At 45.3% G+C, this 115,343-nt stretch carries 107 protein-coding genes and 3 pseudogenes (1 of these 110 running past the window's edge); 28 read left to right on the top strand and 82 right to left on the bottom strand.

Going from position 1 to position 115,343, the window contains the following annotated elements:
• From ACVC7T_RS00550 to ACVC7T_RS00535, 4 genes are all read right to left on the bottom strand, one after another.
• On the bottom strand, positions 1-61 hold the start of the coding sequence (locus ACVC7T_RS00550; protein WP_447262262.1) for a type I restriction endonuclease. Its footprint begins 2,987 nt before the window's first position; only the first 61 of its 3,048 coding nucleotides appear in the window; it begins with the start codon at positions 59-61; the stop codon falls past the left edge of the window.
• 93 nt (positions 62-154) lie between these two features.
• A complete protein-coding gene (locus tag ACVC7T_RS00545) occupies positions 155-1,471 on the bottom strand; it encodes an FAD-containing oxidoreductase (protein ID WP_105110570.1) in 1,317 nt (438 codons plus the stop codon).
• A gap of 108 nt (positions 1,472-1,579) precedes the next feature.
• Positions 1,580-2,929: a sensor histidine kinase gene (locus ACVC7T_RS00540; protein WP_105110571.1), complete on the bottom strand. Its 1,350-nt coding sequence runs from the start codon at positions 2,927-2,929 to the stop codon at positions 1,580-1,582.
• Position 2,930: 1 nt separating this feature from the next.
• On the bottom strand, positions 2,931-3,578 hold the full coding sequence (locus ACVC7T_RS00535; protein ID WP_105110572.1) for a response regulator transcription factor: 648 nt from the start codon (positions 3,576-3,578) through the stop codon (positions 2,931-2,933).
• A gap of 165 nt (positions 3,579-3,743) precedes the next feature.
• On the opposite strand from ACVC7T_RS00535, the gene ACVC7T_RS00530 reads away from it, so the two are divergent.
• Together ACVC7T_RS00530 and ACVC7T_RS00525 are read left to right on the top strand one after the other, a co-directional pair.
• Complete coding sequence (locus ACVC7T_RS00530; protein ID WP_105110573.1) at positions 3,744-4,442, top strand: CPBP family glutamic-type intramembrane protease; 699 nt, start codon at positions 3,744-3,746, stop codon at positions 4,440-4,442.
• A gap of 18 nt (positions 4,443-4,460) precedes the next feature.
• Positions 4,461-5,270: a PrsW family glutamic-type intramembrane protease gene (locus ACVC7T_RS00525; protein WP_105110574.1), complete on the top strand. Its 810-nt coding sequence runs from the start codon at positions 4,461-4,463 to the stop codon at positions 5,268-5,270.
• A gap of 92 nt (positions 5,271-5,362) precedes the next feature.
• Here ACVC7T_RS00525 and ACVC7T_RS00520 read toward each other — a convergent pair.
• From ACVC7T_RS00520 to ACVC7T_RS00510, 3 genes and pseudogenes are all read right to left on the bottom strand, one after another.
• Positions 5,363-5,823, bottom strand: a pseudogene (locus ACVC7T_RS00520) (FAD-dependent oxidoreductase); the annotation flags it as partial.
• Between the two features lie 112 nt (positions 5,824-5,935).
• On the bottom strand, positions 5,936-7,219 hold the full coding sequence (locus tag ACVC7T_RS00515; protein ID WP_170242505.1) for an aminotransferase class I/II-fold pyridoxal phosphate-dependent enzyme: 1,284 nt from the start codon (positions 7,217-7,219) through the stop codon (positions 5,936-5,938).
• Positions 7,220-7,380: 161 nt separating this feature from the next.
• The gene (locus ACVC7T_RS00510; RefSeq protein ID WP_125265615.1) at positions 7,381-7,767 is read right to left on the bottom strand and encodes a hypothetical protein; all 387 of its coding nucleotides are present in this window, start codon (positions 7,765-7,767) and stop codon (positions 7,381-7,383) included.
• 827 nt (positions 7,768-8,594) lie between these two features.
• Between ACVC7T_RS00510 and ACVC7T_RS00505 the strand changes: the two genes are divergently transcribed.
• The gene (locus ACVC7T_RS00505; RefSeq protein ID WP_174853220.1) at positions 8,595-8,921 is read left to right on the top strand and encodes a hypothetical protein; all 327 of its coding nucleotides are present in this window, start codon (positions 8,595-8,597) and stop codon (positions 8,919-8,921) included.
• 53 nt (positions 8,922-8,974) lie between these two features.
• On the opposite strand, the gene ACVC7T_RS00500 is transcribed toward ACVC7T_RS00505, so the two are convergent.
• On the bottom strand, positions 8,975-9,247 hold the full coding sequence (locus tag ACVC7T_RS00500; RefSeq protein WP_105110579.1) for a hypothetical protein: 273 nt from the start codon (positions 9,245-9,247) through the stop codon (positions 8,975-8,977).
• 11 nt (positions 9,248-9,258) lie between these two features.
• Positions 9,259-9,732, bottom strand: coding sequence for a hypothetical protein (locus ACVC7T_RS00495; RefSeq protein ID WP_394731788.1), 474 nt, complete (start codon positions 9,730-9,732; stop codon positions 9,259-9,261).
• A gap of 133 nt (positions 9,733-9,865) precedes the next feature.
• Between ACVC7T_RS00495 and ACVC7T_RS00490 the strand changes: the two genes are divergently transcribed.
• The gene (locus tag ACVC7T_RS00490) at positions 9,866-10,663 is read left to right on the top strand and encodes a helix-turn-helix domain-containing protein (protein ID WP_447262261.1); all 798 of its coding nucleotides are present in this window, start codon (positions 9,866-9,868) and stop codon (positions 10,661-10,663) included.
• 133 nt (positions 10,664-10,796) lie between these two features.
• Here the strand turns inward: ACVC7T_RS00490 and topA are convergent, their stop codons facing one another.
• The 3 genes from topA to ACVC7T_RS00475 form a co-directional block, all read right to left on the bottom strand.
• Complete coding sequence (topA, locus tag ACVC7T_RS00485; RefSeq protein ID WP_105122789.1) at positions 10,797-12,890, bottom strand: type I DNA topoisomerase; 2,094 nt, start codon at positions 12,888-12,890, stop codon at positions 10,797-10,799.
• Positions 12,891-12,981: 91 nt separating this feature from the next.
• Entirely contained in the window at positions 12,982-13,824 is an 843-nt protein-coding gene (gene dprA / locus ACVC7T_RS00480; RefSeq protein WP_172095214.1) for a DNA-processing protein DprA, read from the bottom strand.
• Positions 13,825-13,966: 142 nt separating this feature from the next.
• A complete protein-coding gene (locus ACVC7T_RS00475; RefSeq protein WP_105122788.1) occupies positions 13,967-14,227 on the bottom strand; it encodes a metal-sensitive transcriptional regulator in 261 nt (86 codons plus the stop codon).
• 110 nt (positions 14,228-14,337) lie between these two features.
• Between ACVC7T_RS00475 and ACVC7T_RS00470 the strand changes: the two genes are divergently transcribed.
• The 6 genes from ACVC7T_RS00470 (at position 14,338) to ACVC7T_RS00445 (ending at position 20,371) form a co-directional block, all read left to right on the top strand.
• Positions 14,338-14,670 (top strand): rhodanese-like domain-containing protein, encoded by a 333-nt coding sequence (locus ACVC7T_RS00470; protein WP_394731790.1) that lies wholly within the window; start codon positions 14,338-14,340, stop codon positions 14,668-14,670.
• The gene (locus ACVC7T_RS00465; RefSeq protein ID WP_447262260.1) at positions 14,671-16,320 is read left to right on the top strand and encodes an FAD-dependent oxidoreductase; all 1,650 of its coding nucleotides are present in this window, start codon (positions 14,671-14,673) and stop codon (positions 16,318-16,320) included.
• Between the two features lie 83 nt (positions 16,321-16,403).
• Complete coding sequence (locus ACVC7T_RS00460; protein ID WP_125265623.1) at positions 16,404-16,865, top strand: DUF1836 domain-containing protein; 462 nt, start codon at positions 16,404-16,406, stop codon at positions 16,863-16,865.
• 2 nt (positions 16,866-16,867) lie between these two features.
• Positions 16,868-17,521 (top strand): PAQR family membrane homeostasis protein TrhA, encoded by a 654-nt coding sequence (trhA, locus tag ACVC7T_RS00455; protein ID WP_105160804.1) that lies wholly within the window; start codon positions 16,868-16,870, stop codon positions 17,519-17,521.
• Between the two features lie 148 nt (positions 17,522-17,669).
• On the top strand, positions 17,670-19,043 hold the full coding sequence (mnmE, locus tag ACVC7T_RS00450; RefSeq protein WP_447262259.1) for a tRNA uridine-5-carboxymethylaminomethyl(34) synthesis GTPase MnmE: 1,374 nt from the start codon (positions 17,670-17,672) through the stop codon (positions 19,041-19,043).
• Positions 19,044-19,303: 260 nt separating this feature from the next.
• Positions 19,304-20,371, top strand: coding sequence for a hypothetical protein (locus tag ACVC7T_RS00445; RefSeq protein ID WP_447262258.1), 1,068 nt, complete (start codon positions 19,304-19,306; stop codon positions 20,369-20,371).
• 33 nt (positions 20,372-20,404) lie between these two features.
• On the opposite strand, the gene ACVC7T_RS00440 is transcribed toward ACVC7T_RS00445, so the two are convergent.
• From ACVC7T_RS00440 to miaA, 14 genes are all read right to left on the bottom strand, one after another.
• A complete protein-coding gene (locus ACVC7T_RS00440) occupies positions 20,405-20,986 on the bottom strand; it encodes a LemA family protein (RefSeq protein WP_105110594.1) in 582 nt (193 codons plus the stop codon).
• An 18-nt stretch (positions 20,987-21,004) separates the two neighbouring features.
• Positions 21,005-21,787: a TPM domain-containing protein gene (locus ACVC7T_RS00435; protein ID WP_172058882.1), complete on the bottom strand. Its 783-nt coding sequence runs from the start codon at positions 21,785-21,787 to the stop codon at positions 21,005-21,007.
• Between the two features lie 60 nt (positions 21,788-21,847).
• Positions 21,848-22,435 carry a uracil-DNA glycosylase family protein gene (locus tag ACVC7T_RS00430; protein WP_447262257.1) on the bottom strand — a complete coding sequence of 196 codons (588 nt, stop codon included), beginning with the start codon at positions 22,433-22,435 and terminating at the stop codon, positions 21,848-21,850.
• 43 nt (positions 22,436-22,478) lie between these two features.
• Positions 22,479-23,879, bottom strand: coding sequence for a dipeptidase PepV (pepV, locus tag ACVC7T_RS00425; RefSeq protein WP_447262256.1), 1,401 nt, complete (start codon positions 23,877-23,879; stop codon positions 22,479-22,481).
• Positions 23,880-23,973: 94 nt separating this feature from the next.
• On the bottom strand, positions 23,974-24,738 hold the full coding sequence (locus ACVC7T_RS00420; RefSeq protein ID WP_447262255.1) for an ABC transporter permease: 765 nt from the start codon (positions 24,736-24,738) through the stop codon (positions 23,974-23,976).
• The gene (locus ACVC7T_RS00415) at positions 24,735-25,373 is read right to left on the bottom strand and encodes an ABC transporter ATP-binding protein (protein ID WP_394733711.1); all 639 of its coding nucleotides are present in this window, start codon (positions 25,371-25,373) and stop codon (positions 24,735-24,737) included. Before ACVC7T_RS00415 ends, ACVC7T_RS00420 begins: the two co-directional genes overlap by 4 nt.
• The gene (locus ACVC7T_RS00410; RefSeq protein WP_172079226.1) at positions 25,373-25,801 is read right to left on the bottom strand and encodes a cupin domain-containing protein; all 429 of its coding nucleotides are present in this window, start codon (positions 25,799-25,801) and stop codon (positions 25,373-25,375) included. Before ACVC7T_RS00410 ends, ACVC7T_RS00415 begins: the two co-directional genes overlap by 1 nt.
• Positions 25,802-25,930: 129 nt before the next feature.
• A complete protein-coding gene (locus tag ACVC7T_RS00405; RefSeq protein WP_394733712.1) occupies positions 25,931-26,305 on the bottom strand; it encodes a DUF4825 domain-containing protein in 375 nt (124 codons plus the stop codon).
• A 106-nt stretch (positions 26,306-26,411) separates the two neighbouring features.
• Positions 26,412-28,583 (bottom strand): copper-translocating P-type ATPase, encoded by a 2,172-nt coding sequence (locus tag ACVC7T_RS00400; RefSeq protein WP_447262254.1) that lies wholly within the window; start codon positions 28,581-28,583, stop codon positions 26,412-26,414.
• A gap of 144 nt (positions 28,584-28,727) precedes the next feature.
• The gene (locus ACVC7T_RS00395; RefSeq protein WP_105161191.1) at positions 28,728-29,483 is read right to left on the bottom strand and encodes an SDR family NAD(P)-dependent oxidoreductase; all 756 of its coding nucleotides are present in this window, start codon (positions 29,481-29,483) and stop codon (positions 28,728-28,730) included.
• Positions 29,480-30,409: a ribonuclease Z gene (gene rnz, locus ACVC7T_RS00390; RefSeq protein WP_105161190.1), complete on the bottom strand. Its 930-nt coding sequence runs from the start codon at positions 30,407-30,409 to the stop codon at positions 29,480-29,482. The genes ACVC7T_RS00395 and rnz overlap by 4 nt, the downstream gene beginning before the upstream one ends.
• Positions 30,410-30,518: 109 nt before the next feature.
• The gene (locus ACVC7T_RS00385; protein ID WP_105161189.1) at positions 30,519-31,157 is read right to left on the bottom strand and encodes a cystathionine beta-lyase; all 639 of its coding nucleotides are present in this window, start codon (positions 31,155-31,157) and stop codon (positions 30,519-30,521) included.
• Complete coding sequence (gene hflX, locus ACVC7T_RS00380; RefSeq protein WP_447262253.1) at positions 31,141-32,391, bottom strand: GTPase HflX; 1,251 nt, start codon at positions 32,389-32,391, stop codon at positions 31,141-31,143. The genes ACVC7T_RS00385 and hflX overlap by 17 nt, the downstream gene beginning before the upstream one ends.
• Positions 32,384-33,268, bottom strand: coding sequence for a tRNA (adenosine(37)-N6)-dimethylallyltransferase MiaA (gene miaA / locus ACVC7T_RS00375; RefSeq protein ID WP_447262252.1), 885 nt, complete (start codon positions 33,266-33,268; stop codon positions 32,384-32,386). Before miaA ends, hflX begins: the two co-directional genes overlap by 8 nt.
• A gap of 68 nt (positions 33,269-33,336) precedes the next feature.
• Here miaA and ACVC7T_RS00370 point away from each other — a divergent pair, with 68 nt between their 5' ends.
• Positions 33,337-33,507 (top strand): DUF3042 family protein, encoded by a 171-nt coding sequence (locus tag ACVC7T_RS00370; protein WP_105122767.1) that lies wholly within the window; start codon positions 33,337-33,339, stop codon positions 33,505-33,507.
• A gap of 86 nt (positions 33,508-33,593) precedes the next feature.
• Here the strand turns inward: ACVC7T_RS00370 and ACVC7T_RS00365 are convergent, their stop codons facing one another.
• Positions 33,594-34,760, bottom strand: coding sequence for an MFS transporter (locus tag ACVC7T_RS00365; protein WP_447262251.1), 1,167 nt, complete (start codon positions 34,758-34,760; stop codon positions 33,594-33,596).
• Positions 34,761-34,960: 200 nt separating this feature from the next.
• Here ACVC7T_RS00365 and ACVC7T_RS00360 point away from each other — a divergent pair, with 200 nt between their 5' ends.
• Positions 34,961-36,112: a cobalamin-independent methionine synthase II family protein gene (locus tag ACVC7T_RS00360; RefSeq protein WP_447262250.1), complete on the top strand. Its 1,152-nt coding sequence runs from the start codon at positions 34,961-34,963 to the stop codon at positions 36,110-36,112.
• A 107-nt stretch (positions 36,113-36,219) separates the two neighbouring features.
• On the opposite strand, the gene ACVC7T_RS00355 is transcribed toward ACVC7T_RS00360, so the two are convergent.
• Genes ACVC7T_RS00355 through folE form a run of 5 tightly spaced genes read right to left on the bottom strand, consistent with a single transcriptional unit; the run spans position 36,220 to position 39,794 of the window.
• Positions 36,220-37,530, bottom strand: a complete 1,311-nt coding sequence (locus tag ACVC7T_RS00355; RefSeq protein WP_447262249.1) for a GntP family permease — start codon at positions 37,528-37,530, stop codon at positions 36,220-36,222.
• 42 nt (positions 37,531-37,572) lie between these two features.
• Positions 37,573-38,061, bottom strand: a complete 489-nt coding sequence (folK, locus tag ACVC7T_RS00350) for a 2-amino-4-hydroxy-6-hydroxymethyldihydropteridine diphosphokinase (RefSeq protein ID WP_105110474.1) — start codon at positions 38,059-38,061, stop codon at positions 37,573-37,575.
• Entirely contained in the window at positions 38,058-38,420 is a 363-nt protein-coding gene (gene folB / locus ACVC7T_RS00345; protein ID WP_105110475.1) for a dihydroneopterin aldolase, read from the bottom strand. Before folB ends, folK begins: the two co-directional genes overlap by 4 nt.
• Complete coding sequence (gene folP, locus ACVC7T_RS00340) at positions 38,413-39,225, bottom strand: dihydropteroate synthase (RefSeq protein WP_105110476.1); 813 nt, start codon at positions 39,223-39,225, stop codon at positions 38,413-38,415. Before folP ends, folB begins: the two co-directional genes overlap by 8 nt.
• An 8-nt stretch (positions 39,226-39,233) precedes the next feature.
• Positions 39,234-39,794, bottom strand: a complete 561-nt coding sequence (gene folE, locus ACVC7T_RS00335; RefSeq protein WP_447262248.1) for a GTP cyclohydrolase I FolE — start codon at positions 39,792-39,794, stop codon at positions 39,234-39,236.
• A gap of 109 nt (positions 39,795-39,903) precedes the next feature.
• Between folE and ACVC7T_RS00330 the strand changes: the two genes are divergently transcribed.
• Positions 39,904-40,383, top strand: a complete 480-nt coding sequence (locus ACVC7T_RS00330) for an NUDIX hydrolase (protein WP_257117854.1) — start codon at positions 39,904-39,906, stop codon at positions 40,381-40,383.
• A gap of 45 nt (positions 40,384-40,428) precedes the next feature.
• Here the strand turns inward: ACVC7T_RS00330 and ACVC7T_RS00325 are convergent, their stop codons facing one another.
• From ACVC7T_RS00325 to ACVC7T_RS00305, 5 genes are all read right to left on the bottom strand, one after another.
• Positions 40,429-41,694, bottom strand: a complete 1,266-nt coding sequence (locus ACVC7T_RS00325) for a toxic anion resistance protein (RefSeq protein ID WP_172009976.1) — start codon at positions 41,692-41,694, stop codon at positions 40,429-40,431.
• Between the two features lies 1 nt (position 41,695).
• Positions 41,696-42,517, bottom strand: coding sequence for a hypothetical protein (locus ACVC7T_RS00320; RefSeq protein WP_105161180.1), 822 nt, complete (start codon positions 42,515-42,517; stop codon positions 41,696-41,698).
• A 91-nt stretch (positions 42,518-42,608) separates the two neighbouring features.
• Entirely contained in the window at positions 42,609-43,265 is a 657-nt protein-coding gene (locus ACVC7T_RS00315; protein WP_125265649.1) for a CBS domain-containing protein, read from the bottom strand.
• Positions 43,266-43,496: 231 nt separating this feature from the next.
• Positions 43,497-43,865: a glyoxalase gene (locus ACVC7T_RS00310; protein ID WP_105161179.1), complete on the bottom strand. Its 369-nt coding sequence runs from the start codon at positions 43,863-43,865 to the stop codon at positions 43,497-43,499.
• A 70-nt stretch (positions 43,866-43,935) separates the two neighbouring features.
• On the bottom strand, positions 43,936-44,235 hold the full coding sequence (locus tag ACVC7T_RS00305; protein ID WP_105161178.1) for a LapA family protein: 300 nt from the start codon (positions 44,233-44,235) through the stop codon (positions 43,936-43,938).
• A 466-nt stretch (positions 44,236-44,701) separates the two neighbouring features.
• Here ACVC7T_RS00305 and ACVC7T_RS00300 point away from each other — a divergent pair, with 466 nt between their 5' ends.
• The 5 genes from ACVC7T_RS00300 to glgB all read left to right on the top strand — a co-directional run bounded on the left by ACVC7T_RS00300 (position 44,702) and on the right by glgB (position 51,395).
• Positions 44,702-45,613 (top strand): LysR family transcriptional regulator, encoded by a 912-nt coding sequence (locus tag ACVC7T_RS00300; protein WP_105110484.1) that lies wholly within the window; start codon positions 44,702-44,704, stop codon positions 45,611-45,613.
• Positions 45,614-45,777: 164 nt separating this feature from the next.
• Positions 45,778-46,905, top strand: a complete 1,128-nt coding sequence (locus ACVC7T_RS00295; RefSeq protein WP_105110485.1) for a glucose-1-phosphate adenylyltransferase — start codon at positions 45,778-45,780, stop codon at positions 46,903-46,905.
• Positions 46,906-46,917: 12 nt separating this feature from the next.
• Positions 46,918-48,033 carry a glucose-1-phosphate adenylyltransferase subunit GlgD gene (glgD, locus tag ACVC7T_RS00290; RefSeq protein WP_105110486.1) on the top strand — a complete coding sequence of 372 codons (1,116 nt, stop codon included), beginning with the start codon at positions 46,918-46,920 and terminating at the stop codon, positions 48,031-48,033.
• Between the two features lie 8 nt (positions 48,034-48,041).
• Positions 48,042-49,487 carry a glycogen synthase GlgA gene (gene glgA / locus ACVC7T_RS00285; protein WP_105161176.1) on the top strand — a complete coding sequence of 482 codons (1,446 nt, stop codon included), beginning with the start codon at positions 48,042-48,044 and terminating at the stop codon, positions 49,485-49,487.
• Positions 49,488-49,556: 69 nt separating this feature from the next.
• On the top strand, positions 49,557-51,395 hold the full coding sequence (glgB, locus tag ACVC7T_RS00280; RefSeq protein WP_447262247.1) for a 1,4-alpha-glucan branching protein GlgB: 1,839 nt from the start codon (positions 49,557-49,559) through the stop codon (positions 51,393-51,395).
• A 103-nt stretch (positions 51,396-51,498) separates the two neighbouring features.
• On the opposite strand, the gene ACVC7T_RS00275 is transcribed toward glgB, so the two are convergent.
• The 9 genes and pseudogenes from ACVC7T_RS00275 to ACVC7T_RS00235 all read right to left on the bottom strand — a co-directional run bounded on the left by ACVC7T_RS00275 (position 51,499) and on the right by ACVC7T_RS00235 (position 60,440).
• On the bottom strand, positions 51,499-52,314 hold the full coding sequence (locus ACVC7T_RS00275; protein ID WP_447262246.1) for a transporter substrate-binding domain-containing protein: 816 nt from the start codon (positions 52,312-52,314) through the stop codon (positions 51,499-51,501).
• 109 nt (positions 52,315-52,423) lie between these two features.
• Positions 52,424-53,236 (bottom strand): transporter substrate-binding domain-containing protein, encoded by an 813-nt coding sequence (locus ACVC7T_RS00270; protein ID WP_447262325.1) that lies wholly within the window; start codon positions 53,234-53,236, stop codon positions 52,424-52,426.
• A gap of 178 nt (positions 53,237-53,414) precedes the next feature.
• Positions 53,415-55,215: pseudogene (locus tag ACVC7T_RS00265) on the bottom strand (ABC transporter ATP-binding protein).
• A 121-nt stretch (positions 55,216-55,336) separates the two neighbouring features.
• Positions 55,337-55,804 (bottom strand): 8-oxo-dGTP diphosphatase, encoded by a 468-nt coding sequence (locus tag ACVC7T_RS00260; protein ID WP_105110492.1) that lies wholly within the window; start codon positions 55,802-55,804, stop codon positions 55,337-55,339.
• Between the two features lie 73 nt (positions 55,805-55,877).
• Positions 55,878-56,783, bottom strand: a complete 906-nt coding sequence (locus ACVC7T_RS00255; RefSeq protein ID WP_447262245.1) for a hypothetical protein — start codon at positions 56,781-56,783, stop codon at positions 55,878-55,880.
• A 67-nt stretch (positions 56,784-56,850) separates the two neighbouring features.
• Positions 56,851-57,336, bottom strand: coding sequence for an N-acetyltransferase family protein (locus ACVC7T_RS00250; RefSeq protein ID WP_447262244.1), 486 nt, complete (start codon positions 57,334-57,336; stop codon positions 56,851-56,853).
• Positions 57,337-57,407: 71 nt separating this feature from the next.
• Positions 57,408-58,754: an asparagine--tRNA ligase gene (gene asnS / locus ACVC7T_RS00245; RefSeq protein ID WP_002941729.1), complete on the bottom strand. Its 1,347-nt coding sequence runs from the start codon at positions 58,752-58,754 to the stop codon at positions 57,408-57,410.
• A 13-nt stretch (positions 58,755-58,767) separates the two neighbouring features.
• The gene (locus tag ACVC7T_RS00240) at positions 58,768-59,949 is read right to left on the bottom strand and encodes a pyridoxal phosphate-dependent aminotransferase (protein ID WP_447262243.1); all 1,182 of its coding nucleotides are present in this window, start codon (positions 59,947-59,949) and stop codon (positions 58,768-58,770) included.
• Positions 59,946-60,440 (bottom strand): peptidase, encoded by a 495-nt coding sequence (locus tag ACVC7T_RS00235; RefSeq protein ID WP_394732565.1) that lies wholly within the window; start codon positions 60,438-60,440, stop codon positions 59,946-59,948. The genes ACVC7T_RS00240 and ACVC7T_RS00235 overlap by 4 nt, the downstream gene beginning before the upstream one ends.
• Positions 60,441-60,614: 174 nt before the next feature.
• On the opposite strand from ACVC7T_RS00235, the gene ACVC7T_RS00230 reads away from it, so the two are divergent.
• Together ACVC7T_RS00230 and ACVC7T_RS00225 are read left to right on the top strand one after the other, a co-directional pair.
• Positions 60,615-61,076, top strand: coding sequence for a MarR family transcriptional regulator (locus ACVC7T_RS00230; protein WP_105161169.1), 462 nt, complete (start codon positions 60,615-60,617; stop codon positions 61,074-61,076).
• Positions 61,077-61,124: 48 nt separating this feature from the next.
• Positions 61,125-61,637 carry an NADPH-dependent FMN reductase gene (locus ACVC7T_RS00225; protein WP_447262242.1) on the top strand — a complete coding sequence of 171 codons (513 nt, stop codon included), beginning with the start codon at positions 61,125-61,127 and terminating at the stop codon, positions 61,635-61,637.
• Between the two features lie 475 nt (positions 61,638-62,112).
• Here the strand turns inward: ACVC7T_RS00225 and ACVC7T_RS00220 are convergent, their stop codons facing one another.
• The 13 genes from ACVC7T_RS00220 to ACVC7T_RS00160 all read right to left on the bottom strand — a co-directional run bounded on the left by ACVC7T_RS00220 (position 62,113) and on the right by ACVC7T_RS00160 (position 85,812).
• Positions 62,113-73,164, bottom strand: coding sequence for a mucin-binding protein (locus ACVC7T_RS00220; protein WP_447262241.1), 11,052 nt, complete (start codon positions 73,162-73,164; stop codon positions 62,113-62,115).
• A gap of 312 nt (positions 73,165-73,476) precedes the next feature.
• Positions 73,477-74,406, bottom strand: a complete 930-nt coding sequence (locus tag ACVC7T_RS00215) for an MBL fold metallo-hydrolase (RefSeq protein ID WP_447262240.1) — start codon at positions 74,404-74,406, stop codon at positions 73,477-73,479.
• Between the two features lie 31 nt (positions 74,407-74,437).
• Positions 74,438-75,547 carry an acyl-CoA dehydrogenase family protein gene (locus ACVC7T_RS00210; RefSeq protein ID WP_447262239.1) on the bottom strand — a complete coding sequence of 370 codons (1,110 nt, stop codon included), beginning with the start codon at positions 75,545-75,547 and terminating at the stop codon, positions 74,438-74,440.
• 12 nt (positions 75,548-75,559) lie between these two features.
• Entirely contained in the window at positions 75,560-76,462 is a 903-nt protein-coding gene (locus ACVC7T_RS00205; protein ID WP_105110521.1) for a LysR family transcriptional regulator, read from the bottom strand.
• Positions 76,463-76,824: 362 nt separating this feature from the next.
• The gene (locus tag ACVC7T_RS00200; RefSeq protein WP_105110501.1) at positions 76,825-77,478 is read right to left on the bottom strand and encodes a 3-oxoacid CoA-transferase subunit B; all 654 of its coding nucleotides are present in this window, start codon (positions 77,476-77,478) and stop codon (positions 76,825-76,827) included.
• 4 nt (positions 77,479-77,482) lie between these two features.
• Positions 77,483-78,205, bottom strand: coding sequence for a CoA transferase subunit A (locus ACVC7T_RS00195; protein ID WP_105110502.1), 723 nt, complete (start codon positions 78,203-78,205; stop codon positions 77,483-77,485).
• A gap of 23 nt (positions 78,206-78,228) precedes the next feature.
• The gene (locus ACVC7T_RS00190; protein ID WP_105110503.1) at positions 78,229-79,008 is read right to left on the bottom strand and encodes an enoyl-CoA hydratase/isomerase family protein; all 780 of its coding nucleotides are present in this window, start codon (positions 79,006-79,008) and stop codon (positions 78,229-78,231) included.
• Between the two features lie 268 nt (positions 79,009-79,276).
• On the bottom strand, positions 79,277-80,473 hold the full coding sequence (locus ACVC7T_RS00185) for an L-lactate MFS transporter (RefSeq protein WP_172010144.1): 1,197 nt from the start codon (positions 80,471-80,473) through the stop codon (positions 79,277-79,279).
• A 169-nt stretch (positions 80,474-80,642) separates the two neighbouring features.
• Positions 80,643-81,821, bottom strand: a complete 1,179-nt coding sequence (locus tag ACVC7T_RS00180; RefSeq protein ID WP_105122332.1) for an acetyl-CoA C-acetyltransferase — start codon at positions 81,819-81,821, stop codon at positions 80,643-80,645.
• A gap of 14 nt (positions 81,822-81,835) precedes the next feature.
• On the bottom strand, positions 81,836-82,684 hold the full coding sequence (locus ACVC7T_RS00175; RefSeq protein WP_447262238.1) for a 3-hydroxybutyryl-CoA dehydrogenase: 849 nt from the start codon (positions 82,682-82,684) through the stop codon (positions 81,836-81,838).
• Between the two features lie 183 nt (positions 82,685-82,867).
• A complete protein-coding gene (gene fadE, locus ACVC7T_RS00170; protein ID WP_105122330.1) occupies positions 82,868-84,073 on the bottom strand; it encodes an acyl-CoA dehydrogenase FadE in 1,206 nt (401 codons plus the stop codon).
• A 281-nt stretch (positions 84,074-84,354) separates the two neighbouring features.
• On the bottom strand, positions 84,355-85,284 hold the full coding sequence (locus tag ACVC7T_RS00165) for a nitronate monooxygenase (RefSeq protein ID WP_447262237.1): 930 nt from the start codon (positions 85,282-85,284) through the stop codon (positions 84,355-84,357).
• 126 nt (positions 85,285-85,410) lie between these two features.
• A complete protein-coding gene (locus tag ACVC7T_RS00160) occupies positions 85,411-85,812 on the bottom strand; it encodes a MaoC family dehydratase (protein ID WP_105110509.1) in 402 nt (133 codons plus the stop codon).
• Positions 85,813-86,005: 193 nt separating this feature from the next.
• On the opposite strand from ACVC7T_RS00160, the gene ACVC7T_RS00155 reads away from it, so the two are divergent.
• Complete coding sequence (locus ACVC7T_RS00155) at positions 86,006-86,896, top strand: alpha/beta fold hydrolase (protein ID WP_447262236.1); 891 nt, start codon at positions 86,006-86,008, stop codon at positions 86,894-86,896.
• A gap of 65 nt (positions 86,897-86,961) precedes the next feature.
• Here ACVC7T_RS00155 and phaC read toward each other — a convergent pair whose 3' ends face one another.
• From phaC to ybeY, 20 genes are all read right to left on the bottom strand, one after another.
• Entirely contained in the window at positions 86,962-88,032 is a 1,071-nt protein-coding gene (phaC, locus tag ACVC7T_RS00150; RefSeq protein WP_105110511.1) for a class III poly(R)-hydroxyalkanoic acid synthase subunit PhaC, read from the bottom strand.
• A 19-nt stretch (positions 88,033-88,051) separates the two neighbouring features.
• Positions 88,052-89,338, bottom strand: a complete 1,287-nt coding sequence (locus ACVC7T_RS00145) for a poly(R)-hydroxyalkanoic acid synthase subunit PhaE (RefSeq protein ID WP_447262235.1) — start codon at positions 89,336-89,338, stop codon at positions 88,052-88,054.
• A gap of 433 nt (positions 89,339-89,771) precedes the next feature.
• Positions 89,772-90,728 (bottom strand): DNA/RNA non-specific endonuclease, encoded by a 957-nt coding sequence (locus tag ACVC7T_RS00140; RefSeq protein ID WP_447262234.1) that lies wholly within the window; start codon positions 90,726-90,728, stop codon positions 89,772-89,774.
• Positions 90,729-90,833: 105 nt separating this feature from the next.
• Entirely contained in the window at positions 90,834-93,065 is a 2,232-nt protein-coding gene (locus ACVC7T_RS00135) for a DNA internalization-related competence protein ComEC/Rec2 (protein ID WP_447262233.1), read from the bottom strand.
• A complete protein-coding gene (locus ACVC7T_RS00130; protein ID WP_105161158.1) occupies positions 93,052-93,720 on the bottom strand; it encodes a helix-hairpin-helix domain-containing protein in 669 nt (222 codons plus the stop codon). The genes ACVC7T_RS00135 and ACVC7T_RS00130 overlap by 14 nt, the downstream gene beginning before the upstream one ends.
• Positions 93,721-93,793: 73 nt before the next feature.
• Complete coding sequence (locus tag ACVC7T_RS00125) at positions 93,794-94,540, bottom strand: lysophospholipid acyltransferase family protein (RefSeq protein ID WP_105161157.1); 747 nt, start codon at positions 94,538-94,540, stop codon at positions 93,794-93,796.
• Between the two features lie 92 nt (positions 94,541-94,632).
• Positions 94,633-95,493, bottom strand: coding sequence for an SAM-dependent methyltransferase TehB (gene tehB / locus ACVC7T_RS00120; protein WP_105161156.1), 861 nt, complete (start codon positions 95,491-95,493; stop codon positions 94,633-94,635).
• Between the two features lie 326 nt (positions 95,494-95,819).
• Positions 95,820-97,451: an ABC transporter ATP-binding protein gene (locus tag ACVC7T_RS00115; RefSeq protein WP_447262232.1), complete on the bottom strand. Its 1,632-nt coding sequence runs from the start codon at positions 97,449-97,451 to the stop codon at positions 95,820-95,822.
• A gap of 191 nt (positions 97,452-97,642) precedes the next feature.
• Positions 97,643-97,801, bottom strand: a complete 159-nt coding sequence (locus ACVC7T_RS00110; RefSeq protein WP_161948278.1) for a hypothetical protein — start codon at positions 97,799-97,801, stop codon at positions 97,643-97,645.
• A 239-nt stretch (positions 97,802-98,040) separates the two neighbouring features.
• Positions 98,041-98,508, bottom strand: a complete 468-nt coding sequence (gene smpB, locus ACVC7T_RS00105) for an SsrA-binding protein SmpB (RefSeq protein ID WP_105161154.1) — start codon at positions 98,506-98,508, stop codon at positions 98,041-98,043.
• Positions 98,509-98,510: 2 nt separating this feature from the next.
• Positions 98,511-100,880 (bottom strand): ribonuclease R, encoded by a 2,370-nt coding sequence (gene rnr / locus ACVC7T_RS00100; protein WP_447262231.1) that lies wholly within the window; start codon positions 100,878-100,880, stop codon positions 98,511-98,513.
• A 279-nt stretch (positions 100,881-101,159) separates the two neighbouring features.
• Complete coding sequence (secG, locus tag ACVC7T_RS00095) at positions 101,160-101,393, bottom strand: preprotein translocase subunit SecG (RefSeq protein WP_105110659.1); 234 nt, start codon at positions 101,391-101,393, stop codon at positions 101,160-101,162.
• 46 nt (positions 101,394-101,439) lie between these two features.
• Positions 101,440-101,589 carry a 50S ribosomal protein L33 gene (gene rpmG / locus ACVC7T_RS00090; protein ID WP_105122613.1) on the bottom strand — a complete coding sequence of 50 codons (150 nt, stop codon included), beginning with the start codon at positions 101,587-101,589 and terminating at the stop codon, positions 101,440-101,442.
• A complete protein-coding gene (locus ACVC7T_RS00085; RefSeq protein ID WP_394731496.1) occupies positions 101,589-102,794 on the bottom strand; it encodes a multidrug efflux MFS transporter in 1,206 nt (401 codons plus the stop codon). Before ACVC7T_RS00085 ends, rpmG begins: the two co-directional genes overlap by 1 nt.
• Positions 102,781-103,383: a dephospho-CoA kinase gene (gene coaE, locus ACVC7T_RS00080; RefSeq protein WP_105110656.1), complete on the bottom strand. Its 603-nt coding sequence runs from the start codon at positions 103,381-103,383 to the stop codon at positions 102,781-102,783. The genes ACVC7T_RS00085 and coaE overlap by 14 nt, the downstream gene beginning before the upstream one ends.
• The gene (mutM, locus tag ACVC7T_RS00075) at positions 103,376-104,203 is read right to left on the bottom strand and encodes a DNA-formamidopyrimidine glycosylase (RefSeq protein WP_105110655.1); all 828 of its coding nucleotides are present in this window, start codon (positions 104,201-104,203) and stop codon (positions 103,376-103,378) included. Before mutM ends, coaE begins: the two co-directional genes overlap by 8 nt.
• Position 104,204: 1 nt before the next feature.
• On the bottom strand, positions 104,205-104,642 hold the full coding sequence (locus ACVC7T_RS00070; protein ID WP_105110654.1) for a GNAT family N-acetyltransferase: 438 nt from the start codon (positions 104,640-104,642) through the stop codon (positions 104,205-104,207).
• Positions 104,643-105,101: 459 nt separating this feature from the next.
• On the bottom strand, positions 105,102-106,001 hold the full coding sequence (era, locus tag ACVC7T_RS00065; protein ID WP_105110653.1) for a GTPase Era: 900 nt from the start codon (positions 105,999-106,001) through the stop codon (positions 105,102-105,104).
• A 17-nt stretch (positions 106,002-106,018) separates the two neighbouring features.
• Positions 106,019-106,420: a diacylglycerol kinase family protein gene (locus ACVC7T_RS00060; RefSeq protein ID WP_105110652.1), complete on the bottom strand. Its 402-nt coding sequence runs from the start codon at positions 106,418-106,420 to the stop codon at positions 106,019-106,021.
• The gene (ybeY, locus tag ACVC7T_RS00055; protein WP_105110662.1) at positions 106,401-106,898 is read right to left on the bottom strand and encodes an rRNA maturation RNase YbeY; all 498 of its coding nucleotides are present in this window, start codon (positions 106,896-106,898) and stop codon (positions 106,401-106,403) included. The genes ACVC7T_RS00060 and ybeY overlap by 20 nt, the downstream gene beginning before the upstream one ends.
• 102 nt (positions 106,899-107,000) lie before the next feature.
• On the opposite strand from ybeY, the gene ACVC7T_RS00050 reads away from it, so the two are divergent.
• Both ACVC7T_RS00050 and ACVC7T_RS00045 read left to right on the top strand, forming a co-directional pair.
• Positions 107,001-107,810: a MurR/RpiR family transcriptional regulator gene (locus tag ACVC7T_RS00050; protein WP_105161151.1), complete on the top strand. Its 810-nt coding sequence runs from the start codon at positions 107,001-107,003 to the stop codon at positions 107,808-107,810.
• A gap of 72 nt (positions 107,811-107,882) precedes the next feature.
• A complete protein-coding gene (locus ACVC7T_RS00045; protein WP_447262230.1) occupies positions 107,883-109,580 on the top strand; it encodes a M3 family oligoendopeptidase in 1,698 nt (565 codons plus the stop codon).
• Positions 109,581-109,608: 28 nt separating this feature from the next.
• On the opposite strand, the gene ACVC7T_RS00040 is transcribed toward ACVC7T_RS00045, so the two are convergent.
• Complete coding sequence (locus ACVC7T_RS00040; protein ID WP_447262229.1) at positions 109,609-109,956, bottom strand: winged helix-turn-helix transcriptional regulator; 348 nt, start codon at positions 109,954-109,956, stop codon at positions 109,609-109,611.
• 155 nt (positions 109,957-110,111) lie between these two features.
• Between ACVC7T_RS00040 and ACVC7T_RS00035 the strand changes: the two genes are divergently transcribed.
• From ACVC7T_RS00035 to ACVC7T_RS00020, 4 genes are all read left to right on the top strand, one after another.
• Positions 110,112-110,651: an NADPH-dependent FMN reductase gene (locus tag ACVC7T_RS00035; protein ID WP_447262228.1), complete on the top strand. Its 540-nt coding sequence runs from the start codon at positions 110,112-110,114 to the stop codon at positions 110,649-110,651.
• Positions 110,652-110,818: 167 nt separating this feature from the next.
• Positions 110,819-111,439 (top strand): thioredoxin, encoded by a 621-nt coding sequence (locus tag ACVC7T_RS00030; protein WP_172063211.1) that lies wholly within the window; start codon positions 110,819-110,821, stop codon positions 111,437-111,439.
• Between the two features lie 14 nt (positions 111,440-111,453).
• On the top strand, positions 111,454-111,855 hold the full coding sequence (locus tag ACVC7T_RS00025; RefSeq protein WP_044682016.1) for a nuclear transport factor 2 family protein: 402 nt from the start codon (positions 111,454-111,456) through the stop codon (positions 111,853-111,855).
• 101 nt (positions 111,856-111,956) lie between these two features.
• Positions 111,957-112,805: a VOC family protein gene (locus ACVC7T_RS00020; protein WP_447262227.1), complete on the top strand. Its 849-nt coding sequence runs from the start codon at positions 111,957-111,959 to the stop codon at positions 112,803-112,805.
• Positions 112,806-112,831: 26 nt separating this feature from the next.
• Here the strand turns inward: ACVC7T_RS00020 and ACVC7T_RS00015 are convergent, their stop codons facing one another.
• Positions 112,832-113,971 (bottom strand): glycoside hydrolase family 3 N-terminal domain-containing protein, encoded by a 1,140-nt coding sequence (locus tag ACVC7T_RS00015; RefSeq protein WP_394731501.1) that lies wholly within the window; start codon positions 113,969-113,971, stop codon positions 112,832-112,834.
• On the bottom strand, positions 113,968-114,756 hold the full coding sequence (gene pflA, locus ACVC7T_RS00010; RefSeq protein ID WP_105110643.1) for a pyruvate formate-lyase-activating protein: 789 nt from the start codon (positions 114,754-114,756) through the stop codon (positions 113,968-113,970). Before pflA ends, ACVC7T_RS00015 begins: the two co-directional genes overlap by 4 nt.
• Positions 114,757-115,069: 313 nt before the next feature.
• Here pflA and ACVC7T_RS00005 point away from each other — a divergent pair.
• Positions 115,070-115,228: pseudogene (locus ACVC7T_RS00005) on the top strand (ISL3 family transposase); the annotation flags it as partial.
• Positions 115,229-115,343 lie beyond the last annotated feature (115 nt).

The following is a 115,343-nucleotide window of genomic DNA, read 5'->3' as shown; positions in this document are numbered from 1 at the left end:
TCAAATGTAAAGCAGCAGGTATTTGCACCCTCGTAAACTCATTGTGTTCCTTTCTTATCATACATGCTCTCCTAGTCTATTCTTACCATTCATTATACCATATTTGCAAGTGCTTACCGACAAAAAACCGCCCTGTCGGACGGTCAGTACTCTATTAAAAATTAAAGACATCATTCAAATTCTCAGCCATAGTCGGGTGAGTGAAGATTTGTGTTTTGAAGTAGGTATAAGGAATATTATTGTCAATCGCCATAGCAATCAAGTTAATCAGCTCCTCTGAGTTGCGACCAAAGAGAGTCGCCCCCAGAACAAGCTTACTTTCCTTATCCACGATAACCTTGAAGATACCTTTGAGGTCGTTATTGACATGGGCACGAGGCATATTGGCAACAGGCAATTCATTGGCAATGTAGTCGTAGCCTACTTCTTTGGCCTCCTTCTCGGTCAGACCAACACGAGACAGCACAGGCGTGATAAAGACGCTGGTTGGAATAGACTTACGTTGGCTCAAGCTGTAAGTTCCAGTCCCAGTCAACTTTCCGAAGACGATACGGAAGTCGTCTAGGGATGTGTAAGTGAATTGTAGACCACCATTGACATCTCCAACAGCATAGACACCTGGAACAGTGGTTTCGCAGTAGTCATCCACCTTAACAGCACCATTTTCCAAAAGCTCAATGGCCGTATTTTCCAAGCCCAAGTCTGCGGTGTTTGGCACACGACCTGTCGCATAGAGGACAGCATCAAAGTTAGCTGTTTCACCATTGACAGTCACAGCCACTTGCTCGCCCGCAGCTGCTACTTGCTCGATGTTAGCTCCAAGCTCGAAGGACACGCCAGCTTCTTCCATATACTCCTTGGCTAGCTGAGCGACTACTTCCTCTTCTCTTGGTAAAATAGCAGAGCCAGCTTCATATACCGTCACCTGACTACCGAGTTTGCTGTAAAGCCCAGCAAATTCCAGTCCAATGTTACCTCCGCCAATAATAGCCAACCTGTCAGGACGAGTTCCCAAGTTCTGAATGCCTGTACTATCATAAACGTGTGGTGTATCCAACAAACCTGGAATTGGAAGAACACGTGACTTGGCACCTGTGTTAATGATAACAGTTTCAGCAGTTAACTGAAGGCTTTCTTCTCCAGCAACTACCTCCACAACCTTGTCAGCCACAAAACGCGCGTGACCTTGATAGAGATGGGCTCCACTGCCTTTCAAGACCGCTTCATTTTTGTTCCGCAAGCGAGTGGTCACAGTTTCCTTTTGCTCCATCACCTGCTCAAAAGTCCAGTTCTTATCTGCTGCAACCAAGAGGGTCTTGGTTGGAATACATCCGATATTGATACAGGTCCCGCCAAACATAGCAGGATTTTCCTCCACCAAGGCAACTTTTTTACCTACCGAAGAAAGCTTTCCTGCCAAGGTCTTACCTGCCTTACCAAAACCAATTACTAACAAATCATACTGTTCCATAAAATACTCCTTTTGCTATTTTCAACCCTAGTCTATCAAAAAAGAAAATTTTTAGCACAATTCTGCTACGGATAACAAAAATCCCTTGAAAATAAGGGATTTCATGTCTTAAAACCGAATAACAAACCGCATGGTATGATGATCAAGCGGAAAAAATTCATAGGAAAACTGGTGACTGTCCAAAATCTGCTTGACCAGGTAGAGTCCAATACCTGTCCCTCCGTCCTCCTTGCTACGACTGTAATCTGGTCGGTAGAAGGGCTGGAAGACTTGGTCAAGTTCTTCCTGGCTGAGGAAATGAGAAACCTGATTATCTATTAAAAGCTGGTTAGCCTGGAGTTTGAGTTTGATAGTTGCTTGATGGCTGGCATAACGAAAGGCGTTGTCCAAGATATTTTTAAAGGCCTTAGTCAGATAAATTGGATTACCTTGGACAAAAACGTCTTCCAAATCTGTTTGAAACTGATAGCCTTCTAACAATGCCCAGTCAACATAGGAAGGTAGGATTTCTTCAAGCAGGCTATGAAGGGCTATTTCTTCTCCCTTGTTTTTTATAGCCATATCCACTGTGGTAGCTTCTAGGATAGACTGAACGAGGGCTGCTTGCTCAGCTAGGATATCACGACACTTGGCTAGGTAGGTCTGATGGTCCTTGAAATCCCCGACATTATAAAGCATCCCCTCGACCAGACCGGTCATGCTGGCAATGGGCGTTTTGAGTTCATGTGAGGTCATACGGAGAAAGTCAGATTTCTCCTTCTCACGCACCAGGCTACGCTCGTTTTCTTCTCGCAACTCTTCTATGCTGCTCTGCAATTTTCCATAAAGATGGTTGATGTCCTGGGCCAAAGTAGCAATCTCATCACGACCCATCACTTGACAGGCCAGACCTGCTTGTAAGCTCTGCATTTGCCGTGTCGTCGCAGAGAGGTGGGTAATCCTACGAGTTGAGAAGCGGCTATAAATAAAGGCTGAGGTCACGGCTAGGGCAATAATCAAGAGGAGCACAAAGGGATAGAAGGTCAAGAGAGTTTGACTGACTCCTGATAGGGTATGGAAACCATATTCGGCTGTGAGAACCAACTCCTTGCCTTCTTTTGTAGTGACAAGAGCCGACCAAGAGCCAATCTCATCGTACTGGCCTTGCTCCAGATAACTGCTTCCCCTCTCCTGACTGCTCTCTTCCTGCGAAGGATAGATAATCTCCTGATCGGCAGAATAGAGGGTCAAAAGTAGGTCGGGGGAATCTTGGTCGTAGGCGGTCAAACTGGCGAGAATCCTTTCCTGGTCCTGACCTTCTAGGGAAATAAGAACTTGGTTATATTCCTGTCTGAGCTGGTCTTTCTTAGCTTGATTGTAATAAATAGGCATGGCATAGTAGAGTAGACCAAGCAAGATAAGTGAGGTCAGGCTGACCATTAGAGTTACGATGAGGAATTGTTTTTTGGCTAGTTTCATCTTAGGTCTCCAACTGATAACCACGGCCAATGACCGTTTTTAGGGGAAGGTCTGGTAATTTCTTTCTCAGATTTTTGATGTGGTTGTCAAGAACGCGAGTATCCAATTCTGTATAGCCCCAGATATCCAACATCAGGCCGTCTCGACTGACAATCTGGCCCTTGTGCTTGATCAGATAGTGTAGAATGCCATACTCCTTCTGGGTCAAGGAAACCAGCTTGCCCTGGTCATAAACCATACCTGTTTTTTCAGATAGGCTGATGTTCCTCACCACCAGTTGATCTGTCTGACATTCCTGACGGAGAATATTCTCAACCCGCTTCATCAGGATAAGAGGAGAAAAGGGTTTGGTGACATAATCACTGATCTGCTGATTAAAAGACAGGAGCTGGGTGCACTCGTCCTCCAAGGCTGTCAGCATGAGCACAGGCATATCGGAGGTTTTCCGAACTTCCTGTAAGACTTCCAAGCCGGTCATATCAGGAACCATGATGTCTAGAATAAGGAGGTCAAACCGGCTTTCCTGACTAGCTTGATAAGCTGCTCTGCCATTGACAAAACTCAGGACTTCGTGCCCTTCTTCCTTCAAAAACTCACAGACAACCTGGTTGATAACAGGGTCGTCTTCCAGTACCAAAATGCGTGCCATAGTCGCTCCCTTTTCTTTCTCTTCTCTCTCCATTATAGGCTTATTTGTCCGAGGGCTCAACTGATTTTTGACAATCGTTGCAAAAAACAGATAAAAAACAGATGACGGATAGGATGAGAATAGTTGGATTTGCTAAACTGGGGATAGAAACTAGAAAGGATGCTTATGTTAAAAGAAAAGAAGAAGTATATTTCGCCAGTGGATTTGCTAGTTGTGGCTGTGATTTTATTCGGTGAGGGAATCATCAACTCAACCTTACAGTGTATCGGTCTTTTCACTCAACAAACCAGCCTGGCGGAGAATTTGACCTTTACACCTCTTGACAATATCAAGGCCTTGCTGATTCAGTTAGTTTGGCTCAGCTTAGCCCTGGCCTATCTTATCTGGCGGAAGGTGGATATTTTTCAGTTGAAAAAACGAATATTCTGGACACCTTGGGTTCCTTTACAGGCTCTAGTAATTTTCGGATTGGCGGCTCTTTCTATGGACCTGTTTCACTTGCTGACCTACCAATTGACCAGTCCAGTCACGCCCTCCATGTTCAGCCTTTTTCCAAATATAGATATCACCCTACTAGCCTACTCTCTCCTCAACGGCTTTTACGAGGAAATCTTTTTTCTTGGGCTATGCTTTATGGTTAAACCAGAGAATAGGAAGTGGCTTCTTCCCTTCTCGCTCCTGGTTCGGTCTAGTTTTCATACCTATCAAGGTTTGGTAGCTGGAATTGGTCTTGGCTTGATTGTGGGGCTTCTCTTTCATTTTCTCTATCAAAAACTCCAGCCCCGCAATCTACTCCCCTTCTTTTTAGCTCATAGTCTGGCTGATGTCATCGGTCTGACAGTCTTGTCTTATCTTCTTTACTAAGCATACGAAAGGAATCTTATGAAACACCTATGGAATACCTCTAAAAGTCAATTTGCCCTTGTTCTTGCCAGCTTTGGTTTTGTCAGTGGTTGCAAAATAATTTTTGATGAACTGGCCAAGCCGAATGGCATGGAAGAAAAATATCCTCTCTTTCTACTGACCATTTCACTGGTAGTCCTCTACCTCCTTCCCTTACTGGTCCTCATCCGTTACTTGGAAAAACGCTATGCTATTTCCAAAAAAGTCAGTCATTTAAGTTGGATTTTGGGCCTGACTGCCGGAGTAGCTTTTTCAGACTATGGACACACAGCTATTGGCTACTTTTTGCTTGAGATTGTCAAGGTCAGCGATGATTTTCGTTATGACTGGGGGGCTGCTGTTTCAGCCCCGTTTGCAGAAGAATTTGGCAAGGCTCTGGTTGTTGTCTTAGTTTTACTCATTGCAAGAAAAATGACTCTCAAACATGCCTTGGTCAGTGGTATCATCGCTGGTCTTAGTTTCCAAATCATTGAAGATATCATGTTCACTTTTCGTGATATATTTATTGGTAAACTAGATGGGTTTGAGACCATTATCGGTCGTGTTGGACAGGCTGGTTGGACCCACTGGGTATTTACCATGCTCTTTGCTATTGGTATAGTGACACTTTTTACCAAACAAAAAGCCGTGTCAAGAATTCAAGGTCTATTTTGGATTGCGGCAAGTATCAGTCTGCACTTCTTCTTCAACTCCCCATTACACACTGGTATATTGACAACCCTACTCCCAATGGCTAGTGTCTTGCTGGGACTTCTTGCCTATCGAACAGTTGATCAGCTAACAGAGTAACAGAAAAAAATCCGCCCAGCCGAGCGGATTTTTTCTATTTCATCAGTTTAGAACAGACCAACGCCAATAATTGCCTACTTGCCAGAACAAACCTCCAAGTTCTGAATGCCTGTGCTGTCATAGACATTTGACGTATCCAACAAGCCAGGAATTGGAAGTATGCGCAACTTAGCACCTGTGTTAATGATAATGGTTTCCGCAGTTAACTAAAGGCTTTCTTCTCCAGCAACTTCCTCCACAACCTTGTCAGTCACAAAGCGTGCGTGACCTTGATAAAGATTGGCACCGCTGCCTTTCAATACTGCCTCGTTTTTGTTCCTCAAGCGAGTTGTTACAGCTTCTTTTTGCTCCATAACCTGCTCAAAAGTCCAGTTTTTATCTGCTACTACCAAGAGGGTTTTGATTGGATTACAACCGATATTGATACAGGTGCCGCCAAACATAGCAGAATTTCCTCGACAAGAGCTACCTTTTTACCAAGTGAGGCCATCTTCCCAGCCAGGGTCTTACCTGCCTTACCAAATCCGATAACCAACAAATCAAATTGTTCCACGAGATCACTCCTAACATTATTTACTTATCTTCATTCTAGCAAAAAAAAAAAGCATTTTGGCAGAATTTTGCTACGAAAAAAGACTTGAACCATTGTCCAAGTCGATTCTATTTTATGATAAGCTGTCTAGGGCTATCTTCAAGTCTTCAATCAAGTCGTTTACATTCTCGAGACCAATTGAAAGACGGATTTGATTTGGCGTAACACCTGCTGCGAGCTGAGCTTCTTCTGGCAATTGAGCATGTGTGGTAGTAGCTGGGTGGACCACCAAAGATTTAGCATCAGCAACGTTGGCCAAATTAGAGAAGATTTCCAAACTATCAATGACTTTACGCGCTTCTTCGGCTCCGCCTTTTACCTGGAAGGAGAAGATGGACCCCACTCCTTTTGGCAAATACTTATCCGCCAGTGCCTTGTAAGGGCTATTGTCCAGCGAAGGATAATTGACGGATTCTACCTTAGGATGATTGAGCAAGAAATCAACGACTTTTTCTGCATTGGACACATGACGCTCAACGCGAAGAGAAAGAGTTTCTAACCCTTGCAACAACAAGAAGGCGTTGAATGGAGCTAGGGCTGCACCCGTGTCACGGAGCAATTGAACACGAACCGCCACAATGAAGGCTGCTGCACCCAAATCACGGGTATAGCTGATATTGTGATAGCTAGGATCTTCCTCAACAAATTGCGGGAACTTCCCAGATGCTGCCCAGTCAAATTTACCAGAGTCAACAATGACACCACCAATTGTTGTACCATGTCCACCGATAAATTTAGTCGCTGAATGTACTGCAATATCTACACCATGTGAGAAGACATTGATGAGATAAGGCGTTGCAAACGTATTATCCGATACCAATGGAATCTGATTTCTATGTGCAATGTCCGCCAATTTTTCAAGGTCAGGAACATTGATAACCGGATTACCCAAGGTCTCAATAAAAACTAGTTTGGTGTTATCTTGAATCGCTGCTTCTACTGCCTCGAAGTCATCAATATCAACAAAGGTGGTTGTGATTCCATAGCGTGGCAAAGTTTCTTTGAAAAGATTAAAGGTACCACCATAGAGAGTTGTTGCTGCTACGATATGATCACCAGCATGAGCCAAAGCTAATATAGTATAGGTGATAGCCGCCATACCAGATGAAGTAGCCAGAGCTCCAACACCACCTTCTAGCGCTGCAATCCGATTCTCAAAGGTTGCTACTGTAGGGTTAGTAATTCGAGTATAGATATTTCCCAATTTGCGAAGAGCAAATAAGTCTTCCGCCTCCTGGGCATCATCAAATACATAAGAGGTTGTTTGATAGATTGGTACAGCACGAGATTTTGAAGCCGCATCTACTTCCTGTCCCGCATGCAATTGCAAGGTCTCAAACGAAAATTCTCTAGTCATAAGGGATCTCCTTTGTTCTTTTTGAACATTGTACTCTATTTTCACAGGCTTGACCAATAGAAATTTTTAATCCAAGGCTATAGTTATAGACTATATCATTCTAAGAAGCAAGAAAAATACCCAATAATCATGGATTATCGGGTAATACCTATTTCAGTCAACTAATCATCAAGGGTAATTGTTTCAACTACGTTGTCTTTTATGACAAGTTTAAATCCCCTACCCTTGACTGGGAAAATCCCATTTCCAAGGGTTTTTACAACGCTCTGTAATTCCTCGTCTTCAGCTATTATTCGATTCAAGATAGCAACATCAAGCTGCTCAACTCGCTCCAAATAACGCAGCATTGCATGTTCCGAAACAATCAAATCGCTTCGGCCTTTCAATGCCTGGATCCTCTGATTGACTGAATTAAGTTTGGAAGAGACCAGAGAAATTTCTTTACCCACCTGACCTTTACGGTCACGAAGGTTCTCTAGCTGGGCCTCTAATAGAACTTTCTTAGATTCGAGGTACTTGAGTTCCTCTTGTTCTTTACGATTGCTCATATTTTGCCCCCTTTCTATATTTTGCAAAAGAATATCATCTTTGCATAACATCCTCTTCCAAATCTATATTAACATAAATCTAAAAAAATGTCTGGTAAACGACATATAATCCTATAACAATTTCTTATGGTTTTATACTAAATCCTCAAAGGAGATTCGACCAGATTTACCTTGAAAAACAAGCATTTTTTTGCTATACTTATCTTAGTGAAACCCACATTTTCATGCCTACAAAAAGGCAAATAACTAATAATTCTGGAGAATGATATAGTCAATTTCAAGACTGGATAACCTATCAGCCTTGTTTATACTTGAACCCTCTTAAACAATGTCACTATCATATAAAACTATGACATATTTCTACACAAAATGTGATGGTCAATCATTATGGAAGGACGGGTAACTATGAAAAAATTATTGCTGACCATACCTATTTGGAGTCAGCTCCTATTCCTTTTTCTAGTGCACAGTTTCATAGCCATCTACTTAATGCCCTACTCATTGTATATTTCCATTTCAATGAGTTTAGGAATCTTAATTGGTTACAGTGGCCGTTTCTCTAAGAAAGATACTCCTCAATCTCCAACATTCTTTCAACTAAAACCTTGGCGAAAACTCCTCTCCCTTCTTCTGCTATTGTTAGCTGCATTGGTCACTGTTTGGCTGTCCAAAGGCAACCAGTAGCAACTGCTTCGTGGAATCTTAATTGGAACACTCTGCCTCTTAGGTGTAGTGCCTCTAGAAAAGTATGACCAATATTTAAGTCAGTTGCGCACTTAGAATGACCACCCAGCCAAATCTAATTCTAGAAAGACATTTACAGATACATGAAAAATCTCCTAGAATACATTGGTCCAATTGGACTTATTACCCTAATCATTGCCTACAGTATATACAGGAGGCTCCACCCGACGACAGAAGATGATAAGCACCACCTGCCCAGCCGATGTCCAGAATGTTCGTCCACATCTATTCAAGCCTACAAGCCGGCTAGAAAGCGCTACTCTCGAACTGCAGCTAAGATGGGCCACCTATTGAATGGTAGTCGAGGAGCTTGGTTTGCTACCCTCTACGAAGCTGACCGAACCTACTACTACTGTCGGTACTGCGGGCACAAATTTGACAGAAAAGAAAATAGATTCCTGGCAGAATAGGATTCACCTACAAGGCACTTGAGGACGCACTCTCAGGTGCTTTTTATATCCAACTAGCTTGCCAATCTTTCCTCCTGCCCAAGATTGGTCTGATAAAGATAGCGCATCCGTTCAATCTGCAAGCGAAATTGCCCGACCAGGGCTGATACATCCAAAACCATTTCCTTAGTTCGAGTTGCTTCCATGACACCATCTACCAAACGACTGACTTCCTCACCATCTCGAACTCCCATAGACCACAGCTCCTGCAAGATAGTAATACCATAGCGCCTCTCATACTCAACCATGCTTTTCAATACCCACTGGTACTCAGTCTGATGTTTCATTTGATTTCTCCTTATACACGACTCAACAGGGAACGATTGTAAAATTGATTGGTTAAACTGGCCTGCAACATGGCCAACTCCACAATAGACTGGTAGTTTGTCAAATCAAGCCCTTCTAATATCCGATAAGATATAAATAATTTTGGCTGCAAGCGACTCAGATGACTGCTCCAGGCAAGCCCATCCTCTTTGAATAAATCAAAGGCAAGAAAATATATCTGATTGACTAACTGATAGGCTCTGCTATTTAACAAATAGGAATAATCCTGCATTACATCTCGGCAAAAAGAAGCCAACCAAATCGCAGCCCTCACCTCTGGATTCCCCTGGTATTTAGCCAGCAAGCGCATGGTCATGAGACCAGCTGTACCCTCAGACAAGCTGTCAACACACACATCACCCGTATCTAGTCCAAAATGCCCAGCATAATTCTCCCACTCCCGATACAAGGTTTCCCACTGAATCTCAGTCCTCCGAACTTCCATTTGTCTATCCTCCAATCCTTCTGTTTTCATTATCTTACCATCATTTTTGAAATTTGTCAAACGTGTTAAACATAGAATTTGATATTTTTTTCAAGATATGGTAAAATAAGTTAAACAATCAAGGAGGAAAGCCATGATTCTAGGTGACATTTTAAAAAAATACCGGACAAACGAAAAACTATCAATGGATAAATTTGCGGAAAAATCCGGCCTAACAAAGGGTTACATTTCTATGCTGGAAAAAAATCAGCATCCAAAGACTAAGAAGCCCCTTCTACCAACCATGGAAACTCTGGAAAAGATTGCGATTGGGATGGGCATCCCAGTGCATGAACTGATTGCCCAATTGGACCAGGACCAGGATATTGCCCTGACCCTGACACCTGGACAATTTGCCCAATTCCATTACAAAATGTCAAATCAGGTGCAAGAACTAGACCAAATATTGGTAGGTGACTACCGTGATAAATGGATTCACTTTGGCTTTGAGCAGGTAGCTACCATGGCAGATTCAGATGCACCGTCAGGCGAGGTTGTCAAGCTGTCTGACTACTTAGAGACCGTCCAACTTCCTGTCCAAGGCAAGGTGTCTGCTGGTAGCGGTTATTGGCAGGACAGCGACTTTGATAACCTAGTCACTTTTTCTGCTGATACTATTCCTACTCCACAGGAGTACGATGCTATTGCTGAGGTGGTCGGAGATTCAATGGCGCCCTACATTGCCAACGGTGACTATCTCTTTATCCGTCTCTCTCACCAAGTCGAGCTCAACACTGTAGGAATTTTTTCGGTCAACGGCGAAAATTTTGTCAAAAAAAATAAGGGAACCTATCTCGAATCCCTTAATCACGACTATGATGATATCCCCTTGTCTGAGGACGACGACATCAGACCAATTGGTCAACTCGTCCAAATTTATTCTCCTGAATAATATGAAAAATCCTGTGGTTCTCAAAACTACAGGATTTTTGCTTTATCTTTGAATAGACGACCAAAATGCAGACTTGGCTTGAGGCTTTTCACCACCAAATCGACAGGCTCATCCATTTGATTCCTACAAAAGTTTACTTAATCTTTTCTTCTTCATAATCACCGTTCGGGCAGACGACTTGCTTGCCACCACCACGAACCTTCTTCTCAACCAGATAATGGTCACATTTTGGACAGGCACGACCGACCGGCTTATCCCAAGATGTAAATTCACATTCTGGATAACGGTCACATCCGTAGAAAAGACGATTGCGTTTGCTCTTGCGCTCAATGACCTGACCCTGATGACAGACTGGACAGGTCACGCCGATTTCCTTGGTGATTTGCTTGGTATTGCGGCAATCTGGGAAATTGCTACATGCGTAGAATTTACCAAATCGCCCCAGTTTGATGACCATGGGATGACCACAAACGTCACAGTCAAATCCGGCAGGCTCATCCTTGATTTGGATTTTCTCCATTTGCTCCTCAGCCTTGGTCAACTCTATCTTGAAAGGCTGGTAGAAGCTATCGATAATCTTCTGCCACTGCTCTTTTCCAACCTCAACGTCGTCCAATTTCTGCTCCATTTCGGCTGTAAATTTGACGTTGACGATGTCTGGGAAAAATTCAACAATCAATTTATTGACAATCTCGCCCAGCTCTGTCGGCTCAAATCGCTTGGCAGCCAGTTTAACATAATAGCGTTTTTGGATGGTCTCAATGGTCGGTGCATAGGTAGATGGACGACCAACACCATTTTCTTCCAAGGTCTTGATTAGTGTCGCCTCAGAATAGCGAGCTGGTGGCTGCGTAAAGTGCTGCTCAGGATTGGTAGCGGTCCGAGTAACCGTATCACCTTGCTCCATATCCGGCAACATTTTATTCTTGTCTGAGTCGTTGTAAACCGCCATATAACCGTCAAACTTGACTTGGCTACCATTAGCCGCAAAGAGAACACCATTTTTCCCTAGACGAACGCTCATGGTGTCAAATACAGCCGCAGCCATTTGGCTGGCTACAAAACGATTCCAAATCAGTGTATAAAGACGGAGCTGGTCCTTATCCAGATATTTGGCAATGGATTCTGGGGTCAGATTGACATTGGACGGACGAATAGCCTCGTGGGCATCTTGGGCACCACTGGCATTTTTGAACTTGCTGCCATGCTTAGAATAGTTTTGACCAAACCGCTCTGTGATAAAGGCAGCAGCCTGCTCCTGAGCCACTGGACTAATCCGCGTCGAATCGGTACGCATGTAGGTAATAAGACCCTGCGTGCCGCCTGTTCCAAGACTGACCCCTTCATAAAGCTGCTGGGCAATCATCATGGTCTTCCGCGTACGGAAATTGATTTTATTGGCCGCATCCATTTGCATGGTGGAAGTGGTGTACGGTAATGGCGCATTGCGTCTCCGCTCCTTGCGTTCGACTTGCTCCACCAAGAAATCATCACCCTTTAGCCTATCCAAGACTTCCTTGACTTGGTCATTGTTTTCGATTTTGACTTTCTTGCCGTCCACTCCATAAAATGATGCCTGGAATTTTTTCGTTCCTTTTTTGAAGGTAGCGTCAATGGTCCAGTATTCTTCCGGCTTGAAATTGTTGATTTCATTTTCTCGGTCAATGATGAGCTTGAGGGCAACGGATTGCACGCGCCCTGCCGACAAGCCTTTCTTGACCTTTTTCCATAAGATTGGCGAAATCGAATACCCTACGATACGGTCCAAGACCCGACGGGCCTGCTGGGCATCGACCAAGTCATGGTTGATAGCACGCGGCTCCTTGAAGGCATTTTTTACCGCATCCTTGGTGATTTCATTGAATACCACACGGTTTTTGTCCTGCTCATCCAAGCCCAAAATGTGGGCCAAATGCCAGGAAATCGCCTCTCCTTCCCGGTCCGGGTCACTCGCCAGATAGACTTGTTTGGCATTCTTGGCCTCTTTTTTCAAAGAATTGATGAGCGGCCCTTTACCACGAATATTGATGTATTCTGGTGCGTAGTTATTGTCAAAGTCAATGGACATGCTGGATTTTTTCAAATCACGGATATGTCCGACCGAGGCAACTACCTTGTAATTTTTACCAAGATATTTCTCAATGGTCTTGGCCTTGGCAGGCGACTCTACGATAACCAGATTTTTCTTGTTCGCTGTTTTTTTCTTACTAACTGTTTTTGTAGCCATTCTCATTCCTTACAAATATTTTTAACTCACAAAGAATATACTATTTTTCAGCTAGTGTCAAGATTTTTATTTTCCTATAGGAAAACTTATTTTAAAATTGATAGTCAGAAATGATGTCCAAGCCCGATGTGACGCACTTTGCGCCCTCTTGAATCAAATGATGACATCCGTCAGATTTTCCGTCTAAAATGGAGCCTGGAATGGCAAATATTTCCCGCCCTTCTTCCAGGGCACGCTCACAAGTAATCAGGCTACCCGACCGCATTTTTGCCTCGCAGACTACCAGTCCGCCGACCAAACCAGCGATAATCCTATTACGCTCTGGGAAATGAAACTTGAGCGGCTGTTCACCAGGCCCGTACTCTGTTAAGACCAGATGATGCTTGCCTATATAGGACTGCAAATCTTTATTTTCCTTGGGATACGACACATCCAAGCCTGTACCGATGACCGCAATGGTCTGTCCACCATTTTTTAGGCTGGCGATATGGGCCGCCGTGTCAATTCCACGCGCCAGACCGCTGACAATGACATAGCGATTCTGAAGTTCCTTAATAATCTTCTGGACTGACTGGATGCCGTTTTTACTGGCATTTCGCGTACCAACCACGCCCAACTTTGGTTTATCTAGCAAGTCAAGGTCTCCTTGGTAAAAGAGCAAGACTGGTGGATTGTAAATTTCCTTGAGGGCCAAGGGATAAATGTCATCCAAAATAGAAAAGGATGGAAAGCGATTAAACTCCTCACGGCAGGCCTTGATGTCCAAATTTTTATAATTTTCCATGAAGAGAATGGGATTTTTGCATTCAGATACGACAGCCATGTTGCGCAAGGATAGCTTTTTATCGTACTTTTCTTGGTAAACCAAGATTTTGTGAATATTGAGATTGGTCAGACCAGCCTTTTTCAACTTAAAAATATCAAAATTATTCATATTAATTACCTCTCTACCTGATTTGTTCGTAAAAAAAATAAATCTCCGAAGAAATTCATAGAAAATTTTGAAACTTTTTTATTCTGAGACTAACAAATTCTTAAGAAATTCTCTGAAATATTGTTAGATTATTCTATTGTTCCTATTTTTTAATAATTAATTTGATTGCCTCTTGCAATCGTCTCTCTTGCTCCTCTGGGTCATCAGAAGGATGTTCAATACAGGATTGAACTTTTTGTGCAATGGCAATTCCCATCATGCTATTAATACTGGATCGGACTGCACTAAGCTGCGTTACAATATCTATACATTCTTGTTCTTCTTCAACCATTTTTTGAATACCGCGAAGTTGACCTTCTGCGCGTTTTAATCGGTTCATCATATCTTTTTTATCTGTCTTCATATTTTATATGGTACCGATTGTTTGTAAAAAAGTCAATTCAAAAACTTGACAAGTTATCCTCATCTTTGTTATATTTAAAATACCCTATAGGGTATCTAAGAGGAGGACACATGCTTAAACAAATCTTATCAGGAATCTTTTCATCTTCTGAGAGTCTTACTGTGGCAGAACTGCCACAAGCCTTACAAGAACCCAATACTATATTATTGGATGTCAGAGAAGTCAATGAATTTAATTCTGGACATATTGCACAAGCAATCAATAGCCCACTGAGTCAACTTGAAAACTTCAAAGGCGATAAAACGAAACAGTATCTCGTCATTTGTCAATCAGGCATGCGCAGTCAACGGGCTACTGAGTATTTGACTAGTCTTGGATACCATGCACTGAATGTTCGTGGCGGAATGAATGCCTGGAACGGTCCTATCAAAGGAGATCAATAAATGAAAATTCTAATTATTGGTGGTGTTGCGGGAGGAATGTCCGCTGCTACTCGTCTCCGTCGTCTGATGGAGGATGCCGAAATTATCGTATTTGAAAAAGGTCCATACGTCTCCTTCGCTAATTGCGGACTTCCCTATCACATTTCTGGAGAAATTGCAGATCAAAGCAGTCTATTACTCCAAACACCAGAAAGTTTACAAGAGCGATTTAATCTGGATGTTCGGCCTTTTCACGAAGTCATTAACATCCACCCTGACAAACAAACGGTCACTGTCCAAACTCCAAATGGGCAGGTCGAAGAAACTTATGATAAATTGATTGTATCGCCAGGGGCAAAGCCCTTTATTCCTACCCTAGAGGGTATAGAAAATGCAACCAATTTGTTTACTTTGCGAAATGTACCTGATTTGGAAAAAATCATGACACAACTGAAGAAAGTAGAAAATGGGAAAGCAGTTGTCGTCGGTGCTGGTTTTATTGGTTTGGAAATGGCTGAAAATTTGGCACTCAAGGGAATGGACGTCACACTGATTGAACAAGCTCCTCATGTCTTGCCGCCTTTGGATGAAGAAATGGCTAGCTTTATTGAGGCTGAACTAATATCGAAAGGAATTCGTGTCCTCACGGGTCAGTCTGTGACAGGTTTCAGCCACAATGGACAAGTATTATCTTTAGCAAATGGGGAAACAATTTCTTCTGACTTGACAATCTTATCTGTCGGGGTACAGCCAGATTCAACATTAGCTGCTGATGCAGGAATCGCAGTGGGACTTCGCGGTGGTATTTTGGTTGATGAAAATTATCAGACCAATCTACCAAATATTTATGCGGTAGGTGATGCTATCGTGGTTAAGCAAGAGATAACCGGGCAAGACGCTTTGATTTCTCTAGCCTCTCCTGCCAATCGACAAGGTAGACAGGTTGCTGATGTCATTGCTGGTTTAAAACGTATCAATAAAGGGTCTATCGGGACAGCCATCGTTAAAGTATTTGACCTAGTCGCAGCCTCAACCGGTCTAAACGAACGGACGGTTCAGACGCTTGGATTTAACCATGCGGTCGTACATACAACAGGCAAGGATCATGCCGGTTACTATCCGGGTGCAACCGATATTGTCCTCAAGTTGATTTTTTCACCAGTTGATGGCAAAATTTATGGGGCGCAGGCTGTTGGCCAAAAAGGGGTTGATAAACGCATTGATGTAATTGCGACAGCTATTAAGGCTGGTTTGACAATTTTTGATTTACCAGAACTTGAGTTGACCTACGCACCTCCATTTGGCTCGGCTAAAGATCCGGTCAACATGATTGGCTACGCAGCCCTCAATATCGCAGAAGGATTGAGTGAGAATATCCAGTGGCATCAATTGGAGCTAGAGTTGGAAAATGGTGCTATTTTATTGGATGTCCGGAATCATAATGAAGTGCGAAAAGGTCATTTTAAAGATTATATACATATTCCACTCGATCAACTCCGTGACCGAATGAATGAATTAGATAAAAATGAGCGCTACATCGTCAGCTGTCATAGCGGTCTCCGTTCTTATATTGCTGAACGTTTGTTAAAACAACATGGTTTCGATGTAAAGAACTTAGACGGTGCCTATTCTCTCTATAAAATGGTGCGACCTAACGCTATCTTAAACTAGATTATCCCTCCAGACTAGATGGTTCTGGAGGAATTTTTATCTTTTCAATTGACAAATTATTTTCATGATTATATAATCTAGTTATGTATACTAGATTAAACAAAAACGAAAGCGATCATCAATTGCCCTATTGGGAAGACTTGCCAGAGATTGATTTGTATCTAGATCAGGTCTTGCTCTATGTCCATCAGGCTACGCAGTTTTCACCGTCTAAGGAGGACAAGGGGCTGACTGCATCTATGGTGAACAATTATGTCAAACACAAGCATTTGGAAAAGCCTATCAAAAAGAAATACCAGAAACACCAATTGGCTCGACTGATTGCGCTGACTTGTTTGAAGAATGTATTTTCCATCCAAGAAATCAGCCAGACCCTGAATATCTTACAGTCCCACTACTCTTCAGATAGGCTCTACAATTATTTTGTGGATTGTATGAATGAAAATGAGATGGAGACAGCTCCTGAAATCATTCGTTATGCTTGCCAGACCTTGAAACTCTACCGCAAGACGCATCAGCTGGCTTTAGAATTAGAAAGAGGCTAGTCATGGATTACAAAATGAAACTCAGTATTCCCCTAACATTCGGCGAAGAAGTCGCTAACAGCGTCACGCATGCTATTGGTGCCCTTCTGATGCTGGCTCTACTGCCCATTACCGCTGTGCATGCCTTTAAGGATTACAATATCACTGCTGTGGTTGGAATGTCCATTTTTGTCAGCAGTCTGTTCCTGATGTTCCTCTCTTCTTCTATCTATCATTCCATGCCCTATACTTCGGTCCATAAGTATGTTTTGCGGATGATTGACCATAGTATGATTTACATCGCCATTGCGGGCAGCTATACACCTGTTGCTCTCTCCTTAGTCGGTGGTTGGTTGGGCTATCTGATTATCAGCTTACAGTGGGGCATTACGATTTTCGGCATTCTCTACAAAATATTTGCCAAAGAAATCAATGAAAAATTTAGTTTGGCACTCTATCTGATTATGGGCTGGCTCATCATTTTTATCCTGCCGGTCATTTTCCAACAGACCAATCTGACTTTCGGGCTCCTCATGTTGGCAGGGGGATTGTCTTATTCAATCGGTGCTCTCTTTTATGCCAAGAAACGACCCTATTTTCACATGATTTGGCACTTGTTTATTCTCCTAGCCTCAGCCCTGCAGTATATCGCCATTGTCTATTTTATGTTATACTAGAAATCCGATAGACGTTCCAATTTCATGCGATTTTTTGCTTTCCATGATAAACTGATACATAGGAAATGTTAGAAGCTGCATTCAGAGCTTGGCACTTTTATATAAGTTCACCTTACTTGTGAATACAGTTTCTTAGAAAGTAAAAATTATGATTACCAAAGAATTTGACACCATTACTGCCATATCGACTCCCTTGGGTGAGGGCGCTATCGGCATTGTCCGCCTATCAGGAACCGAAGCTTTTGCCATTGCCAGCAAGGTTTTCAAGGGCAAGGATTTGGCGACTGTTCCCAGCCACAGCCTCAACTACGGCCACATTATTGACCCTGCGACGGGGCAAGTGCTTGATGAGGTCATGATTGGGGCCATGCGTTCCCCAAAGACCTTCACGCGCGAAGATGTCATCGAGATTAATACCCACGGAGGCATCGCCGTTACCAACGAAATTCTCCAGCTCCTGATTCGCCAAGGTGCTCGGATGGCTGAGCCGGGTGAATTTACCAAGCGGGCCTTTCTCAATGGTCGAGTGGACTTGACCCAGGCCGAGGCAGTCATGGACGTGATTCGGGCCAAGACCGACAAGGCCATGCACAATGCTGTCCGTCAGCTGGACGGCTCCCTATCGCAGCTCATCAATGACACCCGCCAGGAAATCCTGACAACTCTAGCCCAGGTCGAGGTCAACATCGATTATCCTGAGTATGACGATGTCGAGGAGGCAACCACCGAGTTAGTCCGTGAAAAGACTCTCCAATTCCAGGCCTTGCTGGAAAATCTCCTAGCCACTGCTCGCAGAGGTAAGATTTTGCGAGAAGGAATTGCGACAGCTATCATCGGCCGACCAAATGTCGGCAAATCCAGCCTACTCAATAACCTCCTCCGCGAGGAAAAAGCCATCGTAACCGACATTGAGGGTACCACTCGTGACATCATCGAGGAATATGTTAACATCAAAGGCGTTCCCCTCAAGCTGATTGATACTGCTGGTATCCGTGAAACGGATGACATCGTTGAAAAAATCGGTGTGGAACGGTCCAAAAAAGCCCTTGAGGAGGCCGACCTGGTCCTGCTTGTCCTCAACGCATCTGAGCCCCTGACCGAGCAAGATATAACTCTGCTTGCTGTATCAGAAAATGCCAACCGCATCATCCTGCTCAACAAGACAGACCTGGAAGAAAAGATTGAGGCTGACCAGATACCTGATGATGTCATCCGTATCTCCGTCTTGGAAAACCAGAACATCGACCAAATCGAAGAAAAAATCAACCAGCTCTTCTTTGAAAATGCTGGTCTGGTAGAGCAAGATGCCACCTACCTCTCCAATTCTCGCCACATTTCCCTGATTGAACAAGCCGTCCAAAGCCTGCAAGCTGTCAATGACGGACTGGAAATGGGCATGCCTGTTGATCTGCTACAGGTTGACTTGACCCGCTGTTGGCAGATATTGGGAGAAATCACAGGTGATGCCGCTCCAGACGAACTCATCACCCAGCTCTTTAGCCAATTCTGTCTTGGAAAGTAAGGAAATTTAGGTGTGGAGATCGTGCTTACTGAAGAGCTGCAAGGCTTCCATGGCACTTTCACAACGCTCATCCTAGAAAAATGCTTGACTAAACAGCAGTCTAGTGGCATTTATTCAGGCAAATAAGCAAGTAATCCCTATTCATGTAATGCAAATTATTTACATGGATTTTTCTTTTTTATTCTTGCTTTTTCATTTTTGTTTTGATTGTTTTTTTTACAAAATATTTGTTATAATAATGTCATAAAGGAGGTCTTCCTATGAAAAAAATTATCATTCTGCTATCTACCGTTTTTCTCCTTGTGCTAGGTGTCATCAGCTGGAAACTATTAACCTCTGGTCATGCCAAGTTTGAACTCCAAGATTCAGCTTCAATGTATATTATTTATCCTAATCAGATTGAGACCTATCAACTAGAAGGAAATGACCTCAAGCTCTTGAATCGACAAGAGATGGGAGGCATTGTTTTCCCTCTAGGAAATAGCCACAAGCTCCAAAATCGTTATCTGATGCTCTCAAGCAGCGCCCCAAAATCCTACGCAGAAAATGTCACTTCGCTGGATTTTGAAACAGGTACGATTTCCCAGAAAGCCACCAAGTTTCATGATTACATTGCAGGGAGCGACGAGCACCATCTCTATATGGCTGGTAGGCACCTGACTTGGTTTGATACGAGTGGCAAAGAGGCTGGACAGCTTACTCTGCCTGAAGATTTTTCTACCCTGCCTAGCATCATGACCGATTCTGGCGATTTGCTTGTTCTGTACGGTCACAGGTATGTAATTGATAAACCTGAAGAAACCCGTGCTTACTATCTGATTTTTGACAAGAAATCTGAGAAAATTGTAGACGAGATTGAGGTACCACTTAGTCATCAAGTCCACCAAGGCATCTTGAAAAATGGTCTTGTCTATCACCCGATTTTGACCTATTATCATGGTAATGGGCAACAGGAAACCTCTTATGATGTGCAGACCTTCGATCCTAAAACAAAAGAAATCGGGAAAATCCATCTCTCTCATCCGCATCCCTCTACCATTCACAATCTGGGAGACAAGCATCTCCTATTGATTGAACATGATAGTTATATTAGCAAATATCCTCATTTCACCCTCTATAACTTAGAAACTCAAGAAGAGAGCTACCATGCCTTTCCTAACTTATCTGATAGCGACAGCCCAATCAAACATATTCAACTGTTGGATCAAGAACGATTACTGTTCACAAAGGATAATCAAGTCATCATTTATAATTTCAAACATTCTGAAATTCTCAAGCAGACAAACCTGCCATCTGAATATGTAGCTGGTGTCTGGCTTACCCCCTAAGAAAAAGGAACTCGCTCGAGTTCCTTTTCACTTCTATTCTTTATCTTGTAAATCAACGCTTGGTACTGTTGTTGCAGCATCGTTAGTCGCTTGGAAGAGGTCTACTTTCTCATAGCCAAAAAGATTGGCGTAGATAGAGGTCGGGAACTTCCTGATTTTTTTATTGTAGGCTGTTGCCACCGTATTATAATCCTTGCGGGCCACTAAAATCCGATTTTCTGTGCCTTCAAGCTCGGTAATTAAGTCCGATACCTGCTGGTTGGCTGTGATTTGTGGATAATTTTCCGCCACTACCAAAAGGCGAGAAACTGCTGAATCTAGCTGAGTCTGAGCCTGATTGTACTCTGCGGAACCTTGCTGGCTGGAACCAATCTTGGCACGCGCATCCGCGATAGCTGTAAAAATATCTTTCTCATGCTCCATGGCCCCCTTGACGGCCGATACAACGTTGGGAATCAGATCATAACGTCGCTGGAGCTGGGTCTGGACATTGGCCTGGGCGTTCTCCACTTCGGCGTGGCTGTCCACCAGACCATTGTACTGACCGATTACTCCTATTCCCAAAAATAGCAAAGCGACTAGGGGGATGAGGAAGGTTAACCATTTTTTATTCATACTATTTCCTTTCTTTTTCTACCAACCAGATGAGGCGCCGCCTCCGCCGCCTCCACCACCGGACCAGCCACCTCCGCCGCCAAAGCTAGATGAGGAATGGTCAGAATGATGGTAATGATAATCGTCGACCCACATCCAAAGTAGGCTACCTGGACCACCTCCGCGGCCACCACGACTGGACTTATCAATAATGATAAAAATAATAACCAGAACAATAATGAGGAAGAAAAATGAACCGACATCATCGTCACTATAAGTTTCTTGACTTTCTAAGCTAGCCAGCTGCTGGGCTCCCAGGTCTGTCCCGTAAAAGCGGTCGCCGATGGAATTGACAATGTAGGTGACACCAGCATCATAGTCCTCCTGGCGGAAAAACTCCCTGGAGGAATCTAAAATATCTTTGGCCTCTATATCCCTGATGACGGTGGCTGCATTGTCCGAGGTCTCTATCCGAAACTGCCTGTCATCTATGGCAATGACCAGCAAAATCCCGTTATCCGTCCCAGAAAATCCCACCTGCCAGTGACGAAAGAGCTCATTGGAAAAACTTTCTAAGTCATCATTCAGATGGTCCGTCACATAGACCCCCACCTGCAATTTTTGACCGGTACGCTCCCATTCTTGATTCTTTTGGTCAATACTGGCGATCGTATCAGCTGATAGGTAGCCTTGTTGGTCTACTACCGTCGTATCCAGCGGCCGATCTGGCAACTGGTCCGCTCTAACAATTGGCGGAAATAAGGCCAGCAAAACTAGTAGACTGACCAAGATTCCGCCTAGCCATACCACATACTTTCTCATCTCAACACCTCCTTCGGCACAAAAAGACAAGAAATCATCTATTTTCTATATACAATTATATCATATTGTGTACTGTTGAACAATATTTTTTATGTCCCTCTGCAATCTGGGTAAGACACGTTCCTTGAACCAGGGATGCTTGGCCTTCCAGATATTATTTCTAGGAGAAGGATGGGGCAGAGGAAAATAACTGGGCAAATAATCCTCAAAATGTCGGACCCTTTCGGTCAAGTTCCTCTGGGATTTCCCAAAAATAGCTTCCTGAGCATAGCTCCCAATTAAAAGCGTCAGATCAATATGAGGCAAATGTTGCAAGATGAGCGGATGCCACTTGTCAGCGAAGTCCTTGCGCGGTGGCAAGTCACCTGTCTTACCCTTACCAGGATAATAAAAATCCATAGGAAGAATAGCAAACAGACCTGAGTCATAAAAGGTTTCTCGGTCTACCCCCAACCAATTCCGAAGATTATCGCCACTAGCATCATCAAAAAGTCGACCTTTTTCTTGTGTTTTCAAACCCGGCGCCTGCCCGATAATCAGAATGCGAGCAGTCTCAGGCGCCTGAAAGAGCGGTTCAATCCCTTGACGTGTAAAAACTTGATTGGCAGGGTCAGACATAATAGCCCGACGAATGGAGAATAGCTGCATATTGTGTCTCCTAAAAAAGACGGAAATCCCGTCTTTCCATCTCTTATTTAATCAACTCATAAATGGCCTCTGCGTAAATTGCCGCGGCACGATAGAGGTCTTCTATATCCGCAAATTCATTGGCCTGGTGCATGGTATCTGTGTATCCTGGGAACATGGCTCCATAGGCAACGCCACGCTCTAGCAGGCGACCAAAGGTTCCGCCACCGATGACTTGCTCGTGACCTTTCAGTCCTGTGTGTTTCTCATAAACAGACAGGAGAATGGCTACCATTGGGTCGTCAATCGGGCAATAATGCGGTGTGTGACCGTGGGCTGACAGGCTGACACTTTCTACCTCAAATTTCTCCAAGCCAGCCTTGATGACTTCAGGACTGGTGTTTTTTGGATAGCGGAAATTGAGGGCAATGGTGTTGTCTGCTGCGCCTGCATCAAACTTGAAGACACCAGCGTTCATGGACAGGGCACCCATTTGCTGGTCGTAGATAGCTACGCCTAATTTTTTCGCATCGTGGTCCTCAAATAGAGTTTCTCCGGCAAGTTCCAAATAAGCCTTGGCTGCACCTTCAAAGGCAAACTGGTTGAGGAATTTAGCCAAGTAGGTCGCCCCATTGACCCCATTTTCTGGGTGGGCACCGTGGGCTGATTTTCCGATGACGGTCACTTGGACACGACCGTCAGACAGATTATCCGCGCTAGCTGACACGCCGTATTCTGCTGAGAAGGCTGCCAATTTATCCTCAAGACTATCTAACTGACCAGAGATGACTGCTGTCGCGGACTCAGGCACCATGTTCTCACGAAGACCGCCTGTAAAGCTATGCAACTGAGCAGCTCCGCTATTTTCCCCAGCAAAATGCAAATAAGCTGTGATGTTGCCCTTTTCACCGTTGATAATCGGGAATTCGGCATCAGGAGAAAATCCGAAATCTGGCAGAGGGAGACCAACGTTTGCGAAGTAATAATCCATGTCCGCCCAGCCCGACTCTTCGTCGGTACCTACGATGAAGCGGACTTTCTTAGAGATTGGCAAGCCCAATTCTTTGATGATTTTCAAACCGTAGTAGCAAGCCATAGTCGGCCCCTTGTCGTCGGACGAACCGCGCGCAAAGAGCTTCCCATCGATGATTTGTGGATCGTAGGGGTCTGTATTCCAGCCACTACCAGCAGGAACTACATCCAAATGCCCGAAGATACCAAGCACCTCATCGCCTTCACCGAACTCAAAATGTCCAGCATAATTGTCAACATTTTTGGTCGGATAGCCGTCACGCTCAGCAATTTCTAGAAATTTATCCAAGGCACGGACAGGACCCGGTCCGAATGGGTGTTGGGCATCTGCTTGGCTATCGTCGCGCTCTGAATTGATGCGCAAGAGGTCGAATAAATCCGTCATGAATTCATCCTTGCGTTTGTCTACTTCTGCTCTAAAATTGATTGTCATACTGTCTCCTTTGCAATGTAAATGTAAGTCTATTTTATCATAATTTATCATGCAGATATAGAAAAAACTGACCTTTTTCAAGATCAGTTTATTCTTATTCAAATTCCAATTGCACCTTGTCCGTAAAATAAGACTTGTAGGCTGCGTATGATGCGATAACGGAGGCCAGACTGGTAGCCGACAGGAGCATGAACATGACCATAATCTGGTAACGAATGGCAGCTACAGGGTCAACACCTGCAAAAATCAGACCAGACATCATGCCGGGCAGGCTGACCAGACCAACCGTCTTGGCTGAATCAATAGTCGGTTGCATTCCTGTCCTGATACTTTCGCGCAAAATGTCCTGCGAAGCCAATTTGGCAGGCGCGCCCAAGCTCAATTTCTCCAAGACCTGCTGGCGATTATCCGTAAAGAGACGGTACATGGCTCGATAGGACAGACCGATGGCCGACATGGCATTGCTAGCTAGCATACCAGAAATAGGAATGACCTGCGAGGGAATGAACTTAATAGCCCCCGACCAAATCAAAATGCTCAAGGTCAATCCAGTGGAAATCAGAAGCGCAAAAAATGGATGCCAGAAGGACTTGTTGACGACAGGATTACGCTTATTGGCCTGACGACTAGCATTGTAGAGAATGACTAGGACCATGACCAAGCTCAACCAGCCATTAGATACTTGAAAGACAAACTTCAAGACATAGCCGACCAGAAAGAGTTGGACCACCGTCCGCAAGACAGCCATCACAATGTCTTTGGTAATTCCCAGTTTTTCCTTTTGGCTGATTCTAAGCGCAATCAAGACCAGACCAAAGACCAAGGCCAGAGAAAGATTGCTTACATTTACTTGGTTCATTGGACAATTCTCCCCTTCTCTACCTGGATAATGGTGCTGGCTGCTGCTATTTCCTCCACATCATGCGTGACTTCGACAATGGTGTGTCCTGCCTTGTGGTAATCGGCAATCAAGTCATGCACCAAGGCTTTGCTTGTCGCGTCTAATCCAGCCGTCACTTCGTCCAGTAAGAGCACCTGGGGCTCAAAGAGAAGATTGCGGACCAAGGCCACGCGCTGTTTTTCACCGCCCGACAATTCGGAGATTTTCTTGTCTAAAAATGTCGCTGGTAAATCCACCTTGGCAAGGGCTTGAACCACGCGTTCTTCATCAACATCCAGCTGACGAATGTTAAAGGGAAAGGCAAGGTTATCCCGCACCGTTTGCCCAAAGAGAACCGGCTGCTGGAAACAATAGGAAACCTCTCTGCGGTAGAGAGGCATATCCATTTGTGCCAAATCCTGAGACTGGTAGAGAACTTGTCCTTGACTAGGAGAAGTCAACCCTGCCAGCAGTTTTAAAATCGAACTCTTACCAGACCCGGACGGACCAACCAAGGTCAGGCGCTGACCAGCATCTATACTGAGCGTCACATCCTCCAAAATGGTCGTGTCCGCATGGACTAAGCCGACTTGATTTAGCTGAAAAATCGGCATTAGTGACCTGCCTCCTCTGCCTCTTCCGCAGCCATTGCAATAGCCTGAGTCTCGTGAATAGTGCCATGCGCATGGTGAGCAGGACCATAGATAGAATAGAGTTTCAAGTCCTCATCGCCAATGTTGATAACATTGTGGTAGGTATCTTTTGGAATTAAAATGGCAAATTCTGGAACTACTTCTGTATCAAGGGTAATGTTGTCCGCATCTGTTCCCATGATAACCCGTCCCTTCCCTTGCTCCACGCGCAAGAATTGATCATTTTCAGCATGCACTTCCGCGCCAATATCCCCACCAACTGGAATCGACATGAGGGTCACCTGCAAGAGTTCCCCAGTCCAAAGGGCTGTCCGGTAGTTTGTATTTTCCAAGGTTGCGTCTTCAATATTTGTTACAAATGGTGCTTTACCAAAATCTTTCGTTGTCATCTTATATACCTCTCAAATTTTAATCATTCTAAAGTTTATTTAGAATTGTTATAATTATAGAACTTCATCTGCAACTTGTCAAGAAAGAAATTGAAAAAAATTCATAAAAAAATTGACCAGCTTAACTGATCAATCTTTCCTAGTAAAATGAGCAATTTCTTCTTGGCTGGTCGCATCTACAAAAGCCACCTGCTCTAGATTGCCAATCAGGTCAAATAGGGACTGACTGTTTGACTGGAGCTCCTCTGCCTCTTTGTCAGAGGCTTTATCTACCTTCAAAAATACTGTCAATTGATAGGGTTCCTTGTCTGATTGGATTTCGATATGGTCATAAGTATAACCTTCAGGATAATCCTGTAAAGCAGCTAACTGAATGACCTTGCTATTGTCACCAACATAGTCTGTTTTGTACTGTTCCAGATTCACCTCTTGGCTTTTTTCTGCCTGACAGGCTGCTAAAAAGACGAGGAACAAACAGGAAACAAGAAATAAATATTTTCGCATGACTTTTCCTCCTGAAGCTTATATACTTTAAATTGTAAACCCTTACACAAAGCCTGTCAAGAAAATTGACTTCATGTAATGTATACTAAGAACAGGCTGTATCAAGCTACTCTCTGTCACCTTTGTAACGTAAACCCATAGCATTGATAGCGACAATAACCGTTGATAGACTCATGAGCACGGCCGCCAATAAAGGATCCACCATAATACCCATGCTTGGATAAAGGATTCCAGCAGCTAAAGGAATGGCGATGATGTTGTAACCTGCCCCAAACCAGAGATTTTGCCTCATTTTGCGGATGGTTGTCTTGGCAATGCTCAACATATCCAAGACCGCTGATGGATTGGATTGAACCAAGACTACATCTGCAGAGTGGATGGCAACAGAAGTTCCTGCGCCAATGGCAAAGCCTAAATCTGCCGTCGCTAGAGCAGGCGAATCATTGACCCCATCTCCGATGAAAAGAACTGCCCCACGCGCCTGATAGTCCTTGACCAGCTTCGCCTTATCCTCTGGTTTAAGTTCAGCTCGGTAATCTTCTATGCCCAACTGACTGGCCACTTTTTGTGCAGTAGCTGGGTTATCTCCCGTCAACATCACAGGACTAATGCCCTGCGCTTTCAAGCCTTCTACAAAATCTTTAGCATCTTCTTTTATCTGGTCTCCCAAGGCTACAAATCCCAAGACTACACGATCAGCCACCAAAAAACTCAAAGTAAGGCCCAAATCAAGATAAGGTGCAATCACGTCCTGATCCACTGACAAACCTATTTCCTGCACACCTTTGTAGGAAATAATTTCATAAATCCTTCCATCCAAGACGCCTCGAATCCCACTACCAGGGATATTCTCAACCCGTTCTGCTTGATAGAAAAGTGGACCTGCCGCCTCCACAATCGAAAGGGCAATTGGGTGGGTTGAAAGAACTTCTAACGCTGCCATTTTGGCCAGCGTATCTGCTCCCTGAACCAAGTCTTGACTGTGGCGAACTTGAAATTTTCCGTCGGTCAAGGTTCCGGTCTTATCCATCAAGGCAAACCGAATCTGGTTAACCTGTTCAAGAGCTGTTCGGTTCTGAACCAAAAGACCATTTTTTGAAGAAATCGTGGTCAATCGCGCCACAACAAGGGGAATGGCTAGACCAAGGGCATGCGGACAGGCAATGACAAAAACAGAAACTGCCATCATCAAGGCAAAGGCAAGATTAGCCGTCATGGTCCAATAAATAAAGGCCAAAATCCCCACAATTAAAGCTGCATAGAAGAGCCAAGAGGCTACGCGGTCAGCCATATTTTCAAGCTTGGATTTCTGATTTTGCGCTTGACGGACCATTTCGGTCACCTGCGCCAAAAAGCTGTCCCTACCAAGACTGGTCACTTCCATTTCAAAGGGCATGTTTTGATTGAGCGAACCACCGAATACCCTATCTCCCGCCTCTTTTTTGACAGCTCGAGATTCCCCAGTAATCATGGATTCATCAATATGAGCAACACTCAAAATCTTACCATCGGCCGGAATTTTTTCATTTTCCTTGACTAAGAGGAAATCCCCAATCTGCAAGTCCTCTACCGCAACATCTGTCCCATCCTTGAGATGGGCTTTTTTCGGAATGAGAGTGGCCAAGTCTTTCAGGGCATCGCCTGCTCCCATAACTGCCTTCATCTCAATGATATGCCCAATCAGCATAATGACAATCAGCGTAGACAACTCAAACCAAAAGTTCATGCTTTCTTGTCCCAATAGCGCTAAAATTGTTGCATAAACGGAGTAAAGATAGGAAACAATAATCCCCATGGAAATCAGGGTCATCATTGCAGGTTTTTTAGCTTGCAACTCCCCTCTAGCTCCGTTAAAGAAAGGTGTTCCTGAGTAGAAGAAGATAATAGAACCTAATATCAGCTGGACAAGTTCAATACCCGGAAAACGTAAAAGAGTGAAACCTGCAATTGGAGAAATGGCAAGTAGGGGAATCATGACTGCCACTGCGACTTTGAGTTTTGTATTCATATCCCCCATGTGCATCATGTGCCCACCATGCTCCATCATGTCATGGTCATGCCCTTGGTGATGCTGATGAGCATCATGAGTATGATGAGAATGATGACTGACGTCAGAGCCCCCTACATGATGATGGTCGTGATGGTCAGAATGATGATTGGCGTGAACCCCCTCTTCATGAGGATGCTCCTGCTGATGAGAATGATGGCTGGTCTGACCAACTTCCTCAGAATGCATCATATGTTGGTGTTCCTGCTTATTTTCTTTTGAATGGTTCATAAGATAACTCCTATTTCTGTCTACATTTGTAATCGTTTTACAATTATAGTTTACACTTGTAGTCAAAAAATGTCAACCGATTGGATCAAAAAAACCTAGAATGGGAGTGAACCCAACTAGGTTATACAGTTTATCAAAATCTGCTCATTTCAAATTAAAAACGGTACTAGCTAAGTAATCCGACAGGCATGGAAAAAGGGTATAAAGTTTATGAGCGAGAGCTAGTGACAAAGGCAGGTTGACCTCACGTTTCTTGGTTCCCATGGCTGAAACAATCTTCTTGGCAACATAATCTGGCTGTAGTAAGAAAGCCTTGACGCTCTCTTGATAGCTTCCGTCTGGATCTGCTTGGTCGAAAAAGCTGGTCGCAATAGGCCCTGGGTTGACCGTAGTAACTGTGACACCGTAGGGAGCCAACTCCAAACGAATGGTATTGGAAAAGCCCATGGCCGCAAACTTGGTCGCCGAATAAACAGAGGACTTGGCTGAAGCGATCAAACCTGACATGGAAATGATATTGATAATCTGCCCACTCCGTCTGGCCTTCATCCGCTTACCTGCCAAACGACATAAGGTCATCAGGGCAAAGGTATTGATGTCAAACATAGCTTGCACCTGCCGGCTGGAGAAATTCTCAAAATCATCGTAAATCGCATAGCCAGCATTATTAACCAGAATATCAATCTGCCCATACTGGCTATCTAGCTCCTCAAAGAAAGCTGTCAGAATCGCCTCGTCACGAATATCCACATCAAACACAGCCTTTTTCTCATGATAGGCGTAGAGTTGTTCGATTTTGTCCACGTCGCGACCCAGCAGAATCAGAAAATCATCTGCCAAGAGGGGAACCATTTCCTGCACCAAACCACCTGATGCGCCTGTTATCAAAATGGTTCTCATAGTTCAATTTCCTCCAAGTCCTTGACCACATGAACTTCTTCAAAAATGGTCTTAGCATCGCGTCGTAGCTGACTAACATCCTTGGCCAAGAAACGCGGACTGATATGATTGAGCAAAAGTCGCTTGGCTCCCGCCTCACGCGCCACTTCTGCCGCCTCCATATTGGTTGAATGTCCATGCCGACGCGCCATCTTTTCATCGCCCTTACCATAGGTCGCCTCATGGACCAAGACATCCGCATTGACCGCAAGTCGCACACTGGTATGGCATTTGCGTGTGTCTCCCAAGATTGTCACAACCTTACCCGGACGTGGTGGCGATAGATAATCACTGGCAATGATTTCACGACCGTCCTCTAGGGTAATATTCTCGCCATTTTTGATTTTTCCAAAGAGGGGACCAAAGGGTACACCGGCAGCACGGAGAGCATCCGCATCCAGCGTTCCCTCCAAATCTTTTTGCATGACGCGGTAGCCGACACATGGCACCGTGTGATCCAGCTTGTCTGCGAATACCGTAAATTTGTCCGTCTCAAGAACCTTGCCAACTGTCTCTACGTCAAACTCATGAAAATGAATGCGGTAAGGCAAGCGGGAACCTGACACTTTCAGACTGGCCAAGACAAAGGAACGAATGCCCGTCGGACCATAAATTTCAATATCCGTCTGCTCCTCACTAGACTGGAAAGAACGGCTGGACAAGAACCCGGGCAAACCAAAAATATGATCGCCATGCAGGTGAGTAATGAAAATCTTAGCCACTTTGCGCGGACGAATGGTTGTTTCAAGGATTTGATTTTGCGTTCCTTCGCCACAATCAAAGAGCCAAACCTCATTGATTTCGTCCAAGAGTTTCAAGGCCAAGCTGGACACGTTTCTTGCCTTGGAGGGTTGACCCGCCCCCGTACCTAAAAAATGAATATACATTGTTATCTTTCTAAATTTTAAGAGTGTTGTGTGAGTGCAGTCTGTTTGAGGAGCAGGACAAGCCAATGCAGGCAGAACTAATGTTCAGCAAATCGGCTTTACCTTTTCATCAGACAGAATCCGTCACACAGTAAAGAATGGCAGAGCGACCCGACCAAGCAACATACCGTTGACCGTCATACTTTTCTGCCGCTTGCAGGACTTCTTCTTGATTGAGACCACTTATTTTGACAAATTGGTCACTAACAGCCACATCCGTCAGAAGAAATTCTGTCTCTTCTGCCACCAAGATAGTCTCATCAAAATCATTGCCTTTCATCCACACCTTGCCTGCTTGCTCAAAGACTACATAGTGAGGGAAAATTTGCGCAATCTCAAACAGCAAATTCTCTGCAACCTCAACGTCCTGATCGGCAAAGACCTGCGCCAGTCCAGTCCCATCAACATAGGCAAAACCGAAAGCCTTGCCTGATAAATTCAAGCGGACAAAGGGCTTTTCTTCCGCAAAGCTAGGTTCTTTTGGAAAAAGGCTCAGCTGCTGAGATAAAGTCAGATAGTAGTCCGTCGCCTCTTCTGGTCCTTTTTTCTGGTAGATTTCCGCAAAATAGGCATTGATGACCGACGGCGGTGGCGTGATAAAATCCAATTTCTGCTGGTCGGTCAATCCTGCCAATTTTCCAGCCAGATAGACCTTGTCCAGACTGGTAAAACCGCCATATTTGACAGCCAAATCAAGATAATCCGTCATAAAATTCTTCCAACTTCCATTTATTGCTGGAAGCGATATAGCCTGATACCACTTCCACATCCTCTTCGTAGGTCCGATGTTCAATCAGGGCAAGAGTTGCTAAATCATGCAATTTATAAGATTCAGCAAGTGGCACCCTGACCTCAAACCGTTCAAACATGGTCTTAATCTTAGCCAAGACCATCATCTGGATATGACCTTTGGCATTTTCATCCTTAGCGGACAGCATGACATGTGGGAACTGACTGGGGGTAAAGCTGTCATCGGTCTTGTCCAACTTGTTGTAGAGAGCTAGACGTGGAATGTCCAGCATATCCAGGTCTTTTAGAATGTCCAAGACCACCTGTTCCTGCTCACTGTGATTGGGGTCAGAGGCGTCGATGACATGGAGCAAGAGGTCCACGTTCATGGACTCTTCCAAGGTGGACTTGAAGGCAGAAATCAACTCAGTCGGCAGGTCCTGAATGAAACCAACCGTATCGGTCAAGGTCACGTTGAACTTGTCAGCCAAGTTTATCTGCTTGGTCGTGGCATCAAGTGTGGCAAAGAGTTCGTCGGCCTCGTACTGTCGCTTGTCGGTCATGGCATTCATGATAGTGGATTTACCAGCGTTGGTATAGCCAATCAAGCCAATCTTAAAGACGCCTGATTGCAGGCGGCGTTCACGGACAGTCGCTCGGTTTTTCTCCACCGTTTTGAGTTGGCGTTCAATGTCGTGAATCTGGTTGCGGATGCTCCGTCGGTTGAGCTCCAACTGGCTCTCACCCGGTCCACGAGAGCCGATTCCCCCTGCCTGACGGCTGAGCATAATCCCCTGTCCAACCAGCCGCGGCAACATATACTTGAGCTGGGCTAGGTGAACCTGCAGTTTTCCTTCGTGACTCCGTGCTCGCATGGCAAAAATATCCAAAATCAACTGCATACGGTCGATGACTTTGACACCTAAAATCTCTTCCAGATTGACATTCTGGCGGGGGGTCAGTCGATTGTTGACAATGACGGTATCAATTTCATCAGCTTCGACCATCTGGGCAATTTCTTCTAGTTTCCCTGAGCCGACAAAAGTCTTGCTGTCGTATTTTTCTCGTTTTTGAGTGTAGACTCCCTTGACCAGAGCGCCAGCCGTCGTAGCAAGGCTTGCCAACTCCTCCATGGACATGTCAAAATTATCTGTCTGCTGTAGTTCCACTCCGACTAGGAGGGCGCGTTCTTGTTCTTTCTGGGTTTCAATCATTTAAAAATTCCTCCACGGCAGTGAAAATCTGCGACTTGTAATCTGGCTCACCTACTGAATAAAAGGGAACCTGCATCCGATTTCTGAACCAGGTCAATTGGCGTTTGGCAAAGCGTCGGCTATTTTGCTTGACCTTATCAACTGCTTCTTCTAGCGAACGCTCACCTGCAAAATAAGGGAAAAACTCCTTGTAGCCAATTCCCATTGCTGCTTGAGCTTCTGGGTGTTCTTGGTAGAGCCAGCTAACTTCATCTAGTAAGCCCGCCGCCATCATCTTATCCACGCGCTGATTGATACGGTCGTAAAGAACCTGTCTGTCATCTGTCAGGCAGATGTAAAGAGGCTCATATTCTGACTCTGTATTTTCTAAGTTTTTGCCAAATTTTTTCAATTCCAGTCCACGAATGATTCTCCGTCGGCTGTTTCCCTCGACCATCAAACCTGCCTGCTCTGCCATTGTTTCCAAATCCTCGTCAGACAAGCAGTCGAGTTCTGCCCGATAAGCAAGAACTTGCTCCTGGTCAACTTGACCGCCCAGGTGGTAGCCTTCAAGCAAGCTCTGAATGTAAAGCCCTGTCCCACCCACGATAATAGGCAACTTGCCACGACTTTTAATGTCAGCAATCAGGGCCTTGGCTTCTGCTACAAATTCATAAGCCGAATAACCATCGGTCACATCCCGGACATCAATCAAATGATGAACTGCTGCCGCCTGCTCCTCTGGACTGGCCTTGGCTGTCCCAATATCCAGCTTGCGGTAGACCTGTTGGCTGTCTCCGCTGATAATTTCGCCCTTATAGCGCTTGGCCAGCTCAATTCCCAGCGCTGTTTTTCCCACCGCTGTCGGTCCCAAGACCACAATTACCTTAGTTTTCATCTTTTTCCTTGAAAATTTTTTGTTTTTTCGCTAAAATCTATTATAACACAAGTAAAGGAGAATTCACTATGGCTAAAGGTTTTGGCAAAGGTTTCTTGACAGGCGTTCTTTCTACCGTTGCTGTGGCAGCAGGTGCTATCTTCACCGTTCATAAAACAATTATCGAACCAGAAGAAAAGAAAGAAGCCTTCATTGAAGAAAATCGTAAAAAAGCAGCACGCCGTCGCGTGTCACGTTAAGGAAAAGTTGGATGAAACGTCCAGCTTTTTTCTTTTGGCAGCAACATAAAAACAGCCCAAAACGGACTGTTGACTTCAGCATTTTCCTACAAAATAATCTCTTCCTTCTCAATCAAGACAATGGTCCACATCATGACCAGGGTCACCACTGCTAGTGCCAAAATCAGCGGTAACCATGACCCAAATACTGGAAAACTATAGCCCAGGAGACCTGGACCAAAGGCAGCAATCAGATAGCCGCCCGTCTGCACCATACCGGATAATTGGGCAGTCGCCTGTGGGTTGCTGGTTTTCAGGGTAAAGCCCAGCATCATATAAGGGAACAATGCACCATTGGTAAAGCTCAAAATCAAATGAATGGCGGTCCAAATGGCAATATTTACAGGCGCTAAGGCCATGAGAGCGAGACCTACTAGAGAAACAGCGGAGATGATTAACATTATCCACCTACGCCCATCCTTGGTCTGACGTGAAAGAATAGCCGGTGTCACCATAGACATGGGAATGCCCATGAGATTGTACATGCCGGACATGAAACCAGCCTCAGCCTTGCTAAAGCCAATGGACTGAGCAATGGTTGGGAGCCAGGTAATCTCTGTATAGAAGAGCACCGACTGGAGACCGCCGAAAATCAGAAAGGCAAGTGCAGCCTTATTTTTCCAAAGAGATTGACCAGATGACTTTTCCTGATTACTTTCAAAACGATGATTATGGCGGACATTTGGCAGCCAAATCAAGAGGGCCAAAAAGATTACGGCCGTGACCAGATAGATAAAGGTCTGCCATGAAGTCGCCGTAACCACAGGTACTGCCGCCATAGAAGCCGTAGTTCCAGCCACCCCCATCAGGGTCACATAAATAGTGGTATAAAGCCCGATTTTCTTAGGAAAATTGGCTGTCACAATACTTGGCAGCAGGACATTGATAAAGGCAATGGTCCCGCCCAGCAAAACGGTTCCTGCAAACAAGCCCACTAGACCGCTGGCCCGCATTCCTGAGCCAATAGTCATGATGAAGAGCACCAGCGCCATCAACTTTTCCAAGCCTAGCTTGCCAGCCAAGCGCGGTGCCAAGGATGAGCAGAGGGCAAACATAATCAGCGGAATAGAGGTCAGAACCCCCAGCGAGCTGACTTGTACCCCCAAGCCAGCTGCGATGTCCGTCAAAATGGCAGGCAGGGCTGTAAAGGGAGCCCGCATAACCACACCCAGCATAATAATGCCAGCTACCATAAATAGCGATTGTTTTTTCATATCGTGATAGTTGTCCTTTCTCTAACGTTCGGATTTCAGCATTTATGATTATACCATACTTGACAAATGATAGAAAGTTATTCTGTTTTATTTCTGGTTATAGTTTCAAGCTATATCATTTCACATTAAATAACTATTTTTCAAATGGGAAAATTTGCGTTAGAATACAAACATACCAAACGAAAGCGAGAAAATATAACATGACACAATCAAGATTCCTACTAGTTGGCTCCCTCCTCCGCCCTTCAGCCCTTGGAGAATACAAGCGCCAAATCGAAGAGCGTGATGACATCAAGTACCCATTTTATGATGCCTTCGACGGCTACAAGGAGACTGAAACTGAACTCATCGAGAAAATCGTTGCGGAACAAAAAGAAAATGGTCTCGACATCGTGACTGATGGCGAATTTGGTCGCTCTATGTGGCACCTGGACTTCCTCTGGGGCTTTGAGGGTATCGAGCGTTACATTGCTGATCACGGCTATCCATTTAAAGACCACGATGGCCAGCCTTATGAAACTCGTAAGGACATCGGTCTTCGCATTACCGCTCCACTTTCTTCTAAAAATCACCACTTCATCGATATTTACAAGCAAGTACAGGAATTGGCTGGGGACACGACAACCAAGCAGACTATCTATGGACCAGCTCATGCCTTCAATGAATTGATTATTTTCAACGGTCAGGTTGGACCAGATCAAGTCTACAAGACCCGTGAAGACTTGAAAGAAGGCCTCATTGCTGCCTACAAGGAATTCTTGGACCAGTATAAGGCTGCTGGTGGTCAGATTGTTCAATTTGACGACTGTCTCTGGGAACTCTTCGATCCATCAAATCCTGTGCCATTCTTGCCACAGGATGACCCAGAAGCTTTGGCTGCTCTTGCAGATGAATTTATCGCTATCAACAATGCCGTTGCTGACTACGGTCATGAAATTGGCTTGACAGTCTGGACCCACAACTGCCGTGGTAACTATGAAAGCCGCTCTGCAGCTGGTGGTACTTACGAGGCTATCGCTGAGAAATTCTTGAAAAACCAGCGTTACAGCCGTTTCTTCCTGGAATGGGATGATGAGCGTGCCGGCGATTTGAAAGCTTTGGAAAGCTTGAAAGATTCGGATGTCGAAATTGTTCTGGGTCTGCTTTCAAGTAAGACTTCTGAACTCGACGATGAAGAGCGTGTTTACAAACTCCTCGAAGAGGCCAGCAAAATCATTCCAAAAGAACGCCTCTACCTGTCACATCAGTGCGGTTTTGCATCATGTGACTCTGGCAATGAGCTTGCTATCCCACAACAATGGGCGAAAATCAAACAAGGTCAAGACATTGCAGCCAAATTCTGGGCTGAATAAAGAAGTAAATCAAGGAGCCATCAGCATTGCTGGTGGTTTTCTCATGTTCAAAATCGCCTGACTCACAAAACGACCCTGAAACTCAAGCTACAGGGTTGTTTGTCTATCTAATAAAGTAATTGTGCCAAAATCAAAACCGCAATCAGGGCCAGCAGATGACCGACATTGACAACGATAAAGGAATGTTTCAAGCCCCGCTTCATGCTCAATTTGGCCAGGTTATGGAAGGTAATCATAACTCCCGATTGGGGAACAACTGTCAGCACCGCCGAGGCAATAACCGTCACCCTGTGCAAGACCTGGGGATCGATACCCGAATCAAGGTAGGCAGGTAAGAAATTGCTGGCAGCAATCCCTACCGCACCAGACGAAGAGCCAATGATACCACCAATTAGGGCAGTCGACACCGAAAGACTAATCAGGGGCGAACCAGAAATCTGTCCAATCCAGTCTTGGATAAGCAAGAAGCCTGAGGACATGGCCAAGACCGTTCCGAAAGCCACTGTGCTAGAAGTCGCAAATGCAGGTAGAACAGATGCCGTTGTCCCTTCATTTAAGAGAGTTTGCTGATTGACCAGATTCTTACGGAAGAGAAGACCTGACACCAGTATGGCCACCGTTAGCCCCACAACCAAGATATAAGGCGTTTTCTGAAAGATGTAAATAGTTGCAACCAAGCTCAACATGGGCAGGCTTGCCAAAACTAGATTAGGAAGATTTGCGTTATCTGTAGTCACAATTTCCTCATCACGCTCAGTATACCCCTCATTTCTCGCCATACTTTTCTTCAAGGCAAACCGCATATAGGTCAAACCAAAAACGACTAAAATTAAGCTTGAAACCAGGATCAAGAGCGGTGCGGCGGTCAAAGTCGTCCCCAAAACCTTGGTTGGAACCGCATTATGAATGGACGGCGTCCCTGGCAAACTGGACATGGTCAGGGTGCTGACACCTAAAAAAACTGGAATTGGAAATAGTTCCCAATTGATATTCAGCTCCTTAAAGAGCGGTCTCGACAGAGGCAAGAGGGTGAAAATAACCACAAAAAGGCTGACACCTCCATAGGTCAACAAGGAGGCAATCAGGGCAATAGCCAGCAATACCTTATAAGGACTTTCCTTACCAACCACTCGCAAAATACTATTGGCAATGGTCTGGGTAGCACCACTTGCTTCCATATACTTGGCCAGTATGGAGCCCAGCATAAAAATAGCAAAGTTATTTATTAAAAAACCAGCCAGGCCAGTCATATAAGACTGCTCCTTGCCCAACATGGTCTCTAAAATAGGCATTTGATTGGTCAAAGCCACGATCAAGCTCGCCAAGGGGGCCGCAACCATCACGTTTAGATTCTTTGTGGTCCAATAAATAATGGCCACAATCGCCAAAAATACCCCTACTACTCCTAAAATTGTCATAGTTCTCCTTTAATGAAAAGAGGGATTGCTCCCTCTGAATTTTTACCTATACTGTCGAATGTCTTCTTTCCCTTGAACCTTTGCCAGCAGCTGGGCCACTGTCTGCCCTAGGATTGGATGGACATAATTAGCCGCAATATCAGCCAGAGGCTGTAGGACAAAGGCCCGCTCATGGGCATAGGGATGGGGCACCGTCAGCCGTTCGGACTGGATGATTTCCTGGTCCCAGAAAATAATATCCAGGTCAATGGTCCTCTGTCCCCATTTTTCAATACGCACACGGTCCAAGTCCAGTTCGATTTTTTGACAGATTTCCAAAAATGCCAGAGGCTCTAAATCCGTAAAGACCCGACAGGCTAGATTGAGAAAGTCAGCCTGGTCCGTCTTGCCCCAAGCTGGTGTCTCATAAAGAGCTGATACGGCTCCCAGCTGACAGGCAGGATGATTATCCAAACTCTCCAAGGCAGCCTGCAAATAGGCCCTACGGTCCCCCATATTGCCACCAATGCTCAGATAAGCTGTGTGTTTCATGGGCGTTCACGCTCCAACTCAATACCAACTGAATCATAGTGGCCTGCGATAGGCGGATTTTCCTTGTGGATGGCCAGCCTGATCTTCTCTACTTTGGGGAATTGGTCAAAAATATCCTGACAAATCAGCCCTGCCACTTTTTCAATCAGAATATAGGGTTTGCCTTCGACCACTTTTTTCATAGCCTCGAAAACAAGGCCATAATGAACTGTATCTTCCAAATTATCCGACAAAGAGGCAGCGGTTAAATCTAGAAACAAATCGCAGTCCACCGTAAAAATTTGCCCCAGGGTCTGCTCTTCCTTGAAGGCGCCGTGGTAGCCGTAAAATTTGCATTGTTTGAGTGAAATCTTATCCATTCTTGCTCCCATTCACTAATTGGTCCCAGACAGTAACCAGATCTCGATTGGCTTGGACATTGTGGACTCGGACCATTTTACAGCCCTTGGAAATAGCCCAAGCAGACAGGGCTGCCGTTGCCTGATCCCGGTCAGCTGCCAAGGTATTGCCACCCAAAAGATGGTCAACCACCCGCTTACGGGAAATCCCAAAAAGAACTGGATAACCAATCCCAGTAATCTGCTCCAAACCTTGGAGAAGATCCAGATTGTGCTGGGCATTTTTGGCAAATCCAAACCCAGGATCCAGCCAAATCTTGTCAGCCGAAATACCAGCTGCTAGGGCTGCCTGAGCCCGCTCCGCTAGAAAATCTCGCACTTCTTGCACAATATCCTCGTAGACTTCCTCTGTTTGATTGTGCATGAGGATAATGGGGACCTGATACTCCGCTGCCAGGGCCAGCATTTCTCCGTCATAGAGACCTGCCCAGACATCATTGAGAATGTCTGCACCAGCCTCCAGAGCCGCACGCGCTGTCCCAGTCTTATAGGTGTCGATAGAAACCAGGCAGTCAAAATGCTCCTTTATAGCACGAATAATCGGTACCACACGGGCTATTTCCTCCTCTTGGGAAACAAATTCCGCCCCCAGTCGGGTAGACTCGCCACCGACATCGATGACCTGGGCACCTGCTGCCAAAAGCTCTTCAGCCTGCGCTAGGGCAGCCTCTACTTCATTAAATTTTCCACCGTCAGAAAAAGAATCCGGCGTGACATTGAGAATGCCCATTATGGATACTTGCTGGTGTAAGTTGTCAATCGACATAGCTCCTCCTATCTGTGAATCATGGACAGCAATTCACGACGCAAAACAGCATCTTCCTTATATTTTCCAAGAGCAACTGTGGTCACTGTCTTGCTGCCTGGCTTGCGAACACCACGCATACTCATACACATGTGTTCCGCCTCCACCATAACGTAGACACCTTCTGGCTCCAAGGCGTCCTGCAGGGCATGGGCTACCTGGTGAGTCAAGCGCTCCTGCAATTGTGGACGGCGACTAGCCACTTCCACCGCACGCGCCAATTTGCTGAGGCCTGTCACACTACCCTTGCTAGGTAGATAGGCCACATGCGCCACCCCATAAAAAGGCACCAAATGATGCTCACACATGGAGTGAAAGGGAATATCCTTGACCAAGACCACTTCCTCATGCCCCTCCGAAAAGACCGCCGTAAACTGATCCTTAGGGGCTTCATTGAGACCAGAAAACATCTCCTGGTACATCTTGGCCACACGCTTTGGCGTATCCAGTAGTCCCTCACGGTTAGGGGCCTCGCCCAATAATTCCAACAATTGGTAAATGGTTTGTTCAATTTTCTCTTGCTTTGACATAATACATCCCCTTGTTTAATGTTCTTATTATACCCTAAAAAGGCTCCTAGGAAAAGTCTTACTCCCCTTTGTGATATAATGAAACAAAGAATTGTAAGGAGAGCGCCACATGACCAAGAAACCCGTCCAGTTAGCGACGATTTGCTATATTGACAATGGCAAGGAATTTTTATTACTTCACCGCAACAAGAAAGAAAATGATGTGCATCGCGGCAAGTGGATTGGCGTCGGCGGAAAATTAGAAGCCGGTGAGACCCCTCAGGCCTGCGCAACCCGTGAAGTCTTGGAAGAGACAGGCCTTACGGCCACCAAGTTGGCTCTGAAAGGCATTATTACCTTCCCTGACTTCACCCCCAATATGGATTGGTACACCTATGTCTTCAAGATTACCGAGTTTGAAGGCAACCTAATCGACTGTAACGAAGGAGATTTGGAGTGGGTACCCTATGACCAGGTCCTATCCAAGCCCACCTGGGAAGGCGATCGACATTTCCAAGAATGGCTCTTAGAAAACAAGCCCTTCTTCTCCGCCTGTTTCCGCTATGACGGAGATAACTTACTAGACTACTCAGTGGATTTTTATGAGTGATAAACAGCTTAAAACCTGCAAGTCAGCTGACCTGCAGGTTTTAAGTTATTCTGATACTGGTTGCTCTGCTTGAGATTGAGCCCGCTTGCCTTCATCAAGGAGGGCTGCAATAATCTTCTGGTCACGCAGTTTGACGGAATCGTTGATGGTCTCAGCTGAGTGGATAATAGCCGCCTCCAACTCACGGCGTTTCTGACGCCCTTCATCAATAGCGGCGATGATTCCGTTGTTCTGGGCTACCAGACTTTCAGCCAATTTTGTCACCGACTGAACAGCCAGGGTCGGATTTTGAGCTGTGCGTTCCATCATCGGAATGGCTTCCTTAGACGTATCTGCCAGCATCTGAAGAGCAGCATTATTGGCATTGACGATGGCATCAGCCGTCTGACTGGACTTGATAGATTGCTGCAAAATACCTAACTGGGCGATGGATAACTTCATGGTCGGAATGGTATTGCGACGGAGCATGCCCAAACGCTGTTTCATGTCAGACGAGACCTTGACCAGATTCCGCATCTGTGGGGTCGTTGTCCAGGCCACATAGAGACGACTCAGGTATTCAGAATGCTGTTGCTCCAAAATATTAGCCACTTCTGTAATCCGCGCCAGCTTCTCAGAGGCTACCTGATAGTCAACAGTGGTCGGAACTAGGCTAGCCAGTCTTTCCTGCTCTGCTCTTGCTCGCTGAGCGGCCTCTTGACCTGTCGCCTCGATAAAGGCAATGACACCGACCAGATTCTCGATAGACTTGGTATTGTTTTCAATCAAGAGCTCGGCAGAAACGATATTGCGCGAGAGAACTTCTTCCTGCTTGACCACGCTGGCTGCCATAGTATCCATTTTCTTTTCGATGGTCTGGGAATCGAAGTAAAATTCCTGCAAGTCGTTCTTGGTCTGCTTGAAAAGACGCTGGAAGAAACCAGGTTTCTTCTCCAATTCAGCCGTGCTTGAAATGTCCTTATACTTGGCCACAAAGCCGTTAAGTTCACGGTTGGTATTGGCCAAAAGCTCATCCACCTGCGGAATTTCAATCTTCTTCTGCTCACTCAAGATGTGGTTGACCGTTGCATTGACCTCCTCAACCGCCTCCTTGCCAAAGTCCAGGAGGGCGTTCTGGTTAGATACAAAATTATCCACCAACTGCGGTGCCTTGGCCTGGATCCCGGCCTGCTGTTCAGGTGTCAATTGGGCAAGGAAGGATACTTTCTGACTGTCACCAATGGGCGTAGCCTGGATGATTTCCGTTGTCTTGTCCTTCTGGTTCAAGCCGTTGCTGGCAATGGCATCTATATCAAAATTAAATCCTGACATCTTATTCCTCTACTTTCTTGTCACGTTTCATCATACGCAGGCTGACTTCAAAATCCTGCATATCGGCTTCGTTAAACTGGCGAATGGTATTATCCAGGTCACTATCAAAGGTCTCCATGGCAGATTTTGCCTGGGCCAAACGTTCTTCCGCATTGAAATAATCCTTGGGAGACTGCTTGATTTTCATATACCCCTGCAAAATATCCTGGAAACGCTGCATATTGGCCTCATGAATGGCCGTCAGCTCTTCCTTCTTATCCGTTGTCGCCTCTAATTTCTCTAAAATAACTAGATGATCCCGTTGGATATTGCAGTAGGTCTCAAGAATTTCCGGCGTCAGGTCCGCAATCAACTCCTGCTCCGTCAGCTCCTGCTTGGCTTGAACGAAAGGCTCTGCCTCCTTGACAGGTTCTGCTGACTTTTCAGGAAGTTTGAGCTGATACTTGAGCTGGAGAGTGTCCACAACTTCCTTACTCTTATAGGCGTCTAAGTACTTACCAACCTTTTGATAGACTTGGTCCAGCTCAAAGAGTTCTGCCAGCAAGCGTCCCCGCAATTGCAGAACCGCCTTGTCCTCCCCATTCTCAGCCAAGAGCTGCTGGTGCTTGGAAAATCCCGCACTGATGGACCATACCAGATTTTCCAACCGCTGGATAGATGAACGGTTGAGCATCCGATGAACCGCAGGACGATTCTTCACATAGAGATAAACCAGTCCCAGAGGCAAAATAATATACCAAAAATTTATCAAAATCCCCAAGACAATGAACAGGGCAAGGATAGAGCCCAAACCATCATCTTTTTTATAGCGTTTTTTACCCATACGTTTTCCTCATTTTTCCATTATATTATATCATATTCCTCCCCATCTATGAAAAATTTACCAAAGAAAAAAGCCGGGTTTCCCCAACTTTTTAGAAGGCCTTGGCCTGGGTTGCATGGATGCTGTCAATGGAAATGCCAGAGGTGGCAAACAGGTTCTCCAATTCCTCTACAGCGATGTGGCCTTCGATTTGAACCTCGATGACCACATTGCCTTTTTTAGTCTGTAATTGAACGGTGCTAATGATATTGTAGCCCTTGTCAGAAATAATCTTGATAATCTTCGCAAGCTCACCAGCCTTATTTTCAACTAGGAAACGAGCCCGCACGCCCTCTTCTCCATAGCCTGAAACGTGGAGGAAGGCAGCAAAGATATCGCGGTCTGTGATGACACCGTAGAGCTGACCATTGTCCACAACCGGCAGGATGCCGACCTTATTTTTATACATGAGGTAGACCGCATCCTCCAAGCTGGCATAGCCTGAAACTGTGATGACGTCCTTAATCATGACATCCTTGACCTTGGTCTTGTTGAGCAGGTAGTTCATCTCGTAGATAGACAGGCTGGTCGCCTTTGACGGACTAGCCTCTGCGATGGTCCCTTCTGTTACCAAACCAACCAATTTATCATTTTCAATGACCGGCAAGCGGTGCAAATCCTGCTCACGCATGATGTCTGCAGCATGGGCGATCGTTGTATCTGGTGAAATGTAAACAACCTTACGGGTCATAAAATCTTTAACGGACATGGAACTTCCTCCTCGATATTTTCTACACCTATTATAGCAAAAAACGAAAACGATTTCAATATCTTATGAAAAGAAATGAAAATCAGTGATCAACGACCACTGATTTGTTAGAAACTAGATTCACAAGCAAGGTACTTTAAGTTTTTTAATGGAATACTGACTGTATTTCGAGAAAAAACGAACAAAACTTGCCTTAGCTCAGGTGCCGAATTGTGAATACAGGTTCTAAAATTATACACCCTTAACTGCGAAATAGATCCCGCTTGGGCAGGCAAAGTTAAAGTTAGGGAAGGGCTGTTCATTGACTGGGCTGCAGGTATCTGTCAAACCAGCGATGCGCTCCTGAAGGCCTGCAATATCGGATGTTTCAAACAAGACGCTCGGTACATTGTCCAACACCTCTGGCGATACTTGAGCGATAAATTCCTTGGCATAAACCGTAATCGTAGTCGTCGCATCCGCATGAGACTTCATGTCAAAGGTCTCAAAGCCCATCATCTCCGCTTCATTTTCAATGACAAAACCTGCCGCTGACCAAAAACTTTTTTCTGCCGCCACATCATCCACATAGAGCATGAGGCCCAATTCTTTATTAAACATCTGTTATCCTCTTTCTAAAACGATACTGCTAATCATAGCAAGATATGGTTCAAATTGCAAGAATGAATTCCTAACCTTCTAGCGATTTGTCGGCTGCCTGGGCCAGTCTCGCTTCTTCCAACTCAGCCTGCTCACGCGCCTGCTTTTTCAGACTCTTAATCTCGCTCTTCAAGCCCATATTTTTTGCCATTCCAAGCAAATATTGGATGACCAAGCCAAGAAATACAGAGCCGAGAATGACCAAAATCAAGGGCAGACGGAAATAACCAAAGATATAATTGACCTTGACAACCTGTTGGTTAGCCAAAGACAAGACCACTGTCAGAACGATAATAACCAGTAAGCCGATTAGGGATAGTTTTTTCTTCATATAGCACCTCTTTCATCTGTCAGTCTATCATAAAACAGGAATCGTGACAAGGAAGGGGGATTGGGAATTGTATAGGAATATTTTCAGAAATTACTGCTTTATTTTTTTACATATAAATAGACAGATGAATCAAATGAAACACCTGCCTATTCTCAATTTTTTTCATTTTCCAAAGAAACTATTCCCTGGAAAATAAGGAGGAACCTATGACAAAATATCAGTAAACAATCGTTGTTTTATCATCCAACATAAGCAACGCTACCTCTTGATATAAGTATATATCCTCATTATAATTTTTGCAACAAGTTTTTAGTTTGATATTTGTAAATAGGATACAATTTTTAAACTCTCAAAACTAAGAAGACACAAATAAAAACATTCAACAATTTCATAAGTTCCGCTGCTTTCCCACCCTCAAAAATGGACTTTTCTTCATTTCTTTCCTATTTCATGATACAATAGAGCTATGAGAATCCAACAATTATATTATGTTATAAAAATAGCAGAGACAGGGAGTATGAACGAGGCTGCAAAACAGCTTTTCATTACCCAACCAAGCCTGTCCAATGCTATCCGCGACCTGGAAAAAGAGCTCAATATCAAGATTTTTTTCCGTAATCCCAAAGGCATTACCCTGACCAAGGACGGGATTGAGTTTCTATCCTATGCCCGCCAGATTGTCGAGCAGACCGAGCTGCTGGAAGACCGCTATAAAAATCCCAACGCCAAGCGCCAACTCTTCAGCGTATCCTCCCAGCACTACGCCTTTGTGGTCAATGCCTTTGTCTCCCTGCTCAAGGAGACTGAAATGGAAGACTACGAGCTCTTCCTGCGGGAAACCCGGACCTGGGAAATCATCGATGACGTCAATAATTTCCGCTCAGAAATCGGCGTCCTCTTCCTTAATAACTACAACCGTGAAGTCCTGCTCAAGTTGCTGGATGACCACAGGCTCTCCCATACGCATCTTTTCACTGCCAAGCCTCATGTTTTCGTCAGCAAGACCAATCCACTGGCACAAAAGAAAAGTATTAGCCTGGACGACCTAGCCGACTATCCCTACCTCAGCTATGAACAAGGGATTCACAATTCCTTCTACTTTGCCGAGGAAATTCTCTCCCAAGTCCACCACAAGAAATCCATCGTCGTATCCGATAGGGCCACCCTCTTCAATCTCCTGATTGGGCTAAACGGCTATACGGTTGCGACTGGTATCTTGAACTCCAACCTGAACGGGGACAATATCGTCTCCATCCCGCTGGATTATGACGATGAAATCGAACTCATCTACATCAAACATGAGAAAGCTGTCCTATCCGACATGGGGGAAAAATTCATTGCCTATCTCCTGGATGAAGTAAAATTCGATAAAAAATAATGACATATTTAAGTAGATTTCTTCTATCAATATATGTTATAATGCTATCATGAAAGCAGTTGAAAGTGATGTTGGAAATATTTCAACAAAATCACGGGAACCGCTTTCATTTTTTTGTTCTTTATGCTATAATACTTCTATAATAAATTTTAAGGAGTGATGAGATGGCTCAAAATAAAATGTTAGCTATGATACTTGCAGGTGGACGGGGAACCCGTCTTGAAGGTTTAACAAAAAAGGTGGCCAAACCTGCCGTTGCCTTCGGTGGAAAATACCGCATCATCGATTTCCCTCTCAGTAACTGTGCCAACTCTGGTATCGATATTGTCGGTGTCTTGACCCAGTACGAACCGGTCTTGCTCAACTCATACGTTGCCCAATCACAGCGTTGGGGGTTGGATGTCCAAGGTTCTGGTATTTTTGTCCTGCCACCAAGTGAGAAAATCGAAGGTTTTGGTCTCTATAAGGGCACGGCTGACGCCATCACTCAAAATATCGACTTCATTGATTTGAATGAGCCTGAGTATGTCCTCATCCTGTCTGGTGACCACATCTACAAGATGAATTATGACAAGCTCTTGGATACCCACATTTCTAAGAAGGCTGATGCGACTATTGCGGTTATCGAAGTGCCTATCAAGGAAGCGTCGCGCTTTGGTATCATGAACACAGATGATGAGTATCGCATCGAGGAGTTTGAGGAAAAACCAGCCAATCCTAAGAGCAATCTTGCCTCAATGGGTATCTATATTTTTACATGGAAAACACTCAAGAAATACCTCCTGGAAGACGACAAATCAGAAACCTCATCACACGACTTCGGCCACGATATTATTCCAAAATACCTGGCAGATGGTCGCACTCTGATTGCTCACCCATTCCGTGGCTACTGGAAGGACGTGGGTACGGTTAATAGTCTCTGGGAATCTAACATGGACCTGATTGACCATGCAGATGAGCTAGACCTGTCTGACCGTTCATGGAGAATCTACTCTGAAGACAAGGGCTCTCCTGCTCAAGTTATCAGTGCTACTGCCTCTGTCAAGTCTGCCTATATCGACAAGGGAGCCATTATTGATGGTGCCATCGAGCACTCTGTTATCTCAAATGATGTGCAAGTTAATGTCGATGCGGTTGTCAAAAATTCTGTCCTCCTACCTGGTGCTATCATCGGTGAGGGCGTTGAATTGGACTATGTCATCGTGGCTGAAAATGTCAAGATTGCGGACGGTGTCAAATTGGCTGGCGAACCAGACAATATCCTCTTGATTGATAAGAATGTGAACAAGTAAGAAAGGTCGATTATGTTAAGAAATACTCTAGGAATTGTAAATATTGAAGGGAATAATGTGCACTTCGGCAATGTCATGGACCACCGTGGTGTGCAAGCCTTTGGTTTCCTTGGCCGCTACCGCTTGATTGACTTTGTCTTGTCCAATATGTCCAACTCTGGCATTACGGAATTTCAGGTCTACATGCCTGCCAAAATGCGCTCAACCATCCAGCACGTCGGAACTGGTAAGCACTACAACATTAACAGTAAGCGTGGTTCGCTCCGTCTCTTGAACGGCGTGACCGACCCCAACTCTGTTTACCAGCATGACATCAATGCCTTTTCAGAAAATCTTCATTACATTGAAAGTTCGACCAAGGAATATGTGCTGATTGCGCCATCTTACTTCCTCTACAGCCAAGATTTCACAAAGGTCATGGCAGAGCATCAGGAAACTGGAGCTGACATCACCGTTCTCTACAAAAATGTTATGGACGCCAAGGAGAATTTTATCGGATGCCAAACCTTGAAATTCGATGATGACAAGCGGGTCGTGGCCTTTGAAGAAAACCACGGTAAATACAAGAATCGTCCTGTTTCACTTGAAGCCTACATCATGAAGCGGACCACCTTTATCGAGCTCATCCGCCGTGCCAACAAGGTTTCCTCGCTCTACTGGCTCAAGGATATCCTGCGCGATGTGGCTGACCAGTATGTCATCCGTGGCTACGCCCACCGTGACTTCGTTGCCTGCATCAACAGCATTGATAGCTATTTCAATACCCAGCTGGACCTCTTGCAGCGTGACACGCGCAAATTGCTCTTCAAAAATGATTGGCCTATCCATACCCAGACCAGCGATTCATCTCCTACTCTTTACGGACCACTGGCAGATGTCAAACGATGCCTGATTGCCAACGGTGCCAATATCAATGGTCAGGTTGAAAATTCTATTATTGACCGGGATGTCATTATCGAGGACGGGGTGACCATTAAGAACTCCATTATCTTAAATGGTGTAACGGTGCGCAACGGTGTCACTATTGAAAATGCCATTATCGATAAGGCGACCAAGATTGTTCATTCTACGGATATTAAAGGAACTGCAAGTAATCCAGCCTATATCAAGGCACATCAAATCATCTAGGAGTAAACATGACAAAAAAATCTGTACTCTTTGTAGCATCTGAGGGACTTCCATTCATCAAAACTGGCGGCTTGGCTGATGTGATCGGCTCTCTGCCAAAAGAATTGGTCAAACAGGGGATGGATGTTCGGGTTGTGCTGCCACTTTACAAGAAAATCGCCATCAACAACCATGCTGATTTTGATTATGTATCCAGCTACGATGTGCGAGCAGGCGATATCCAGTCCATGGCCAATGTCTACAGCCAGGTCGTCGATGGTGTGACCTTCTACTTCATCGAACATCGTGATTTCTTTGAGCGTGACGAGCTCTATGGCTACGATGATGACGCCATGCGGTTTGGATTCTTCCAGCATGCGACCTGCCGTCTGCTTGAGGCTCTCAACTTCTTCCCAGATGTCATTCATTCCCACGACTGGCATGCGGCGGTCATGCCCTTCCTCTGCCGGACCTTCTACAGCTACCGGGAGGAATTCCGTAATATCAAGCATGTCTTTACCATTCATAACCTGGCTTTCCAAGGGATTTTCAACAAGCAAGCCCTCTGGTCTGCCCTGGGGATGGACTACAGCTACTATCTGGATGGTATTGCACGTTTCCACGACGAATGTATCAGCTTTATGAAGCTAGGTATACTCTACGCTGACAAAGTAACGACTGTTTCTGATACCTACGCCAGAGAAATCCTTACCGAAGAATTCGGTGAGAATATGCAACATGTCTTGGAACTGCGCAAGTATGATTTGACAGGCATTGTCAACGGCATCGACTACGATAGCTGGAATAGCCAGACAGACCCATACTTGGTGAAAAATTATTCATTTGCTACTCTTGCTGATAAAAAGGCCAATAAACTTACCCTCCAGGCTCAATTTGGCTTGCCGCAGGACGAGAATGTCATCATGGTAGGTATCGTATCTCGCCTGACATGGCAGAAAGGCTTCTACCTCTTAACTGAGGTGCTCGGCCATCTTCTTCAAGCCCATGTGCAATTTGTCATCTTGGGTAATGGTGAAGCAGACGTTGAAAATGCCTTCAACCACTTCAAGCATGCCTATCCTGAAAAATTTGCCTTCTACCGTGGCTACAATGAACCGCTTGCCCACCAAATTTATGCAGCAAGTGACCTCTTCCTCATGCCATCCATGTTTGAGCCCTGTGGTATTAGCCAGCTGATTTCCATGCACTATGGGACCCTGCCACTTGTCCGTGAGACAGGGGGATTGGTGGACACCGTCAAGCCATACCACATCGAAACAGCTCAAGGAACTGGCTTTAGCTTCGGCGGCCGTGATGCCTACAGTATGAAACAGGTCTATGACCTGGCCCTACAGACCTACTACGACCGACCAGAAGACTGGAATGCCATGGTCAAGCAAGCCATGGAAGAAGACTTCAGCTGGACCTCTTCAGCTGAGAAATATATCTGGCTCTACCGTGAAATTAGTGGCTAGGTAAGATTTGACCACAAACTGAAGGGGAGTGCGACCAAGGTCCACTCCTTTTCCACAAGGGAGATTGTTATGACAGAATTTACTGATTTGGATTTATACTATATGAATTCCGGTGAGCACACCACACTCTATGAGAAAATGGGGGCTCATATCATCAAGGAGCGTAATAAAATTCTTGGCACCCAATTTCGTGTCTATGCTCCAAATGCGAGAGAAATCTTTTTAGTTGGTGATTTCAATAACTGGGATCGCAGTCATCCCATGAATCGGGAAATTGACGGGGTCTTTGAGCTCTATGTGCCTGATTTGAAATCACTGGAAGACTACAAATACCTGATTATCAGCCATGACGGTCGGGAAATTTATAAGGCAGACCCCTATGCCTTTTTCAGCCAGGTCCGGCCCAATACTGCCTCCACGACCTATAACAGTCGCTACAAGTTTAAGGACGATATCTGGATGTATGACCGGGTTTCTTACGATTTCAAGGAAGAACCTGTGTCTATTTACGAGGTTCATCTGGGTTCTTGGAAACAAAAGGTTGTCAATCAAAACCAGGCTGGAGCCCCGCTTGAATCCTTCTATTCCTATAAGGAAATCGCCCCTCTCTTGATTGACTATGTCAAGGAAAACAAATTCACTCACATCGAGCTGATGCCCATCACCGAGCATCCTCTGGATGCCTCTTGGGGCTATCAGGTCACTGGCTATTACAGTCCGACCAGCCGCTATGGCAAGCCTGATGAATTAAAATACCTGGTAGACCAGTGTCACCAGGCTGGGATTGGGGTTATTTTGGACTGGGTTCCCCTCCACTTCTGTAAGGATGCCCATGGTCTCTATCAGTTTGACGGATCCTGGCTCTATGAGTATTTCCATGAAAATGACCGTGAAAATAGACAGTGGGGTACGGCTAACTTTGACCTGGGCAAGGGCATTACGCGGTCCTTCCTCCTCTCTAACCTTAAATACTGGCTAGACAACTTCCATTTTGACGGCATTCGGGTCGATGCCCTTTCCTACCTCCTCTATTGGCGCGGAGAAACCGAAGAGAACAAAATCAACCATGCCGCAATTGACTTTATCAAGCGGGTCAATGCCATGGTTCACACCGATTACAAGGGCGTTCTCATGATTGCCGAGGATTCCTCAAGCTATCCAAAAGTCACCCATGCACTGGAAGACGGCGGTATTGGCTTTGACCTCAAATGGGACTTGGGCTGGATGAATGATACCCTGAAATTTGTCGAGCGTCCGTCTGTTTATCGTAAATACCATTCCAAGGAAATCACCTTTGGCATGTATTACAATCAAAACGAGCACTACCTCCTACCCCTGTCCCACGACGAGGTTGTCCATGGGAAACACTCTATCATTAATAAGATGAACGGGGATTTTGAAGATAAATTCCACCTGGCCCGTGTTTACTACAGCTTCTACTATGCCCATCCTGGTAAAAAACTCCTCTTCATGGGTAATGAATGGGGCCACATCCGCGAATGGCATGAATATACAGAAATGGACTGGGGATTGCGCCTTTATCCAAACCACGAGTCCTTCTACCAGATGATGAAAACCCTGTCTAACTTCTATCGGGACAATGATGCCTTTTGGAAATACGACCATCAAGCCTATGACAAGGGCTTTGATTGGATAACAATCGATGAAGAGGCCAGCGTCTACGCCTTTGTCCGCAAGAGTGATGACCAGGAAATTCTAACTGTTCATAACTTCAATGATCAGGAGGTCTTCGATGTGCACCTAGCCCTACCAACAGATTCTGAATACAAACTGGTCTTCTCATCCAATGCCATTCCAATGGAATCCTTCAGCCTTTATCCGGATGAAAATGGAGCCAAGATTACTGTTCCAAGGTTGACGTCCTTCTATCTGGAGCGAGTGAAATAGCGATAAAATCTTGTGCCTTTGGTGCAAGATTTTTTTCTGTGCATTTGAGGAAAAATTCCACACAAAAAAGCCAGCCACTGTTTAGATGACTGACCTATGTATTCTATTCAACTGCTGTGTAAGTTGCTGCTTTCTCAAGGAAGGCGTCAAATTCACCTTTGGCTTTGACATCAGCGATAACCTTGTCGATTTCTGCTTTGAGGTCTGCGCTGCCTTTTGGAAAAGCAATGACTTTTGAATTTTCATCAATGGTTGGGAACTCAGCTTTGGCGATGGCCAAGTCAGCATTTTGTGAAACATAACCTGCTGCCACTGGCGAGTCCATCAAGACTGCATCAACCTTACCAGCCTTCAATTCGTTGACCGCTTCGCCCATCGAAGTGAGAGAAACAATCTTAGCACTGCTCAAGTTTTCTTTAGCATACGTTTCTTGTGTAGAACCTTTTTGAACGGCCAAGTTAAGACCTGCAAGAGCGTCGGTGTCTTTAATCTGATCTGCCTTGTCCTTGTTGACCAAGAGAACATCTGAAATCAGGTAATATTCTTCAGAGAAATCAAATGTTTTCGCACGTTCTTCTGAGTAAGAAATACCCGCAATGGCGATATCTGCCTTGCCATTTTGCACGCTGGTCAAGACGTTGTCAAAGTTCATTGGAGAGATTTCCAATTTTACGCCCAATTCATCAGCAATTTTCTGTGCCAACATGATGTCCGCACCAACGACTTCGTTTTTGCCGTCTACAAGTGCTTGGAATTCAAAAGGTGCATAGTCTGGGCTAGTAGCTGCGACCAAGGTACCTTTTTCCTTGATAGCATCCAAAGTTGACTTGCTTGACTCCGTCGTTGACGATGAACAAGCTGCCAAGGTAAGACCAGCTACAACAGTTGCCGCAAGAGTTAAAATTTTATTAAATTTCATGATAATTTCCTTCTTTATTGCTTATGTTTTCAGATATTCTGAAACAACATGACCTATTATATGGCATTTTTATTCATTTGTCAACGGGAGTGCTTTGAATATTTATTCTTTATTTACTGATTGACTGTTGGTAGGCTTCTTCGACAAAGTCTGACATCTTGCCTGACTCAACCAGCTCTTTCACGACCTTGTCAATCTTAACTTTCAGCTCTGCGCTTCCTTTTGGCATGGCAACAGCATAAGAGTCCGAAATGGTTGTCTCAATGTCCATGTCCACAATTTGCAGGTCTGGGTTGCTACCCACATAAGCCTTAGCAATCGGTTCTTCAAAGATTACGCCGTCCAATTGGCCAGATTTTAATTGCTGGATCAGGTCGCCGTTCTTCTCTAGACTGAGGATGGATGAGTCAGCAAAAGCCTCCTTGGCAACGGATTCTTGGATAGAACCTTTCTGGGTACCGATGGTTACTGATGCGAAATCTTCAGCCTTGCTGTATTTAGCTGCGTCATCCTTTTTGACAATCATCTTATTGACCGACTGGTAGTAGGCTTCTGAGAAGTCGTAGGTTTTGGCGCGTTCTTCTGTGGCAGAAATCCCTGAAATACCAACGTCCGCCGTACCTTTTTGGACACTTGCCAATACGTTAGAGAAGCTCATTGGTGAGAACTCTACTTCCACGCCCAATTCTTCACCGATGGCCTTGGCCAACTCGATATCTGCCCCTACGATGGTATCCTTACCGTCAATCAATTGCTTGTATTCAAAGGGCGGGAATTCTGGGTTGAGGGCAACGACCAGGGTCCCCTTGTCTTCGATTTTTTCAAGTGTGGTTTGGTCGCTGTTTGATGAACCACATGCAGCCAAAGCCAAACTAGCAAAGCAAACTGTCGCAAATGTATAAACTTTTTTTAATTTCATGATAATCTCCTTTTTATGCAATAGACACTATTTTTATACCATACATTTCGTATGTTTATGCCATTTTATACCATAATTATGCAATTGTCAACCATAAAATCCGAATTTTTATACATTTTCTTGAAAAAATGAAAAATGCTGAAAAAACACCCTGTTGCCAGAGTGTTCCAGTTATCAGTTTTTAATCAATTTCTAAGCCGCCTGTATACAGTCTGTAGTAGACGCCTTTTTTCTCCATGAGCTCTGCGTGGTTACCACGTTCGACAATGCGGCCATGGTCCATAACCATAATGACATCATAGTTGACAATCGTCGACAAGCGGCGGGCTATGACAAAGACGGTCCGGCCCTGCATGAGCTTATCCATACCTTCTTGGACCATTTTCTCGGTCAAGGAGTCGATAGAGGAAGTCGCCTCATCTAAAATCAGGACCGGAGCATTGGCTAGGGCTGCCCTGGCAATAGCAATCAGCTGACGTTGACCATTTGACAAGCCAGCCCCATCACCGCTAATCTGGGCGTCGTAGCCATTTTCCAAATGTTTGACAAAGCGGTCAACATTAGATAATTTTGCCGCAGCCAGTATCTCATCTCGACTGGCAGCTTCATTACCATGGGCGATATTTTCCGCAATGGTCCCTGTAAAGAGGTGGGTATCCTGCAAGACGATGCCCAGGGATTTTCTCAGAGAAGCCTTATCAATCAAGCGAATATCAATTCCGTCGTAGGTAATCATGCCTGACTGAATCTCGTAGAAACGATTGATGAGATTGGTAATAGTCGTTTTCCCAGCTCCTGACGCTCCAACAAAGGCAATCTTCTGCCCCTGCTCAGCATAGAGATCAATTTCAAACAGCACCTGGTGGTCCGCATCATAGGCAAAATTAACATTTTCAAACACAACTTTCCCCACCAGAGGAATCAAGCTAAAGCTACCATCTGTTTGAGGGTGTTTCCAGGCCCAGAACCCCGTTTTCTCAGTGGTTTCGACCAGCTGCTGGTCTACTTGTCTATAATTGACAAGAGTCACCTGGCCTTCATTGACTTCATCTTCTTGGTCCAGCAGGTCAAATATCCGATCCCCACCGGCCAAGGCCATGAGGACAAAGTTGAGTTGCTGGGTCACATTGGCAATGGGTTGGACCAATAAACGATTGAGTTGGAGGAAGGTCACCAAGCCTTCGATGGTAATACCAGCCATACCTGTCACGCTAAAATAACCACCCAGAACCGCAATCAGAACATAGGAGACATTTCCCAGATTCCCAATCGTTGGGAAGAGAATATTCCCGAAAGAATTGGCCTTGAATGAGGATTCAAACAGGGCCTGGTTATAACGCTCAAAGTCTGCCATGACTTCTTCTTCATGAACGAAGGCCTTAACCACCTTTTGCCCAGCAATCATTTCCTCGATATAACCATTTTCCGCACCAAGATTAGCCTGCTGATTCTTAAAGTAAACCTTGGCCTTCTTGGTAATGACCCGGGCAGTGAAGAACATGATAACCAACATCAGAAAGACCAGAAGAAAGAGTTGAGGACTGATACGCAGCATGGACACGGTCACACCGCTAATGGTAATGATAGAGACCAAAAACTGCGGAATGGATTGCTCAATAGCCTGGCGCAAGCTGTCAATATCATTGATATAGACGGGTATGGCTGTCAAAATACTTGACCGGAAGCCCCTGCATTTTCTCAAACATGGCCTTGCGGAGATTTTTGGTAAATCCAGCCGATGCAATACCGGCGAATTTACTAGAGACCCGCCCCAAAAACAAGGAACAGAGGGCACTGACCAGCATCATACTACCGTAAATCAGAATTCTGTTCAAGTCGCTCCGATTGATCCCTTGGTCGATAATCGCCGACATCAAAAAGGGAATGGATAGCTCGAACAGCACTTCAATCGTCATCGCCAAGAATGCCAAAATCGAGGGTCGCTTATAGTTACCAACATGGCCTAGTAGTATCTTATACATTACTCTCCTCCTTTATTGCGATTATCACTAACTATTATTATATTGCTATTCAAGAAAATATTCAATGATTAACATGAAAATGACAGGAAAAAAAGCCGAACATCCTTGTTCAACTTCGCTCCTATCTATAATTCCTATCCCATTCTCCATCCTGGTCTTTCCTTGTATAGAAAAATTCAGACAGATTTGGATCATCCATGACCTTGAGAATTTCCAGCAAGTCATAGGCCAAATCCATTTGGGGTAAATCCGATTTTTTAACCCAACGGACTTCTCCTTCTTCCGTCGAGAGGAGTTGACCGGTAAATGCTGTCGCCTTGTAGAGAAAGACAATGTAACGATGCCCCTCCTTATCAGGCCAGTGCTTGGTCCCAACCAGCTGGGCATTCTGAATTGTCAGACCGGTTTCTTCATAGACCTCACGGACGACCGAATCATAAAATGGCTCATTTTCCTCAATGTGACCCCCTGGGAATGCAACGCCGGACCAACGATAACGATCGGGGTCGCGGATTTGTACCACCACATTTCCATCCTTGTCTTCAATGAGGCACATATTGGTCAGAGTAACGGTTTGCTTACGGGACATAGTTCACTCCTTTTATAATATATTCCTCATTATACCACAAAAGCCAAGGAAATCCCTCGGCTTTGTTAATTTCTTACCAACGTGGTTCTGCTTCAAAGGTCCATTTCCGGGTCCAAGAATGGCTCTGACCTGGCTGGATAGAAATGGTTTGGATGATTTCTGGACTGACGATATGGTCCGTTGCCCATAGGAGGAGACTGGTTGGGGTGACGCTGTCCGTCCCAGTCACGCTAGCCTTAGCCCCCTTGTGCAAGAGTTTCCATGAAAACTCATCTCGGAGCAGAGCATTTTCCGTAGAAAGCACACTCAAAGACACATCGGTCTCACACTTGTCAAAGGTAATAGCCTTGCCGTTTGCTATAAAATTATTATGGTCGTAGCCACCAAATCCCTCCAGGCGCTGGTCGCCCAAATCATACATGTCCGGCAGCTCCAGGCGGTAGTCAGGCGAAATAGCCATCCCATCGATACTGAGGAAATTATGGCAATATTCCTCGGTCACAATCTCGCGCTCGCCAACATTAGTGATGGTCGCCTCCAAAATCAGGTGATTGTCCTCTATCCGAATGGTCTTACGCACCTGAGCCGCAATGCCCAAACAAGGCACCGCATCCGTCACAAAGTCCGCACTGGTCTCCGTGTGGCTAAAAGTCACAGGATAGGGCACAACCTCCTCATACTTGTGTTCAAACTGGTAGCCCAGGACGCTATCCTGCTTGATCAGACCCACTCCCAGCTTTGGAAAATAGTTTCCGACTGCAGCACCTTGTGAAAAATCACCCGAAAACTCACAACACAGACCGCGGCCGCCCGATGACAAGTGTCTCAGGTTCATGGGTTCATTGGCACAGAAATGCGTATCTCCGTCCAAAATGACATTAGAGATGAAACCAGCTCGGTCAAAGCGAAAAGTATCATTGGGCCGCTCGCCAGGCTCAGCAATCTCCACTCGCAGGCGATGATTGGTAAGGTAGATCATAAGAACCTCCGTGAATATTTTATAACATAATTATATATTAAATATCCACCAAAAACAATAGCCTACCTTACTTTTCCAAAATCATCCGATATTCTGTCCGTTCTCGACCGAGATGGACCTGTTTACTCACCCCATCAAAGCGAAAGCCAACTTTTTCATAGAAAGAAATAGCACGCGCATTTCCTTCCAGCACCCAGAGGCAAACTCTATCGTAGTCTTGCATTTTTTCCAACGCAGCTTGGAGCAGTCGGTAGCCGACTTTCTGACCGTAGACATCCGCCAGCACATAGAGGGCGTATAGTTCGCCAGCATTTTCCAAATCCTCCGACATGGACTGACCATAGCAGGAAAAGCCTACTACCTGGTCATTTTCAAGAGCCACAAAAATCCTCTCCGGATAGCGAAAGGCCCAGTCCTGACAGCGTTCTAGCGTGTAGGTCTTTTGGAGAAATTCCTGCGGCAAGAGGTCTGCATATGCCTCCTGCCAAGCCTTCCAATGAACATAGGCCTTGCCCATCTTTTCCTCGTCCGTCTGCATCGGTTTAATAATCATCACTATCGCCTCCTTTTGAAATGATTATACTGAAAAAAAGAAGCTAACACAAGGTCAACTTCTCGTCTTCATTACGGATGCAAGCGGTGCAACATACGTGGGAACGGAATCGCTTCACGGATATGTTTTGTACCTGCTACGAAAGTGACCATGCGTTCGATACCAATACCGAAACCACCGTGTGGCACTGAACCGTATTTACGTAGGTCAAGGTAGAATTCGTATTCTGACTTGTCCATGCCGAGTTCATCCATCTTAGCTACCAAGGCATCGTAGTTGTCCTCACGCATAGAACCACCGATAATTTCACCGTAACCTTCTGGTGCCAAGAGATCCGCACAAAGCACGCGCTCTGGATTGCCTGGAACTGGCTTCATGTAGAAGGCCTTGAAGCTTGCTGGATAGTTGACAACGAAAGTCGGTACACCAAAGTAGTTTGAAATCCAAGTTTCATGTGGTGAGCCAAAATCATCTCCATGCTCGATGTGTTCGTAGTCTGTATCTTCGTCAGCTTCATGTTCTTGCAGAAGGGTAATGGCATCATCATAAGCTACACGTTTAAATGGTTCTGCAATGTAGCGTTTGAGAGCATCCACATCACGCTCAAGAGTTTCCAAGGCTTGTGGAGCACGGTCGATAACACCTTGAATCAAGGCTTTAACATAAGCTTCTTGCAAGTCAAGTGACTCTTCATGGCTGAGGAATGAATACTCAGCATCCATCATCCAGAACTCCGTCAAGTGACGGCGAGTTTTTGATTTTTCCGCACGGAAAACAGGACCGAAGTCGAAAACACGACCAAGGGCCATAGCACCAGCTTCCAGGTAAAGCTGACCTGATTGACTGAGATAGGCTGGTTGACCAAAGTAGTCCGTTTCGAACAATTCTGTTGAATCTTCTGCCGCATTTCCAGACAAGATTGGGCTATCAAACTTGATAAAGCCATTTTTCTCAAAGAACTCATAAGTCGCATAGATGATGGCATTACGGATTTGCTGGATAGCGACCTGTTTACGAGAACGCAACCAGAGGTGACGGTTGTCCATAAGGAAGTCCGTACCGTGCTCTTTTGGTGTAATCGGATAGTCCTGTGACTCGCCAATCACTTCCAAATCCGTCACATCCAGCTCGTAGCCGAACTTAGAACGCTCATCTTCCTTGACAATCCCTGTCACATAAACTGACGTTTCTTGACTGAGGCGTTTTGCCACATCGAACTTCTCAGTACCAGCTTCTTCACCGAATTTTTCGATGAAGTTTGGTTTGAAGGCAACGGCTTGGAAGAAGGCTGTTCCGTCACGCAACTGCAGGAAAGCCAATTTCCCCTTACCTGACTTGTTGGCAACCCAGGCACCAATGGTCACTTCTTGACCAACATAATCTTTTACTTGGTTAATGGTAATCAATTTTCTAGACATTATTTTTCCTCTTTTACTTTTTCATAAATGTGTGTAGTCGAGCCACCGCTTCTTTTAGTGTATCCATATCTGTCGCGTAGCTGAGGCGGATATTTTCAGGAGCACCAAAACCTGCACCTGTCACCAAGGCGACACCAACCTCTTCCAAGATAGCAGTGGTAAATTCGGTCACATCTGTGTAGCCCTTCATTTCCATTGCTTTTTTGACGTTAGGGAAGAGATAGAAGGCTCCTTCCGGTTTGATGACTTCAAAACCTGGCACTTCTGCTAGTAATGGATAGATAGTGTTAAGTCGTTCTTCAAAGGCCTGACGCATGGTTTCGACCGTATCTTGCGGACCTGTAAAGGCTTCAATGGCCGCATACTGAGCAGCAGTTGTTAAGTTTGACGTCGTTTGTCCGACAATCTTACTCATGGCCGCAATGATTTCAGGATTACCAACGGCAAATCCAACCCGCCAACCTGTCATGGCATAAGCTTTTGCAACACCATTGACCACAATAGTCTGCTGGCGAATGCTTTCTGAAATGCTTGAAATCGGTGTAAAGCTGTTCCCATTGTATACCAAACGACCGTAAATATCGTCTGCCAAGATGAGAATATCGTGCTCTACAGCCCAGTTGCCAATAGCTTCCAATTCCTCACGACTGTAAATCATACCTGTCGGATTGGACGGACTATTGAGCAAGAGGACCTTGGTCTTGTCAGTCCGAGCAGCTTCAAGCTGAGCAACTGTCACCTTGAAATTATGTTCTTCTGTGGCAGTGACAAAGACTGGCACGCCTTCGTTCATCTTAATCTGGTCAGCATAGGAAACCCAGTAAGGTGTTGGAATGAGAACCTCATCACCAGGATTGATAACCGCCGCAAAGAAGGCGTAAAGAACAAACTTGGCACCTGTGGCAAGAACAACTTGATTGCGTTCGATAGAGTAGCCATAGAAATTCTCAAAGTAGGTATTGACTGCGTCCTTCAATTCTGGCAGACCTGAAGCCACCGTGTAAAAACTAGCCTTACCATTTTCGATAGACTGAATGGCTGCTTCTTGAATATTCTTCGGTGTGACGAAATCTGGCTCTCCCAAGGTCAACTCCAAAATATCGCGTCCCTGCGCTTTCAAGGCCTTGGCACGCGCACCAGCCGCCAAGGTCACACTTTCTTCCATTTCCAAAACGCGGTTTGATAGCTTACTCATAAGCCCTCCTTTTTGATAAAGTCTCCAGTTTTAAAATCAATGTTATAATAGGCCGTCCCTGACTTGATTTCCCAAATCGGCTTGCCCTCCCGCATGCCGATAATCGCGCGGTCAATCTGGCCGGCTCCCTGCTCTTGGGCAATGGTCTCAGCCTGGGCTTGGGCAACGCCGTCAGATAGTTTGTAAACATAAACTTGGGAGCTTTGATCTGACACTAGGATTGCCAGCTCTTGTCCAGCAGAATCCGTCCCTAAGACGGTATGAAAGTCGTCCACACCTCGGTAGGAATTAATCGTTTCAATGGTTTCCAACTGGACTGCTTGACGGGCCAGATTCTCCGCCCTCTCACTTGCCTGGGCATAGGGACTGCTGGCCATTTCCAAAATCAGGAGTATAGAAAATGTCAAAACCGTCAGGATAACTGCTGAACCAATCAAGAATTGTTGACCTAAGGTCAGGCTAATCCAAGGTTCACGTGATGTTTTCGCCATAATAGGAATATTATACTACAAGTTGCCACATATTGCTAATTGAATCCGAAAATTCTGCAAAAAAACTTCAGCTAAAATTCGATATGGGAAAATGCGCTCAAAATCTTGTCAGAATCAGCTTTTTCAGCCATCAAATTTCTTGCCAAAGGAACTAGTTATTGATAAAATATACTTATGAATAAAGTAGAAAACTCTCTAAAAGAAAATCAGCATGCCCTACATAGTTTAGTTGTCTTTCGTCGCGCTGCCAATACTATTAGCAGACAGGAGACAGAGATTATCAGAAAACATGGATTAACCGTTGGCCAATTCGGCGTGATGGAAGCACTTTACAATAAGGGGAATTTACGCATCCAGGATTTGATTGATAAGCTGCTCAGCACTTCTGGCAACATGACGGTAGTCATTCGGAATATGGTCCGTGATGGCTATATATTCAAGACCCAGGATGAAAGTGATAAGCGGGCTTCCTTGATTGGTTTGACTCCTTTCGGTCGGGAAACGATTGAGAAGGTTTTGCCGGAACACTATGCTCATGTTGGAAAAATTTTCTCTGTTTTGAGCCAGGAAGAACAGGATTTATTGGCCGATTTACTAAAAAGATTCAAATTCATAGACAAAAATGTTTCTAATTAGTGATTTATGTGTTATGATAGTCACATCAAGTAATTAAGGAGTTACATTATGTCAAACATTTTATTTTTAGTTGGTTCTCTTCGTGAAGGTTCATTCACTGCTCAATTGGCTCAAGCTGCTGAAAATGCACTTGAAGGTAAAGCAACTGTATCTTACCTTGATTGGAAAGAAATTCCTGTATTCTCACAAGATTTGGAAGCTGATGCTCCTGCATCTGTAAAAGCTGCGCGTGAAGCAGTTGTTGCTGCTGACGCTATCTGGATTTTCTCACCAGTTTACAACGCTGCTATCCCTGGTTCAGTGAAAAACGTTCTCGATTGGCTCAGCCGTGCACTTGATTTGTCAGATCCACGTGGTGCATCTGCTCTTCATGAAAAAGTGGCAACAGTATCTATCACTTCAGTTGCACACCAAGAAGATGCAGCTGTTCAATACCGTGCACTTCTTCCATTCATCCGCACAAACTTCGTAGATGAATTGACATTTGCAACAAACGGCGCTCCAGTTGATGAAGAACAATTGGCTAAACAAGTTGACGCAGTTCTCGCTGCAATTAACTAATTCGCAAGCCTCCCTACAACAAGAACCTGTATTCACAAGCTAAATATGTTGAGCTACAAATACATGTTCTAAGTCTATTTCGCAGGAGATAGGCTTTTCTTTTTTACTCAAAAAGTCCTAGGTTCTTAACTACCTAGGACTGCTGCTTTTATCTGAATAGATTTTGTGTGCTTGAATTTGGACTAACCTAGACTTTTTGCGACAATATCCGCCGTCGAACTGATTTTCTGACGTCTTCTGGTCCTATTTCCTAGTTATTTTATAGCAGAATGGGGAAAGATTCTCAATACGCATATTCCAGAGAATAGACAAGGCACCCAGAATCTGGGTGCCTATCTATTTTCTACTACCAAACAGGTCTGCTATCTGGCCTACAAGTGGGAGTTGGGAAGATGCAATATAAACCAATCATTCGACTAGTGGTGGGAATGTAGTCCAGATAAAGACCTTGTAGGATAGTTGGAAAGCATAAGGATTACTCTTCTCTTCTGCGAGCTGTGCCTGCTATGGCAAGGGCAGCTAGGAAGAGGCTAGCACCAATTGCAGTCACTGCATGTGAATCGCTGGTACCAGTATTTGGCAATTGAGCCGTACCAGGGCTAGCTGGTTGTGCAGGTCCTGCTGGGCTCGGTTGAGCTGGAGTTGTTGGAACTTCTGGCTCAACTGGAGTCTCAGGCTTGACAGGTGTCACAACAATCGGTCTACTTGGTCGAGCTGGTGGGCTCGGAATGTAGTTGATTGGTGTATCTTGACCTGGATTTCCTGGGATAGGAGGCGCAATGTAGCCCTTGGTTGGATCACTTGGATCTACTGGCTGCAATGGTACTCCTCCTGGGCCGACAGGGATATAACCCGGAACATGCGGAATAGATGGGAGATCTGTACCTGGTTTGCCTGGGTCAGTCGGATGATTCGGATATGGAATCGGAGTGGATGGCTGACCTGGAATGTTTGGCACATAGCTTCCAATTGGTACATAAGTGTAGACAACACTTGTACCGCCTGCTGGAATCTTACCAGAAGCATTGCTTGGTACTTCCTTGAGCAGATAGCCCTTGATGATCTCAGGGGTGGTCGTGTAATCATCACCAACCTTACCTGGAATGGACTTGCTTGGAATCAAATCATTGCCCTTGTCATCCACATAGCGCACGGTCACGCTAGCGTCTTGTGGAATGTACTTGATAACAGTATCTTCACCTGGCTTGCTTGGTACAGGTGGCAGGTAGTTACCGTCTGGACCCTTAGGCAATTCTTTACCATCTGGTCCTACAGGGATGTAGCCTGGAACGACTGGCACAACACCTGTCGGGATACCTGGTTTACCTGGGTCTGTCGGATGGTTCGGATACGGAATTGGTGGCACTGGGTCGTGACCCTCTGGCAATTCTGGTACCCATGAACCGAGTTTATTGTAAACATAGACAACGGTTGTACCTTCTGCCCCCACCTTGCCCTTGCTGTTAGCAGGGATTTCAGTTAGATAGTAGCCCTCAATCACCTGTGGAGTGGTGGTGTAGTCATCACCGACCTTGACTTCCTTGCTTTCTGTTGGACGCAGGTCTGCACCCGTATCATCCACATATTTGACAGTCAGGCTAACAGTGTTTGGAACATACTCGATAACCGTATCTTCACCTGGCTTGCTTGGTACAGGTGGAAGCTCATAACCTCCATCTGGACTTGGTTCCAATGGAATGGTTTGTCCAGGGTTATTTGGATCTGGGTAGACAGGTATGGTTCCAGGTATAGCTGGAATAGTCGGCACTTCTGTACCTGGCTTGGTCGGATCCTTCGGATCACGTGGGTAGGTCACAGGCGGCACAGGTTTAGTACCCGGTGGCACGACTGGTTTCCATTGGCCAAGAAGTGTGTAGGTCACGACTTCATTGATGTCTTCATCCTCAGCCTTGACGGTGCTTGCTGGCACTTCGAGCTTGTCTACCAGGTAGTTGTCCTTGAGCGGTGAAGTCACTTTTTCAAAGGTTTGATCAGCAGACCAGTCACCGTAGGTAATGGCACCTGTTACGATGTTAACCTTAGCTGTACGCTTGAAGGTCTTGGTTTCTTTGATTTCCTCAAAGACTGTATCACCCTTGGTGTCCTCATAAGAAATGGTACGCGTCGCTTCTTCAGTCGTCACAAGATCTCTGACAGAATCTGGCCATTTCGGTCCGTCAGGATTGTTCGGATCAACTGGCTCACCTGGTTTAGGCGTTGGTGTATTTGGATCATCTGGATCGATGTCCACCGTCCGCTCTACTAATTCGTAGACAAAGGTGTTGGACTTCAGATCTGGTCCAAATGTGCCGTCCTTATCGTATTTATCCTTGTTGGTAACTATGTAGCCCAGGTTTTCGTACATGGTAACAATGCTGGATACATCCATGCCCAGCTTATCGCCAGTCTTACCAGACAGGTCAATGGTCACCTTGGTCACGGGATTTTCAGGAACTGTCACGTCCACAAAGCTAATCTTACCAACTTGCTCAACCGGTTTGTAGGTAATCGGCGTTGGCTGGCTTGGATCCTTCGGTTTCGGTGGAATATAGTTGCCATCTGGATCCTTAGGCAACTCATTACCATCAGGGTCTACTGGTACATAGCCTGGATAGTCTGGAACCGTTGGAATTGGATTGTTTGGATCCTCTTCATTTGGTCTGGTTGGTTTTGGATCCGCAGGCTTGGTCGGATCGTTCGGATCGTTTTCATACGGAATGTCTGGAACTGGGTCATTTCCTGGAGGCGGTGTGACGGTCCAGCTAGACAGTTTCTTGTAGGTCACGACTTCGCTGATATCAGTCGTAGTTTCCGTAGCGGTCACATCCTCCGCAGTTGTGCTAGCCTCTACCTTGTCACCGTTCTTAGTCGCTGCAATAGCCACATAGCCGTCAATGACTGGCAATGGATTTCCTTCCAGAACAGCGTCGCCATCCTTGGCTTCCCAATCCGTGTAAGTCACTTGCTTGGTTACGAAGTTGTAGCTACCTGTCCGCTCGAAGGTCACTGTTGTAGTCTTACCTTCTGGAGCTGTTACAGTCTCGCCCTCTGGACTTTCGACCACATAGGACACCTTACGAGTAATAGTGCGAGAAACATCTTCCCACTTCGGTCCATCAGGATTATTCGGATCGACAGGATCACCTGGATTTGGATTGTTTGGATCATCCGGTGAATTTGGATCTTCTGGCACAATGGTAGCTGTTTTCTCAACGATAGAGAAGACAAAGCTGTCATGGTGTTCTGGATCATCAGAATAAGTCTTGGTCGCCGCATAATCATTTTCATTGGTGACCACATAGCCTGCCATCTCATAGTCTTTGACCAATGGAGTTGGGTCATAGCCAAACTGGTCACCGCTCTTACCTGTCAACGGAATAGTTGTTAGCTCCACAGGCGCAACTGGATTTGTCTTATTGACAAATGTGATGCTGGCTTTTTGGGCAACTGGTTTGTAAGTGATCTCTGTTGGTTTTGTTGGGTCAGTTGGTTTCGGTGGGATGTAGTTACCATCTGGATCCTTAGGCAATTCATTACCATCAGGGTCTACTGGTACATAGCCTGGATAGTCTGGAACCGTTGGAATTGGATTGTTTGGATCCTCTTCATTTGGTCTGGTTGGTTTTGGATCCGCAGGCTTGGTCGGATCGTTCGGATCGTTTTCATACGGAATGTCTGGAACTGGGTCATTTCCTGGAGGCGGTGTGACGGTCCAGCTAGACAGTTTCTTGTAGGTCACGACTTCGCTGATATCAGTCGTAGTTTCCGTAGCGGTCACATCCTCCGCAGTTGTGCTAGCCTCTACCTTGTCACCGTTCTTAGTCGCTGCAATAGCCACATAGCCGTCAATGACTGGCAATGGATTTCCTTCCAGAACAGCGTCGCCATCCTTGGCTTCCCAATCCGTGTAAGTCACTTGCTTGGTCACGAAGTTGTAGCTACCTGTCCGCTCAAAGGTCACTGTTGTAGTCTTACCTTCTGGAGCTGTTACAGTCTCGCCCTCTGGACTTTCGACCACATAGGACACCTTACGAGTAATGGTGCGAGAAACATCTTCCCACTTCGGTCCATCAGGATTATTCGGATCCACTGGTGTACCTGGGGTCTGCGGATTATCTGGGGTGGTTGTAACAACCTTCTCTCTAAACACAACTGTGTAAACCTGTGGACTGGTTGTATCACGGTCATATGTCGCATTCGTTGGGAAGTTGTCTTGAACCAACTCATAGCCACGTTCCTCAATCAAGGCAATGGTATCTGCTGTGCTGTATACAATTGGTTGATCTGCTAGACCAGTTACTTCATCAGCTGGAGAGAGAACCTTATTGCTGCCTTCTTCCAAGTATTGGATGACTGCCTTCTGTTCGAGGGCCTTGTAAGTAATGACTGTTGGCTGAGTTGGGTCAGTCGGTACTGGTGGGATGTAGTTACCATCTGGATCCTTAGGCAATTCATTTCCATCTGGTCCAACTGGGACATAGCCATCCACTTTCGGAATTGCTGGGGTCGGAGTTGGATCTGCCGGCTTGGTTGGGTCGGTCGGATGGTTGTCGTAAGGAATTGGTGGAACTGGGTCTGTACCTGGTGGTGGAGTGATGGTCCAAGAGCTGAGGGCCTTGTAAACGACAATCTCATCCACATTATCAGTCGTAGCACTTGCTTCAATGGCTTCTGCCGTTGCGCTTGGTGATACTGCCTGACTATTTCTAGTTGCGGTGACAGCCACATAACCAGTCACCAATGGTAGTGTCTGGCCTTCCAGAGTCGAATCGCCATCCTTAGCTACCCAATCTGTGTAGGTCACTTGTTTGGTCACGTGGTTGTAGCTACCAGTCCGTTCGAAGGTGACTGAATTGGTCTTGGTTTCGGTAGTCGGAGCTGGTTGACCATCGACAGTATCCAGTTTGTAAGCTACTGTACGAGTGATGGTCTTGGTCACTTCTTCCCAACGTGGTCCGTCTGGATTATTCGGATCCACTGGCGTGCCTGGGGTCTGTGGATTATCTGGAGTGGTTGTGACAACCTTCTCTCTAAACACAACTGTGTAAACCTGTGGACTGGTTGTATCACGGTCATATGTCGCATTCGTTGGGAAGTTGTCTTGCACCAATTCATAGCCACGTTCCTCAATCAAGGCAATGGTTTCTGCTGTACTGTAAACGATTGGCTGATCTGCTAGACCAGTTACTTCATCGGCTGGAGAGAGAACCTTGTTGGTGCCTTCTTCCAAGTATTGGATAACAGCCTTCTGCTCTAGTGCCTTGTAAGTAATGATCGTTGGTTGCGTTGGGTCAGTCGGTACTGGTGGGATGTAATTGCCATCTGGATCCTTAGGTAACTCATTGCCATCTGGTCCAACTGGCACATAGCCATCCACCTTCGGAATCGCTGGGGTCGGGGTTGGATCTCCCGGCTTGGTTGGGTCCGTCGGATGGTTCGGATACGGAATTGGTGGCACTGGATCTGTACCTGGCGGTGGAGTGATGGTCCAAGAGCCGAGCGCTTTGTAGACTACGATTTCATCTACATTATCTGTCGTAGCTGTCGCCTCGATAACTTCTGCCGTTGCACCTGGTGTGACTGGCTGACCATTTCTAGTCGCTGTAGTAGCCACATAGCCTGTCACAAATGGTAGTGTCTGGCCTTCCAGAGTCGAATCGCCATCCTTAGCTACCCAATCCGTGTAGGTCACTTGTTTGGTCACGTGGTTGTAGCTACCAGTCCGTTCGAAGGTGACTGAATTGGTCTTGCTTTCGGTATTCGGAACTGGCTGACCGTCGACAGTATCCAGTTTGTAAGCCACTGTACGAGTGATGGTCTTGGTCACTTCTTCCCAACGTGGTCCATTTGGATTAGTCGGATCGACTGGTGTACCTGGGGTCTGTGGATTGTCTGGGGTGCTAGGAGTGGTCTTTTGAACCAATTCAAATACAAACTCTTGAGGAACATCCTTATCTGTGTCATAAGGAGTTGTTGGAGCATAGGAATGCTTATTGCTGACAAGATATCCAGAAGCCTCATATGAGTTCACAAGAGGTGTTACATCGTAGCCAATCTCCTCACTAGATTTACCAGATAGGGAGATGGTATTCAACTCCTTCTTGGCCTGTGGATTGGTCATATCGACAAAGCGGATAATCGCCTCTTGCCTATCTTTTTGATAAGTAACAACTTCCACAATATCAGCAGCTTCAGCTTCCACCAAACGTGGTGTTTCAGTCACACTGGCCTCTACTTCAACGGCATCCGATGTCGTCCGCTTAACAGAATATCCTGCTAGGGATGGCAATGGGTTACCCGCCAATTCCTTATCACTATCAACTGCTTGCCAAGGTCCATAAGTAACTGCCCCTGTTATCAGATTAACCGTAGCAGTTCGAGTAAAGCTAACTGTATCTTCAAATACAGGAGATAAAGGCGCTCCAGCTTCATCTACATACGAAATGGTCCGCTTGACTTCATCTTTGGTGACAATCCCTTTTACAGAATCTGGCCATTTTGGAATCGTTGGGTCTGGATTTTCAGGATCGTAAGGAACAACTCTTTCCGTCAAATGATAAATAAACTCATCATGACTATTTGGATCTGGAGAGAACAAACCTTCCTTGTCATAATTTGAAATATCACTGACTTCATAGCCTTGCTGTCTAAATTCTTCAATAATCGTTGCTGTATCAACTGTAAATTTATCACCAGTTTTTCCAGTCAACGGAATCTCTTTGACAAGCACTTCTTGACTAGGATCCGTTACATTGATAAAGCTAATTTTACCAAGCTGTGCATCCGGAGTATATACAACAATCTCCGTAATATTATTATCAAGATGAGTGACCGTTTTATTACGTGTAGTTGAAAGTGGCAAAACCTCCTCATCATTTGCAGTCGCCTTAGTTGCAGTGTAGCCTAGTACATCTGGTAAAGCATGACCCTCTAAAATCGCATCGCCATCCTTAGCTACCCAATTCGTATAGGTAATCTGATTGCTTACAAAATTATAAGTACCAGTGCGTTCAAAGGTAACTGTATTGGTCTGACTGCTGGTTCCTGGTGCTTCTGGTCCATCAACTGTGTTCAATTTGTAGGAAACTGTACGAGTGATGGTCTTAGTTACTTCTTCCCAACGAGGACTATCTGGATTGCTTGGATCCACTTGATCACCTGGAGTCTTCGGTTGATCTGGAGTTGTGACAGTTGTTTTAGGACGGAATAAAATATCCCAGTTCTGAACTCGCGCCGTATCCGTATCAAAGCTCTTATTCGCTTCGTTTGCGAATCCATCCTCAACCAGTTCATAGCCACGCGCTATGATTTCAGCAATTTTGGCAGCTGTTGTATAAGTAATTGGTGCAGAAGAGTAACCAATCTCTTGATCTTTAGCCAACTCTGGTCCATCAACGACCCTGTATGTAAATGTCGCCAGTTGCTTATCATGTTCACGATAGACGATCGTAATCGTTTCATCCACTGCCTCAGCAGGAACATCTGTGCGCTCCGCCACCTTATCTTGACTTGCTGTATAATTCGGAATGTCTGGAGAAGTTACCAGTGGGAAATCATTATCCGTAGATTCCCAAGGACTGTAGGAAATTTCCCCTGTCAATGGGTTTGCTGTTGCAGTACGTGTATATTGAAGTACCTTTTCAACACTGGAACTTGCTTCACTACCATCTGCATAAACATAACGAATGGTCCGCTTAACCGTTTCTCTCAACTCATCCTCAGGGACATCAATTACCTTAGGTACATAGGTAGTGGATACTTTTGTACCGTTGACATCCGCAATCGTAATGGTAACACCATTAGCTAGTCCAACAAAATCTGGCTCTGGGGTAAAGGTAATCGTGCCATCATCATTCAAGCGATAAACACCCTCACCAGCCACTTGCACACGGTCTACTTCCTGACCTTGTTGATTGATAAGTTTGCGACTATCAGGATTTAAGGCCACAACTTCTGTAGCTGGATCATATACCTTATTACCATCCAAATCAATCTGCCCAGCAGTAAAGAAGTCACTCCTAGAAGTTTGCTCAGCTCCTTTTAGGCCGTAAGTCTTATCTGGATCAGCAATTGGGCGAACTTCAATGACATTTGGTGAATAAGTTGTTACAACCGTGCTACCATTACTATCTGCTTGACGAACATTAACTGGGGTCGGACTGCCATAGTAATTCGGTAACGGTGTAAAGGTGATACTACCATCCGGATTTAAGACATAGCTACCCTGATTAGGTACGTCTACCCTTGTAGCTGGCTGACCACTTGCATCAAGCAAGGTCAAGCTACTTGGTACCAATTCACCTACACCATCAATCGAAGTACCTTTAGCAAAAGTCGGACGACCCGTCTGCTCTTTTCCTTGCAAACCAACAGAAGTCGCAGCAACTGCTGATGGACTCAGTGGCGTAATAGTAGGGGTGTAGGTAGCTGTCGCAGCAGAGCCATTGACATCCTTGGCTTGCACAGTTACAGGCAACAAACTACCAATATAGCGCTTCCCTTCATCATTTGGTGTATAAGTAACGGTGCCATCCGTGCTAGAAATCCTATACTCACCTACAGCTGTGCGGACACCATTGACCATGGCATAGGCAGTTGTAGCATCAACAGGATTAGAGCTATCATCCAATAATTTCGTTGTATTTGGATCCATAGGGACTTGGGCACCTGTGGAAATTGTTCCAGGAACGAAAGTTGGTCTTCCTGTCTGGACAGCACCTTGGACAGCACTCGAAGTCGCATCAACTCCACTAGGAACAACAGCAACCACATGAGGAATATAGCGACCATCCATAGTATTGGTCTGTTCTGAAATATTCGCAATTCCATGAACATCCGTAGTCGCCGTCCAACCTGTTGTATAGGCTGCCGTACCAGCCTTATCTACTACTGTTCCTGTCCGGCGAATAGTGATACCCTTAGCCTGTTTGACGATACTACCATCCGTCCGTTTGGTGACAAAATTCTCTTCCGGAATAAATTCAACATCTACATTCTTGCCATTAGCAGTTATCTTATACCTACCCTCTCCTGGCACAACATAATAACCATCAACTAACTCACTATCCTGAACTAATTGACCATTTTCTTTGACGATTGAAGGAGGGATTGTTTCATCGATTTTTGCAGCTGTACTTTCGTAAGCATTCCTGCCATAAGCAAAAAATTCTACAGTAGCTCTCTGGGTTTCCCCTTGGCTAGCAGTGGTTTCTTTTTTAGTACCGCGCGGTGGGTGGGTTAATTGAACTTGGAAGTCCTCCACCTCACCAGACAAGGCTGTCAAATGTGGGGTTAAAATATCATTTCTGTCAACCGCTATACGGACACGAACACCTAACTTCGTTAAGTCTGTATCCGTAATTTGTGGAATTCCAGTAAAGTTTAAGGTATAGGTTTTAGCCGATGTTACTTCGACCACTCCAGACGCTTCTCCTTCATCGAAAATTCCATTGTTATTAAAATCAATCCATCCCTGCATATGTGCTTTGGGATTACCATTTGCAGAAGCTTGTAATTTCAGTTCATAGCTACCATTAGTAGAATGGTGAAGGGTGTAATTATTGTTATTCTTCGCCGCGTCACTTGCCCCCAAGAGCTGAATAGGTCCTTCATCCCACTGGTTGATTAACTCATCACGATACCAAGGTGCTGCATCTGCAGGTATAGCCTCTGGCACGAAATCCAAATCAGCCATAACTGTTCCAAGGAATGGGTTCTTATCCGCAACATTAAGGTTGAGGGCGTGCTTCCCTTCGCCGTAAGAGGCTGGTGCATCCCCTTCATCATAGACCATTACCCCAATCATAGCAGACTGTCTACCCATTGAAGTAATAAACATCCCTACTTCTGAAGCATTTTTAGTGAGCAAGATGGGGGTCGAATATTCCTCATTCGGAGATACATTAGATTTCATTCGGTTGGTTACTGGACCAAAAACCTTAGTCCCTAAGCCATCTACGATAGTCATACTTCCTTCTGATAATGTCTGACCAGCAGTTGCGATTGATTCTGGAGTACCAACATTGACATAGTCTACTGCATTGAAACGTGCCGCCCAGTTATTAGGAAAAGTTACATTTTCAAATCTATTTGTGTCGTGGAAATAGCCAGTCGTAACAGGACTATAGGATGACAAGGTCAAATTATTAGAGAGTTCGCCTAAGAGTTCAAAATTTTCTCCGTTTGTTGTGAAAATGACAAGTTCTTCCCGCTTAGCTTCCTCTGATTCCATCAAAACAAAGTTGATTGGGACAGAATTTCCTAGATAGGTTGCTGAACCTCGGAAGATCACCCCTACATTTCCTCCATCCTTGTGGGATTGGAGAGTAACGGCTTTTTCACCAAAGTTCAGACCTTGTCTTGCTGCTTGCGACCAAGTTGGATCTTGCTTCACCGCAATAATTTCAGCCTGCTCGCCAGTTCTAATGATATGGTTTTTTCGGTTCGCATCGAAATACTGTTCTCGATCTGTTCCAGCAATCCGCTCTTTATAGATTTCAGTTGCTTCGAAAGGTTTTAAGTCAATGACTTCCAACGTCACTTCATATCCTGGAGCAATGACTTTCTTGTATTTTGTACCAATTCGAAGCGAAGGAGCTAATTTATTATTGTCAGCTTGGTTTGGAGCAGTACCCGTTCCTGAAATCGTACTGGCATCCGAAAAATCAATCCAGGTAATCTGGTTAAGCAACTTATCCCTACTAAAACCTTGATAATTTTTGAAATTTTGATTACCTGAAAAAGCGGTTCGGTTCTCCCCAGGAATAGCCCTAAAACCACTTGTCCCTTCCGCATTACCACCGTCTGTCGGTTGGTCGACTTGACCGTTGGCTGCTGGTGGCACTATTGCCCCAAAGCCTGTATAGCCTTCTGTTACTACCTTGGTTTCTGGGACAGCTACAGGGCGCACTGAAAAAGCTACTGGGTTGGCCTGGCCTTCGTGGACGGTGGCGGTCACGTTGGTCTTGGCTGGGTCTGACAGCTCATAGCCCTTCGGCAGGTAGTCAGCTGTGACAGTCACTTCTGCGCTAGCCTTTTCCTCAGTAGTGGTGACGATGGTCGCCTGTGGTTTGCCCTTGCCGACCTCTTCCTTTGTGGTTTCTTCCACATAGGAGGCATGGTAGACGATACCTGCTTGGCGTTCGACAGGCACTTCCACCTCTGGTGCAGCTGGTGCTTCTGGCGCAACTGGCTCAGCAGTTACTTCTGGGACAACTTCCGCAGGTGCTACTGGAGCTTCAAGGACAGGTGCTTCTGGCTCTGGACTTGGCAAGCTTTCCACCACGGGAACTTCTGGCACTTCTACTGGAAGCTCAGCTGGTGGCGTCTCTGGGACTGGGACTTCTACCGCTGGCTGGGTAGAAAGGTCGATTTCCTCCGCCTGGGCCAATGGACCTGTCGCTAGACTGGCGATGGCAGCACCAAGCAAAACACTGGCAGCACCGAAATGGTACTTACGAATGGAGAAACGCTGGCGTAGACTATACCAGTCAAAACCACGATTCCTCCGATTAGGTTTATTTGACATTGCAAACCTTCCTCTATATATTATTTTGTTTATTAAAACAGTTTAAAGATAGCATATTATTTTGTATAAATCAAGAATTTTTATGTTACTATAAGTATCTCTAATAGGTTATATATATTTGTATTTTGTTAGAATGGTTTATCGGTAAAATATTCATGGAAAACTGCTATTTTATTAGGTTTTATTGACAGATCAATAAAAAATATCCCCTACAAATTTTTGCAAGGGATAATGACTGATTTGTGAAATTTTCACAAAAATTATTGATAAAATACATTTATATATATATATATATATATATATATATCTGTTTTAGTATGTTATCGGTAGCTTGGTTTCCTCCGCTACGACCAGGCGCTTGTCCTCCTTGTCCGTAAAAGGCAGGACTGGTGGGCGCAGTCTTTCCAGGCAGGAGACCACTTGGCTACCATCCTGGTTAAACTTGAGCAGGGCATAGTAAGGGTCGTGGTAAAAGAGGAAGGTGTAGCCTTGACTGTAGGCTTGCTTGATCCACTTTTCCTTGGCCTTGATACTGTCCATAGGGTAGTCGTCTACTGCTGCCACCCAGAGGGGATTAAAGTGGGCATGGGTCAGGAGTGTGTCGGCCATGTGTATCAAGGTCTCCCCATCTTGCTTGAGCAGGATGATGCTGTGGCCAAGGCTGTGACCGCCTGTGTGGTGCATCTCAATGCCGTCGACCAGCTTGAGCTCTGAGCCAAAGGTCTGGACCTGGTCTTGGATGGCCTGCCAGTTTTCAGGCAGGTAGGTAGCCCTGGTACGGGGATTGGGATAGCGCACTTCTTCCCACTCGATGTCATTGATGTAGATGGTGGCATTTGGGAAGGTGGGAACCAGCTCGCCATCGACTAGCCTGGTCAGGCCACCGGCATGGTCATTGTGCATGTGGGTCATGAGGACCACATCGATATCCTCAGGGCTGAGGCCCAGCTGGTCCAGGCTTTCTAGGACACGGTTTTCTGAGATGACGCCGAGATTTCTCCGGAGTTTGTCACTGAGCTTTTCCGTTCCCAGACTGGTGTCGATCAGGTAATGCTTGCCCTGGTAGCTGATGAGGATGGGGTCTGTCAGGTCATGGATGAGCCCCTGTTCATTGGTCGGGTAATAACGGGACCAGACAGCCTTGGGCACAGGTCCGAAGATGGTTCCTGCATCCGTGTACTTGTCTGCCCCTCTCAGCCAGGTCAGGGTCATCTGGCCGAATTGGTAGGTTTGTAGTTTCATATTTTCATATTCTCCTCATTTCACATGAGTTTTACAGCCACATTTCTGCAATTTTTTTCTTGAGTCGGTCTGTTTTTCCGCCGTATTCCTTGGTAATATTTGCATCGTGAACATAGCGCTCGATATCATCGTTTCCAATGAAGCTATAAGCTCCAGTTATACGAACTACTTCCTCAGAAATGGTTGAGGCCAGTCTGGAGGTGATGATTTTCAGCATGGAGACCTCCCGTTCGTCCGACATATCAGTCCGCAGGTAGTCATAGTAATAGGCTTCGCAGGCAACCAGGGCCGTTTTCAGGTCGACGATGCGGAGTTGATTGATAGATACGTCGATAGGACGCTTGCCAAAGCCCCGGCGAATCTGTGAATAGGCCAGACCTTTCTTGAAGGCACCTTCTGCAATGCCCAGGGATTGAGCACTGATGGCCAGCCGCATCTTAATCATAGACTGGGTGTACTGTTGCTTGCCGGCAATCTGGTGGCCCAACAGCTGGTCGGTGGTCAGCTGGACATTCTCAAAACTAATAGGCGCCAGCGGCATAGAGCGGACACCGACCTTGTCAATGGTGGGACCGACCTGGACACCGGGAGTCTTGCTGTCGAGGACGAAGATAGCCATGTCCTTCTTGCCGTACTGGTCCACGGTCTGGCAGAGGACAAAGAGGACATCAGCCATAGGAGCATTGGAGACCATCTGCTTGCGACCGTTGATAATCCAGCCCTTGTCGGTCTGTCTGGCCATTGTTTCAGGAAATTGCTTGTCCAGATTGATATCTTCCTCGGAAAAGGCAAAGGCACCGATTTTTTTGAAGTTGAGCAAATCATCCAGATAGCGCTCCTTCTGCTCAGGACTGCCAAAATGCTCCAAGAGCCAGATAGCAAAGAAGGCCTGGGTCATGAGGATGGCCGCCAGGGAGGAAAACTCGATGGACAGGAGGCGAATGACCTCTAGAAAGGTCCTGAGCCCGCTGTCTCTGTCCACAGTTTGGTGGAGCAGGTGGAAAATCTTGTGGTCTGTGACCAGCCGATTGATAAAGAGGAGCGGAAAGAGCTTGTGCTCATCATAGTGGGCTGCTTGGCCAACTATCTCAGCCTGGATATAGTCGCTAATCTGGTCTAACTTTTCTTGGTCGTATTGCATGATTCACCTACTTTATTCGACAGGCGTGTAGTATAATTTCAGGAATTCTTCGTAGACAAAGGACTCGATTTCATTGGTCTTGGACTTGTACGGTCGGCAGAACCAGATATTAAAAGGCAAAAAGTCTCTGAAGCGGATCATGGTGTGCTTGTCCTTGTCCACCAAATCTTCGATTGGCCGGGGCAGGAGGGTGATGATATTATTGCCAGATGTAGCTTCGATTAGGTAGTCCCAAGAGTAGGCTAGGAAGCTGAGCTTAGGCTTGATTTTTTCTTTTTTGAACTTGTCCTTGAGGAGGTGGTAGGTGGTGTAGGACTTGTTAAAGGTGGCGACTTGATAGGGTTCAATGTCCTTCCACTCTAGCAGGTCCTTGCTGGCCAAGGGATGATTCTTGTCCATAAAAGCCACGTATTCATCCATCTGGATGATATGCTGCTCGTATTTTTGGCTATCCAGGGAGGTCGGCTCAATGACCACGACAAAGTTGAGGTCCTCAGCCAGGAACATGCGGTTGAGGTCCACTCCTCCTCCTTCGGTAATCTGGATATCAATATTTGGGTGTTTGAGCAGGAAGTCCGGCAGGATATTGGCAAAATAGACCCGCAATATCAAAGACGGAATACCCAGACGAATGGTGCCCTTCTGCTTGGTAGACTCGGTCTGAATCATTCTTTGCATGTCTTCGTATTTCTCGACAATTTCGGTGGCAAAGCGGTAGACACGCTCACCTGCCTCGGTCAGTTTTTCCAGGCGACCATTTTTCCGATGGAAGAGCTGGAGCCCTTCATTGGTCTCAAACTGGGTGATGAACTGGCTGAGAGCTGACTGGCTGATATGAATCTTCTTGGCGGCTAGGGATAGATTACAGTTGTTCTCAACAATATTGATAAAATACCCCATTTGAACAATATCCATTCCCATAGCATATCCTCCTTTGTCCTTTTGGACAAGCGTTTTTCATATAATCTTGTCTCACCTATCTGAACTGGTAGCTAGGTGATGTTTTTTCATGTTTTGTTTATCGTTTTGCCCTAAAAAATCTGGTAACTAAGGTTTCAATTTGTTTTTAGTAGACAACGATAAATTCCTCGATTTATTATATCATATTGCTGAATACTTTTAAATAAATCTGCTCGAATTTTACAAATAAATCCCAGCAAATTGACTACTGGGATATTTCTTGTACTTAACATCTATCAAACCGACCTCAAGAACTGTCCCATTGTCTTGTTGCTAGTAAGTGTAGCTAGTAAAGTCAGGTTTGCGGAAATGTTTTCCTAGATTGGCATGGTGATGACATTGTCTGCAACGACCACGTCACCTGCTGTTTTTTCTAGGACTTCTTCTACCGTTACTCCAGGAGCTACTTCCTTGAGCAGGTATTTGCCGTCTTGGAATTCAAATACGGCTAATTCGGTGATGACCATGGATACCACTCCTTTGGCAGACAGTGGCAGGGTGCATTCTTTGAGGATCTTGGATTCACCGTTTTTATCGACATGTTGCAGAGCCACAATCACGCGCTTGGCACCAACCAAGAGGTCCATGGCGCCGCCCATGCCTGGCGCAAATTTTCCTGGAATAATCCAGTTGGCAATGCTGGCGTCCTGGCTAACTTCGAGGGCTCCAAGCACAGTCGCATCCACGTGACCACCACGGATGATGGCAAAGGATGTTTGGATATCAAAGGTTGAAGCTCCTGGCATAAGGGTGATGGGAGCACCACCTGAGTTGGCAATATTTGGATGGTAGTTATCCTTGCCTGGGGTTTCACCGAAACGAAGGGCTCCATTTTCAGCTTGGAGGATAACGCTCACTCCAGCTGGGATATAGTCAGCAGATGCGTTTGGAATACCGAATCCCAGGTTGACAACGTCTCCGTCATGGAATTCTAAAGCGACACGACGTGCAATAACTTCTTTTGCTTTCATATTTTTACACCCCTGCTAGTTTCTTCGTTTCTGTCCAGAGAGCACCCATCATTTCATGGTGTTCTTGTGCTGTCAAACCTTGGACGACATAATCTACTAAAATACCAGGAATATAGACATCATCCGGCTTGATTTCTCCGATTTCTACCACTTCATTGGTCTCAACGATGACTGTGTCGGCAGCCAGGGCTAGTTGCAATGAAATGTTTTTAGTGGTTCCTTCGATGTAAAGGTTTCCGTACTTGTCTGCCTTGCTGGCCTTGATTAAGGCTACGTCAATTTTCAATGGATCATAGACTAGGTACTCACGGCCGTTGCGGACAACTTTTTCTTGTTTTTCTTCTAGGATGGTTCCAACGCCTGTCGGTGTCAATACGGCACCTAGACCTGCACCTGCAGCGTGGAGGCGTTCAACCACTGTGCCCATCGGTGTGAATTCAACTTCCATCTCACCGCTGAAGTAGGCTTTTTGGGCACCTGGTGAGGTTCCGACGTGGGCTGCTATGTATTTGGATACTTGGTGGTTTTCGCAGAGGCGACCTACTCCGACTTCCTTACCAGGATGGGAGGTTACGACAGATGTCAGAGTCAGGTTTTTTGTGCCTTGTTCCACCAAGCCATCAATCAATTCAAAGGGTTCACCGACACCGAGGAAGCCTGAGATTCCCACGATGTGTCCCGGTTGTACCAGCGATACTGCTTCTTTGAGCGTTACAATTTTTGCCATTTTTTTCTCCTCGTCAAAGCTACTTATTTCCGTGTAAAGACTGCTTTTCGTTTTTCAACAAAAGCGCCCATGCCTTCTTTTTTATCCTCTGTTGAGAAGAGGAGTGCTTCTGCTTCTGTTTCCAAGCGGATAGCACTTTGCAGTGGTAATTCTGTTCCCACGCTGATGACATGTTTGGCTTTTTCGACAGCCAACGGAGCATTCTTCAAAATAGATTTTGCTAGATTTTCAGCTTCCTGCATCAATTCCTCTGCTGGGACCAGGCGATTGAGTATGCCGAGTTCGACTGCTTCTGGTCCTTTTACATTTCGAGCCGTGAAAATGAGTTCCTTGGCCTTGCTGATGCCGATGAGGCGTGGCATCCGTTGGGTTCCTGCAAATCCTGGTATAATTCCAAGTGTCACTTCAGGGAAGCCCAACAACACTTTCTCATGGCCCAGACGAATGTCTGTTGACAGAGCCAATTCCATACCACCTCCCAAAGCATATCCGTTAATTGCTGCGATAGATGGCTGGCGAAGATGTTCTAGTCTGGAGAAAGTATCATTGGCATAGGTCATGTATTCGAAGGCTTGTGTCGGCGTCATCTTATCCATTTCCTTGATGTCTGCGCCGGCTACAAATGATTTCTCACCTGCACCTGTGACGATGACTACACCAATTTCTGTACTGGTTTCCACTACATCCAATACTTCATTCAAGTCTTTCAAGACTTGTGAGCTGAGGGCATTCAATGCTTCTGGACGATTGATAGTGATATAGCCGATGCCATCTTTGACGTCCAACAATACAGTTTTGTTCATAAACATTCTCCTAATGTGTAATGTGATCGGTCACCTAGGGTCAACAATGCAACCAATCGATTGACAAAATGTAAAACGCTTACATTATTAGTTTATCAACTATTTACATATTCGTCTACTTAAGAAATTTTAATAGTCGTATTAGCTGGGCTTATAGAAATTGTGCGAAAACCAACTTATTTATTGAGGTTGTTCAACCATCAAAAAGTAATCAAGAACGCTTTCCCAAAAAGTAAAAAAGCACCCAGATTTCTCCGGGCACTAGAGGTTAGGAAGCTTTTTTAGATTTAGCAATGTAGTAAAGCTGGAGCAAGATTCCGACCACGGCCATGCCGATGACGATATAGAAGGCCATAGAGTAGTCTCCATTGTTGGCTTGAGCCAGACGAGCACCCAGCTGTGGTCCTGCAATAGCAGCCACACCGTAAGCCGTAAACATCCAGCCGTAGTTGGTACCTACATTGGCCACACCCCAGTTATCAGCAGTGATACCTGGGAAGGAACCGAGGAAACCACCGAAGGACAGGGCAACCAGCATGACACCGATGATAGCCAGGACACTGCCTTCACCTTTAAAAGTCGCTGTCAGGAAGAGCCCTCCTGCTACTGCGGCAAACATGGCAACAACGGTCGGGTAGCGACCAATCTTATCAGACACGGCTCCCCAGAAAATCCGGCCAAAGGTATTGGCGATGGAAACCAGCATGACAAAGAATGTCGCTTCACTGACCAGCTTGTATTGGTCAGAGATGGATGCGGCACCACCGATAATCATCATACCGCCGGTCGCACCGAGGATGTAAATCAACCAGAGTAGCCAGAAATTGCCTTCACGCAACATTTCCTTATGGGTCTTACCAGTCGGAGCTGCAGCACCTGGTGTCGGAGCAGCTGCTGGAGCCTTTTCCATGACCAGGGAAGACGCACAGATGACCACCAAGAGGGCAATACCCAGTACATTGAAGGTCCGGTAAACACCCATGGCGCCAATCATGCCTTTAGCAACTGGCCCGATAATCAGGGGACCAAGACCAAAGCCTGCCGCTGTCAAACCACCAGCCAGACCTTTTTTATCAGGGAACCATTTGGAAGCGACCGAAGTGGCTGCACCATAGGCAGACCCGATACCTAGACCCAGGATGACACCGTAGGTAAGATAGAGAATCGACAAGCTGGTTGCAAAGCCTGTGGCAAACATGCCCAGACCAAAGAGGATACCACCTAAGAATACAAATTTCTTAGGACCGAGGGCATCAACCTTGGGGCCGAAAATAATCATTCCGACCGGAACCATGGCAAAGGAGATACTAAAGGCCAGTGAGGTCTGGGCCTGTACCCATCCTTGGTCGGCATTGGCTTCCAAGAGAGCTTTTTGGAAAACGGACCAGGCATAGCCCGCTCCCAAGGAGAGGTTGGTCAAGATGGCCGCCGCCAAAATGACCCAACGATTTGGTGTTTTTTTCATAATCTTTCCTCACATAATCTACAAATGGTGAAAGTTACTCAATGAAAATCAGGAAGACGCGGAGAACTCTGACGCTTATGGTTTTATGGCGACGGGCTGAAAAGCACACCCTGAGCTTTTCACATATCAAGTCGAGTCAACAACGTCTGCGTTTGATTTTCGAAGAGTACTATCTGCTCACGATAACGGCTATCCCCATACCACCACCGATACAGAGAGTTGCTAAACCGCATTTGGCATCACGTTTTTGCATTTCATGTAGAAGTGTGACAAAGATACGGGCGCCTGACGCTCCGATTGGGTGACCGAGGGCAATGGCACCACCGTTTACATTGACAATATCTGGATTGAGTCCTAGTTCGCGATTGACTGCGCAAGCTTGGGACGCAAAGGCTTCGTTGGCTTCAACTAAATCTAGGTCACTGACAGACAAGCCTGCCTTATCCAGAGCCTTACGGGATGCGTAGATAGGACCGCAACCCATAATAGTTGGATCTAGACCTGCACTTGCATAAGATTTGATAGTAGCAAGGACTGGCAGACCCAATTGTGCAGCTTTTTCACTGCTCATCATAATGATAGCCGCTGCTCCGTCATTGATACCAGAGGCATTTCCGGCAGTAACAGTACCGTCTTTCTTGAAGGCTGGGCGCAATTTAGCCATGCCTTCCATGCTGGCATTTTCACGTGGATATTCGTCTGTGTCAAAGACGAGTGGATCGCCCTTACGTTGCGGAATCAGGACTGGTACGATTTCGTCTTTGAATTTACCTGCCTTGATAGCAGCGACAGCCTTTTCTTGGGAACGAACCGCAAAGCTATCCTGATCTTCACGGGTAATATTGTACTTGGCTGCGACATTTTCTGCTGTGATACCCATATGCATTGGCTCAAAGGCATCCGTTAGTCCATCTTTTAGCATGGTATCAATCACTTTGCTGTCGCCCATGCGGGAACCCCAGCGCTGATTTTGAATAACATACGGCGCCTGGCTCATATTTTCCGTACCACCTGCAATGACAACATCTGCATCTCCCAAAAGGATAGCTTGGGCTGCTAGGCTGATGGTTTTCAGACCAGAACCGCAAACTTTATTAATGGTGAAGGAAGGAGTCGTTACAGGCAAGCCAGATTTGATACTAACTTGACGTGCGACGTTTTGTCCAAGACCTGCACCAAGTACATTACCAAAAATCACTTCATCCACCAAAGTAGGATCAAGGTTAATTTTTTCGAGTGCGCCTTTGACAGCAGTTACTCCCAAATCAACAGCAGATATATCTTTTAAACTTCCACCGTAACTGCCAATTGGTGTTCGAACAGCTGCTACAATTACTGCTTCTCTCATTTTTTTCTCCCTTCCTAATACGTAAAGAATCCTTGACCAGTCTTACGACCAAGTTTACCAGATTCCACCATTTTTTTAAGAAGTGGAGCTGGACGATATTTTGGATCCGCGAAGCCATTGCTCAAGACATTCATAATAGCCAAAACAACATCGAGGCCAATTAAATCAGCTAGAGCTAATGGGCCAATCGGATGGTTGGCACCCAATTTCATGGCTGTGTCAATTTCTTCTGCACTGGCAACGCCTTCTCCCAAGACAAAGATTGCTTCGTTGATCATTGGAATCAGGATACGGTTGACCACAAAACCATAGGAATCCGCCACGCGCACCGCTGTTTTATTGATTTTTGCAGTGACTTCTTCTACCGCAGCAGCTGTTTCGGGTGAGGTTTGAATCGCTCGAATGACCTCAACCAGTTTCATGAGAGGAGCTGGGTTGAAGAAATGCATTCCCAAAACCTTATCCGGACGACCTGAAGCAGCAGCAATATCGGTCACAGACAGGGAGGAGGTATTGGATGCCAGGATGGTTTCAGGACCAGTAATTTCGTTTAATTGTTTAAAGATGCTCAGCTTGATATCGCGGTTTTCAGTTGCAGCTTCAACGACGAGTTGCACATGTTTCGCATCTTGATAATCTGTTGACGGAATCAGTCTTGCCATTGCAGCATCTGCTTCTTCCTGAGTCATTTTTTCTTTACCAACAGCACGATCAAATTGTTTCTTAATACCTGCTAGACCACGTTCAACAAATTCTAATTTAATATCATTGAGATAGACAGTGAAGCCTGATTGGGCAAAAACTTGAGCAATCCCGCTGCCCATTTGACCAGACCCAATGACCATAACATTTTTAATTTCCATTATACTTTTTCCTTTCCTTTCGCCCTAGAGCCAATATCCTGGGAGCAGGAGATTCCCCACTCCCAGATGAATTGCTTACTCTTAGAAAATCATTTCTCTTTTCAAAAGCCTTGACCAGCGAAAATCTCCAGTGGAGGTTTGCGGCCTGTCGCCTTGAGCCGAGAGATGGATTTTCAGTGAGTTTTAGACGAAGGCACCGATTCCAGTCAATTCACGCGCCACAATCATGGCATTGATTTCGTGTGTTCCTTCATAGGTGTAAATAGCTTCCGCATCTGTGAAGAAGCGAGCAACTTCTGTTTCGTAGGTAATACCGTTACCGCCGCAGACTTCACGAGCCAGGGCTACTGTTTCTCTCATGCGGAGAGAGTTGTGGAGCTTAGCCAGTGAAGAATTGAGCATTTCTTCTGTGCCAGATTCTTGGATTTCGGCAATGCGTGCGGAGTAAGCAATGGCTGCCTGCACATTTGCCTGCATACGAGCCAATTTTTCCTGTACCAATTGGAAGCCACCGAGTTTGCGACCGAATTGTTCACGAGTTGTGGTCAAGCGAAGGGCTGCATTGAAGGCACCAGCCGCTGTACCCATGGCAATGTAAGCAACGTCTGCGCGTGTGCGAACGAAGATTTTCGCTACATCACCATAGCCGTTGATATTGACAAGACGGTCTGCTTCAGGAACTTCCACATCTTTGAGTGTAATGTGACCATTGTTTACGATACGGAGGGAAATCTTGTGCTCCACGTTTTCCACAGAAAGACCTGGGCTACCTTGTTTCACCATGAAACATTTGATTTTCTTGGTTTCCACATCGCGGGCAAAGATTGGAATAAAGTCTGCTGTCTTAGCACCACCAATCCAGCGTTTTTCGCCGTTCAATACCCAGACATCACCCTTGCGCTCAGCTGTTGTTGCAAGACCACCTGCAATGTCAGAGCCATGGTCAGGCTCTGTCAAACCGAAACAGGTCTGTGCTTCAAAATTACGAACTGGTGTACCAAAGCGCTCAATCTGCTCCTGGCTACCACCAATGAGAATCGTATTGTAACCAAGTCCGCCATGCACTGTGTAGAAGGTTGCAACAGACGGATCGAAGCGAGCCATTTCCAGGTAGAGGAAGGCGTTGTAAAGCTCACCAGCCTTCCAAGATCCTTCGCGACCAACGAACAAATCTGGGTGAGTCATAATTTTGGCTGCTGCAAATGCTCCCAGGATTTCTTCACGTGGAAGCAGGGCTTTTTCATAGCTGTCAATCAAGACTGGACGAACACGTGCTTCTAATTCTTGGCGCAAGTGTTTCAAGACTTTCAGTTCACCCTCCGTCAATTTTTCGGCATAACCGAACAAATCTTCTGGGTACAACTCTCTAGCTAATTCTTTAACTGACATGGTAATAGACTCCTTTTTGTATTTTTTGCTTTTTGTAAAGCGTTTACATTTTGTTGACAACATTATAATATAACGAAATTACATAAAAATCTACTTAATAAAAATTAATACGACTATAAGTGAAGATTATAGAATTTCACAAAGTAGGAAAACACAAGAATCCTTACCATTCCTAACTTTGGAAAGTATAAAAATAGGAAGAACAGAAAGTTTGTGAAGAAAAAAGCAGACCGGATTCTGAATCCAGCCTGCCAAAGAGGAAATTGGTAGTGTATTAAAAATTAGAGGTGGAGTTTCTTCAAGACATGATCTGCTTCTGTAAAGATTGCCTCGATAATGGCCTTGGCAGGCTTGATGTCATTGACCAGACCAGCAATTTGTCCAGCCATGAGAGAGCCGTTTTCAACATCTCCATCCTTGACCGCCTTGGCAAGAGCCCCCATGGTGATTTCTTCCAGATCATGACGGGAAGTAGCCTGAGCCTCGATTTCCAGATATTTGTCTGTCATAGCATTGCGGATACAGCGCACCGGCGCCTTAAATTTGCGACCAGTCACGACAGTTGAGGTGTCTACCGCATCCAGCACAGCCTGCTTGTAGCTATCTGGTATCGGGCATTCTTCTGCCGCGAGGAATACGGTCCCCATCTGCACCCCTTCTGCTCCCAGGGCAAAGGCTGCGACCACACCATGGCCATCTGCCACACCACCTGCACAAATCACAGGAATATCTAGAGCAGCAGCCACCTGTCTCGTCAGGGGCATGGAGGCCGTTTCGCCGATGTGACCACCAGCTTCCATCCCTTCAGCCACTACAGCATCGCAGCCCAATTCCTGCATTTTGAGGGCCAGCTTGACACTTGGAATAACCGGGACCACCTTGATACCAGCTTCCTTGAGACGAGGCATATAGGGTTTCGGCGTACCTGCACCTGTGGTCACAACCTTAACCCCTTCTTCAATCAGGACTTCCACAATCTCTGCCACATTGTCCATCATCAACATCAGATTGACCGCAAACGGCTTATCCGTCAGGGCCTTGGTCTTCCGAATTTCCTCTCGGACCTCATCTGCCGTCATGCCGCCTGAAGCAAGAATACCCAGACCGCCAGCGTTTGAGACAGCGCTGACCAATTGGTGACGAGAAATTTGAGCCATGGCTCCTTGGAAAACGGGATACTGGATACCCAACAATTCTGTAACACGATTCATCTTGTATATTCCTCCTGTTTCGTTATCTTTGTCACAATCATACCAAATATTGAAACCCTTTTCAATCCTTCTTCTATTACAAAATCTTATGTCAACCATAACAAATTGTAATGTGTCTGGACTAGCCTATTTTGGCGGGATAACATTGGCCTGACCAGCTATGACCTTGACACCATCCTGATTGGTCACGATAGTCTCCAAGGTCAACCAGCCCTTGTCATCAATGGCTGTAATGGTTGCAGTCGCAGTCAAGGTATCCCCGATTCCAACGGGTTTGAGGAATTTCAACTCCTGTCCCAGATAGATGGTGCCAGGACCAGGCAGATACATGCCCAAGACGGTTGAAATCAAGGAAGCACCCAACATGCCGTGGGCAATCCGCTTCTTGAACATGCCCTGTGAAGCCTCAACTTCGTTGACATGGGCAGGATTCAAATCACCTGAAATCCCTGCAAAAAGGATCACATCTGTCTCTGTAATGGTCTTAGCAAACTGGCCCGTCTGCCCAATTTCAAATACTTTTGTCATTGTACTACTCCTTTTCGTCATTTTATTTATCCTCAATGAAAATCAATCTAGCCACCAGCAGAACTCTATCACTAACTTATTTCAATGCGACAGGCTGAAAGGCTCTTGACAAGGGATGGTTTTGATTTTCGAAGAGTATTAGTTGATTTTTTATTATTTTTTACTATAATGGGGTCAAAGAAAGGGTTATTATATGAAATCATATCCTATCCACTACCATACACTGAAAAATGGCGAGCGCCTAGCCTATTCAAGAACTGGCACTACTGGCCCAGCCTTGATTCTCCTGCATGGCAACCTGAGTTCGTCGGTTCATTTCTACCAGCTAGCAGAGGCTCTGGAAGGAGACTTTCAGCTAATTCTTCCAGACATGCGTGGTTTCGGGCATTCCAGCTACCAGCAGCCTGTCCATTCCCTGCAGGAATTGGCTCTGGACTTGGTGGAGCTCATGGATGTGCTGGCAATCCCTAGCTATGCTATCCTTGGTTGGTCCACAGGCGGTGGGGTTGCCTTGGAAATGGCTGCGCTAAAACCACAAGCCGTTGAGCAGGTATTTCTCCTCGCCTCCATCGGCATACAGGGCTACCTGTCTCCTAGCGGTATCAATCGACCTCAATTAGGCCTGCTGCCGCTCCTCATCCAGACCAATCGGGCCATGGCCAAGTGGAATCCCGTCCTGCAGAAGGTCGAGTTGGCCTTACAAAACCGTGACCAGCGTATCCTCAAGAAAATAATGGACCCCCTCTACCAACTCTACCCGATTTCTGAGCAGGATTACCAGACCTATATGGATGCCATGTGCCAGCAGCAAAACTACTCTGACATTTTTATCAACCTCTTCACCTTCAATATGACCAATCGGACAAACGGCCTGGTCGCCGGAACCAACCGGATTCAAGATGTCACCTGTCCGGTCATCATTATCCACGGGGACAAGGACAAGGTTGTTCGCATGGACTCTGCTCTTCTGACCTATCAGACCTTGAAGCAACAGGCCCATCTCTATGTCATGGATGCTGGTCACTCTATCCAGACAGACCAACCTAATCAGCTAGCAGACATTCTAAGAAAACATCTCCTCTAGCGAACAAGCCACATTGGCAACTTTCCCCATTATAGACAAGGAGCTGGGCTTAAGCCCAGCCCTTTTTACTCATCATGGGTTTTATAGAAATCCATGAGTTTTGGTATTACTTGTTGGCGAGACCGCTTGCTGACAAAGAGGCCGATATGGCCGGAATCATAATAGACAGTCTCCGTATCTTTTGAGCCAACCAATTTCGGTAATGGTTCAGAAGCCAGAGTCGGCACTTGGTCATCCCGATTGGCAATGATATTGAGCAATGGCTGCTTGATATTCTTGAGATTGACCGTTTCATCACCGATTTTGAGCTCGCCCTTGACCAGCTTATTATCATGGTACATGTCATTGGTAAACTGACGAATGGTCGCTCCAGCCTGGGCAGGGCTGTCAAAAATCCAGCTTTCCAGGGCCAAGAAATTGGTCATGGCTTTTTCATTGTCCAATTTATCAATTAAATCCAAATATTTATTGGTGGTTAATTTGATAGGCGATAAGAGCAAGAAACCGTTGTTCATGACTTCTCCAGACAGGTTGCCATAGGCTTCGACCATACTGTCTGCATCCATATATTTGCCCCACTGGAAGAGCAACTTATCACACGGAGAGAAATCAATCGGCGCCACAACAGTCACCAGATTCTTGACCAAGTCAGGATTGAGGGCTGTAAAGATAGTCGCAAAATTGGCTCCCTGGCAAATGCCGAAAAAGTTGATTTTATCGGCACCAGAATGGTCCAAAACAGCCTCCACACAGTTGCGCATATAGCCCTGGATATAGTCTTCCATGGTGATATACATGTCATCCTTGGTCGGATAACCCCAGTCGATGACATAGAGATCCGCCCCCGCATTGAGCATATCTTCCACAAAGCTATTGCCCTCCTGCAAGTCTAGCATGTAGTATTTATTGACCAGGGCATAAGAAATCAGGGTCGGCGTCTTGAGCGGTCGTTTTACTTTTGGTTTGAAATGATAGAGGACCAACTTATCCTCTGCGTAGATGACTTCTTTTTCCGATACGCCACCTTTTGGGCGTTCCAGCTTGGTCAAGGTTTCAATGCCCTTAATCAAGCGTTGTTGGGATTCCAGGGCATCCTGAATATTTTTCTTCGGTATGGTAAATAATTCCTCAAACATAGGCCATCTCCCTTCTTACTTATTTGCTGTCAGCTTTCTTGCTGGACTTGGTCTTGGCAGGCTTGGCCTCTGCGCCTTGCTTGATGTCCTTGAGTTCGCGCTTGAGCTTGGTCACTTCGCGTTTCAACTCTTGAACCTTTTTATACAGGCTGCGCGCATCACTTTCTAGGACAATCGGCAGGCCTTTCAGGACTAATTCTAAGAGTTTATTGCGGGCAATGACAAACTGCGCATTGGCGGTACCAAATTTGGCCAAGAGTTGAGAAAATTCATCTGAGTAGAAATATTCTTGTAAGGTTTTTTCTACTTCATTAGACCAATGATGATAAAATTCCTTGTATGTTTGCGGTTGCTCACCCTTTTTAACCAATTCAGCAAATTCTTCCATTAAAGTTTTAGCCCGATTTTTGGTTACTTGGGTTAGTTTTTGCTGGAACTCTATACTTGTTAGGATTAACTGAATACTATTGTCAATGAAGGCGTTCTGAGCTTCAATCTTCTCCGTGTTGTTGCCCATGCCTGGAATGCGCAAGAGCGGCGCTACTGTCTGCTCATACTGGCTCTTCCACTGGTCAAAGAAACCAGCCAGCTTGTCTGGATCTCCATTGGCACCCTCGACATAGAGACGACTGAGGTCAAAGAAGGATTCAGCCCACGGCCCCAAGAATTGAGACCAGTTATCCTTGAGCGCGCCGGTCAGCTGATAAGGCGCTTCTAGGATTGAGCGCAGCTGGGCAGGAATATAGGGTTGGACAAAATCAGCATAAAATTGCTGGCCATCTGACATCCACTTGTTGACCCATTCCTTGCCATCTTCTTCAAATGGCTTGGAATAGAGGTCACGAAGGTTGTCAAAATAGCGATAAAAACTAACAAAATGCTTGTTGGCATCCATCATCTTGACCAAGGTTGCATAAGAATCCGAATCAAGGGCATCATAGAGACGGGATGGATTGAACTGGTTGCGGTAAAATTCCAAATAGGTATTCATATCTGGAAATTGGGAAATGTAGTTGCCCAGAGGTCCTTCTTGATAGGCCTTTTGCATCTGTTCTGTCCAGCTAGACTGAAGTTTGTTCCAAGAATCCAGGGCAGGATTGGTCATCCCAGTTTGGAAGGGCATGGTAAATCCATTGGTCGGATTCAAAGATTTGAGATAGTCAGTGAAGAATTGCTGCTGGGCGGTCAAAATATCTGCCATACCTTTTGGGCCATCTTCAGCCTGTTTTGGTATCAGACTTTGCCACTGCTCAGCCATTTTCTTTTGAGCCTCAAACCACTGATTGATCATATCGTATTGGGACATAAGATTCCTCCTTATAAGAATTCGGTCAATTCCTGGACCGTCAGGTTAGACAAGTGGGACAGTCTACCTACAATTCTTATCTTATTATAGAGAGTTTTCAATTTCAAGCTGTCATGCTCTAAATGCAACTTAGAGTTTTTTATAGCAACTAGTAGGCCAACTAATACATAAAAATAATACGACACTCACAGTTAGCTTTTGATACTCAGTCAAATTCAAAAAGAGTGAATATCAGTTCGTTTTCTCAATCAACAAAAACATATATAAGGTTGTTTTTTGTTAAAACCTAGCTAGTATGTCTATTCGCCTCTAGAGATTTCCAAAGATTTTCTCTAGAGGTCTCCCTCTCTTTCAGAATGGTTAGATTGAATTTTGCTAGGTTTGAGCAAACAAAAAGCAGGCTCATCATCAACAAGCCTGCTGTCATTAGTTATCATTCTTCCTTACTCGTATGTCGCTTGCCAAGGTCCTTAGCTTCTTGCTCCGACATGCTAATCACTTTTGACCAATTGGTATTCTTAGGCATATTATCCTTGGAATACCAATAAACATCCGCCTTTCCATTACGGGCAATATAGACGACCGGAGCCAATTCCTGACTTGCTTCCGTGCTTGGATTAGTCGCTTGCTGGCTAGATGCAGATGCTGTCGTCGAGCTACTTGCCGTTTCAGTTGGTACCAGACTAGGCTTGGCTGTCCCCGTCAAGTAGTCAATCTCCGCATTCTCAGAATAATTCTCCAAAACGACCCGCGTAATACCATAGGTATCGACAATCTCTTTTTCACTACCCAGCCGAATCTCCAGTAGATTCCCAGCCTGATCTATGCCTACGTATTGGAGCTCAATCTGGCGTGGCAGCAATTCATCGCCTCTATAAATCGGAGTTACCCGATAATCCAACCAATAGTTAGGATGGGTTGCCAGCCAAGAATCCAGACGATTTTCATAAAAAAGCATGCCTTCAATATTGGTGTCCTTGGTCCCTTTGTAATGACCACTATTGGTCCAGGCAGTCAGAGGAACCAAATTTTCACCCTGGTCGGTCAAGCCGCTGAACTGGTAGCCGATTAGGTGGCCACGATTGAAGAGATAGGCCTTCTTCCCATCCTTGTTATAGGTCAGTTTGTAATTGTGCCAGCCTACAGGATTGTATTTTATCCGAGGCTCCCGCTGCTTCTTGGGTTCATCCTTATCCTGCAATTGAATATGAGCAAATGTCGCACGCCTGAGATGGTCAAATTTTCCAAGAACCAACTGCTTCTGACCTGTAAAAGGCAGTAATTGCAAGCCCTGGTAGTCCACTTGATTGGCCAGGGTCACAGGCCCATTGCCGAAAAAGAAAATCACCGTCAGAATGCCAAGGATGAGCCGAAAAATACACCGTTTCATACATACTACTCCTTAGGATAAACGAAATCTGTCTATCATTAGTATATCATGAAACCGCTTCATATTCACGACAAAACTGAAACATCTTGGTCTGCTTAGCCCATCTTATTTCACCGTTTCAATCCGCCACTGCCTCAAACCTCTAAACCGCACTGCTCCCTGCTGGTCCGTCCGATAAACATGCATTTTTTCATGTGTAAATCGCTCCAAGGTTTCTTGATGAGGGTGCTTGTAGCGGTTATTTTCCCCAGCCGATACCAGGGCAATCTTGGCCTTGATGTGGTCCAAAAATTCAGGATAAGAGGAGCCTTTGGACCCATGATGCCCCGCTTTTAAGACATCGACCGGCAGAGTGGGATAGGTCTCCACCAGCTCCAGCTCACTCTGCTCCAAATCCCCCGTAAAGAGGAAATTGGCCTGCAAGAGCCTGCCGTAAAGCACGATAGAATCATCATTGCCACCGTCACCTACTAGCTTGGGATAAAGCACCTCCAGATGAGAATCAAAAATCGGCAATCTATCTCCAACCTGCACCACTCTGACAGGCGCATTGACCACCCTCAACTTCTCCACAAAGTCCGCATCGGTCACACTTCCCGGCGACACATAGATAGTTCCAATCTCCACAGCCTTGGCTACAGCCAAGAGGTCGCCCACATGGTCTGCATCGGTATGGGTCAAGACCAAACTGTCAATCCTGCCCACACCTCGACTATGAAGGTAAGGAATCAAGGTCTGCTCTGCATTGGCCTTGCGCGACCGCTCCTGCCAGGCCTCCTTGGCTGCAAAATCCACGCGCCCACCCACATCAATGAGCACCGTCCGCCCCCGCCAATCCCGCAGGAAAAGGCTATCTCCCTGCCCCACGTCCACCATGGTCACCTCATTTTCCAGGGGATGTTTTGTCATGAAAAATAGCAGAGCGAGGACCAGGCTGAGACCAATCAGCCATTTTTTCCGCCTGTGAAAATCATAGAGCAAGAAAAGACCGACCAGCAAAACCAGCAAGACCAGAGGTGATGGCTTGCCAAAAATCCACGGACGCAACCCCAAATCCGCCACCCAGACAATGATTTTCTCCAAGAGGACAAAAAATCCATTGACCCAAGTAATTTTGACCAAGGGCGATAGCAGGAAAATCGAGGACAGACCTGGTAGGAGCAAGACATCGAATACAAAGGAAAAAGTAAAGGTCAGCAGAATGGACAGGGGCTGGAAAGAATAAAAATAGCCGATTAGAATAGGTAAAATCCCAGCCGAAATAGCCAAACTTTCCACCACAATTTTCTTAAACCAGCCCAAGTCCTCGAAGTCAAAAACTGTCAGCAAGAAAGCGTAGGTAAAGGTCAGGACACCGCCTGCTGTCAGTAAAAAGCGTGGCATAATGAGCAGGCAGACAAAGACCGTCACCGCAAAGTTATCCAACTTCCGCAACCCCAGATTGCCCAGAATTTTCTGTACTAAAGACCGGACGACAGAAACCGACCAGCCTGTCAGACCAGCATAAACAAGTGAAAAGAGAATTTGAACCTTGTCCACCGTCTCCTTGGTCAGACCCAGCCGCAGGAGAATCCAACGAAATTTGTCCACAAAAAAGCCAACCTGCATACCAGACAGGGCAAAGAGGTGGATAATGCCCAGACTGGAGTAGAGCTCACTCATCTGGTCAAAATCGCTATCCAACTCCCCAAACAAAAGCCCCGTCATATAATGGCTCATGGGAGCAGGGAAATTGGTTTTCACATAGACCAGAGCCTTTCTTCGCAGGCTAGATAGCCAGTCCAGAGGATGCCAGCTCACAACCTTGTCAACCTTATAAATAGCCACAACCTTGACCGTCCGATAAATGCCCTGGGTCCGCAAATAGGCAGCATAATCAAAACCATTGAAATTACGCTGACCGGCTGGCCGGCTCACCTCAGCCTCTACCGTCAGCTCAACCAGGTCCGACAGATTTTGAAAAGCTTCCTGCTCCTCTTGACTTGTCAATTTGTAGAAGGCTTGGTAAACTCGCCCGTCAGCCCGACCGCGAAAGGACAGGCTGTCTCCGTTGATGTCAATGGTATCTGGAATGACCAGTAGGGTCGTCACTTGCTCAGGGGCTGACTGGTCTGCCCTGGTCCATTGATACAACTGAAATCCGAAGAAGAGACCACATAGGCCTAAAAGCGCCAGCAGTCTGACTAAAGCCTTCTGCCCCTGCTGCAAGCAGAAGACCACCAAGAGAAAACTGAGCAGGCCTATTGCCAAAAGCGAAAAGCGATGAACCACAAAATATAGGGAGACGACTAAAAGGGCCAGGTGGATAGGCTGGCAGGGGAGCTTAAACCGTGACATAAGGCCGGATGTTCTCCAGGGTCTTGTCGCCGATACCCGACACATTATTGAGGTCGTCGACGCTCTTGAAGCCACCATTGGCCTCCCGATAGGCGATAATGTCCGCCGCCCGTTTGGCCCCGACGCCTGAAATAGTCTGCAGCTCCGCCTCGGTCGCCGTATTGAGATTAACTAGACCTTGCTTGTCGTCTTGGTTTTGGGACATAGCAGAGCTGGGATTGCTGCTTGCCACCACCGAGATATTTTCACCTTTACTAGCCACATAGACCACCGCTTCGTCGCTCAGCTTCTGAGCCAGATTGACTGACTTCTGATCTGCCTCCTGGGAAAATCCACCAGCAGCCAGCAGGGCATCGTTGACCCGGCTACCATGTTCAAGGGTATAGAGCCCCGGCTTTTTCACCGCTCCCTTGACATCGACCACCAACTGGCTGCTCACTTCAGTTGAGCTAGATGCTGTTTTCGTTTGGTCCTCAGATGATGCAGAGCTTGTCTGCTCTGTCCTGGTTAAGTCAGCTAGACCTGTTTGGTCAACGGATTTGGCGGGTTGGCTAAAGAGCAGAAAGCTGGTCAAAATGACCCCTGCCGCAGCCGGCAGACCAATCTGCCACTTATAGTTTTTCAATATTTCGATATAAGAATGGATATTGTTCATTTTACTACCTCCAACTAGTAAGTGCGTAAAAGAACAGAAAAAACTCACAAAATTTGCGAGTTTTTTTATCACCTTATTTCTTGTCCAATTCAACCGATGGATTCCAGACGAAACTAGCCAGGTAGCTAAATATATAGGTCAGTCCCAAAATCAAGGCCACCAGCAAAAGTATCGGAATACGGTAGATATAGGTCAAGACATTTGGTTTTTTCTTGGTTTGGAAGGAGCCAGCGTAGTCGTCCAGACGCTTGAACTCCTTTTCAATACGGCCTGTTACCTCAGCTGTTCCTGCATCGTCCATGCGCTTGATGTCTAAAATATCAATTGGATTGCCAAAAGCCACATCAATCCGCTCACCAGCCAACAAGCCCTTGAGGGTCAGAGGACCGACATAGGTAGCAGGCATAAGCTTGACCTTGGCAGACTTGGCAATGACCGCCACACCACCTTTGAGCTCAGATGAATGTCGGCTACCAGACGGAAACATGACCAGCGAACGGTCGCTTTTCTTGAGCATATTGACAGGGTACTTAATAGCCGACATACTAGGATTTTCACGGTCAATAGGAAAGGCACCACACTTGCGAATCCACCAACCAAAGCCACGGTCCTTGAAGAGTTCCTTTTTGGCCATAAAGATAAATTGCTTTGGTGCCGCCGCATAGCCCATGAAAACAGGGTCCCAGAAGGTCTTGTGAGGAGCAATCAGAATATAATTCTCTTCCTTGGGCAGGATATTATCCTTGTCATGGTAGTGAATATTGCCATTGACAGCCCAGAGTAAAAATGATAGTAATGTTCGTAAATAAGCGTAAAACATAGATTCTCCTTTTTATCCCTTCTATTATAGCATAGTTTGAAAAATGGTGCTGCCTTTTCTCTGGTAAACTTGGTTCTAATCAAAATATGATATCAGCACTTTTTTCTTGCCAACATGGTCGCAAACCGCATTTTGAGGAAGTTACCATTTTCATCACGCTTGTGGAGCTGTCCAAAGTCTTCGTTGTACTTGACCAAGTCCCAGTCACGGTAGTATTCCTTCAATTCACCTGAACCAAAGGTAAAGGAGAAATTCATAGGACAGGGTGCATCTTCCGTATCCATGGCTGCTACAATCAAGTTGTAACCACCTGGTCTTGTTCGTTCCTGCATATTTTGGATAATGGCGGGTACACGGTCACGCTCCAAAAACATGAAGACCACTGTTGAGATAATCCAATCATAGTCCTGCTCCAAACTAGCTGAGTTAATATCATAAGTCCCAGCCTGTAAATCCAAATCCTCCGCTTCCTTAACCTGCAAGAGCGTCTGAATGCTCGGCACATGCTTATCAACTGCCGTCACCTCAAAACCCTGCTGGGCCAAATAAAGACTGTTCCTACCATGACCACAGCCCAGGTCCAAGACCTTACATGGCTCGATGATCTTCAATGCCTCCAAGACCTCCGAATGCGTCCGCGTGTAGTCGTACTTTTTAGCAAAATAATCCTCTGGCTGACAGAAAAATTCCAAGAAAAACTCCGTATCCTCTGTCAACAAGGTCACCCGATGCCAAGCCTGTGGCTCAACAAAAGGAATCTCATCTGTCGGACCATAGACAAAACTAGACAAAATCTCATTGTCATCTGAAATCGGCTCAAATTTGAGCTGACCCTTCAAAACCTTGATTTTAGCCCAAGTACCCACCTTGGTATTATGCTTAGTCAAAAAATGCTGGGGAACTGTCTTCTGATTCCAAATGGGCATGCGTTTGTAAGGAACTAAAACAGTCATCATCTCTCCTTTTCGTCTACAAATCTTTAAAGATGTTTCTAGTCTACCACAAAGAAATCTTTCCTTCAAATCTATATTTTTACTTGACTTGGAGTTGACTCCAAGGTGTATAATATTCCATATCATTTAGAAAGACTATTTACTGCGAAGTAAATATGGGATAAATATAAAAACAGCTAGAGTTCTATCTGCTCTTGGAGAAACAAAGACGTTCGCCTATCTCCAAAGTTTCGGGGAACCTTTGGAGGTAGGTGAATTCTGATTTTAATTAAGTAAAATACAAAAAGAAACCTCCAGAAATCCTAGTACTCCTGGAGGTTCTTATTTTATATACTACTCAACTGCCAACTCCCCCCACCAGTCAACTCTAATTGCTGATTACAAATCTCTAAAATTTTCTTTCGATGTGTAATAGCAATAAAAATAGCAGGGTTTTCATCTAGGTAGGATGCAATCGTGGCAACGACCGAGTCTTCAGTTGCTTGGTCCAAGGCTGAGGTCAGTTCATCGTAAATCAGTACATCAACTGATCGATTTAAACTTCTAGCGATTCCAATACGCTGTCTTTCTCCACCTGATAGAGAGTGTTTGCTGTCAACTTCTCGCCCCAACAAATCTTCCAGATGCAAGCCTGCAATGACTTGTTCTGAGAGTTCCCATCCGTGATCAAACTGGATATTCTCGCGTACCCCAGCCGCAAATAAAAAGACATCTTGAGGTAAATAGGATATACGAACCAATAAATCTTCTGTCTCAAAATCGAATAGATTTTGTCCATTCACTAAAATATGACCACTAGTTGGATGAAGAATTCCTAGCAACAATTTTGACAAGGTTGACTTACCACTTCCTGTCTGTCCAACAACTGCCAAACGACTACCGACTTCTAACCTCAAATCTAACTCTTGAATCATACTCTGATTGGACTCATAAGCAAAGCAAACTTTCTGAAGTTCCAAGGTCTGAATTCTGCTTAATTCCTGCTTCAATACAGGCCTTTCTACTGACTCCTCATGCTTAAAAAATTCCTGCAATCGTGGCAAAGCGACATCAGCTTGTTGTTTTAACCGATTCAGCGTTGCGATGCTAAAAACAGGATCTAAAATCCAATGTGTATAGGACTGCAAGGTAAATAAACTACCTAGAGTCAACTTCCCTTGTAATACTAGATAGACACCAACTCCTAGAATCGTGATGGGAATAATGGAATAAAAGAAATTCATAAATGCACTATCTAAGGACGACACTCGCAATACTTGTGTTTTTGAAACCAGATAGCGATTTAAAGAATCTTGAAAACGTCTCTTAAAAAATGTATCTTTCAGACCGAGTTTAATAGTTTCTCGACCTTGCAATAATTCGACTGTATCCTCCATTACCTTAGAATAAGATTCGCTTTCAGTCTGAATTCTGGGCTTAATACTCTTATTGAGAGCTAAATAGATACAAGTATAAGATACAAAAATACCAAAGATAATGACTGTCAGTTCAAAACTAGTTACAAAGAAAATACTATAGATGATCAGCAGGCGCGTCGTAAAAATAATGATCTCTGGAATCAAATAGACCAAGTATTTTGCATAAGTCTCACTATCATTCAGAATTTTATTGAGTTTATCACCATTTTCCTGATGACTGAAGGAAGATAGAGGCTCTCCCAAAGCAGCTGACATGACATGATAACGCATAAGCATAATCCCTTTTGCCAGAGTCTGTTGAAAGCAGAAATCTTTTATATAATAAATTAGTAAATCTAAGATAGAAACTAGTACTAGTAGAAAGATTGTATGATAGATGGCATCCATTCTCCCCCCTTGATTGATTTGACTAATTTGGTCAATCAAGTAGCCAATCAAGACAGGTTGGCTAAGGGAAAAGAGAATCGATAGTAATTGAAAGAAGAAGGTTACCAATCTCTGTATCCGAATCGGCTTTAATGTCTGTTTAAAAGTAGTCATCGCTTCCTCCTTTTGGCTCTCTAACTTAATATATCACAATTCACTCTACATTTCTACCCGATTACTCCATGAAAAAATACTGAGATTTCTCCCAGTCTTAGCGACTATTGATGGCGGCAGTTGGGCATGACTTAGCTCACTCTGTTTTGCGCTGGCGGAATCAACTCTGGGCTTTATCCCGCTCTATTTACCTATAGATTGCCCTTAACAAGAAAAATAGTTGTCCAAATAGATAAAAAATAAACAGGATCACCCCAATCCAAAAAATCCATAGCAAGACGACTAAATTGAACAAAAAAGGCTGGAGGATGAAGTTTAGAATGAGAACAAGTCCCCAGCGTTGCCCCCATGTTAGCTTTCTTTGAATAAACCATTCTAAAAAGTCTTATCTGGGATGACTTCTTGTTTCAACATAATCATTTTTTATACTTAGAAAGAATCCTTTCAAGAGTCCACTTCCTTTCCCTTTATATAGAAGTCCTCAATTTAAGTTCTATTCGTTTTTTACTACGATACCATACCAAACCTAAAATATCAAAGCGTTCTGTATTTTCTGAGAAATATCAAAAAGACCAGGATTTCTCCCAGTCTACCGACTATTGATAGCCTTCATGGTCCGTTTGATGTCACGGTCTTGCTCACGGCGTTTGATAGACTCTCGCTTGTCGTAATCGTGCTTCCCTTTGGCAAGCCCAATCAAGACCTTGGCAAAGCCGTCCTTGATATAGACCTTGAGCGGCACCAGGGTCATCCCTGTTCCCTTGACCTCATTACCCAAGGACTCGATTTGCTTCTTCCGCAAGAGGAGCTTGCGGGTCCGCGTTGGCTCCTGGTTCCAGATATTGCCCTCATCGTAGGGAGCGATATGAACATTAACCAACCAAGCCTCACCATTCTTTATTTGGGCAAAACCATCTTTAAGGTTGATCCGCCCCGCACGAATGGACTTAATCTCTGTCCCCGTCAGGACCATCCCCGCCTCCACTGTATCAACAATGGTATAGTCGTGGCGGGCTTTTTTATTCTGTGCAATCACATTGCCCTCACCCTTGGCCATGCCTATCTCCTTTTCTTCTTGTTCTTTTTAGCCACTTCTTTGTAAAATGGTTTCTTTTTCTTGTCTTTTTTGCCGCTTTTTGATTTGTGGTCTTTCCCAGACTTGTGACGTCCACTGTCGCGACCAGCAGCTTCTTGTTTGTGGTGCTTACCTCGTCCTCGCCCTGACCGATCATCACGATCTCGGTTGGAGTGACTAGCCGTTCTCCGCTTGGCTTTCAAGGCCTTTTCGACAATATCCAGCTCGGACGGCACGTGGGCAAAATCGATTTCCCCTGTCATCTTGTCCGCCCGCGTTAGTTTGATACGGATTGGCTGACCGACACGGAAGACCCGACCAGATTTCTCACCCTGCAAGGTCAGAGTCCGCTCGTGGAACTGGTAGTACTCGTTGAGGTTAGTGACATGAATCAAGCCTTCAACTGTATTTGGCAACTCTACAAAGAGCCCAAACTTGACCACGCTTGACACGACACCGTCAAACTCTTGCCCGACAAATTCTTGCATGAACTCTGCCTTCTTCATGGCTTCGACTTCCCGCTCTGCCTCAATAGCACGTCGTTCTAAACTGGACGAAGACTTGGCCAGCTCAGGAATGACCTGCTCAAAATGCTCTGCTTTTTCCGCAGGATTGTGACCATATTCCCGTACCATACGGTGAACCAGCAGGTCAGGATAGCGGCGGATAGGACTGGTGAAGTGGGTGTAAAACTCCGCACCCAGTCCGTAGTGGCCGTGGTTGTGCTCCGAGTAGCGTGCCTGCTGCATGGAACGGAGCAGCATCATGTTGAGGACATCCGCATAGGGTTCATCTTTGACCCGTTCCATGAGGTCCTGAAGGGCATCCTGGCTGATAGAGCTGGCTGTACCATAGACCGTCAAGCCAAAGCTGGTCGCATAATCGATGAACTTCTGCAGCTTGTCCGACTTAGGCTCCTCGTGGATTCGATAGATGAAAGGCAGGTCCAACTTGGCAAAATGCTCGGCAACGCACTCATTGGCCGCCAGCATGAAGGACTCAATCATCCGCTCGGCAATGCCCCGCTGACGCAGTTGAATATCGACTGGCAACCCGTCCTTGTTGACAATGATTTTGGCCTCTGTCGTATCAAAATTCAGAGCCCCACGCTTGTAGCGCATGGTTTCCAGGGTTTCATGGAGTTTAACCATAAGCTCAACACTCGGTACGATAGCCTTGTACTTGTCCAGCTTTTCCTTGTTGCCTGCAATCATGTCATTGACATCGGAATAGGTCATGCGGAAGGTGGTTTTGATAACCGTTTGGCCAATCCAGTGCTTGACTACCTTGCCCTTGCGGTCAATTTCCATAATGGCTGACTGGGTAAGACGGTCCACATTTGGATTAAGGGAGCAAATGCCGTTTGACAGGCGTTCTGGCAGCATTGGTACCACACGGTCGGTCACATAGACAGAGGTTCCCCGCTTGACAGCTTCCTGGTCCAAGGCAGAGCCTTCGGTCACATAGTAGCTGACATCAGCGATATGGACACCCAGTTCCAGATTGCCGTTCTTGAGCTGCTTGATATGGACCGCATCATCCAAGTCCTTGGCATCTGCACCGTCGATAGTGAAGATGATCTCATCTCGTAGGTCCAAGCGTCCTTCAAAGTCTTTCTCAGACGGACTTTCTGGTACCCGATTAGCCTCTGCCAAGACTTCATCAGGGAATTCCGACACGATGTCCATGGATTCCAAAACTTCCAAGACATCGATTCCCACATCGTCCTTGTGGCCCACTACGTCCCGAATGGTCGCAACAAAGTGGTCCCGTTTCTTATTGGGATAAGCTTCGATATCAACTTTTAGGATTTCCGTTCCAGTCAATACCAGAGGTGACTTCTTGATGTAAATTTTCTGAGCGATTTTCTGGTTTTTAGACTTGATGTAGCCTGCATATTCTGGCTTGTCTTCGTCAAAGACAATCAAGCCCACCGCAGTTTTCAGGCTATGTTCCAAAATATCAATGACTTCCGCTTCCGCAGCCGTCCCCTTGAGCCTGTCCGCCACTTTCTTAATGGCCACTTCCACTCGGTCGCCCTCGATAGCGAAGTTGACATCGTCACGACTGACAAAGAGGTCATCTTCCTCCTCATCAATAGTCACAAAGCCAAAACCAGACTTGTGGGCACGAAAAATCCCCTGTAAAGTGACCTTGTTTTTGGATACTTTAGGTACTGGCAGAGCGATTCGACCCGCATTGTCAAAGACAAGCTGACGGCTGCCTTCCATGCTCGAAACCAGCTTGACCAAGTCAGTAAACGCCTTGGCTGAACTAGCCTGCAAGTGGTCCGCTAGTTGGTCCATGGTCACAGGACCTGCTTCTGTAATATAGTTTAAAATATCTTTTTTCATTTATCTTTACCAAAGTGCTAGGAATATCCCTAGCTCTACTTTTCTAAATTTGCGTCATCATTTCAGCGCAGTGGTTGATTGGAAATTTTGTTCGCATTTTATTCTCCAAAATTTCCTAATCAACTGTACAGGGTGTGAGTAAAACGATCTAGGAATAGACCGTTTTAGCCTGAACCTAGAAACGCGAGAGTTCAGTTGAACTTCTTTTGATTAGTCAAATTCTGTCCCACTCCCAAAAAAATAGACCAAGAGCATTGCCCCAGTCTACATTTGATTCTATTAATTACTTGAAATGATAACCAGAACCAGCGCATTGAGCAACCAAAGGGCAACTAGAATGGCTGTAAAACGCTGCATCACTGCCTCAAACCCACGCGCTTTTGTCCTCTCAAAAAGAGCACCACTAGAAGCATCAAAGACATTACTTGATTGGTTTTTAGCTGGCTGAATAAAAATCACCGCCACAAGAATAACAGATAAAATCAACAGAATGGTTAATAATACTTGATACATACTTTTTTCACTTTCTTAAATAACTCCTGCTATTATACCACAGAATCTATTTCGTTTCAAGGTGGAGGGTTACTTTTCTCTCCTTGGGGCAGTATTTCAAGACCTGGATTTTATCCGGATGGGTCTTGGCATTCTTGCTAGTCAAATAATTCTTACTGCCACATTCAGAACATTGCAAATTGATTTTTACTCTCACTAGACTTCCCTTACTTTCAAGTAGTTTCTAAAATTCACCAAGGACCAAATCAGATTAAACAAAACCAGAGCGCTAGACACATAAAACACCCAATCATAGCCTAGATGAGCAGCAGTCGTTGACCCAATCATGGGCCCCACAACCGAACCTAGATTATTAAAAATCTGATTGTAGGAGAAAATGCGCGAAATCCCTTCTTTGGGCGTCAGCTTGGTCAAGAGGGAATTGACCGACGGCAATAGAGCTCCCGTACCAAAACCATAGAGAAAGCGCAGTACACCTAGCTGGAAAGGACTTTGGGCAAAGACGCAGAGGACATTGATCAAGAGACTGTAGGCCAAGGCCATGAGCAGCAACCTGTGATTGCCAATTCGGTCCCCCAATTTCCCCAAAGGACCTGAAGTCACCAGCGAGGCCATGCCCGGCAGGGAAATAATAAATCCAGCTACAAAAAGCAGATTGTCCGTCTGACCCAGATGCCGCACATAAAGAGTTAAAATCGGCACGATAGCCTGAGCCGCCGCAATGATAATCATGGAAGTGATAAACAGTCCCACCATCATCTGCTTGTCCTTGATTTGATGAAAGAGCTCTGCAATCATCATCTGCTGCCCCTTTGCCATCGGCTTGAAATCTTCACGAATATATAAAACTGTCAAAACCGCCACCAAGAGATAGAGCAAACCGACCAGCAGAAAGACATTGTGAATCCCCACTATTTCCGCCAAAAAACCACCCAGAGTCGGGCCAATCAAGTTACCCGCCACAGCCCCTGTTGACAAGGTTCCCAGAGCATAGCCTGTCTTGTCCTTGGGCACCTGACTGGCCACTAGAGCCGTCGCATTGGGAATATAACCTGTAAACATCCCATTCAACACACGCAGGACAATCATCCAAAAAACATTTGGCACAAAAGCCATCCCACCCATGGTGAAAATCATAGCAAAAGCCGCCCGCACCATCATGGGCTTGCGACCATAACGGTCCGCCAAACTCCCCCAAATCGGTGCCATAATAGCTGCCGCCAGGGCATTGGTCGACACAGCCAGACCAGCAAAATACTCCACCTGACTGCCAGTCACTCCCAACTCCTCCACAAAGACCGAGATAAAAGGCATGACCAAGGTAAAACTAACCCCCGTCAAAAAATTCCCAATCCAGGCCACCTTCAAATTCTGCTTCCAGCAACTACTACCCTCGTCCATTTCCAATCTCCTCCACCAAAGACGCCACCTGCGCCAAGGTCGCCTCCCGCGACCCACTGTTATCAATCACCTTATCTACCCGTTCTTTTTTCTTTTCTAAAGAAAGCTGCGCTGCCAAGCGATTCTCCGCCTCCTGCAGGCTATAGCCGTTGCGAGCCATGAGCCGTGCCAACTGCTGGCGCTCATCGACATAGACCAGCCAGACCTCATCGACCTCCCCGCTATAATCCAACTCGTAGAGCAGGGGAATATCCATGAAAACCACTTCTTCTGTCTGTGATAGCAAATCCCGTCGTGCCAACAGTTCTTGCCGAATAATCTGGTCCTGTAGTTCAGACAAGCGTGCCCGCAGCTGGCTATCCGCAAAGACCTGCTGGCCCAATTTTACTCGGTCCAATTGACCATCAGCTGCTAGAATTGCCGGACCAAACTCCTCCAGCAAGACCTGATAGAGCCGTCCGCCCTTTTTCTGCAAGTCATGAACCACCCCGTCTGCATCGATGACCTGATAGCCCTTCTCTCGTAAAAAAGCTGTCACTGTTGACTTACCCGACGCGATACCGCCTGTTAATCCGATTACCTTAGCCATTTTTCACCTGACACTTGGGACAGAAATGTGTACCCCGCCCGCTCAACTGGATTTTGATAATCTCTGTCTGGCAACGGGGACAGGCCTGTCCTGTCTTTCCATAAACTTGTAAATAATCCTGCATGGTCCCGTCCATGCCCAAGGCATTCTTATAGGTCCGAATGGTTGAGCCACCTTTTTCGATACCCAGTTGCAGGACTTCAATGGTGGCTTGACGGAGGTCTGCCACCTGCTCTGCCGACAGCAGATTACTTGTTTGAGCAGGATGAACTTGTGCCTTGAATAAAACCTCATCGACATAGATATTGCCCAAACCAGCCACCAAAGACTGGTCCAAAAGATGTGCCTTAATGGGCTTTCTCGACTTAGCTAACTTGAGTGCAAATTCTTCTAGGACAAAATCTTCCTCCGTCGGCTCAGGACCAATTTTTCGACTGATAAAATAGGCATCCACATCTGCCTTGCCCAGCAGTTCCATTGTCCCAAACTTGCGGACATCTTGATAGACCAAGGTTGAGCCGTCTGTGAAGGTAAAAAAGGCATGGAAATGCTTGTTTATAGGCACCACATCATGGAAGAGATTGTACTTGCCCTCCATACGCAGATGGGAAATCAGCACAAAATCTGTCAGATAGAGGAGCAAATATTTACCCCGACGATCCACCTCCATGATGGTTTGACCAACCAACTGCTCACGAAAGCTGTCCGCACCAGTCACAATCATACGAGGATAGTCCACCCGGACACGTTCAATTTTCTTACCTTTGACAAGACGATTGAGCCCACGACGAACCGTCTCAACCTCTGGAAGTTCGGGCATACTATTCCACCTCAACCTTTCTGACATAATGTATATTTCTACTTACTTCTCTGAAACCATTCTTGGTATGAAAAGCCTGACTGTGGCTATTTTTAAAATCCGTATCAGATGCCAGTTCCCGTGCTCCATGAGATTTAGCCCACGAATCTGCAAAATCGAGTAATTCGGCAGCAATCCCTTGTCCACGATAATCAGGATGAACAAAAATTCCTTCTACATAGGCAACTGGACTAAACTGACAGCCTTCCACATAATCATGGCGGAGTGACAAACTTATCCATGCAACCGCTATACCTGACGAAGAATAATAAAGAAACTCAAATGGAAACTTACCCTCAGCAAATTCTTCCATCAAAACTTGTTTATCTGTCTGCCATACCGAACTTGCAAATGAACCCCAAACAGAAACTATTTCTTCCGTAACAGATTTTATTGACATACTTTCTCTCCTTTGCGACGTAAAACACCACTAACGTGGTGTCTAAATGTTTCTTTATATGTTTTTACCTAAAAGATGTAGCAACATGGCATTATTGCGGCACTTTCGGATTTCTGGGATCGGAATATTAGAGACTATCCATAGGCTCACAGCCGTCTTCTTACTTCAAGGCTAGCGGGCTATTGAGGTCACTCCCTGACTGCCTCGCTCTACAATTTTAAAGCTCGGGTTTAATTCGCCAAAGTTGAATGCATTAAAACGCTACTCAACTAACGGCAATTCTCTGCGGAATTGCCTAGGCGACTTACTAGTTTCTAACATCCACTGGACTGCTTCGCTCCCCCGAACCTTCCTCGCTCTCCAATTTCTAGGCTCGGGTTTTCACATGGTCACTTTCGCATTTTTAGGTGACCAGCTGAAACAGTCTATTCCCAGACTGTTTCACTCCCCCGGACGTTTTTAATACTCTTTCTCATTATAACCAAAGTCTGCCAGATCGAGTTTTTTGTCACGCCAGTTTTTCTTGACTTTGACCCAGGTTTCCAGGAAGACCTTGTCCCCCAGCATGAGTTCAATATCGCGTCGGGCCATGGAGCCGATTTTCTTGAGCATGGCTCCTTGTTTGCCAATGATAATGCCTTTTTGGCTATCGCGTTCGACCATGATGGTCGCGCGGATATGAACCTTGTCTGTAAATTCATCCCGTTTCATGGACTCGATAACCACTGCCACCGAATGCGGAATTTCCTCGCGAGTTAGGTGCAAGACCTTCTCGCGAATCATCTCGGACACCAAGAAGCGCTCTGGATGATCGGTAATCTGGTCTGCTGGGAAATATTGGAAACCCTCATCCAGATTTTCCTTGAGAATTTCCATCAAGCGATTGACATTATTGCCTTGGGTTGCAGAAATAGGCACAATTTCCTTGAAATCCATCTGCTGGCGGAAATCATCAATCTGCTCCAATAGCTGGTCCGGATGGACCTTGTCAATCTTGTTGACCACCAAAATAACCGGTACCTTGGCCTGACGCAGACGCTCCATAATCATATCATCACCCTTGCCGCGTTTTTCATCGGCAGGCACCATGAAGATGACCGTATCCACCTCACGCAAGGTGCTGTAAGCAGACTCAACCATGAAGTCTCCCAAGGCCGTCTTTGGCTTGTGAATACCTGGCGTGTCGATAAAGACAATTTGTTCCTCGTCTGTTGTATAAATCCCCATAATCTTGTTACGGGTTGTCTGAGCCTTGTCGCTCATGATAGCAATTTTTTGCCCCATTACATAGTTGAGAAAAGTCGATTTCCCCACATTTGGACGACCCAAAATCGCCACAAAACCTGACTTGAAAGTCATAGATTCTCCTTATTTTCCTAAAAAATCAAATCCCAAATCTTAGGGATAAAAATAATCAATCCTGTCAAAAGGGCAAAGCCTGAGACAAAAAGGACCGCTCCTGCCGCCATATCCTTGGCATTCTTGGCCAAAATGTGAAAATGATAGTCCGAGGCCAAATCCACCACGCTTTCAATAGCCGAATTCATGATTTCGAAGGCAATCACCAGGCTAATGCTGAGCAGGAGAAAGAGCCATTCTGTAGCCGATACCTGAAAAATCAAGCCAGCCAAGACCACCAAAAAGGCCGTTGCCGCATGCTTTTTCATATTGCGCTCTTCCTTAAAGGCCGTTATCAAGCCGGAAACCGCAAAATCCATACTGGCTACCAGGTTCTGATTCTTCCAGCGTTTCTTTGAATTATTCTCTCGTAAGTCCATAAGCCGTCAAAATCTCTTCTTGCAAACCAAACATCTCCGCCTCTTCCTCAGGCGTGTAGTGATCATAGCCGTTGATATGGAGGAAGCCGTGCACAGCCAAAAAGCCCATTTCGCGGTCAAAACTATGGCCGTAGTCCTCTGCCTGCTCACGCGCCTTGTCAATGGAAATAAAGAGCTCACCGATGTAGGCATCAAAATCTTCCATCATCTCAGCCAATTCAGGATTATCCAGCAAATCTTCCTCATCAAAGACAATCTCCTGCTCCGGCTTGTACTCTAGGCTGACTACATCCGTCGGACGGTCAATTCCCCGGTACTCTAAATTCACTTCATGGACACGCGCATTGTCCACAAAGGTCACAGCCATTTCCTTGTTTTGCTTACCGATTTTCTCCGCCGCAAATTGGAGCAAGTCTGTAATCTGCTCTTGCATCTGAGCAGAAACCTGCCCTGTTTCATCAATCATTTCAATATACATGGTCATACATTCCCTTTACTATTTAACATTATATCACAAATGGCAGAAAGATTCTTTTTTATGGTATAATAGAAATACACTATATTATTACAGGGAACTACTATGAAAGCTGAACAGAATATCATTGCCATCATCGACAGCAATCTGGAACAGATGACCAAGCTGGAAAGGGAAATTGCGGCCTACTTTACAAGCCTGGACTCCAAGACCATGGATTTGAGCTTGGAAATCGTCACCCAGGAACTGCATATTTCTCCTTCTGCCCTGACCCGCTTTGCTAAGAAATGCGGATTTTCAGGCTATCGGGAATTTGTCTTTGCCTTTCAAAACCAGCAACAACAGCTAGACAAACAATTTAAACATGTCCAAAACAACCTGACCAAGAAGGTCCTGGTGGATTACGACGAAATTCTAACTGCGACCAGCCAGCTGGTGGACGAGGAAAAACTGCAAGAAATCGCCCACCTGATTGACCAAAGCAAGCGGGTTTATTTCTACGGCACCGGCAGTTCAGGTCTTGTTGCCATGGAGATTAAGTCCCGTTTCATGCGCCTGGGAGTTGTCTGTGACGCCATTACCGACCGCAATAACCTGATCTGGACCACCAATATCCTGGATCCCAACTGCCTAGTGATTGGGCTCTCCCTGTCTGGCTATACTGAGGATATCATCGACCACCTGACTCTGGCAGCCGAGCGAGGTATTCAGACAGCCCTCTTGACAACCAGGGAATTTGATACAACTCCTATTGACACCCTTATCCCTGTTGCCTCTGTTCGCAATTTGAACTATGGCAATCGCATTTCACCCCAAATCCCTCTGCTCATTATGCTGGACATTCTTTACGCCTATTTCCATGCCATTGACCAGGAGAAAAAGGAAAGCATCTTTAAGCAGACCATCGTTGACTAAACTTGACCAAGATTTGCCAAAGGCTATGAAAAAGAGTAAGATAGAAGGTAACAATACAAAAAGGAGAAAGATATGAAATTTTCAGACTATACCTATGTCCGTCCCGATTATGAAGCCATCAAGGCTCAATTTACTGACCTAACCGACCAGTTAGCTCAAGCACGTGACTTGGAAACAACTCGCACACTTGTTGCAGATATTACCAAATTGCTCAGCTTGGTCGATACCCAGTACAATCTCTGGATGATCCGCCACACCATCGATATGAACGATGAGTTTTATAATGAAGAAACCAAGTTTTGGAATGAATATTCGCCACTTTTTGAAGAATTGACCACCAACTACTACCGTGTCATCGTCCAGACGCCTTACAAGGAAGAGTTGTCAGACATCTTGCCTAAAACCTTCTTCATGCAGGCTGAGAATAAGCTCAAGACATTCTCATCAGACGTCATTCCATTACTGCAAAAAGAAAATGAATTATCTGATGAATACAGTAAACTGATCGCTGGTGCAGAGATTGATTTCCAAGGTCAGACCTACAACCTGGCACAAATGGGGCCATTCGGTCAATCAACCGACCGTGAAGTCCGCAAGGCTGCTTCTGCTGCCACAACTGCCTTCTTTGAAAGCAAGGAAGCCGACTTTGACCGTGTGTACGATGAATTAGTAAAGGTCCGCACGGAAATCGCCCACAAACTCGGCTTCAAGGACTATGTAGAATACGGCTACCTCAAGATGAACCGTTTCGATTACAATCGTGACATGGTCAAGGTGTACCGTGAAGAAATTCTCAAGCATATCGTACCGATTGTGCAAAATCTGCGTCAACGCCAAGCCAAACGCTTGCAAGTACCAAGCCTCAAACACTACGACCTCAATCTTGAGTTCTTAGACGGCAATGCGGTCCCACAAGGTGACCCCGACTTTATCGTCAGCCAAGCCCAAGACATGTACCGTGAATTGTCAGCAGAAACAGGCGAGTTCTTCGATTTCATGATTGAGCATGAACTCTTGGACTTGGTTGCAAAACCAGGCAAAAACAGCGGTGGTTACTGTACCTATATCCCTGACTTCAAGAGCCCATTCATTTTCTCTAACTTCAACGGAACCAGCGGTGATATTGATGTCTTGACCCACGAAGCAGGTCACGCTTTCCAAGTCTATCGTTCCCGTTGGATTCAAAGTCCAGAAGTTGTTTGGCCAACCTACGAAACCTGTGAAATCCACTCCATGTCTATGGAATTTATGACCTGGCCTTGGATGGACCGTTTCTTCAAGGAACAAGTCGATAAATATAAATTTACTCACTTGGCAAGTGCCCTTCTCTTCTTGCCTTACGGTGTCTTAGTGGATCACTTCCAGCACGAAGTCTATGAACACCCAGAGATGACACCAGCAGAACGCAAGGCGACTTGGAAAAAACTCCAAGACCTCTACTTGCCAGACCGTGATTATTCCGAATCAGAAGCCCTCAACCGTGGTATCTTCTGGTATCGTCAAGGGCATATCTTTGCTAGTCCATTCTACTACATCGACTATACCTTGGCCCAAGTCTGCGCCCTCCAATTCTGGAAACGCACGCAGGTGGATCACGATGAGACAGCTTGGGAAGACTACATCCGCATCTGTGATTTGGGTGGCACCAAGTCCTTCTTGCAAGTGGTTGAAGCCGCAAACCTCCAATCACCATTCAAGGAAGGTGCCCTTGAAAGTACAGCCAAGGCTGCTGCTAGCTGGCTAGAAGCCGTTAAGGATGACGAACTATAAAAGACAAAAATCTGAATGAGATACGAACTCATTCAGATTTTTTTGATTTGACAAAGTTGATGTATTTATCGCCGAAGACTTCAATTTGTTGAAGAACCATCTTGAATTCCTGACCAATCTCACTCAGTTCATATTCTACTTTTGGCGGAACCTGTGCATAAACCTTCCGAATGATTAAACCATCATCTTCTAGCTGACGCAACTGCTTGGTCAAAGTTGCTTGGGAAATCCCTGTCAATCGACGGTGCAATTCATTGAAACGAATGGGACCTTCTTCGATATGATGTAGTAATAAGATACTCCATTTGCCAGATAAGACACACTGAGTGGTCACATAAGGACACTCCGGAACTGTATGGTGTGTGAAAGTCGCCATAATTTCTCCTTTATTTTCCCTTGATACTATATATTACTTCACAAAAAGATAGTGACTATTCAAAAAAATCGTACTTGTTTTATTTTTAGTACCTGTTACAATAATACCATAAACTGCGAGAGCAGGGAAGAAAAAATTGTTAGAGGTATAAGATCATGAAAAACATTCTATTTATCGTCGGTTCATTACGTGAAGGTTCATTCAACCACCAAATGGCAAAGCAAGCTGAAAGCATCTTAAAAGGTCAAGCAACTGTATCTTATCTTAACTATAAAGAAATCCCGCTTATGAACCAAGATCTTGAAACACCAGTCTTGCCAGCTGTCCAAGCTGCACGCAATGCGATTATGGCTGCAGATGCTATCTGGATTTTCTCACCGGTTTACAACTTTGCAATCCCTGGGACTGTGAAGAACTTGATTGACTGGCTTAGCCGTTCCCTAGACTTGTCAGAAACACGTGGCCCATCTGCACTACAAGACAAAATCGTTACTGTATCATCTGTAGCAAATGCCGGACACGAGCCAATGTTTGCTAGCTACCAGGCACTCCTACCGTTTGTTCGTATGCAAGTGGTTGGTGAATTTACAGGTACAACTGTCAATCCAGAAGCATGGGGAACTGGACAGTTGGTATTGTCAGAGGAAGCCATCGCTGGTCTGCAAGCTCAAGCTCAAGCTGTGTTAGAAGCTTAGATTCTACAAGTCAATATACATCCTTCTATGATCTTTATCGAGTTGAAGATGATAAAATTGCAGAACTCTGGGATCTTGTTGAGCCAATCGAGGAAAATTCCAAAACTTCCAATAGCAATGCTAAATTCTAATCAAAAACCAAGAAATCGAAATGAAAGAAATTTAATATGAAACTATATTACATCATCGATGCTTATTGTGGTTGGACCTACGGCTTTAACCACATTTTCACAAAATTCATGCAAGACCATCCTGACATAGAAATAGAGGTCATTAACGGAGGCTTGTTTGTCGGAGATAACAAAAAGAAAATGGTTGATTTCCAGCAGGCACAGACCATCAATAAACAAATCGAAAGCTATTACCAAATGTCTTTTGGCGATAACTACAATCAATTGTTTAAGGATACGAACTTTATCATGGACTCCCTTGGTCCTGCTAGAGCCTACTCCGTTTTGAAAAACTACGTTGAACCACACCAGCTTGCTCCGCTGACATTAGACATTCAAACATTGTTTTTTGAAGATGGGTTAGACCTCAGTCAAGCAGACAGTTACACCAGCCTAATTGGTACCTATCAGTTACCTACAAAGGCTATGGAAGAACTATCAAGCATCTTGAATCAGCCAGAAAGTCTACACCCTGACTTTATCAAGGCTTATGAAATGGGGGTAACCTCTTTCCCAACCTTGTTACTTGAAAAAGACGGAAACTTCTTTAATCTTATCAATAAAGTTCGCACAGTAGACGATTTGGAAAAAATTTTCCAAGAGGCAGTTGCTCAATAGAAAAGAAAATACCTATGTCAAAAAATCAATTATATAAAAATATTTTAGAAGAGACTTATCTAGCTACTGCTCAAGGTCGAATAGAAGATTTCAAGAGCCATTTGGCTGCTGATATCTCTTGGACAGAAGCTGCAGGCTTTCCCTATGCCGGTACTTATATCGGTCCAGATGCAGTGATTGAAAACGTCCATGCAAGACTAGGTTCTGAATGGACCAATTATAGTGCCACACCTGTTGATTACGCCTTTTCAGGAAACCGTGTCATGGTTTATGGCTACTACAAGGGGACCTACAACCTTACTGAAAAATCCTTTCAAGCAGACTTTGTCCATATTTACGATTTTAATGCTGAAAATAGAATTACACACTTTATCCAAATCGTAGATAGCGCACTTGTTGAGAAAGCTATGAGATAAAAATCAATTTTCAAAAGTCTATTCGTCACACATTACTTCACCAAAAGATACTAAGTAACTCGAAAATTCCTATAAATTGTATCAGAAAGTTAGGTACCTCTATGTACAATTCCCAATTTGAACTAGGTTATGTCGCCCTCAACGTCCGCGATTTGGAACTCCAAAGCCTGTTTTACCAGCAGGTACTGGGCCTGCAAATTTTGACGGAAAGTCAAAACCAAATCGACCTCGGTGTCGGACAGACCACCCTTGTCCGCCTGATTCAAACAGAGCAGAAAGGCGAAGTTAGCCACAACTACGGACTCTACCACTTAGCCATTGTCCTACCTAGCCGTGAAGACTTGGGCAACATTTTCCGCCACTTTATCGACAATAAGATTCCCCTCCAAGGTGCCAGCGACCACGGTTACAGCGAAGCCATTTACCTAGCCGACACCGAAGGCAACGGCATCGAAATTTACCGCGACCTGCCTCAAGACACTTGGGATGTCCGCTCGGACGGCCGTATCATCGGCATTACTGAGCCTATGGATGCTGAAACGATCTATGCTTTAGGGAAAAAAGCTGACGCAGCCTATCAGATGCCCCTTGGCAGTCGCATGGGTCATGTCCATCTATCTGTCCAAGAAAGCGCTGCTTCTAGCCGTTTTTACCAAGAGGTCCTAGCTGTCGAGGATAAATTTTCCGTCCCATCTGCAGCTTGGCTAGCCTCAGGCGACTATCATCACCACCTAGCTGTCAATGAATGGGGAGGAAAAAATCTTCAAACACGAACTGAAGGCATGCCGGGACTTGCCTACTACACTCTAGTCTATACAGACATCCAAGCCTTCCAAGCCACCATTAAACGTGCCCAGACCGCAGGACTTGACCTGCACCTTGCCACCCAAGAAGTCGTCTTTGTCGATGTGGACGGCATCAGGACCCGATTGGTCTACCAAACGAAATAAGAGGTTAGACAGATACCTAACCTCTTTTATTTTATCAAACCTAAATCGTATTTCATCCCCAAAATCCGTTCCACTGATTGCTCAATGCGGTCCTCGCTTAGTTTTCCTCTTTTTACCTGGTCCAAAAGATAGGGAATCTGACTCGTAAAGTTGGAAGACAAAATCATATCCGCCCCCGCCTCGATTGCTTGAAGGGCTGCTTCATTTTGATCAAGAAATTCTGACAAACCCAATTTATCAAAATCATCTGTCAAAATAACCCCTTCAAAGCCCAGCTCCTGACGTAAAATAGCCATCACCTCAGGTGATATAGAGGACGGTTGGTCCGAAACAGCAGTCAGAATAATGTGACTGACCATGACTGAGTCCGCCCCTGCTTCAATCCCTGCCTCAAACGGTAAGAAATCCTGCTTTCTCAATTCATCTACAGGACGGTCATCATAGACTAGCCCCGTAATCGCATCACCCGTCTCACTCGAACCAGGGAAATGCTTCAAGGTAGATAGAAAATTTTCTTCCTTGAGCAATGTGACGACCTCACGAACGTAGTCAGATGTTGTCATGGCATCCTGGCCTAGTGTCCGTTCATAAATGGGTGAACTGGGATTGGTTACAACATCAGCAATCGGGAAAAAGCCCGCTGAAATACCTAAATCCTTTAGAACCGAAACCTTGGATTTTGCTCCCTCCAGGACAGCATCCAAACCTCCCTCATCATACAATTCCATCGGTGATGCAAAAGGTTCTTTCAAGATCGGACTAATTTGACTAACAGCTCCTCCCTCCTCATTGGAAGCCAAAAGTAAGGGGATATTGGAGGCTTTTTGATAGCTTGCCAAGTCTTTTTTTAGCTGACTCAGCGACTTACCTTCTACATCTTTGGATTCCAGCATATAACCTCCTAGATAATAGGCCCCAACAATCTGTTCAGCCTCTTGCTCAGGAATATGCCCTAAAAATAATTGACCAATCTTATCCTCTATGGTCATACCTTCCATCATTTGATTGATAGTCCTCTGCTTCTGTGTCAGACCACTATCAACAGCTGGGGATTCCATCTTATCAAAAACAATCCAACCACTCAGCAAGGTCATCAAAAGAAGGCTAACCACAGAAAATATAGCGAATTTTTCTTTGTTCTGAATAAATCTATCTTTCTCAATCATCCTCTAATCCGATTCAAATAATCCTGATAAGACTCCGTCTCCATCAAGGTCTTTGCATTTTCCACACGCGCCCTAGTCGGCGGTTTTGTCCCCTCCAGCGGGTAAGGTCTCCCCAACTCTCTCCACTTAAATTCACCTAAATTGTGATAAGGCAGAACTTCAAAGCGCTCGACATTGTTCAAGGTTTTGACAAATTTGCCCAACTCAACCAGGTCCTCATCTCGGTCTGTCAATCCTGGAACCAAGACATGTCGAATCCAAACAGGCTTGCCAATATCCGATAGGTAACGAGCACACTCTAAAATAGTTTTATTACTATGACCTGTAACAATACGATGCTGGTCAGGATTGATTTCCTTGATATCTAAGAGCACCAAGTCGGTCACTTCCATGAGACGGTTGTATTTTTCCAAATAACGCTCAGTCGAACGGAAGGTCAGGGCACAGGTATCTAAAGTCGTATGGATGCCTTTTTCTTTTGCCAGGGTAAAGAGAGCAATCAAGAAATCAATCTGAATGGTCGCTTCACCACCAGACACCGTAATCCCCCCTTCCTTGCCCCAGAACATCCGAAAACGCAGAGCTTCTTTTAGGACATCCTCAGCAGTACGCTCGGTTGCTGCCGGGTTAACCAAATCCCAGGTATCAGGATTGTGACAATACTGGCAACGCATGTGACAGCCTTGCATGAAGACCACAAAGCGAACACCAGGTCCATCAACTGAACCAAAACTTTCGGTAGAATGAACTAGACCGGTAACTTTTCCATAATCAATCTCTGTCATTGGCTTTTCCTCACTTTTTACTATGATTATTATATCACAAAAAATGAAAACGCTCTATATTTTCTGAATGAATAAATTGACATCCCGTTACTACACACCAAAAAACCACCCACAAAACTGGGCTCTATAAGACTGTAGTGGGTAAATCCCCTATGGAGATTATGGAGCCTTTTTGAGTTTAGAAATAAAGTCCCACATGACCTAAAATGAAAAGCGTCTAAACCATCATTAGAAAGGAATCATATGGAATAGATAAACAGTCAGGGAAGTGACTGTTTATCCCCGAGCCCAGAAATAATAAAGCGAGGATAGTATCACAAACTTACTGGGAACGAAAGACCCCAACATCACTATTTTGGATTATGAGGACTGCACTTCTCACAAGGAAATTCTTGCCAAACTGGATTATTCAGCTCCTAAATACCACTCTTGTCATGGTCAAATGACTAAATACGATTTCCAGAAAACCTCTTGTAGCGTTACAATAGATGTGAGACTTCTAGAAGTCAAAAAGAAGATTCCCTGATATGATAAGAGTACCACCTACTCATCAAAAAGGAAATCTTCTCATGACTAGTATACCACAA

It is taken from the genome of Streptococcus sp. P25B114, assembly GCF_053010325.1.
This window is presented reverse-complemented; position numbering and strand designations above follow the sequence as displayed.

Bases quoted from the DNA above. Each gene is read 5' to 3' on its own strand.
- ACVC7T_RS00545 (WP_105110570.1), bottom strand. From the start codon at position 1,471: ATGGAACAGTATGATTTGTTAGTAATTGGTTTTGGTAAGGCAGGTAAG.
- ACVC7T_RS00540 (WP_105110571.1), bottom strand. From the start codon at position 2,929: ATGAAACTAGCCAAAAAACAATTCCTCATCGTAACTCTAATGGTCAGC.
- ACVC7T_RS00535 (WP_105110572.1), bottom strand. From the start codon at position 3,578: ATGGCACGCATTTTGGTACTGGAAGACGACCCTGTTATCAACCAGGTT.
- ACVC7T_RS00530 (WP_105110573.1), top strand. From the start codon at position 3,744: ATGTTAAAAGAAAAGAAGAAGTATATTTCGCCAGTGGATTTGCTAGTT.
- ACVC7T_RS00525 (WP_105110574.1), top strand. From the start codon at position 4,461: ATGAAACACCTATGGAATACCTCTAAAAGTCAATTTGCCCTTGTTCTT.
- ACVC7T_RS00515 (WP_170242505.1), bottom strand. From the start codon at position 7,219: ATGACTAGAGAATTTTCGTTTGAGACCTTGCAATTGCATGCGGGACAG.
- ACVC7T_RS00510 (WP_125265615.1), bottom strand. From the start codon at position 7,767: ATGAGCAATCGTAAAGAACAAGAGGAACTCAAGTACCTCGAATCTAAG.
- ACVC7T_RS00505 (WP_174853220.1), top strand. From the start codon at position 8,595: ATGAAAAATCTCCTAGAATACATTGGTCCAATTGGACTTATTACCCTA.
- ACVC7T_RS00500 (WP_105110579.1), bottom strand. From the start codon at position 9,247: ATGAAACATCAGACTGAGTACCAGTGGGTATTGAAAAGCATGGTTGAG.
- ACVC7T_RS00495 (WP_394731788.1), bottom strand. From the start codon at position 9,732: ATGGAAGTTCGGAGGACTGAGATTCAGTGGGAAACCTTGTATCGGGAG.
- ACVC7T_RS00490 (WP_447262261.1), top strand. From the start codon at position 9,866: ATGATTCTAGGTGACATTTTAAAAAAATACCGGACAAACGAAAAACTA.
- topA (WP_105122789.1), bottom strand. From the start codon at position 12,890: ATGGCTACAAAAACAGTTAGTAAGAAAAAAACAGCGAACAAGAAAAAT.
- dprA (WP_172095214.1), bottom strand. From the start codon at position 13,824: ATGAATAATTTTGATATTTTTAAGTTGAAAAAGGCTGGTCTGACCAAT.
- ACVC7T_RS00475 (WP_105122788.1), bottom strand. From the start codon at position 14,227: ATGAAGACAGATAAAAAAGATATGATGAACCGATTAAAACGCGCAGAA.
- ACVC7T_RS00470 (WP_394731790.1), top strand. From the start codon at position 14,338: ATGCTTAAACAAATCTTATCAGGAATCTTTTCATCTTCTGAGAGTCTT.
- ACVC7T_RS00465 (WP_447262260.1), top strand. From the start codon at position 14,671: ATGAAAATTCTAATTATTGGTGGTGTTGCGGGAGGAATGTCCGCTGCT.
- ACVC7T_RS00460 (WP_125265623.1), top strand. From the start codon at position 16,404: ATGTATACTAGATTAAACAAAAACGAAAGCGATCATCAATTGCCCTAT.
- trhA (WP_105160804.1), top strand. From the start codon at position 16,868: ATGGATTACAAAATGAAACTCAGTATTCCCCTAACATTCGGCGAAGAA.
- mnmE (WP_447262259.1), top strand. From the start codon at position 17,670: ATGATTACCAAAGAATTTGACACCATTACTGCCATATCGACTCCCTTG.
- ACVC7T_RS00445 (WP_447262258.1), top strand. From the start codon at position 19,304: ATGAAAAAAATTATCATTCTGCTATCTACCGTTTTTCTCCTTGTGCTA.
- ACVC7T_RS00440 (WP_105110594.1), bottom strand. From the start codon at position 20,986: ATGAATAAAAAATGGTTAACCTTCCTCATCCCCCTAGTCGCTTTGCTA.
- ACVC7T_RS00435 (WP_172058882.1), bottom strand. From the start codon at position 21,787: ATGAGAAAGTATGTGGTATGGCTAGGCGGAATCTTGGTCAGTCTACTA.
- ACVC7T_RS00430 (WP_447262257.1), bottom strand. From the start codon at position 22,435: ATGCAGCTATTCTCCATTCGTCGGGCTATTATGTCTGACCCTGCCAAT.
- pepV (WP_447262256.1), bottom strand. From the start codon at position 23,879: ATGACAATCAATTTTAGAGCAGAAGTAGACAAACGCAAGGATGAATTC.
- ACVC7T_RS00420 (WP_447262255.1), bottom strand. From the start codon at position 24,738: ATGAACCAAGTAAATGTAAGCAATCTTTCTCTGGCCTTGGTCTTTGGT.
- ACVC7T_RS00415 (WP_394733711.1), bottom strand. From the start codon at position 25,373: ATGCCGATTTTTCAGCTAAATCAAGTCGGCTTAGTCCATGCGGACACG.
- ACVC7T_RS00410 (WP_172079226.1), bottom strand. From the start codon at position 25,801: ATGACAACGAAAGATTTTGGTAAAGCACCATTTGTAACAAATATTGAA.
- ACVC7T_RS00405 (WP_394733712.1), bottom strand. From the start codon at position 26,305: ATGCGAAAATATTTATTTCTTGTTTCCTGTTTGTTCCTCGTCTTTTTA.
- ACVC7T_RS00400 (WP_447262254.1), bottom strand. From the start codon at position 28,583: ATGAACCATTCAAAAGAAAATAAGCAGGAACACCAACATATGATGCAT.
- ACVC7T_RS00395 (WP_105161191.1), bottom strand. From the start codon at position 29,483: ATGAGAACCATTTTGATAACAGGCGCATCAGGTGGTTTGGTGCAGGAA.
- rnz (WP_105161190.1), bottom strand. From the start codon at position 30,409: ATGTATATTCATTTTTTAGGTACGGGGGCGGGTCAACCCTCCAAGGCA.
- ACVC7T_RS00385 (WP_105161189.1), bottom strand. From the start codon at position 31,157: ATGACGGATTATCTTGATTTGGCTGTCAAATATGGCGGTTTTACCAGT.
- hflX (WP_447262253.1), bottom strand. From the start codon at position 32,391: ATGATTGAAACCCAGAAAGAACAAGAACGCGCCCTCCTAGTCGGAGTG.
- miaA (WP_447262252.1), bottom strand. From the start codon at position 33,268: ATGAAAACTAAGGTAATTGTGGTCTTGGGACCGACAGCGGTGGGAAAA.
- ACVC7T_RS00370 (WP_105122767.1), top strand. From the start codon at position 33,337: ATGGCTAAAGGTTTTGGCAAAGGTTTCTTGACAGGCGTTCTTTCTACC.
- ACVC7T_RS00365 (WP_447262251.1), bottom strand. From the start codon at position 34,760: ATGAAAAAACAATCGCTATTTATGGTAGCTGGCATTATTATGCTGGGT.
- ACVC7T_RS00360 (WP_447262250.1), top strand. From the start codon at position 34,961: ATGACACAATCAAGATTCCTACTAGTTGGCTCCCTCCTCCGCCCTTCA.
- ACVC7T_RS00355 (WP_447262249.1), bottom strand. From the start codon at position 37,530: ATGACAATTTTAGGAGTAGTAGGGGTATTTTTGGCGATTGTGGCCATT.
- folK (WP_105110474.1), bottom strand. From the start codon at position 38,061: ATGAAACACACAGCTTATCTGAGCATTGGTGGCAATATGGGGGACCGT.
- folB (WP_105110475.1), bottom strand. From the start codon at position 38,420: ATGGATAAGATTTCACTCAAACAATGCAAATTTTACGGCTACCACGGC.
- folP (WP_105110476.1), bottom strand. From the start codon at position 39,225: ATGTCGATTGACAACTTACACCAGCAAGTATCCATAATGGGCATTCTC.
- folE (WP_447262248.1), bottom strand. From the start codon at position 39,794: ATGTCAAAGCAAGAGAAAATTGAACAAACCATTTACCAATTGTTGGAA.
- ACVC7T_RS00330 (WP_257117854.1), top strand. From the start codon at position 39,904: ATGACCAAGAAACCCGTCCAGTTAGCGACGATTTGCTATATTGACAAT.
- ACVC7T_RS00325 (WP_172009976.1), bottom strand. From the start codon at position 41,694: ATGTCAGGATTTAATTTTGATATAGATGCCATTGCCAGCAACGGCTTG.
- ACVC7T_RS00320 (WP_105161180.1), bottom strand. From the start codon at position 42,517: ATGGGTAAAAAACGCTATAAAAAAGATGATGGTTTGGGCTCTATCCTT.
- ACVC7T_RS00315 (WP_125265649.1), bottom strand. From the start codon at position 43,265: ATGTCCGTTAAAGATTTTATGACCCGTAAGGTTGTTTACATTTCACCA.
- ACVC7T_RS00310 (WP_105161179.1), bottom strand. From the start codon at position 43,865: ATGTTTAATAAAGAATTGGGCCTCATGCTCTATGTGGATGATGTGGCG.
- ACVC7T_RS00305 (WP_105161178.1), bottom strand. From the start codon at position 44,235: ATGAAGAAAAAACTATCCCTAATCGGCTTACTGGTTATTATCGTTCTG.
- ACVC7T_RS00300 (WP_105110484.1), top strand. From the start codon at position 44,702: ATGAGAATCCAACAATTATATTATGTTATAAAAATAGCAGAGACAGGG.
- ACVC7T_RS00295 (WP_105110485.1), top strand. From the start codon at position 45,778: ATGGCTCAAAATAAAATGTTAGCTATGATACTTGCAGGTGGACGGGGA.
- glgD (WP_105110486.1), top strand. From the start codon at position 46,918: ATGTTAAGAAATACTCTAGGAATTGTAAATATTGAAGGGAATAATGTG.
- glgA (WP_105161176.1), top strand. From the start codon at position 48,042: ATGACAAAAAAATCTGTACTCTTTGTAGCATCTGAGGGACTTCCATTC.
- glgB (WP_447262247.1), top strand. From the start codon at position 49,557: ATGACAGAATTTACTGATTTGGATTTATACTATATGAATTCCGGTGAG.
- ACVC7T_RS00275 (WP_447262246.1), bottom strand. From the start codon at position 52,314: ATGAAATTTAATAAAATTTTAACTCTTGCGGCAACTGTTGTAGCTGGT.
- ACVC7T_RS00260 (WP_105110492.1), bottom strand. From the start codon at position 55,804: ATGTCCCGTAAGCAAACCGTTACTCTGACCAATATGTGCCTCATTGAA.
- ACVC7T_RS00255 (WP_447262245.1), bottom strand. From the start codon at position 56,783: ATGATCTACCTTACCAATCATCGCCTGCGAGTGGAGATTGCTGAGCCT.
- ACVC7T_RS00250 (WP_447262244.1), bottom strand. From the start codon at position 57,336: ATGATTATTAAACCGATGCAGACGGACGAGGAAAAGATGGGCAAGGCC.
- asnS (WP_002941729.1), bottom strand. From the start codon at position 58,754: ATGTCTAGAAAATTGATTACCATTAACCAAGTAAAAGATTATGTTGGT.
- ACVC7T_RS00240 (WP_447262243.1), bottom strand. From the start codon at position 59,949: ATGAGTAAGCTATCAAACCGCGTTTTGGAAATGGAAGAAAGTGTGACC.
- ACVC7T_RS00235 (WP_394732565.1), bottom strand. From the start codon at position 60,440: ATGGCGAAAACATCACGTGAACCTTGGATTAGCCTGACCTTAGGTCAA.
- ACVC7T_RS00230 (WP_105161169.1), top strand. From the start codon at position 60,615: ATGAATAAAGTAGAAAACTCTCTAAAAGAAAATCAGCATGCCCTACAT.
- ACVC7T_RS00225 (WP_447262242.1), top strand. From the start codon at position 61,125: ATGTCAAACATTTTATTTTTAGTTGGTTCTCTTCGTGAAGGTTCATTC.
- ACVC7T_RS00220 (WP_447262241.1), bottom strand. From the start codon at position 73,164: ATGTCAAATAAACCTAATCGGAGGAATCGTGGTTTTGACTGGTATAGT.
- ACVC7T_RS00215 (WP_447262240.1), bottom strand. From the start codon at position 74,406: ATGAAACTACAAACCTACCAATTCGGCCAGATGACCCTGACCTGGCTG.
- ACVC7T_RS00210 (WP_447262239.1), bottom strand. From the start codon at position 75,547: ATGCAATACGACCAAGAAAAGTTAGACCAGATTAGCGACTATATCCAG.
- ACVC7T_RS00205 (WP_105110521.1), bottom strand. From the start codon at position 76,462: ATGGATATTGTTCAAATGGGGTATTTTATCAATATTGTTGAGAACAAC.
- ACVC7T_RS00200 (WP_105110501.1), bottom strand. From the start codon at position 77,478: ATGAAAGCAAAAGAAGTTATTGCACGTCGTGTCGCTTTAGAATTCCAT.
- ACVC7T_RS00195 (WP_105110502.1), bottom strand. From the start codon at position 78,205: ATGGCAAAAATTGTAACGCTCAAAGAAGCAGTATCGCTGGTACAACCG.
- ACVC7T_RS00190 (WP_105110503.1), bottom strand. From the start codon at position 79,008: ATGAACAAAACTGTATTGTTGGACGTCAAAGATGGCATCGGCTATATC.
- ACVC7T_RS00185 (WP_172010144.1), bottom strand. From the start codon at position 80,473: ATGAAAAAAACACCAAATCGTTGGGTCATTTTGGCGGCGGCCATCTTG.
- ACVC7T_RS00180 (WP_105122332.1), bottom strand. From the start codon at position 81,821: ATGAGAGAAGCAGTAATTGTAGCAGCTGTTCGAACACCAATTGGCAGT.
- ACVC7T_RS00175 (WP_447262238.1), bottom strand. From the start codon at position 82,684: ATGGAAATTAAAAATGTTATGGTCATTGGGTCTGGTCAAATGGGCAGC.
- fadE (WP_105122330.1), bottom strand. From the start codon at position 84,073: ATGTCAGTTAAAGAATTAGCTAGAGAGTTGTACCCAGAAGATTTGTTC.
- ACVC7T_RS00165 (WP_447262237.1), bottom strand. From the start codon at position 85,284: ATGAATCGTGTTACAGAATTGTTGGGTATCCAGTATCCCGTTTTCCAA.
- ACVC7T_RS00160 (WP_105110509.1), bottom strand. From the start codon at position 85,812: ATGACAAAAGTATTTGAAATTGGGCAGACGGGCCAGTTTGCTAAGACC.
- ACVC7T_RS00155 (WP_447262236.1), top strand. From the start codon at position 86,006: ATGAAATCATATCCTATCCACTACCATACACTGAAAAATGGCGAGCGC.
- phaC (WP_105110511.1), bottom strand. From the start codon at position 88,032: ATGTTTGAGGAATTATTTACCATACCGAAGAAAAATATTCAGGATGCC.
- ACVC7T_RS00145 (WP_447262235.1), bottom strand. From the start codon at position 89,338: ATGTCCCAATACGATATGATCAATCAGTGGTTTGAGGCTCAAAAGAAA.
- ACVC7T_RS00140 (WP_447262234.1), bottom strand. From the start codon at position 90,728: ATGAAACGGTGTATTTTTCGGCTCATCCTTGGCATTCTGACGGTGATT.
- ACVC7T_RS00135 (WP_447262233.1), bottom strand. From the start codon at position 93,065: ATGTCACGGTTTAAGCTCCCCTGCCAGCCTATCCACCTGGCCCTTTTA.
- ACVC7T_RS00130 (WP_105161158.1), bottom strand. From the start codon at position 93,720: ATGAACAATATCCATTCTTATATCGAAATATTGAAAAACTATAAGTGG.
- ACVC7T_RS00125 (WP_105161157.1), bottom strand. From the start codon at position 94,540: ATGTTTTACGCTTATTTACGAACATTACTATCATTTTTACTCTGGGCT.
- tehB (WP_105161156.1), bottom strand. From the start codon at position 95,493: ATGACTGTTTTAGTTCCTTACAAACGCATGCCCATTTGGAATCAGAAG.
- ACVC7T_RS00115 (WP_447262232.1), bottom strand. From the start codon at position 97,451: ATGACTACTTTTAAACAGACATTAAAGCCGATTCGGATACAGAGATTG.
- ACVC7T_RS00110 (WP_161948278.1), bottom strand. From the start codon at position 97,801: ATGGGGGCAACGCTGGGGACTTGTTCTCATTCTAAACTTCATCCTCCA.
- smpB (WP_105161154.1), bottom strand. From the start codon at position 98,508: ATGGCCAAGGGTGAGGGCAATGTGATTGCACAGAATAAAAAAGCCCGC.
- rnr (WP_447262231.1), bottom strand. From the start codon at position 100,880: ATGAAAAAAGATATTTTAAACTATATTACAGAAGCAGGTCCTGTGACC.
- secG (WP_105110659.1), bottom strand. From the start codon at position 101,393: ATGTATCAAGTATTATTAACCATTCTGTTGATTTTATCTGTTATTCTT.
- ACVC7T_RS00085 (WP_394731496.1), bottom strand. From the start codon at position 102,794: ATGGACGAGGGTAGTAGTTGCTGGAAGCAGAATTTGAAGGTGGCCTGG.
- coaE (WP_105110656.1), bottom strand. From the start codon at position 103,383: ATGGCTAAGGTAATCGGATTAACAGGCGGTATCGCGTCGGGTAAGTCA.
- mutM (WP_105110655.1), bottom strand. From the start codon at position 104,203: ATGCCCGAACTTCCAGAGGTTGAGACGGTTCGTCGTGGGCTCAATCGT.
- ACVC7T_RS00070 (WP_105110654.1), bottom strand. From the start codon at position 104,642: ATGTCAATAAAATCTGTTACGGAAGAAATAGTTTCTGTTTGGGGTTCA.
- era (WP_105110653.1), bottom strand. From the start codon at position 106,001: ATGACTTTCAAGTCAGGTTTTGTGGCGATTTTGGGTCGTCCAAATGTG.
- ACVC7T_RS00060 (WP_105110652.1), bottom strand. From the start codon at position 106,420: ATGGACTTACGAGAGAATAATTCAAAGAAACGCTGGAAGAATCAGAAC.
- ybeY (WP_105110662.1), bottom strand. From the start codon at position 106,898: ATGTATATTGAAATGATTGATGAAACAGGGCAGGTTTCTGCTCAGATG.
- ACVC7T_RS00050 (WP_105161151.1), top strand. From the start codon at position 107,001: ATGAAAGCTGAACAGAATATCATTGCCATCATCGACAGCAATCTGGAA.
- ACVC7T_RS00045 (WP_447262230.1), top strand. From the start codon at position 107,883: ATGAAATTTTCAGACTATACCTATGTCCGTCCCGATTATGAAGCCATC.
- ACVC7T_RS00040 (WP_447262229.1), bottom strand. From the start codon at position 109,956: ATGGCGACTTTCACACACCATACAGTTCCGGAGTGTCCTTATGTGACC.
- ACVC7T_RS00035 (WP_447262228.1), top strand. From the start codon at position 110,112: ATGAAAAACATTCTATTTATCGTCGGTTCATTACGTGAAGGTTCATTC.
- ACVC7T_RS00030 (WP_172063211.1), top strand. From the start codon at position 110,819: ATGAAACTATATTACATCATCGATGCTTATTGTGGTTGGACCTACGGC.
- ACVC7T_RS00025 (WP_044682016.1), top strand. From the start codon at position 111,454: ATGTCAAAAAATCAATTATATAAAAATATTTTAGAAGAGACTTATCTA.
- ACVC7T_RS00020 (WP_447262227.1), top strand. From the start codon at position 111,957: ATGTACAATTCCCAATTTGAACTAGGTTATGTCGCCCTCAACGTCCGC.
- ACVC7T_RS00015 (WP_394731501.1), bottom strand. From the start codon at position 113,971: ATGATTGAGAAAGATAGATTTATTCAGAACAAAGAAAAATTCGCTATA.
- pflA (WP_105110643.1), bottom strand. From the start codon at position 114,756: ATGACAGAGATTGATTATGGAAAAGTTACCGGTCTAGTTCATTCTACC.